85 protein-coding genes and 1 pseudogene (1 of these 86 only partly in view) are annotated in these 115343 nt (G+C 44.5%); 53 read left to right on the top strand and 33 right to left on the bottom strand.

Translation table 11 applies throughout. The features are described from left to right. The 3 genes from NQ564_RS14875 to NQ564_RS14865 form a co-directional block, all read left to right on the top strand. Positions 1-42, top strand: the 3' end of a protein-coding gene (locus NQ564_RS14875) for a TonB-dependent receptor (protein WP_008146500.1). 3180 nt of this gene lie to the left of the window's left edge; only the last 42 of its 3222 coding nucleotides appear in the window; its start codon lies off the left edge, out of view; its stop codon occupies positions 40-42. 22 nt (positions 43-64) lie between these two features. Next, complete coding sequence (locus tag NQ564_RS14870; protein ID WP_008146499.1) at positions 65-1795, top strand: RagB/SusD family nutrient uptake outer membrane protein; 1731 nt, start codon at positions 65-67, stop codon at positions 1793-1795. 108 nt (positions 1796-1903) lie between these two features. Continuing rightward, positions 1904-2887 carry a family 43 glycosylhydrolase gene (locus tag NQ564_RS14865; protein WP_039848028.1) on the top strand — a complete coding sequence of 328 codons (984 nt, stop codon included), beginning with the start codon at positions 1904-1906 and terminating at the stop codon, positions 2885-2887. A 154-nt stretch (positions 2888-3041) separates the two neighbouring features. Here the strand turns inward: NQ564_RS14865 and NQ564_RS14860 are convergent, their stop codons facing one another. Then, positions 3042-4982 (bottom strand): heavy metal translocating P-type ATPase, encoded by a 1941-nt coding sequence (locus NQ564_RS14860; RefSeq protein WP_008146493.1) that lies wholly within the window; start codon positions 4980-4982, stop codon positions 3042-3044. Between the two features lie 65 nt (positions 4983-5047). Continuing rightward, positions 5048-5476: a Fur family transcriptional regulator gene (locus NQ564_RS14855; RefSeq protein ID WP_008146491.1), complete on the bottom strand. Its 429-nt coding sequence runs from the start codon at positions 5474-5476 to the stop codon at positions 5048-5050. A gap of 109 nt (positions 5477-5585) precedes the next feature. Between NQ564_RS14855 and NQ564_RS14850 the strand changes: the two genes are divergently transcribed. The 15 genes from NQ564_RS14850 (at position 5586) to porW (ending at position 30719) form a co-directional block, all read left to right on the top strand. Next, complete coding sequence (locus tag NQ564_RS14850) at positions 5586-6140, top strand: RNA polymerase sigma-70 factor (protein ID WP_008146489.1); 555 nt, start codon at positions 5586-5588, stop codon at positions 6138-6140. A gap of 248 nt (positions 6141-6388) precedes the next feature. Then, entirely contained in the window at positions 6389-7384 is a 996-nt protein-coding gene (locus NQ564_RS14845; RefSeq protein WP_021862391.1) for a FecR family protein, read from the top strand. A 156-nt stretch (positions 7385-7540) separates the two neighbouring features. After that, the gene (locus NQ564_RS14840; protein WP_008146484.1) at positions 7541-10777 is read left to right on the top strand and encodes a SusC/RagA family TonB-linked outer membrane protein; all 3237 of its coding nucleotides are present in this window, start codon (positions 7541-7543) and stop codon (positions 10775-10777) included. Positions 10778-10790: 13 nt separating this feature from the next. Further along, positions 10791-12506 carry a RagB/SusD family nutrient uptake outer membrane protein gene (locus NQ564_RS14835; RefSeq protein ID WP_008146483.1) on the top strand — a complete coding sequence of 572 codons (1716 nt, stop codon included), beginning with the start codon at positions 10791-10793 and terminating at the stop codon, positions 12504-12506. Between the two features lie 10 nt (positions 12507-12516). Next, positions 12517-13902: a Gfo/Idh/MocA family protein gene (locus tag NQ564_RS14830; RefSeq protein WP_008146482.1), complete on the top strand. Its 1386-nt coding sequence runs from the start codon at positions 12517-12519 to the stop codon at positions 13900-13902. Between the two features lie 170 nt (positions 13903-14072). Further along, positions 14073-14606, top strand: coding sequence for an RNA polymerase sigma factor (locus NQ564_RS14825; protein WP_008146481.1), 534 nt, complete (start codon positions 14073-14075; stop codon positions 14604-14606). Positions 14607-14670: 64 nt separating this feature from the next. Then, positions 14671-15654: a FecR family protein gene (locus NQ564_RS14820; RefSeq protein ID WP_021862388.1), complete on the top strand. Its 984-nt coding sequence runs from the start codon at positions 14671-14673 to the stop codon at positions 15652-15654. 130 nt (positions 15655-15784) lie between these two features. After that, positions 15785-19114: a TonB-dependent receptor gene (locus NQ564_RS14815; protein WP_008146478.1), complete on the top strand. Its 3330-nt coding sequence runs from the start codon at positions 15785-15787 to the stop codon at positions 19112-19114. An 8-nt stretch (positions 19115-19122) separates the two neighbouring features. Further along, positions 19123-20817: a RagB/SusD family nutrient uptake outer membrane protein gene (locus tag NQ564_RS14810; RefSeq protein ID WP_039847993.1), complete on the top strand. Its 1695-nt coding sequence runs from the start codon at positions 19123-19125 to the stop codon at positions 20815-20817. A 33-nt stretch (positions 20818-20850) separates the two neighbouring features. After that, entirely contained in the window at positions 20851-22227 is a 1377-nt protein-coding gene (locus NQ564_RS14805; protein WP_008146474.1) for a Gfo/Idh/MocA family protein, read from the top strand. 194 nt (positions 22228-22421) lie between these two features. Then, on the top strand, positions 22422-24284 hold the full coding sequence (locus NQ564_RS14800; protein WP_008155931.1) for an FAD-dependent oxidoreductase: 1863 nt from the start codon (positions 22422-22424) through the stop codon (positions 24282-24284). A 73-nt stretch (positions 24285-24357) separates the two neighbouring features. Then, positions 24358-25587, top strand: a complete 1230-nt coding sequence (locus NQ564_RS14795) for a 3-phosphoshikimate 1-carboxyvinyltransferase (RefSeq protein ID WP_008146472.1) — start codon at positions 24358-24360, stop codon at positions 25585-25587. A gap of 72 nt (positions 25588-25659) precedes the next feature. Then, positions 25660-26082 carry a hypothetical protein gene (locus NQ564_RS14790; protein WP_021862383.1) on the top strand — a complete coding sequence of 141 codons (423 nt, stop codon included), beginning with the start codon at positions 25660-25662 and terminating at the stop codon, positions 26080-26082. Positions 26083-26214: 132 nt separating this feature from the next. Then, positions 26215-27018: a metal ABC transporter permease gene (locus NQ564_RS14785; RefSeq protein WP_008146469.1), complete on the top strand. Its 804-nt coding sequence runs from the start codon at positions 26215-26217 to the stop codon at positions 27016-27018. Positions 27019-27116: 98 nt separating this feature from the next. Further along, the gene (gene porW, locus NQ564_RS14780; protein WP_039848026.1) at positions 27117-30719 is read left to right on the top strand and encodes a type IX secretion system periplasmic lipoprotein PorW/SprE; all 3603 of its coding nucleotides are present in this window, start codon (positions 27117-27119) and stop codon (positions 30717-30719) included. Between the two features lie 168 nt (positions 30720-30887). Here porW and uxaC read toward each other — a convergent pair whose 3' ends face one another. The 8 genes from uxaC to NQ564_RS14740 all read right to left on the bottom strand — a co-directional run bounded on the left by uxaC (position 30888) and on the right by NQ564_RS14740 (position 42589). Next, the gene (uxaC, locus tag NQ564_RS14775; RefSeq protein WP_008146467.1) at positions 30888-32291 is read right to left on the bottom strand and encodes a glucuronate isomerase; all 1404 of its coding nucleotides are present in this window, start codon (positions 32289-32291) and stop codon (positions 30888-30890) included. A 178-nt stretch (positions 32292-32469) separates the two neighbouring features. Continuing rightward, on the bottom strand, positions 32470-33138 hold the full coding sequence (locus tag NQ564_RS14770) for a bifunctional 4-hydroxy-2-oxoglutarate aldolase/2-dehydro-3-deoxy-phosphogluconate aldolase (protein WP_008146466.1): 669 nt from the start codon (positions 33136-33138) through the stop codon (positions 32470-32472). Between the two features lie 44 nt (positions 33139-33182). After that, positions 33183-34226 (bottom strand): sugar kinase, encoded by a 1044-nt coding sequence (locus NQ564_RS14765; RefSeq protein ID WP_008146465.1) that lies wholly within the window; start codon positions 34224-34226, stop codon positions 33183-33185. An 80-nt stretch (positions 34227-34306) separates the two neighbouring features. After that, positions 34307-35749 (bottom strand): sulfatase-like hydrolase/transferase, encoded by a 1443-nt coding sequence (locus NQ564_RS14760; RefSeq protein WP_008146464.1) that lies wholly within the window; start codon positions 35747-35749, stop codon positions 34307-34309. Positions 35750-35759: 10 nt separating this feature from the next. Further along, positions 35760-38294 (bottom strand): glycoside hydrolase family 95 protein, encoded by a 2535-nt coding sequence (locus NQ564_RS14755; protein ID WP_008146463.1) that lies wholly within the window; start codon positions 38292-38294, stop codon positions 35760-35762. 170 nt (positions 38295-38464) lie between these two features. Beyond that, on the bottom strand, positions 38465-39352 hold the full coding sequence (locus tag NQ564_RS14750) for a DUF3108 domain-containing protein (protein WP_039847992.1): 888 nt from the start codon (positions 39350-39352) through the stop codon (positions 38465-38467). Continuing rightward, the gene (locus NQ564_RS14745; protein WP_039847991.1) at positions 39291-41207 is read right to left on the bottom strand and encodes an Ig-like domain-containing protein; all 1917 of its coding nucleotides are present in this window, start codon (positions 41205-41207) and stop codon (positions 39291-39293) included. Before NQ564_RS14745 ends, NQ564_RS14750 begins: the two co-directional genes overlap by 62 nt. Before the next feature lie 98 nt (positions 41208-41305). Beyond that, positions 41306-42589 carry a DUF2851 family protein gene (locus tag NQ564_RS14740; RefSeq protein WP_008146457.1) on the bottom strand — a complete coding sequence of 428 codons (1284 nt, stop codon included), beginning with the start codon at positions 42587-42589 and terminating at the stop codon, positions 41306-41308. Positions 42590-42700: 111 nt separating this feature from the next. Here NQ564_RS14740 and dapB point away from each other — a divergent pair, with 111 nt between their 5' ends. Genes dapB through NQ564_RS14720 form a run of 4 tightly spaced genes read left to right on the top strand, consistent with a single transcriptional unit; the run spans position 42701 to position 46385 of the window. Next, positions 42701-43417 (top strand): 4-hydroxy-tetrahydrodipicolinate reductase, encoded by a 717-nt coding sequence (gene dapB, locus NQ564_RS14735; RefSeq protein ID WP_008146456.1) that lies wholly within the window; start codon positions 42701-42703, stop codon positions 43415-43417. A 16-nt stretch (positions 43418-43433) separates the two neighbouring features. Next, complete coding sequence (gene lepB, locus NQ564_RS14730) at positions 43434-44831, top strand: signal peptidase I (RefSeq protein ID WP_008146454.1); 1398 nt, start codon at positions 43434-43436, stop codon at positions 44829-44831. A 10-nt stretch (positions 44832-44841) separates the two neighbouring features. Further along, positions 44842-45750, top strand: a complete 909-nt coding sequence (lepB, locus tag NQ564_RS14725) for a signal peptidase I (protein WP_008146452.1) — start codon at positions 44842-44844, stop codon at positions 45748-45750. Beyond that, positions 45750-46385, top strand: a complete 636-nt coding sequence (locus NQ564_RS14720) for a WbqC family protein (RefSeq protein WP_008146450.1) — start codon at positions 45750-45752, stop codon at positions 46383-46385. The genes lepB (NQ564_RS14725) and NQ564_RS14720 overlap by 1 nt, the downstream gene beginning before the upstream one ends. Positions 46386-46396: 11 nt before the next feature. Here NQ564_RS14720 and NQ564_RS14715 read toward each other — a convergent pair whose 3' ends face one another. Continuing rightward, complete coding sequence (locus NQ564_RS14715; protein WP_008156325.1) at positions 46397-47914, bottom strand: potassium/proton antiporter; 1518 nt, start codon at positions 47912-47914, stop codon at positions 46397-46399. Between the two features lie 645 nt (positions 47915-48559). On the opposite strand from NQ564_RS14715, the gene NQ564_RS14710 reads away from it, so the two are divergent. Next, positions 48560-49486 carry an IS1595 family transposase gene (locus NQ564_RS14710; RefSeq protein ID WP_050771020.1) on the top strand — a complete coding sequence of 309 codons (927 nt, stop codon included), beginning with the start codon at positions 48560-48562 and terminating at the stop codon, positions 49484-49486. Here the strand turns inward: NQ564_RS14710 and NQ564_RS14705 are convergent. Continuing rightward, positions 49394-50023, bottom strand: a pseudogene (locus NQ564_RS14705) (phage integrase SAM-like domain and Arm DNA-binding domain-containing protein); the annotation flags it as partial. The gene NQ564_RS14710 and the pseudogene NQ564_RS14705 overlap by 93 nt on opposite strands. Positions 50024-50423: 400 nt before the next feature. Here NQ564_RS14705 and NQ564_RS14700 point away from each other — a divergent pair. Beyond that, positions 50424-53081: a transglutaminase domain-containing protein gene (locus NQ564_RS14700; protein ID WP_129650208.1), complete on the top strand. Its 2658-nt coding sequence runs from the start codon at positions 50424-50426 to the stop codon at positions 53079-53081. A gap of 93 nt (positions 53082-53174) precedes the next feature. On the opposite strand, the gene porN is transcribed toward NQ564_RS14700, so the two are convergent. From porN to NQ564_RS14660, 8 genes are all read right to left on the bottom strand, one after another. Beyond that, positions 53175-54266, bottom strand: a complete 1092-nt coding sequence (gene porN / locus NQ564_RS14695) for a type IX secretion system ring subunit PorN/GldN (RefSeq protein WP_008146439.1) — start codon at positions 54264-54266, stop codon at positions 53175-53177. Between the two features lie 47 nt (positions 54267-54313). Beyond that, entirely contained in the window at positions 54314-55882 is a 1569-nt protein-coding gene (gene porM, locus NQ564_RS14690) for a type IX secretion system motor protein PorM/GldM (RefSeq protein WP_008146438.1), read from the bottom strand. A 6-nt stretch (positions 55883-55888) separates the two neighbouring features. Beyond that, positions 55889-56959: a type IX secretion system motor protein PorL/GldL gene (gene porL, locus NQ564_RS14685; RefSeq protein ID WP_008146437.1), complete on the bottom strand. Its 1071-nt coding sequence runs from the start codon at positions 56957-56959 to the stop codon at positions 55889-55891. Positions 56960-57011: 52 nt separating this feature from the next. Beyond that, positions 57012-58439: a T9SS ring complex lipoprotein PorK/GldK gene (gene porK / locus NQ564_RS14680; RefSeq protein WP_008156334.1), complete on the bottom strand. Its 1428-nt coding sequence runs from the start codon at positions 58437-58439 to the stop codon at positions 57012-57014. Positions 58440-58442: 3 nt separating this feature from the next. Continuing rightward, complete coding sequence (locus tag NQ564_RS14675; RefSeq protein ID WP_008146434.1) at positions 58443-59393, bottom strand: PorP/SprF family type IX secretion system membrane protein; 951 nt, start codon at positions 59391-59393, stop codon at positions 58443-58445. 115 nt (positions 59394-59508) lie between these two features. Beyond that, complete coding sequence (locus NQ564_RS14670) at positions 59509-60822, bottom strand: ATP-binding protein (protein WP_008146433.1); 1314 nt, start codon at positions 60820-60822, stop codon at positions 59509-59511. A 178-nt stretch (positions 60823-61000) separates the two neighbouring features. Further along, positions 61001-61222 carry a DUF2795 domain-containing protein gene (locus NQ564_RS14665; RefSeq protein WP_005633363.1) on the bottom strand — a complete coding sequence of 74 codons (222 nt, stop codon included), beginning with the start codon at positions 61220-61222 and terminating at the stop codon, positions 61001-61003. A 73-nt stretch (positions 61223-61295) separates the two neighbouring features. After that, a complete protein-coding gene (locus tag NQ564_RS14660; protein WP_008146419.1) occupies positions 61296-61859 on the bottom strand; it encodes a cob(I)yrinic acid a,c-diamide adenosyltransferase in 564 nt (187 codons plus the stop codon). A gap of 615 nt (positions 61860-62474) precedes the next feature. On the opposite strand from NQ564_RS14660, the gene NQ564_RS14655 reads away from it, so the two are divergent. Next, the gene (locus NQ564_RS14655) at positions 62475-62855 is read left to right on the top strand and encodes a hypothetical protein (protein ID WP_227963165.1); all 381 of its coding nucleotides are present in this window, start codon (positions 62475-62477) and stop codon (positions 62853-62855) included. Between the two features lie 57 nt (positions 62856-62912). Here NQ564_RS14655 and NQ564_RS14650 read toward each other — a convergent pair whose 3' ends face one another. The 10 genes from NQ564_RS14650 to NQ564_RS14605 all read right to left on the bottom strand — a co-directional run bounded on the left by NQ564_RS14650 (position 62913) and on the right by NQ564_RS14605 (position 81775). After that, entirely contained in the window at positions 62913-63704 is a 792-nt protein-coding gene (locus tag NQ564_RS14650; protein WP_008156338.1) for an O-methyltransferase, read from the bottom strand. 96 nt (positions 63705-63800) lie between these two features. After that, entirely contained in the window at positions 63801-65126 is a 1326-nt protein-coding gene (locus tag NQ564_RS14645) for a TolC family protein (RefSeq protein ID WP_039848024.1), read from the bottom strand. Positions 65127-65170: 44 nt separating this feature from the next. Next, positions 65171-68206 carry an efflux RND transporter permease subunit gene (locus tag NQ564_RS14640; RefSeq protein WP_008146409.1) on the bottom strand — a complete coding sequence of 1012 codons (3036 nt, stop codon included), beginning with the start codon at positions 68204-68206 and terminating at the stop codon, positions 65171-65173. 9 nt (positions 68207-68215) lie between these two features. Then, the gene (locus NQ564_RS14635; protein ID WP_008146408.1) at positions 68216-69313 is read right to left on the bottom strand and encodes an efflux RND transporter periplasmic adaptor subunit; all 1098 of its coding nucleotides are present in this window, start codon (positions 69311-69313) and stop codon (positions 68216-68218) included. A 189-nt stretch (positions 69314-69502) separates the two neighbouring features. Beyond that, the gene (locus tag NQ564_RS14630) at positions 69503-71557 is read right to left on the bottom strand and encodes an alpha-L-fucosidase (RefSeq protein WP_008146407.1); all 2055 of its coding nucleotides are present in this window, start codon (positions 71555-71557) and stop codon (positions 69503-69505) included. Positions 71558-71561: 4 nt separating this feature from the next. Further along, positions 71562-73016: a TolB family protein gene (locus NQ564_RS14625; protein WP_008146406.1), complete on the bottom strand. Its 1455-nt coding sequence runs from the start codon at positions 73014-73016 to the stop codon at positions 71562-71564. Further along, positions 73013-74773, bottom strand: a complete 1761-nt coding sequence (locus NQ564_RS14620) for a DUF6057 family protein (RefSeq protein ID WP_008146405.1) — start codon at positions 74771-74773, stop codon at positions 73013-73015. The genes NQ564_RS14625 and NQ564_RS14620 overlap by 4 nt, the downstream gene beginning before the upstream one ends. Before the next feature lie 75 nt (positions 74774-74848). Beyond that, the gene (locus tag NQ564_RS14615) at positions 74849-76600 is read right to left on the bottom strand and encodes a RagB/SusD family nutrient uptake outer membrane protein (RefSeq protein WP_008146404.1); all 1752 of its coding nucleotides are present in this window, start codon (positions 76598-76600) and stop codon (positions 74849-74851) included. A 19-nt stretch (positions 76601-76619) separates the two neighbouring features. Further along, positions 76620-79916, bottom strand: a complete 3297-nt coding sequence (locus NQ564_RS14610) for a SusC/RagA family TonB-linked outer membrane protein (RefSeq protein ID WP_008146403.1) — start codon at positions 79914-79916, stop codon at positions 76620-76622. Between the two features lie 905 nt (positions 79917-80821). Further along, the gene (locus NQ564_RS14605; RefSeq protein ID WP_008146402.1) at positions 80822-81775 is read right to left on the bottom strand and encodes a DUF6807 domain-containing protein; all 954 of its coding nucleotides are present in this window, start codon (positions 81773-81775) and stop codon (positions 80822-80824) included. A gap of 258 nt (positions 81776-82033) precedes the next feature. Between NQ564_RS14605 and NQ564_RS14600 the strand changes: the two genes are divergently transcribed. Genes NQ564_RS14600 through NQ564_RS14590 form a run of 3 tightly spaced genes read left to right on the top strand, consistent with a single transcriptional unit; the run spans position 82034 to position 85473 of the window. Continuing rightward, positions 82034-82708: a succinate dehydrogenase cytochrome b subunit gene (locus NQ564_RS14600; RefSeq protein WP_008146400.1), complete on the top strand. Its 675-nt coding sequence runs from the start codon at positions 82034-82036 to the stop codon at positions 82706-82708. Positions 82709-82746: 38 nt separating this feature from the next. Continuing rightward, complete coding sequence (locus NQ564_RS14595) at positions 82747-84690, top strand: fumarate reductase/succinate dehydrogenase flavoprotein subunit (RefSeq protein ID WP_008146399.1); 1944 nt, start codon at positions 82747-82749, stop codon at positions 84688-84690. Positions 84691-84717: 27 nt separating this feature from the next. Then, positions 84718-85473 carry a succinate dehydrogenase/fumarate reductase iron-sulfur subunit gene (locus NQ564_RS14590; RefSeq protein ID WP_008146397.1) on the top strand — a complete coding sequence of 252 codons (756 nt, stop codon included), beginning with the start codon at positions 84718-84720 and terminating at the stop codon, positions 85471-85473. Positions 85474-86058: 585 nt separating this feature from the next. Here the strand turns inward: NQ564_RS14590 and dusB are convergent. Then, positions 86059-87090, bottom strand: a complete 1032-nt coding sequence (gene dusB / locus NQ564_RS14585) for a tRNA dihydrouridine synthase DusB (protein ID WP_008146392.1) — start codon at positions 87088-87090, stop codon at positions 86059-86061. A gap of 157 nt (positions 87091-87247) precedes the next feature. Here dusB and NQ564_RS14580 point away from each other — a divergent pair, with 157 nt between their 5' ends. From NQ564_RS14580 to dprA, 7 genes are all read left to right on the top strand, one after another. After that, the gene (locus NQ564_RS14580; RefSeq protein ID WP_008146389.1) at positions 87248-87604 is read left to right on the top strand and encodes a BlaI/MecI/CopY family transcriptional regulator; all 357 of its coding nucleotides are present in this window, start codon (positions 87248-87250) and stop codon (positions 87602-87604) included. A gap of 12 nt (positions 87605-87616) precedes the next feature. Continuing rightward, on the top strand, positions 87617-89386 hold the full coding sequence (locus tag NQ564_RS14575; protein WP_008146387.1) for a M56 family metallopeptidase: 1770 nt from the start codon (positions 87617-87619) through the stop codon (positions 89384-89386). Positions 89387-89535: 149 nt separating this feature from the next. Further along, complete coding sequence (locus NQ564_RS14570; protein ID WP_008146385.1) at positions 89536-90771, top strand: tetratricopeptide repeat protein; 1236 nt, start codon at positions 89536-89538, stop codon at positions 90769-90771. Between the two features lie 66 nt (positions 90772-90837). Further along, positions 90838-92034 (top strand): 6-bladed beta-propeller, encoded by a 1197-nt coding sequence (locus NQ564_RS14565; protein ID WP_008146383.1) that lies wholly within the window; start codon positions 90838-90840, stop codon positions 92032-92034. 42 nt (positions 92035-92076) lie between these two features. Beyond that, on the top strand, positions 92077-93348 hold the full coding sequence (locus tag NQ564_RS14560) for a peptidase U32 family protein (RefSeq protein WP_008146376.1): 1272 nt from the start codon (positions 92077-92079) through the stop codon (positions 93346-93348). Beyond that, entirely contained in the window at positions 93348-93755 is a 408-nt protein-coding gene (locus NQ564_RS14555; RefSeq protein ID WP_008156366.1) for an acyl-CoA thioesterase, read from the top strand. The genes NQ564_RS14560 and NQ564_RS14555 overlap by 1 nt, the downstream gene beginning before the upstream one ends. After that, positions 93752-94867 (top strand): DNA-processing protein DprA, encoded by a 1116-nt coding sequence (gene dprA / locus NQ564_RS14550; protein ID WP_008146371.1) that lies wholly within the window; start codon positions 93752-93754, stop codon positions 94865-94867. The genes NQ564_RS14555 and dprA overlap by 4 nt, the downstream gene beginning before the upstream one ends. Positions 94868-95116: 249 nt before the next feature. Here the strand turns inward: dprA and NQ564_RS14545 are convergent, their stop codons facing one another. Continuing rightward, positions 95117-96013: a glycerophosphodiester phosphodiesterase family protein gene (locus NQ564_RS14545; protein ID WP_008146370.1), complete on the bottom strand. Its 897-nt coding sequence runs from the start codon at positions 96011-96013 to the stop codon at positions 95117-95119. A 734-nt stretch (positions 96014-96747) separates the two neighbouring features. On the opposite strand from NQ564_RS14545, the gene NQ564_RS14540 reads away from it, so the two are divergent. The 18 genes from NQ564_RS14540 (at position 96748) to NQ564_RS14455 (ending at position 113566) form a co-directional block, all read left to right on the top strand. Further along, on the top strand, positions 96748-97110 hold the full coding sequence (locus tag NQ564_RS14540) for a BlaI/MecI/CopY family transcriptional regulator (protein ID WP_005633254.1): 363 nt from the start codon (positions 96748-96750) through the stop codon (positions 97108-97110). Positions 97111-97130: 20 nt separating this feature from the next. After that, positions 97131-98867 carry a M56 family metallopeptidase gene (locus NQ564_RS14535; protein WP_008146368.1) on the top strand — a complete coding sequence of 579 codons (1737 nt, stop codon included), beginning with the start codon at positions 97131-97133 and terminating at the stop codon, positions 98865-98867. Positions 98868-98900: 33 nt separating this feature from the next. Further along, on the top strand, positions 98901-100454 hold the full coding sequence (locus NQ564_RS14530; RefSeq protein WP_008146366.1) for a tetratricopeptide repeat protein: 1554 nt from the start codon (positions 98901-98903) through the stop codon (positions 100452-100454). Positions 100455-100488: 34 nt separating this feature from the next. After that, a complete protein-coding gene (locus NQ564_RS14525) occupies positions 100489-101658 on the top strand; it encodes a 6-bladed beta-propeller (protein ID WP_008146365.1) in 1170 nt (389 codons plus the stop codon). Between the two features lie 18 nt (positions 101659-101676). Further along, on the top strand, positions 101677-102879 hold the full coding sequence (locus NQ564_RS14520) for a 6-bladed beta-propeller (RefSeq protein ID WP_008146363.1): 1203 nt from the start codon (positions 101677-101679) through the stop codon (positions 102877-102879). A gap of 3 nt (positions 102880-102882) precedes the next feature. Next, the gene (locus NQ564_RS14515; RefSeq protein ID WP_008146361.1) at positions 102883-103041 is read left to right on the top strand and encodes a hypothetical protein; all 159 of its coding nucleotides are present in this window, start codon (positions 102883-102885) and stop codon (positions 103039-103041) included. A 6-nt stretch (positions 103042-103047) separates the two neighbouring features. After that, entirely contained in the window at positions 103048-103461 is a 414-nt protein-coding gene (locus tag NQ564_RS14510) for a hypothetical protein (RefSeq protein WP_008146360.1), read from the top strand. 165 nt (positions 103462-103626) lie between these two features. Then, on the top strand, positions 103627-105840 hold the full coding sequence (locus NQ564_RS14505) for a patatin-like phospholipase family protein (protein WP_008146358.1): 2214 nt from the start codon (positions 103627-103629) through the stop codon (positions 105838-105840). 15 nt (positions 105841-105855) lie between these two features. Beyond that, entirely contained in the window at positions 105856-106530 is a 675-nt protein-coding gene (locus NQ564_RS14500; protein ID WP_008146356.1) for a DUF2461 domain-containing protein, read from the top strand. Between the two features lie 601 nt (positions 106531-107131). Further along, complete coding sequence (locus NQ564_RS14495) at positions 107132-107791, top strand: DUF2975 domain-containing protein (RefSeq protein WP_008146350.1); 660 nt, start codon at positions 107132-107134, stop codon at positions 107789-107791. Positions 107792-107811: 20 nt separating this feature from the next. Next, positions 107812-109587, top strand: a complete 1776-nt coding sequence (sppA, locus tag NQ564_RS14490; protein ID WP_008156378.1) for a signal peptide peptidase SppA — start codon at positions 107812-107814, stop codon at positions 109585-109587. A 41-nt stretch (positions 109588-109628) separates the two neighbouring features. Beyond that, positions 109629-110294 (top strand): DUF2975 domain-containing protein, encoded by a 666-nt coding sequence (locus NQ564_RS14485; protein ID WP_008146347.1) that lies wholly within the window; start codon positions 109629-109631, stop codon positions 110292-110294. Positions 110295-110325: 31 nt separating this feature from the next. After that, a complete protein-coding gene (locus NQ564_RS14480) occupies positions 110326-110778 on the top strand; it encodes a DUF2975 domain-containing protein (protein WP_129650204.1) in 453 nt (150 codons plus the stop codon). An 11-nt stretch (positions 110779-110789) separates the two neighbouring features. Continuing rightward, entirely contained in the window at positions 110790-111257 is a 468-nt protein-coding gene (locus NQ564_RS14475; RefSeq protein ID WP_039847988.1) for a DUF2975 domain-containing protein, read from the top strand. Between the two features lie 14 nt (positions 111258-111271). Further along, positions 111272-111913 (top strand): DUF2975 domain-containing protein, encoded by a 642-nt coding sequence (locus tag NQ564_RS14470; RefSeq protein ID WP_129650202.1) that lies wholly within the window; start codon positions 111272-111274, stop codon positions 111911-111913. Between the two features lie 12 nt (positions 111914-111925). After that, positions 111926-112738, top strand: a complete 813-nt coding sequence (locus tag NQ564_RS14465; RefSeq protein ID WP_008146343.1) for a CPBP family glutamic-type intramembrane protease — start codon at positions 111926-111928, stop codon at positions 112736-112738. A gap of 15 nt (positions 112739-112753) precedes the next feature. Next, positions 112754-112966 carry a helix-turn-helix domain-containing protein gene (locus tag NQ564_RS14460; protein ID WP_008146342.1) on the top strand — a complete coding sequence of 71 codons (213 nt, stop codon included), beginning with the start codon at positions 112754-112756 and terminating at the stop codon, positions 112964-112966. Positions 112967-113155: 189 nt separating this feature from the next. Next, positions 113156-113566 carry a DUF3836 domain-containing protein gene (locus NQ564_RS14455; protein WP_008146341.1) on the top strand — a complete coding sequence of 137 codons (411 nt, stop codon included), beginning with the start codon at positions 113156-113158 and terminating at the stop codon, positions 113564-113566. Between the two features lie 103 nt (positions 113567-113669). On the opposite strand, the gene NQ564_RS14450 is transcribed toward NQ564_RS14455, so the two are convergent. Beyond that, positions 113670-115034 (bottom strand): TrpB-like pyridoxal phosphate-dependent enzyme, encoded by a 1365-nt coding sequence (locus NQ564_RS14450; RefSeq protein WP_008146340.1) that lies wholly within the window; start codon positions 115032-115034, stop codon positions 113670-113672. Positions 115035-115343: the final 309 nt, after the last annotated feature.

Genomic DNA, 115343 nt, shown 5'->3' with positions numbered 1-115343 from the left:
CCATTGACATCATTCGTTTTTGGAGTAAATGCAACTTTCTAAATAGTCTAATTGATAATGAGATATGAAAATACTAAATAAAACATTAATAGGTTTGCTGTCTTTATTCTGCTTAGTGTCTTGTGACTTCTTGGAAGAAACAGCTTATAACAAAGTGACTGTTGGTAATTTCTATACCACTAAAGAGGGAATTACTAATGGAGTGAATGGATTGTATTCTACCTTAAGAAACATGTATATACAGGAATATCTGATTTATATGTGTGAAGGTCCTTCTGATTTATGGATCGCTTATAATGGTAGTGAACAATGGAGAAATTGGACAATAGATGCAACCAATAATGATGTAAGAAGTTTTTGGTATAATTCTTATAAGTCAATAAATCAATGCAATACTGTTATTTATAGTTTGGAAAATGATGAAATTGAAGGGCTGGATGAAAGTTTGCGTATACAATATTTGGCGGAAGCCTTATTCATCAGAGCTCATTATTTTTATCATTTGGTTCAGCAATTTGGAGATGTTCCAATGTCTTTAAAACCTACAAATTCTGTTGAAACAGCTGTGTACAAAACAAAAGCTGATGAGGTGTGGACGCAAATTATTTCTGATTTGGAGTATGCAATGCAGAATTTGCCGGAATCTTATTCTGTTTCAGAATATGGTCGAGTAACAAAATATGCAGCGATGCATCACTTGTCAAGAGTTTTATTGACAGTAAAACGGGATAATCGTGATATTGAAAATGCATTAGAGTATGCAGAAACAGTGATTAATTCTGGACAATACTCATTGGTTCAGTCGCATGCAGAACTTTGGGATATTAATAATAAACATAATTCAGAAGTTATTTTCCCAGTGCTGTATACACAAAATGCTGAATTGAATGGAAATGGAAATACGGCTCATATGTTTTTTTGTTCTGCTTATTCAGAAGAACATCCGGCAGTATTGCGTGTGATAGAATATGGTCGTCCTTGGAGTAGAGAGCGTTCGACAGATTTCGCTATTAACTTGTTCGATGAAACGATAGATAAACGTTGGGATGATTGTTTTATTTCCAGATGGAATGTGACAGAAGAGTCTGTGACCGAAAAAATATTTAGCCCTTATAGCAAGCAGATGGAAGAAAAAGTTTGGAAAAAAGGTGAATTGGCGATGATCGATCCGAGAGAACCTTGGACACCAGAGCAAATCAAGGATGTTTGGCCGGTGCTTGTTTTCTTACCTGAATATATGCGTGAACAAATTGATCCGGCGATAGATGTCCAGTCTGAAACGAATCCCAATGCAAAGTGGCCTTCAAATACTCGTTTTACAAGTTATAAAATGTATGCTTATCTGGTAAAACACTTAGATCCGTTACGTCCGGAAGTCAATTGGACTGCAGGTTCACGAGACGTGTTTGTTTTCCGTTTGGCGGATACTTATTTGTTGGCTGCTGAGGCTGCATTTTTATTGGGTAATTCGCAGAAGGCTGTCGAGTATATTAATGTAGTTCGTCATAGGGCTGCTGTTCCCGGCCATGAAACAGATATGGAGATAAAATCATCGGATGTTTCGATTGATTTTATTTTGGACGAGCGTGGACGTGAACTGATGGGAGAAATGCATCGTTGGTATGATTTAAAACGTACAGGAAAATTAATGGAGCGTATGAATGATTCGAATATGAGCTCTTCAACTGCTGGAAAATTTGAAGAGTTCCATATCTTACGCCCAATACCCCGTGACCAACTCACCAATGTTTCAAATCCGGAAGAGTTTACACAGAATCCGGGTTATGGTAACTAATAGTTGAGATTTTTGATTTGAAATATGGTTTAGGGAGAGATGAGTTTTTGTCTCTCCTTGAATTTGTATTTATCTTTGTATATTGGATTAATGAATAATAAAATGATAATGAAAACACTTTTACTAACAATTCTCAGCCTGCTCCTCTCTTTGAGTGCAAATGCTCAGCAACTTCCCCTCATGATGTATGGTGATACCTCCCGTGTCGGAGTGCCTTATTCGAAAGATCCGCATGTGGTTAAATTTAAGGGGCGCTATTTGATGTATCATTCTATTCCGCCGATGAAGGGGGATCCTGCTTCTGGATGGAATATTGGGATTGCGGAGAGTAAGGATTTGGTTAACTGGACGAAGGTGGGAGAGATCACGCCTGCTCCCGGAGCTGATTATGAGAAGAAAGGACTTTGTGCACCCGGTGCGTTGGTGAAGGATGGAAAGGTGCATTTGTTTTATCAGACATATGGGAATGGTGAAAAAGATGCTATCTGCCATGCCGTATCGGATGACGGCATTCGTTTCAAGAGGAATCCGACGAATCCGATTTTCCATCCGGCCGGAGATTGGACTTGCGGTCGTGCCATAGATGCGGAAGTATGCGAGTTCAAAGGACGTTATTTCCTCTATTTTGCAACCCGCGATAAAAACTACGACATCCAGATGCAGGGAGTTGCCGTTGCTCCGGGCAATACTAATTTTAACCGGGAAGACTGGGTGCAGGCGACGGATTCCTCTATCCTGTATCCCGTGTATCCGTGGGAAGGAAAATGTATCGAAGGGGCTTCGATTGCAAAAAGAGGTGACAAGCTTTATATGTTTTATGCCGGAGCTTACAATAATGCCCCCCAACAAATCGGAGTGGCGGAAAGTGAAGACGGCATTGTTTGGAAACGCCTTTCGGAAGAACCTTTCCTTAGGAACGGCAAACCAGGCGAATGGAATTCCAGCGAATCCGGTCATCCTCATATTTTTACCGATTCGGACGGACGAACCTACTTGTTCTATCAGGGAAATAACGATAATGGAAAAACCTGGTATATCACACAAGAAGAGGTGATTTGGAAAAATGGAAAACCTTTTCTGAAAGGTAAGTGAAGGTGTGTCAAATTGACATTACCGGACGCGGATGATGCAGAATGCGCAGACGAACGCAGATTTATTTTGTTGATAATTAATATATCTGTGTTAATCTGCGCTCGTCTGCGTTGTCTGCGTCCCATGAATACCGATATTTGACACATCATCAGTTTTACCATACCTTCCTGTTCAGTATGCGGACCGAGTTGAAGACCGCCAGCAGAGCGACACCGACATCTGCGAAGACTGCTCCCCACAACGTGACGTATCCCAATGCACCAGCCAACAGTACAATCCCTTTTACACCAAGTGCCCCTATGATATTCTGACGGACAATTGTACGTGTCTTGCGACCGATAGCGATAGCCGTTGCGACTTTGGACGGCTGGTCGTTCTGGATAACGACGTCGGCACTCTCGATCGCTGCATCCGAACCGAGTCCGCCCATCGCAATTCCTACATGGCTTAGTGCCAATACCGGAGCATCGTTCATTCCGTCTCCGACAAAAGCTACGGATTTACCCGGCTCTTCAACCATTTCCCGGATATGCGTCGCCTTATCTTCCGGCAACAGGTTTCCGTATGCGAGGTCGATGTCTAAACGTTTGGCAAAAGACTCGACAATCTCTTTTTTGTCACCCGACAGTAAACGGATATCTGTCACTCCTAACTTCCTCAGTTTGGCAATCGCCTCCACTGCATCATCTTTCAATGTATCGGACAATAGTAGATGGCCGGCATATTTTTTGCCGATGGCGCAGATAACGACGGTCGCCACCTTGTCGGACAACTCTTCGGGGATGGAAATCCCGCGCTCTGTCATCAGGCGGATATTCCCGACAAGTACTTCCTGTCCACCGATGATTGCTTCCATACCATGTCCGGCCAGTTCATGCATCTCCGAGATGTTGATTGCAGAGATATTCTGTTTCTTTGCGTAGCGGACGATCGCCTGTGCGATCGGGTGAGTACTTTTCTGTTCGACGGATAAAAGTAAGGCCAATAGTTCCGGTTCGGAAATTCCATGTGCCAGCATATCCGTCACCTCGAAACGGCCGGTAGTCAATGTACCGGTTTTGTCGAATGCGACGGTATTTATCCGGGTGATAGCATCCAGATAATTGCCGCCCTTGAACAAGATACCGGCTTGTGAAGCCGCCCCGATACCTCCGAAATATCCCAGCGGTACACTGATTACCAAGGCGCATGGGCAGGAGATAACCAAAAATACCAATCCCCGGTACAACCAGTCATGGAAGACATATTGGAAAGACGGCACCACCAGCCCGGCAAGTGCCGGAACTATGACGATCAGCAGAGCCAATACGATCACAGCCGGTGTGTAGAACCGTGCGAACCGGCGGATGAACAGCTCGGCAGGAGCTTTACGTTCGGCAGCATCTTTCACCAACGCTAAAATGCGGGCTAATGCACTCTGGTCATACGGGCGGTTCACTTCTATGCGGACGGCTTGTCCCAGTACGATCATTCCCGCCAGGACTTCATCTCCTTTCCTGAGAGTACGGGGCATGCTTTCGCCTGTCAGGGCGGAGGTGTCGAACGACGCTTCGGTTTCCTGCAAAATTCCGTCGAGCGGTATGCGTCCGCCCGGCTTTACCTCGATCCGTTCACCTGTCTTCACCTCTTTCGGGGAGACGTTGATATATTTACCTTCACGGAATACATCCGTACGTTCGGGACGGACATCGAGCAAGCGGCTGATATTTTGTGAAGCACGTTCGACGGCCTTGTTTTGCAGCATTTCTCCAACCGTATAGAAAAGCATGACAGCTACAGCTTCTGGATATTCGCCAATGCTGAAAGCTCCGATCGAAGCAATCGACATCAATGAGAATTCAGTGAAAAAATCTTTTTGCAAAGCCTCACGATAAGCTTCTCGCATGACAGGCAGCCCTACCGGGAGGAAAGCTGTCAGATACCAGACGAGCTTTACCGCCGGCGAGAACCAGCTTTGTCCGGTATGGTCCAAGATCAGTCCCGCAATTAACAGAATGAAAGACAGGATTGGTAATGCTATCTCCCAACGTTTTTCTCCTTTATTGTGTCCGTGTCCACATCCGCATCCGGAGTGGCAAGTAGTTTTTGCTTCCATAAATCAATCTGTTTTTATTATTCCGATGCAAAGATCCGAAGATACTTTTGCAACTCGATTGCATTTTACAGATCCGTTGGCTTGCATGCCGGACAAATCCCTTTGACCGTATAGTTGATCGTATCCATGATGAAGCCTTCCGGCAACTGTACGACCGGGATTTTTATCGGGTCCATACAATAGGTTTTATGGCAAACCTCACAGTAAAAATGGATATGCCTGTTTTCTATAAAGCAAGTATCGGTGTCGCTCCGGCAGATTTCGTATTTCATCGACCCGCTTCCGTCCTCGAAAGCGTGGACGGCGTGATGCTCCAACAGGATCGCCAGAGAGCGTGAAATGGTCGATTTGTCTAATGTCTCAAGTTGCGCCTCCAGTTCGAGCAAGGAAATAGGATGTGTCTGTTCCGACAATTTCTGTAATATAAGGATCCGGGCGGCTGTAGGGCGCACACCTTTATCTTTGAGCTTCTCTTCGCATTGTTTTGTTGACATAAATCGTATTGTTTTTCTTGACTCTGTAAAATTATAACAAAATTAATGCAACTCAGTTGCAAACTTTTATTTTGATTATTCTGATATTTTTCGCTACTTCGCATTTGTTATGGAATTACCAGAGGAGCAAAATAAGTTAAAGGAGATCGCCGCTGGAAATGTGGAAGCTTTCGAGCATCTGTTTTTCCAGTACCAACCTCGGTTGGTAAATTTCCTTATCGGCCTAACGCATGATAAGGAAGTCAGCCGTGATATGGCCCAGGATTTGTTTCTCTCGTTGTGGAAAGACCGCGAAAAACTTAAAAATGTCCGTTCTTTCTCCTCCTACCTTTTCCAGATGGCGCGTTTTACCGTGTATGACTACTTCGATCGTCTTATAGTATCGGAAAAATATACGAACGAATACTTGCAGGAAGCCTCCCCGGCCGAATCAGAGGAAGAAGCCTTGTTCGTCCGCGAGCTGCAATCGATCATCAACCGTACGGTCGATCAAATGTCTCCCCAGCGAAGCAAAATCTACCGGATGAGCCGTGAGGAAGGCTTGTCCAATGACGAAATCGCCATGCGCCTCGATATCAGCAAACGAACGGTGGAAAACCACCTGACCGCCGCCCTTGCCATTCTTCGTAAAGTCCTTTATCTTTTCTTCCTTTTGCACGCTTGAACCGTCATTCGCATGCTTGTCTTTTGCCGGTTGGATGCAAGTGTAATCTGTTTTCGACATTGTCGTGTATATATTCGACGTTGTCAAAAATATATTCGACATTGTCGAAAATATACACGACAATGTCGAAAACAGATTACACTTGCACAAAACCGGAAAAACATAATGAAGAAAAGTTGAAAAAAAGTGCATATTCGGTTGTGTGTATTTCCATAGTAAGCCGACTCCATTATAAAGCACGGGATTTTATGGAAAACGACAACAATATAAAACGAATCATACAACTTTATTTCGGAAAGCATTTTTCCCGTTCGGGGCGTGTCCTGTTCGGACGTTGGCTGCGGGCGGAAGATGGAGCTTCTGAGAAGACCGATATGTTGCAGGCCTTTTGGGAACATTCGCCGGCAGAAGCGACTGTCGAGACTCGCGAAGACTGGGATGCCCTGCAAAGACATTTACAGGTTGAACCGGTCCGTCGGAATACCGTCTCGATGTATCGTGGATGGATCAAATATGCGGCGGTAATTGCATTGATGCTATTGACGGGAGCGGCGACTTTCTTCGTTACGGATCGCTTGAAACCTACCCGGCATGTAGAGATGGCGGAATTATTCGTTCCTTATGGTGAGAGTCGGCAGGTTATTTTGCCGGATGGTTCACAGGTATGGGTCGATGCCGGTTCGTTGCTCGTTTATCCGAAAGACTTTACGGATACGGAAACCCGTACGGTTTACCTGACAGGTGAAGCTTCGTTCACAGTTCGGAAAAACAGGGAAAAGCCTTTTATCGTGAAGACGACTTATTTGGATATCCAGGCTTTAGGTACGGTATTTACGGTTGCTTCTTATCCGGGTGATTCCTGTACGAGTACGATTTTGGAAGAGGGAAGTGTCAAAGTGGATGTAAAGACAGGCGACCACCAGCCGGCTATCCTGAAGCCGAATGAACGCTTGGTTTATTCGCATGCGGCGCATACGGTAACGGTCCAGTCAGTCGATGCTTTGCTCTATAAGATGGAGCGTAGCGGTTACCTGATTTACGAGAATGTCTCTTTCAGTCATCTGATGGCTTCGTTGGAACGGAAGTTTAACGTGACGATTCATTATAATTCCCAGAAATATGCGGACGAATATTACAATGTCAAGTTCGCCCCGCATGAAACACTGGAGGATGTGTTGACTGTTTTGCAGCAGTTGATCGGCATTCATTTTAAGATAAAGGGAAATGTTGTATTTATAAATTAAAAATAGAGGAGAGGAACAGGATGAACAAAAGAAAACCGGAAAGAACGAAAGTGCGAAAATCCCTCTTTCCGGCGTTTGAAACCGAATTGTGACTTTTTTGGACTCAACGTAAAACGTTGGAAATAATTAATATTCAATTTTCAAACATACAAATATATGAAATTAACTAATCTAATACCTATAAAAGCGGGAAAAACGCTTTCCCGTTTATGCATAATTGGAGCTCTGTCTCTTGGTAGCTCGTTCGTATTTGCTCAAAATCAACAGGTTCGTTTGTCTGGAAGTAATTTAACCTTAAAGGCTGCTTTCAAGCAAATCGAACAACAAACGAAACTTTTCGTAGACTACAACACACAAGATGTCAACGATTCACGCGTGATCAAGAAAGTGCCGGCCGGCAACAACGTCAAGAACGTCCTGGAACAATTACTAGAAGGCACGAACTGTTCCATCACATTCAGTAACGGCCATGTAATCATTTCCAGAAAAACCCCGGCATCTTCCGAAACAAAAAAAGTCACAGGCGTTGTCAAAGATGAAAAAGGTGAACCGATCATCGGTGCGAATGTTGTGGAGAGGGGGACGACGAACGGGACTGTCACCGATTTGAATGGTCAATATAGTTTGGATATTTCTCCTTCGGCTGTTCTCCTGGTTTCCTATATCGGTTATGATACCAAAGAGATAAAGGTGGACGGGAAAAATGTATTGAATATTTCTTTGGCAGAGAATACGGAGAATTTGGATGAAATTGTTGTGATCGGTTATGGTACATCCAGAAAAAGAGATATTGTAAGTGCTATGTCTACTGTCAAAGGATCAACTATTAGTGCTGCTTCAACAAGTAATGTCCAAGATGCCTTGCAGGGAAAAGTCGCTGGTCTGGATATCCAGTCTGCACGATATGCAGGGGATGATCAGCAAATTTATATCCGTGGTGCAAGATCTTTGAATGCAGGAAATAATCCACTGATTATCGTAGACGGTATTCCTGGAAGTTTAGGGAGTGTAAATACTTACGATATAGAATCAATTGAAGTGTTGAAAGACGCTGCAAGCTCTGCTATTTATGGTTCTATGGGTGCAAATGGTGTTATTTTGGTAACGACCAAAAGAGGAAAAAAAGGGGTAAACCGTGAAGTTAATTTTAATTCTTATATAGGTTTGAACGTTCCTCATATGATGCCTTTGCAGTCCGGAGAAGAGTATGTACAGTTTAGACGTGATGGATACAGGTATGCTCATGGATGGGATACGCCTTTTGCGGATGAAGATGTTTTCACCCAATCTGAACTTGATATGATAAGAAATGGCAATTATACCGATTGGCAGGATTTATTGTATCGCAATGCATTGACACAGAGTTATCATTTGAGCATCAGTAATAGTGGAGAGAAGACTCGTTTATTGTTATCATTTAAATATGATAAAGAACAGGGGTATTATAAAACGAATGATGCGGAAAACTATAATTTGACATTGACGGCAGATCATGATCTAGCAGACTTCTGGACATTGGGTACGACTGTTCGATTGAAACGAAATAATATATCTGGATTCCAGAAACTCAATAACGAAATATTGTATATGACACCGTTATCTGATCCGTATTTGGAGAATGGTGATCTTAATTATTTCCCGAATCCGTTAAACACGTCCGGGTATAACCCGTTGGCTGATAATGTGCCTGGACAGTTTGCAGATGATGCCCAAAGCAATTTGTTGAATCTTAATTTGACTTCACATATAAAGATAAATAAATGGTTGAGTATGCATACTAACTTTGGTTATATTTTCTCAGACTATAAGCGAGGGTATTTCTATGGTAAAGATTCATACAAGGGTAAAGGTGTCAAGACGAATTCCGGTAAAGAGTATAATAATTATGACCAGTGGACACTAAACCATATTATTACATATGATAATAGTTTCGGAGATCATAATTTGGTTGTTGACCTTGTCGGTGAAATGCAGAGCCGGAGATATGATAAAGGTACTTTGTCTGGAGATAACCAGCCGGTAGAATATACATCATATCATAATTTAGGTTCCAACACGGAAAATATAAAAATAGGAAGTAGTTTTGAAAACTGGGCTTTGGCATCTGTCTTGGGTCGTTTACGCTATAATTATAAGAATAAATATTATTTTAATATAGCTTTCAGAACAGATGGTTCGTCTCGTTTGGCAAAAGGGAACCAATGGGCTGTTTTCCCTTCAGGGGGAGTCAGTTGGAGTATGAAGGATGAAAATTTTATGCAGAATGTGAATTGGATTAATAGCCTTAAACTTCGTGTGTCATATGGTACTGTAGGTAATACTGCTATTTCTCCTTATCAAACACTTGCTTCTTTGTCGCAATATGCTTATTTGTTCGGAGAAGATTCGTCTAATAAGTTCTATGTATATAGCCCAACTTCGATCGTGAATCTTGATCTTGGATGGGAAATATCCAAAACTGTAAATGCAGGGGTTGATTTCGGCTTGTTCAACAATAAATTGAATGGTTATGTCGAGTACTATAATACAAAAACGAGTGATTTGTTGATGAAGAGAACGATTCCTTCTTTTACCGGTTTCAATGATATTTGGCAGAATATCGGAGAAACAGAAACTTCGGGAGTTGAGTTCAATTTGAACTATAATCCGGTAAGGACAAAAGACTTGAATGTCGATATTTCACTGAATGCTTCCAGAAACTGGGAAAAGATTACGGCTTTGATTAGTGGTGAAGATTTGCCGAATAATAAATGGTTTATCGGAAAACCTTTAGGTGTGTTCTATGATTATGAAAAAATTGGTATTTGGCAGTTGGGAGAAGAAGAAGCTGCTGCCAAATATAATGCTAAAGTGGGGGATATCAAGGTTAAAGATCAAAATGGAGATGGTTCGATTAGTGCTGCGGACGATCGCATAATCTTGGGGCAGGTTCGCCCGAAATGGATTGCTTCGTTAGGTGCGAATGTTCAATATAAGAATTTTGATTTTTCTTTCAATCTGAACTCAAGATGGGGATATTTGGTTAAGCCCGCTCCATATGATGATATTACAATGGACGGACAGAGATGGTTGCCGGCTGTAGATTACTGGACTCCGGATAATCCGACAAATAGTTACCCACGTGCGGATCAGGCGAGTGGTTATGATACCTATCGTACCTCTAATGGCTACCAGAAAGGCGACCATATTAAAATTCAGGATATAACATTAGGATATAGTTTTGAGAATCTGCTATCAAAGAAGGTGCCAATCAGAAAATTGCGTTTCTATGTGCAAATGAGAAATGTCGGTTATTTGTATAGAGCTGCGGAGTTTGATATTATACCTGAACAACCTAATATTAATTATACGGTTCCCAGTAGTTATAATTTCGGAGTTAATGTAACATTCTAATAAGTCATGTATTATGAAAAACATAGCAATTTTTTTATTAATCGTATTATCTGTAAGTTCCTTTTCTTGTGATTTTCTGGAAGAAGAGCCAAAAGGGTTGATCAGTGATACGTATGCGAAAACAGAAGAAGGGGTTGAGTCGCTTATATTGAGTATCTATCAACGGAATCGTTATCTGACAGAACGTTTATACAAGTTTGCAGATTGCGGAACGGATTTGACAACCTATGCAACTAACGGTGTTGGTTGGCCTTATGAAGAGGCTATGATTTATAACGATCCTCTCATGATTTCTAATCGTTGGAATTCCCAATATTGGAAATATCTTTATAAGGGATTGAACGTTGCAAACTTGGGGGTACAGTATATACAGGAAACTCCTATTGCACATGAGGAAAAAAAGAATCAACTGATATCGGAGGTTCATGCTTTGCGTGCTTTTTACTTGTTTATGATTGTCGAGACATATGGTCCTGCATCCCATTATGCGGATACTCCGTCCCAATCAGTGATAACAGAAGGATATCAACCGGGTATTGCTGTCTTTTACAAGAAAATATTGGAAGATTTGGATATTGCTTTCCAATATTTGGATATGCCTCAGAATACTCAATGGGGCCGTATGAATATCGGGGTTGCTAAAACTTTGAAAATGCGTGTTTTGATGGCGTTGGCTGCTTATGATGATTCGATTATTACGGGAGCCGGTTATACTAAACAACAGTGTTATGATGAAGTGGTGAAGTTGTGTAATTCAGTTATTAATGACTATAATTATAAACTTTTGGATAATTATGCATCTGTGTTTGATGTGAATAACCAAATAAATGACGAGATTATCTGGTCAATACAATACACAAGTGATTTGGTGTATAACGGAATGGACCTTACGGATATTGATGCGAATAGTATGCATCGGTATTTTGTAGGTTGGTATAACAAGTCAGCCAAAAATCCGAACATCAATATTGACGGATTGTGGAGCCATTCTCGCGTATATGGCCGTGAATATCGTTGTACGATGCCTACCTATTATTATATCAGTCTTTTCGATAAATTTGATAAGCGCAGGGAACAGACTTTCCAGACTGCATGGTGCAGAATTCCGGATAACTGGAATAATGAACCCGACTATTCCGATACGCTGCTTATCCGGACATTGGATGTTGTGTCAGATGAATATGTGAAAAGCTATGAAGACAGAGGAATTATTGTCGACAATATTACGGATCTTTATGATATTAATACCGGAATTCCTACTATCAACGGTAGATCCTGCCATCATACAATGACAAAATATCTGGATCCGAGCCGTGATGAGGCTAAACGGGAAGAAGGCTTTAAAGACTTGATTCTGATGCGTCTAGGTGAAGTCTATATAACTTTGGCTGAAGCGTATGTAAGAACTAACCAACCGGAAAAAGCGGCAGAAGTGATTACCCAACTGAGAAAAAGAGCTTTAGTTGATGGACATGAAAGCGAACTGAAGGTAACTGCCGCTGATATGGACATGGATTTTATCCTAGAAGAAGGTGCACGTGAACTGGGATGCGAATTGAACCGTTGGTATATGTTGAAACGTTCTGGCAAAATGGTGGAATGGGTGAAAGAACATAATCCGGATATTACATTGATCAAGGATTATCATATCTATCGTCCTCTTCCTCAAGATGCGTTGTATGAAGTGACGAACTTGGACGTGTTCGTTCAAAATAAAGGCTATAAATAATTCTATTAATATGATGATTATGAATAAAATATCACGACGACATTTTTTAGCTGCGACAGGTGCTATAACTGGGGCAGCCTTATTGAATCCATTATCGGGAGTAGCGGCAGAAACAGCTGAAGCTTCGAAAGTTGTAGGGAAAAAACTTCGCCTTGCTATTGTTGGTACTGGCGGAAGAGGAACTTCCATGTGGGGGTATGACTTAATGAAAAGTTATCCTGACTACATCGAGTTTGTAGGCCTTTGCGATAAGAATGAAGGTCGTGTGGAAACCGGTAAGAAGATTATCGGGGCTTCCTGTCCTACTTATACGGATTTTGAAAAGATGATGAAGGAAACTAAGCCTGATGTGCTGATTGTAACGACAATGGATAGCACTCATCATCATTTTATTATCCGTGGAATGGAGCTTGGTGCGGATATTATTACAGAAAAGCCGATGACAACGGATGAAAAGAAAATCCAGGCAATTTTGGATGCAGAAAAACGGACAGGAAAGAATTGCCGTGTGACATTTAATTATCGTTATTCTCCACATCGTGCGAAAATATGGGAGTTACTCCGTGCTGGTGAGATTGGCGATATCACTTCTGCCGATTTTCATTGGTATCTGGATACCTCTCATGGTGCCGATTATTTTCGTCGTTGGCATCGTTTGGTAGAATGTAGCGGTTCTTTATGGGTACATAAAGCTAGCCACCACTTTGATCTTCTGAATTGGTGGATTGACAGTGATCCGGAAAGTGTGTATGCATTGGGCAGTTTGGATCATTATGGTAAAAACGGAACATTCCGAGCAGAGAATTGCCGTACCTGTCCTCACACTTCCAAATGTAAATTCTATTACGATATAACACGGAATCAGAATTATATGGATTTATATGTAGCCAACGAAAAATATGATGGTTATCTTCGTGATGGATGCGTATTTAAAAACGATGTCAATATCTTTGATAAGATGGCGGCAACAATTCGTTATAAAAATGGCGTGCAGGTTGCTTATTCTCTAACGACTTACAGTCCTTATGAAGGTTATCGTATAGCCTTTAATGGAACGAAAGGGCGTTTGGAAGCTTGGATACAGGAATCCCGGCCGACTTCTGATGCAAATTTTGATGAACTCGTTTTATTTAAGAATTTTGGAAAACGTGAGTATATCCAAATTCCATTCGGAACGTCTGGTCATGGAGGAGGGGATGCATTGCTGAAAGATCAGATTTTCTTACCTGGAGTAGAAGACCCGTATAAGCAGTGTGCAAGTGTCCGAGATGGTGCTTTGGCTTGTTTGGTCGGCATTGCGGCGCGTAATAGTATAGCGGCTGGTCAGCCGGTGAAAATAGCGGATCTTACTTCTATACAGCCTCAGGAAAAGAAATTGTATCAGAGGATATTGTAGATGTCTACTAAAATTTAAAATAAATGCTGTATCAGGGTCAATTTTCAGTCTTGATACGGCATTTGTTTTAAAGTATGGTTGGTGTTCATTTTTGAAAAAGTTCATGTTTCCGGTTTCAATCCAAAATTTATTGTATATTTGGGCACTAAGGAGATAAACCGGATAAGAGTATGTCTAATACCACAGATGAAAAATTGATAGAGGCGATCAGGAAAGATGATTACGTCAGTTATAATAAACTGTTTGAGCGTTATTATGGTCGCCTTTGTCAATATGTATATAGTCTGCTTATGGATAAAAATGATACGGAAGATGTTGTGCAGGAGCTTTTTCTAAATATATGGAAGAACCGGGAGAGAATTGAAATTAAAGAAAATGTTGGTGGATATCTTTATAAGATGGCAAAACATTTGGCATTGAACCATCTTCGCTCAAAAGTCTATTTTAATAACCTGTCGGAAACTCAAGATCAGTTATCGTATGAAGACAACCGGGTCGAGTCTGAAGAATTTAGGATTGCCCTTTATGGTTGTATCGACCATCTTCCCGATCGCTGTAAAGAAGTACTGTTGCTACACCGAATAAAAGGATTAAAGCAAAAAGAGATCTCGGAAAAACTCGATATCTCGGTAAAAACGATTAAAAATCAAATCTGGACCTCGCTTCAGAAACTGAGGAGATGTTTGGAATTAAAAGGAATATAATTTTTTTCAGGTCCGGAATAGGACCTTTTTTTATTTGTAGTGTCATATGATAAAAGCAAGATTCATGGAAGAGCATAAACATATAAAAGACTATATCGTCGACTATTTACTGGAAGATGAAGATGAGAAACGTCTTGATCCGGTATTGGCCGAGTGGTTAGCCGAAGATGAATCTCATAGAAAAGAATTTGATTTGTATAAGAAGATTTGGAAAGAATCCCACCGTTATATAGAGCCTGAGATTTTTGATCCTGATCTTGCATGGGAAGAGGTTAACAAGATAAACCGACAGAAAGTATATCTTCGAAAATCTTGGAAAAACATATTATATGCGGCTTCCGGGGTTGCCGCATCTTTATTGGTGGTGCTGGCCTTATCTTTTATGGGAGCTTTTCAGAAAGGATCGGAGGTGCTGGTCAGTATGAGTGCTGATTATGGGAATCGTTCAGAGATCATGTTGCCGGATGGATCTTTGGTCAAACTGAATGCAGGTTCTGAAGTCGTTTATTCTTATGATCCGAAGAAAAAAACGCGGGAAGTTGATTTCCAAGGAGAAGGATTTTTTGATGTATCCAAGAGTAAGGAACCTTTTGTCATTAAAGTGGCTGGAGGTTTAAACGTGAAGGTCTGGGGTACTTCATTCAACTTGCAGGCGTATGCAGATGATCCGGTTATCCAAGCTTCTTTAGTTGAGGGATGTATCGAACTGGAGAAAGGGAACGAGATGTTGAGGATGAAGCCGGGAGAAATAGCTGTTTTCGATAAAGAGACAAATAAGATTAAGCAAATAGAAGGTGTTTTGTCCCATTCTTATGGCTGGTTGGACAATAAGTTATATATGGAAGATATGTCTTTGTCGGTTGTTTGTAAATATCTAGAAAGATGGTATGATGTGGAAATTACGCTTCAACCGGGATTGGGAGAAAAGATCCGTTATAACGGAGTAATACAGGAAGAGACCGTAACAGATGTTATGGATGCTTTGTCTCGCCTAAGTAATATAAGCTATCATGTAAAAGGAAAACATATAAGTATAACCTCTAAATAGAATTGCCTATGAAGTAGAATGCCATGAATACACAAAAACGGGAAATGCTGTAACATCTCCCGTTATAAGTTCGATCATAAAATTAGTGCTTGCAACACTAATAGTTAACTAATAATCAATTTACAAATATATGAATTTATTTAATACGTTAGAGTTGGATTTTTCTCCAACCTTTAAAAAGATATTATCTATTATGAAATTGACAGTAATTTTCTTGATTGCATTTTCACTGAATATTTCTGCTACTGTATATTCACAAACAACGAAATTATCTTTGAATGTCCAAAACCAATCAATAAAGGACATCCTTTATTTGATCGAAAATCAATCCGATTTTCGATTTATTTATGAGAGTGGAAAGATTAATCTGGATAAGAAGGTTTCTGTTCAAGTAAGAGAGCAGACTGTAGAAGTTGTGTTGAAACAATTATTTAATAATGAAGGAATTAATTATGAGATTACGGAAAACAATCTTATTCTGATAAACCCTTCTCCAGAGCAATTAAAAATCATCAGTCAAAATAAATCTCAGGTTAGAAAAAAAGTTACTGGTATTGTTAAAGATGAAAAAGGAGAGCCAATCATCGGTGCGAATGTTGTGGAGAGGGGGACGACGAATGGTGTTATCACTGATATTGATGGAAATTTCGAATTGAATGTCGCATCTTCTTCTGTGTTGGAGATTTCTTATATAGGATATGTTTCCCAAGAGATACTAATTGGAAATAAAAATAAGTTTCATATTAAATTGGTAGAAGATACTCAAAATCTTGATGAGGTGGTAGTTGTCGGATATGGGACTATGCGGAAGAAAGATATGACAGGATCGGTTGCTTCTGCCGATTTAGGAGCATTGAAAGGATCTCCTAATGTCAATATATTACAAGGATTACAAGGAACTCTTCCTGGATTGAATGTTGGGATGGTAGATGAGGCGGGGGCAAGTCCAAGTATTACAGTGCGAGGACGATCTACTATTTCCGGAAGTCAAAATCCTCTGATCATTTTAGATGGTATTGTTTATTATGGAAGTTTAACAAGTTTGAATCCGAATGATATTAAGTCATTTGATATTTTAAAAGATGCAAGTAGTAAAGCTATTTATGGAGCACAAGCCGCAAATGGAGTAATTTTGATAACAACTAAGCGTGGACAGAGTCAAGATAAACCCGTAATTACTTATAATACTTCGTTTTCTGTGGGATCTCCTTATAATAGGCTGCATTCAAAAAATAGAGATTCTTATCTGCAAATGATTCGTGATATCTTTTGGCAAGAAGCCTATACAGAAGAATCTGGCTATACAAAAGATAACCCCGATTATAATATTGAAACTTCTGCACCTTTTACAGATGCCTCCATCGCGAAAGGTTATAGGGCTGGTGCTGATACGGATTGGTGGGATTTAGGAACTAATAATGCGACTATAATGACACACAATGTAGGCATTCAAGGTATGAGTTCTAAAGTTAATTATTATATGTCTTTTGGATATGATAAACAGGACAACTATATAATCAATGATAAGTTTAATAGAAAAACAGTTCGTGTAAATCTTGAAACTTCAGTTACTAATTGGTTGAAAGTCGGAACTCAAGCTTTTGGTTCTTTTTCTGATTATTCGGGTGAGTCTCCTAATCTTACGCAATTGGCGCAGGCTGGGCCTTTAAGAATGCCATATGGTGATGATGGAAATTTGGTAATTCTAGGTGGAGATTTTACTAATCCTTTAATCGGACTTTATAATAAGGATATGGATAAGCGAAATGAATTGTTTGGAAATTTCTATGCTCGATTAAATAACATTTCATTTCTTCCTGGATTTAGTTGGGATATTAATTATGGAAATATGCTTAAGTGGGAAAGGCAGTTTAATTCTAATGAATATGCACAGGCGGAAACAGGAGAAGCTAAGAAAGTGAATGGTACAGCTTATAGTTATACGTTCGATAATATTTTGAATTATACCAAAGATTTTAATCAACATCATATTGATGCGACATTGGTTATTGGTCGGACGGAACGGGAGTATGAGAATACTACTGCAAGGTCGACCGATTTAGCAAACCAGACATTAGGTTATAATGATTTGGCTCAAGGAAAAAATCAATACACGACATCTCAATCATGGGAAGAAGCCTCTTCTTATCAGATGTTTAGAGCAAATTATTCTCTTATGTCAAAATATATGTTGACAGGAACAATCAGAAGAGATGGTTTTTCTGGATTTGCGACGAATGAAAAGGTTGCTTATTTTCCTTCTTTCGCGTTAGGCTGGATTGCTTCGGAAGAATCATTTCTGAAACAGGTTAATTGGTTGGATTTGCTGAAATTGAGAGCAAGTTATGGTGTGAATGGTAATTTGGTTAGTAGGTACAGCTCGTTAGCAACGGTTTCATCTTCTGCTGCGTATGTTTTTGGTGATGGAGGTAGTTCTGCGTATGGTCAATCATTGTCCAATCTTCCTAATGCAAATTTGAAGTGGGAGAAGACGCATGGAATTAACATTGCAATGGACTTTGGTGTGCTAAATAATCGAATAACAGGGAATATAGAATATTACAGGACAACGACGAAAGATTTGATTTGGAAAAAAACACTTCCTGAAATTACTGGTTTTAAAGAAATTGTGGATAATATGGGAGAAATTGCTAATCAAGGTATAGAACTGACTCTGAATGCAACTCCTATTAGGAATAAAAATTTCAGTTGGGATGTGACTTTTAATTTCTCTCGTAACAAGAATAAAATTAATCATCTTTTGGGTGATGTTAATGGAGATGGTATTGAAGATGATCTGGTTTCTAGTAATTTGTTTATTGGCCAATCGTTAAGTACAATTTATCACTATGATGTAGACGGAATTTATCAGTTAAATGATAATATCCCTGAAGGTTATTATCCAGGAAGTTATCGGATCGTTGATCATAGTGGTGATGGTAAATTATCGGCAGACGATCGTATTATCTTAGGACAATCTGATCCTGCTTATCGTTTTAGTTTGCATAATACTTTCCGTTATAAAGGGTTTACTCTTAAAATTTTCTTAAACTCTGTTCAAGGTGGAAAAAATGGATACTTGGCGAATGCGGATGTATTTGGTGCATATACCCCCCAGTTTATATCATCAAAAGGAATGTATGAAGAAGTAGATTTTTGGACTCCTTCTAATCCAAATGGAAAATTTAGAAATCCTGCAGGAACAAGTTCTATTAATCCGAATATTTATCAAAAAAGAAGTTTTGTGCGTTTACAAGATGTAATTTTAAGTTATGATTTTAATCCCGGATTATTATCTAAAATCTATGTAGATGCATTGAGATTATCTGTTTCAGGTAAGAATCTGTGTACTTGGACGAAATGGGATGGCTGGGATCCTGAGACGGGTAGTGGCCTTGGGTATGGAGGTCGACCTGTTATGAGACATTTTACAATTGGACTTGAATTAACATTAAAATAAAAAACGAAATGAAGATAATATATTTAATTTGCTTCTGCATGTTGATATCTTTTTGTTCATGCAACGAATCTGATTTTTTGAAGGAAGTTCCGTCTGGAAAGTATACAGCAGAGAATATGTATAAAACGAAGGAACATTTTGACTCCGCAGTTATACAATTGTATGGAGATTATCGTTCATTGTATTATAGTGGAAATGACAATGAATATGATTTTTTTTGGGGAACAGATTTAACCCATGCAGGTCAGCCGAATGTAGTTCGATTTTTTAGTGATTATCCTGCTACACTGGATCCTACAGCTGCTAAAGTGATTTATCATTGGAGAGGTAACTATAAAATCATTGCAAATGCAAATACGATAATAAGTAGGTTACCAGATTCGGAACTAACGGAAGAAGAGCAGAATTCAATAGCAGCTGAAGCAAAATTTTTCCGGGCTTTGGCATATAGGTATCTTGTTTTTCTGTATGGTGGGGTTCCTTTGGTTGTGGAAGAAATAACTTCTTCTAAAGATGATTTTGTACGTGCATCTAAGGAAGAAGTATTGGAGCAGATTATTGCGGATTTGGAATTTGCTGTCAATTACTTACCAGATATTTCTAAAGTAGCAGATGGAAGAGTATCTAATGTTGCTGCAAATCATCTTCTGTCTGAAATAGCATTGGCTGCTAAAAATTATGATTTGGCAGTTAAATCAGCATCTGCTGCGATCAATAATCCTGCAATGGGTTTAATGAAAGAACGATTTGGGTCCCGTAAAGATGAACCGGGAGATTTGTATTGGGATCTTTTTCAAAGAGGCAATCAAAATAGATCGAGTGGAAATAAAGAAGCCATATTTGTGATACAATTTGAATTAGATATTTTAGGAGGAGGCCAATCTTCTACAAAAAGAACAGGTTATTTGATGGAAAGATTCCATGCTCCTAATACTCCGTTAGCAACTGATCCTTGGGATAAAGGTGTAATTGCAGATATGTTGCAAACAACAAATATAGGACGTGGTGCGGGATGGCTGATGCCGACTTTTCATTTTTCGAATGTAATATGGTATGATGTAAATAATGAAATAGATTATGGGGATATTAGAGTTTCGGAGTATAATTTCCCTCGTGGTATTAAATATAATAATCCTAATGGACCAGAGAAATACCAAGGAGTTTATTTTGACATAAATACCGCAGAGAATCAGTATTGTTTGTCGACTCAGGGTATTTGGTCTCGTGGAGCTTATCCTTATCAGACAAAGTGTACAACCCCTAATGATCATCCGGCTTCAATGATTGCAAATGAAAAAACAGGGGAGTTAAGGAGTGACGCTGGGGTAACTTATTCTGATTGGTATGATATGCGACTTGCAGAAACCTATTTGTTAAGAGCTGAAGCATATTTGATGAAAGGTGATTTATCTGCAGCTGCGGAAGATATTAATGTTGTTCGAAAACGAGCTGGTGCTTCTTTGATTACGGCATCAGATGTTACGATAGATTTTATTTTGGATGAAAGATTACGTGAATTAGGTATTGAAGAAAAGAGAAGATTGACATTAAGTAGAATGGGAAAATTGTATGAAAGAACCGTAAAATATAATGTATACAATGCACCAAACATTCGTGAACATCATCAGCTTTATCCGATTCCTCAAAGTGAAATTGATGCTAATGTGGGGGCTGTACTTGAACAGAATCCGGGCTATAATTAAAAATATGTATCAAATAGTAATAAAATAGATAAAATGAAAAGTAATATTTCGAGACGTGATTTTCTGAAAACATCCGGTGTTATTGCCGGAAGTTCCTTGATTAGTTCCAATTTAGGAGCTTCTTCGATAGAAGACATTCCTTTTGAATCGAATAAAAAAATAACTGTAGCTTTGGTTGGTACAGGTTCAAGGGGAATATTTATGTGGGGAAAGGACTTGGTAGATAGTTATTCCAATTATATTGAATTCGTGGGACTTTGCGATATCAATGAAGGACGTGTTGAAACTGGGAAAAGAATGATTGGAGTTTCTTGTCCTACATACACGGATTTTGAAAAGATGATGAAAGAAACAAAGCCTGAGGTGTTGATCGTTACAACAATGGATAGTACACATCATCAGTTCATAATCCGTGGAATGGAACTTGGTGCAAATGTCATTACTGAAAAACCAATGACCATTGATGAAAAGAAAATACAGGCAATTTTGGATGCGGAAGAAAGAACCGGAAAACATTGTCGAGTTACATTTAATTATAGATATTCTCCTCATAGGGCTAAAATATGGGAGTTGCTTCGTGCTGGAGAAATAGGTGATATCACTTCTGTAGATTTCCATTGGTATCTTGACACTTCACACGGGGCCGATTATTTCCGACGTTGGCATAGGCTTGTTGAATGTAGCGGTTCGTTATGGGTGCACAAAGCCAGCCATCATTTTGACCTTTTAAACTGGTGGATCGATAGTGATCCGGAAAGTGTATATGCATTAGGTGAATTGAATTTTTACGGTAAAAATGGAACGATGAGGGCGAAAAATTGTCGTACCTGTCCCCAAACCAAACAATGTCCGTTTTTCTTTGATATTACCAAGGTTAAAAGCCATATGGATATATATGTAGCCAACGAAAAATATGATGGTTATTTACGTGATGGTTGTGTCTTTAGAAATGATGTCAATATTTTCGATAAAATGGCGGCAACTATCCATTACAAAAATGGGGTACAGGTGGCATATTCGTTAACAACCTATTCTCCTTATGAAGGTTACCGTATCGCTTTTAATGGAACAAAAGGTCGGTTAGAAGCCTGGATACAAGAGTCGCGAAAAACTTCAGATGTAAACTATGACGAGATTGTGTTGTTTAAAAACTTCTCTAAGCGAGAATATATACATATACCGTTTGGAACTTCTGGACATGGAGGAGGTGATGCCCTTCTGAAAGATCAATTGTTCCTTCCTAATGTCGATGATCCGTATCGCCAGTGTGCTAACAGTAGAGATGGGGCATTAGCTTGTTTGGTAGGGATAGCTGCACGTAATAGTATAGCAACGAAACAACCTGTGAAAATTGCAGATCTTACTTCTATATCTCCAATGGAAAAGAAGCAGTATAAAAGAATTCTCTAATAATGTAACAGCAATTGAGGATTATATAAATTCAATTTTTTGAATAGCTTTTTATAGGGGAGTGTAGAATCTGTGCTCCTCTCTTTAGCTTCAAATAGAATACTTGTTTTTATAGCTTTTGATAATATGTAAACGGTTTGTAAAGTTATTATGCCCGTTACGCACAAGAAATATTAAACTGTAAATAGCATTTTATGAGAAAGAAAACACTTGTACTCTCCCTCCTTTTAGCCTGTGCGACCGCTTTCGGCCAATCGTCCTACGACCTGGTGATCGTCGGAGGGAATCCCGGAGGGATCATGGCAGCCATCTCTGCCGCCCGGATGGGGAAAAAATCGGTGATACTCGAACGAACCCGCTATGTCGGCGGACTGCCCGCCAACGGACTCGGAGCAACTGACATCGCCACCCGTGCCGCAACGACCGGTCTGTTCCGTGAGTTTGTAGACGCGGTGAAGCAACACTATATCGATACCTACGGTCCTGCTTCCGAGCAGGTGAAAGTATGCAGTGACGGTTACCACTTCGAACCCTCCGTCGGAGCACGCATCTTCCAGAAGATGCTCGACGGACAGAAGGACAAGATCACGGTCCTGACCATGCGTCAGTTCGATGCCGAAGATGAAAACATAGTTATGCGCGATAACCGCATCGAAAAGATCCGCATCCTGAACCGGGAAACCGGAGAGATGGAGGAATACACCGGTTCGGTATTCCTGGATGCCACCTACGAAGGTGACCTCGGAGCCGCCGCCGGCGTTCCTTTCCGTGTAGGGCGCGAAGGGAAAGACGAGTTCGGCGAACCTGGAGCCGGACGCGTCTACAAATATTGGGGCGGTCCGGAAGGGGACGGCAGCACGTTCAAGAAAGACAATGCCGTGCAGTCCTACAATTACCGCCTCTGTCTGACCAACAATCCGGCGAACCGCGTGGCCTTCACCAAGCCGGCCCGTTACAACCGCGAAGACTATGCCTCCATCGTGGAGGATGTCTGGACCGGACGCAACACGGATGCCGCCATGCAACGCGTGACACCCGAAATGATGGAAGAGAACCGGAAGCATATCAAGGCCGGCAACCCATCCAAACTTCCGGGTGACAAATGGGGGATCGCCAAGATCACCAACATCGTCCATGTCCCGAACATGAAGACGGACGCCAATAACCAGCACGGCGTGTTCGTCTCCACCGACCTGCCTGAGGAAAACTGGCCTTGGCCCACTTCTTCGTGGGAATGGCGTGACAAGTTCGCCCAACGTCTGCGCGAATACACCGAAGGTCTTTTCTGGTTCGCCCAAAACGATCCCGAACTGCCCGCCCACTTCCGCAAAGCGGCAAAAGAATGGGGCCTTTCGAAAGACGAATATGCGGACAACGGACATTTCCCACGCCAGGTCTACGTCCGTGAGGGCCGTCGTTTCGAAGGCGCCTATTTCTTTACCGCCAACGATGCCATTCCGGTAACGATCGGCAGCCGCCCGCCCATCCACGAAAGCAGCATAACGGCCAGCCATTATGCGCTGGATTCGCATGCGGTGCGGAAAAGAGAAAAAGGAAGGGTGCATCTGGACGGCTTCCTGAGTTATCCGTCGGCGGTATATACAGTCCCCTATGGCGTGATGGTTCCGAAAGAGGTGGACAACCTTCTGTTGCCCGTCCCGGTTTCGGGTTCGCACATCGGATTTTCCACCCTGCGCATGGAGCCTTGCTGGATGGCGATGGGACAGGCCGCCGGTATCGCCTCTGCCCTTTCGATCGACGGGAAGGTGAAGGTGCAGAATATCGACCTCTCCCGCCTACAGGACAAACTGATCGACCAGAAAGCGACGCTTATGTATTTCAAGGATGTGGATTACACGAGTCCTCACTTCCGCATGGTGCAGTATTTGGGACTGCGCGGCTACCTTCCCGAATGGACTGCACGTTTGCAGGAGCCGGTGGATGCAACGACTCTGGCCGCCTGGAAAAAGTTGAGCGGAACGGACCTGCCGGGCATAGAAGCCGGGAAAACGACAAGATTAGCGACTTTGGAAATGATTTATCGGAAAATAAAATAGCTATATCAGGACAATATTAGTCATATCTTCCCAATAAAATCCGTACTTTTGTACTCCATTTTAATGCAGAGATATGAGCTACGTTGTAAAGAGTCCTGTTTCACTGAAAGCTTCCATCAAGCTTCCCGCATCCAAGAGTATCTGTAATCGTGCGTTGATACTTAATGCGTTGAGCTATAGTCCGTATGAAATTCGAAATTTGTCGGATTGCGATGATACGGAAGTGATGGTGAAGGCATTGAATTCGAATGATCGTGACTTTGATATAAAAGCCGCGGGGACTGCGATGCGGTTCCTGACGGCTTTTTTGTCTAAGGTGGTGGGCGAATGGACGATTACCGGGACCCAGCGGATGAAGAACCGGCCGATCAAGATACTGGTGGATGCACTGAATTCGTTGGGGGCAAGGGTGGAATATATGGAGAAGGAAGGGTATCCTCCTCTTCGCATTTTCGGAAGTGCGCTGCAGGGAGGTGAGATTTCGCTTGCAGGCGGGGTCAGTTCGCAGTACATTTCAGCGTTGTTGATGATCGCGCCCCTAATGGAGAAGGGGCTGACGTTGCATCTTGAAGGTGCTATAATTTCAAAACCTTATATTAACCTGACATTACAGCTGATGGAGCAATATGGGGTAAAGGCGGACTGGAGTGGGCAGACCATTAAAGTAAGGCCGCAGGACTATCATCCGATACCTTTTACCGTCGAATCCGACTGGAGCGCCGCTTCCTACTGGTATTCCATGATGGCGTTGTCTAAGAATGCTGAAATCGAGTTGTTGGGACTATTTAAGAACAGTTTGCAAGGAGATGCCGCCGGAGCCAAATTGTTTGCACAGCTTGGTGTGGGCACGACTTATACGGATCGGGGTGTTATTTTGAAGTACAATGGGAACAGGACAAAAAAACTGAATTATAACTTCGTCAATGAGCCGGATCTGGCTCAAACCTTTGTCGTAACCTGTGTGTTATTAAATATCCCTTTCCGCTTCACCGGTTTGCAAAGTCTGAAGATAAAAGAAACCGACCGTATTGAAGCGCTTAAGACGGAGCTTTGTAAATTAGGGTATCTCTTGACAGACAGCAACGACAGTATTTTAGAATGGAACGGCGAACGTTGTGAACCACAAGCACATCCGGTGATCGCGACCTATGAAGATCACCGGATGGCAATGGCCTTTGCACCCGTCGCCCTGGTTGTGTCGGAAGGAATTGAGATTGCCGATCCGCAGGTGGTCCGCAAGAGTTATCCGCACTTTTGGGAAGACCTGAAAAAAGCCGGCTTTATCATAATTGACAATGGATGATTGGCAGTTGGCAATTGGTAATCAGCCGCCAGCTCCCTTAATTTCATTATTAATTATTAATTCTTAATTATCATGTGGTATATAGTAATAGGAATAGTCGTTTTGGGTATCGTTGCTGCCATTGCCGGTTATTTTCGGAACCGGAAATTGCAGAAGATGCTGGAACGCGGGGAGATTACCGAAATCCCCGAAGCACAGGAGCTTGTCACTGACGAATGTTGCGGACAACATGAAACTTGCGAACGCGACAGCCTGCTGGCAGCAGTAAGCAAAAAAATCGAGTATTATGACGATGAAGAACTGGACCGCTTCCAGGGAGTCGAGGCCGATGCTTACGATGAAGATGCCGTGAATGAGTTTCGTGATGTGCTTTATACGTTGAAGGAAATAGAGGTGGCTGGTTGGCTGCGTAGTCTGCAACTTCGTGCCATTAATTTACCGGATGAGTTGAAGGACGAGGCGTTCCTGATTGTCGGCGAACGGCGCATACATTAGGTTCCATAGGCATGAAACGAAAATTTCCCTTGTGTGGAACAAAAGTTTCATAGGCATGAAACAGGAGTTTCCCTATAATGAAATGAAAGCTTCCTGCCGGGAAACCATAAAAAAGGATAAAGAAGATAGAAAATGGATTTACTTCAATATGGTTTTTTCCAACATGCTCTTTTGGGCAGTCTGCTAACCGCGATCGCTTGTGGGATTGTCGGGACGTATATCGTGTCACGACGACTTGTTTTTATCAGTGGAGGTATCACGCATGCTTCTTTCGGAGGGTTGGGATTAGGTTTCTATCTTGGGATGAATCCGATCCTGATGGCGATGTTGTTTTCCGTACTCTCCGCATTCGGGGTGGAGTGGGTGAGCAAGACGCAGAATGTGCGTGAAGACTCTGCCATTGCCGGTGTCTGGTCGTTAGGGATGGCATTGGGCGTCATTTTCATATTCCTGACACCCGGATATGCACCGAATCTTTCTGCCTACCTTTTTGGGAATATTCTGACTGTTTCGACGGGAGATATTATCTGGATTGCTGCTTTGGCGTTATTGCTGGTGGTTCTTTTTACCCTTTTCCTGCGGGAGATTGTTTATGTGGCGTTTGACAGGGATTTTGCTGTGACACAAGGGTTGCCTGTCAAGTGGATAGAATATGTGATGATGTTCTTTATCGCCGTGACGATCGTCCTTTCGATCCGTCTGGTTGGGATTATGCTTCTGATGAGTCTACTGACATTGCCTCAGATCACTGTAAACCTTTTTACGTCAGACTTCAAGAAGATTATTCTCGGAAGTATTGTTATCGGTTTCCTGGGATGTGTGTCCGGGCTTGTTCTTTCTTATTTTCTGAATGTGCCTTCCGGAGCGTTTATTATTCTTGTCCTTGTCCTTTTCTTTTTAGTAGTCAAGGCAATAAAAGCCCTATTGGAGCGTTAAAGAATTAGTGTAGAAGATGATTTATCGGTATGATTTTTATAACCATGCCATCCATGTTTAACATCGGCAAATCATCATTTATCTCACAAACAAATACAATGAAGAAAGGTTTCTACTATATAATTGCATTATTGATTGTCTCTTTGTTTTGGTCTTGCAGTACGAAGAAGAATACCAAGGCAAGCCGCTTCTATCACGCTTTTAATTCCCGCTATAATATCTATTTCAACGGAAAAACATCGTTTGACGAAGCGTTGCTTTCCATGCAGAACGGCTATAAGGAAAGCTATTCTGACATGATCCTGATGTACCCGATCAGTGCCGAGCCCAAAGACAAGCCTGAAACGGGAGGTCCTTTCGACCGGGCGATCGAGAAAAGCAATAAAGCGATCAAGCTCCACTCCATCAAGGCAAAGCCACCTAAGAAGCCAGGATGGCGCAACGATCCCAAGCAACGTGCCTGGCAGGAACAGGAAGAATACAATCCGTTCCTCAAAAAGTGCTGGTTGATGATGGGGCAGGCGCAGTTCTATAACGCCGATTTCTTGCAGGCATCTGCCACCTTCTCCTACATTGCCCGCCATTATGCCCATGATGAAGAGGTTGTGGCCGAAGCCCGTCTCTGGCAAGCCCGCTGCTATTCCGAGATGGAATGGTTTTATGAAGCGGAAGATATCTTAGGGAAACTGAATACGAACGGTATTCCCCGCAAGAACTTGAACCAGTATGCGACGGTATATGCCGACTACTTGGTGAAGAATAAGCAATATGAAGAAGCGGTCCCTTATTTCAAGACAGCGATCAAGGCGGAGAAGAACCGGCTCCAGCGTACTCGGATGAAGTACTTGTTGGGGCAAATTTACGCTGAACAGGATCAGAATGGACTTGCTTACCAGATGTTTGGGCAGGTGATCAAAGCCAATCCTCCCTATGAGCTGGAGTTTGCTGCCCGTATCCGTCAGACCGAAGTATTCACCGGCGGTAATTATCAGAAAGTGATCAAGATGTTGGGGAGGATGGCAAAAAGTGATAAGAACAAGGATCTGCTTGACCAAGTCTATTATGCGTTGGGCAACGTCTATATGAGCCGGGAAGATACGGTGAATGCTATCAAGAACTATGAGTTGGGCGTGGAGAAAAGTACCCAGAACGGCTTGGATAAGGCGATCTGTCAGATCAAGTTGGGTGATCTTTATTTCCAGAAGCGTGACTATGTCAAGGCGCAACCGAACTTTAGCGGTGCATTGTCCGGCATACAGAAAGAGTATAAAGACTATGAACGAGTCTCTAAACTGTCTGCTATTCTGGATGAGTTGGTTGTGCATGTGGAGGCGGTTCATTTGCAGGATAGTTTGCAAACCCTTGCCAAAATGCCAGAAGCTGAACGGCTTGCTGTGATCGATAAGATTATCGAGCAGGTGAAAAAAGAGGAAGAAGAAGCTAAAGCGCTTGCTGAGAAAGAAGCCTATCTGGCGGAACAGGAGGCAAAAGGAACCGGTATCGATCGGCCGGGCACAGAGACGGGCGGTATCACATTACCGACGACATCCGGAGGGGCCGGTTTTTATTTCTATAACCCGCAAGCCGTATCACAAGGGAAGACCGCTTTCCAGCGTAAGTGGGGACGGCGTGCGCTGGAAGATAACTGGCGCCGCCGCAAAAAAGAGATGTCCACTTTCGATGAAAACGGAATGGACGAGAATGAAGGCATGGCTGAAGGGGAAACGGGCGAACCGAACGAAATGCCGGCAGATTCGCTCGAACTCGGGCTGGAGCCTGTAGCATCCGACGATCCGAAAACACGTGAGTATTACATTCAGCAGCTCCCGTTGACACCCGAAGATATCGAATCTTCTAACGTGATCATAGAAGATGGTCTCTATAACATGGCTATGATTTATAAGGACAAGCTTGAAGATATCCCGTTGGCTACCGAAGCCTTTGAGGAACTGGAACGCCGTTTCCCGAAGCATAGCCATCTTTTGGAAAGCTATTATCAGGTCTATCTGATGGCACTTCGTTCTGGGGACCAAGTGCTTGCTACTACTTATAAGAATAAATTGGTCACGACTTTTCCGGAATCGGATTATGCGATTGCAATTGCCGACCCGAATTATGAATATAATATCCGGATGATGGATAAGGTGCAGGATTCGATCTATCAGGCGACTTATGCAAGTTACCTGGCGGAAGATACGGTCACCGTACGTCGTAATTACCGCGATGTCAGTGCCAAGTATCCCTTGGCAGATCTGTTGCCGAAGTTCATGTTCCTCGAAGCACTGACCTATGTGCAGGCCGGGGATGCCGAAGGTTTCAAGAATGCTTTGAAAGCCTTGGTTGAGAAATATCCGACAGCCGATGTGACGGAGCTGGCAGGTGAAATGCTGAAGGGTGTCCTGCGCGGACGTATGATGGTTCAAGGTGGTATCAAGGGAATGAGCTGGAACTTGCGTTTCGGTTTAGGTGAAGATGGTATGCTTTCGGCTGCCGATTCGGCCCGTACTTTCACGGCGGAGCCAAACACTTTTTATAGGATGCTCTTGATGTTCCCGGCCGGAACACTCGACCGTAACCAGTTGCTTTTCGCCGTTGCCGCTTATAATTTCGCAAACTTTATGGTGAAGGAGTTCGACTTGAGCTTTGAAGAGGCAGGTCCGATGAGTATGTTGACGATCCATGGCTTCTTCAATCTGGATGAGATCTTGCATTATTATAAGATGATCTACGGAGCAGATGGTTATGCGACCGCTTTGGACAAGAATGTGGCCATTCTTCCGATCTCCGACGATAACTATGAAACGTTGATGCGAGGAAAGACGCTTGAAGAATATATTGAATTCTTCCAGGAAAACTTTGGTGAGACCACTCCGGAATTGGCCGCCCGTTGGAAAGCTCGCATGGCTGCCGAACAGATCAAAGAAGAAGAGGCAAAGGCCGAGGCGGAAGAGGTCAGATTACAGAATTCCGAGGATATTCCGGAGGAGACATCGACTACAGAAATTCAGGAAGAAAGGCGGGAAACCATTAAGAAAACTGTTCGTCCGAAAGAGCAACAGAAACAGCAGATCGCAGAAGAGGCTGTGATATTACCTGTCGTGAAAGACACGATGACTGTTCATAAAGAGGAAGCACTCCTTCCTGCGGATACGGATACTGTTTTCGTACGACCGGCTGCTAAAGATACGGTTGTTCCTGCGTTATCTGACACCGTTCCTGCTGTTGTCGCTCCTATCGAGCAACCCAAGGAACTTACATTAAAAGAGATCGAAGAACTTCGCAAGCGTGAGGCCGCCGAAGAGGAAGCTCGCAAGGAAGAAGCCCGCAAAGCTTTTGAAGCCCAGCAGAAGGCTGAAAAAGAATTGCAGGAAAAGAAAGCAAAAGAAAATGAGGAACTTCTGAAGAAGCAAAAGGCTGAAGAAGAAGCTTTGTTGAAAGCAAAAGCCGAACGCGAAAAACAGCTTGAACGCGACCGTAAAGCCAAACTTCAACAGGTCGAAGCTGAACGTAAGGCGAAACTCAAAGCCCGTGAAGAATTGCGTAAGCAGAAAGAGCGTGAGTATAAGGAACGCCTGAAGCAAAAAGAAAAAGAACGTAAGCAGAAGGAACGCGAATACAAAGAAAAACTGAAAGCCAAAGAAAAAGCTCGCCGCGAAGCCCAAAAAGCTAAAGAGGCAGCAGCCAAAGCGAAAAGAAAGTAGTAAATTGTTTGGTACACAGGTAAAGATATTATCTTTGTAAGAATGATATCCCGATTCTTCATGCAGTCATTAAGTGGATGATTACAGATCTGAACTAATCGTGTATAAATAAGGAAACGGGCTGTGCCAGCAGGAAATTGGCGCAGCCCGTTTTTTCAAGAGGATTTCTTAGAACCCGAAATACCCTTTTGCGTTATTGTAACTGATGTCTTCGACCATCTTGCCGATAAACGGCAGTTCGGATGCCGGTAGCAGACCGTCTTCCACTTCGCGGCCCAGGATGTTACACAGGATGCGACGGAAGTATTCATGGCGTGGGTAGGATAGGAAACTACGAGAATCTGTCAGCATTCCGACAAAGCGGCTTAGCAATCCTAAGTCGGACAATGCGTTCATCTGTTTTTCCATACCGTGAATCTGATCCAGGAACCACCAGCCGGAGCCATACTGCATCTTGCCCGGAACCGTACCGTCGTTGAAGCTGTAGATCGTTGTCATCAGCAGCTCGTTGTCGCGCGGGTTCAAGTTGTAGAAAATGGACTTTGCCAGCACGCCTTCTTCGTCCAAACGGCTCAGGAAACGGGCCAGCGGAGTTGCAACTTCTGCATCTCCAATCGCATCGTAGCCGGTATCGGGGCCTAACTTTTTGAACATGCGAGCGTTGTTGTTACGAGTTGCACCATAGTGGAACTGTTGTACCCAGTCGCTTTTGGCATCCATGACAGCAAACTCATATAGCATGGCAGAACGGAATTTGTCGATCTCTTCGGCTGTCAGTTCTTTCTTCATACGTGCTTTCAGGAAGATAGCCTCAATTTCTGCATCCGTGTAGGGTTCGGCATAGAAAGTGGTCAGACCGTGGTCAGACAGGCTGCAGCCCTGTGATGCAAAGAAGTCGTGACGTTTCTGCAAAGCGTCGATCAAGTTTTTGAAGTTGAGGATCGACATATCGGCAGCAGCTTCCAGCTTGGTCAGGTATTCGTTATATGTATCGACATTCTCGATGGCCATTGCCTTGTCCGGGCGCCAGGCTGGCAGAACTTTGGTCTTCAGACCACTCTGGCGGATCTGGGCGTGATATTTCAAATCATCGATCGGATCGTCAGTCGTACATACGACTTCCACGTTCATACGCTCCATAATTGCCTGAGCGCGGAATTCGGATGTTTGCAATTTGGCTGTACATTCGTCGTATATCTCGCGGGCGGTAGATGGGTTCAGTACCTTGTCTATGCCGAAGATACGACTCAGTTCAAGATGAGTCCAATGATATAGCGGGTTGCGCATGGCATATTGCATAGTTTCAGCCCATTTTTCAAACTTCTCGTACGCCGGTTTGTCTCCCGTGATATATTCTTCGGGTACGCCATTGGCACGCATCGCACGCCATTTATAATGGTCACCACCCAGCCATATCTCTGTCAAGTCGGCAAACTGGTAGTTGTCGGCTATCTGTTGTGGAATCAAGTGGCAATGGTAATCGATGATTGGCATTTTTGCTGCATGTTCGTGATACAGTTTCTGAGCTGTCTCGGACTGGAGCAGGAAATTGGAATCGAGAAAGGATTTCATGATTTATGATTTTAGATTTATGATTTATGGATGATAGGTGAGAGGGTGTCAAATTGATATTACCGGACGCAGATGAGTCAGAATACGCAAACTGATGCAGATTTATTTAGTTGATAATTAATAATATCTGCGCTCGTCTGCGTCCCATGAATACCTATATTTGACACACTCTCATCGTTTACCGATATTTTTTAATAGTTGCCAGTGCGTCGCGGCAAAGTGTGGAGATTGCCTCCCAATTGCCGGCTGCAATCATTTCTTTCGGGAACAACTTGGAACCCATGCCTACGCAAGTCACGCCAGCTTTAAACCAGGCTGACAGATTTTCTTCCGTTGGTTCTACGGCACCTGTAGCCATGATCATGGACCAAGGCATAGGAGCTTTAATGTTCTTTACGAACGATGGTCCGCCTACGTTTCCGGCGGGGAAAATCTTGCATAAGTCACAACCAACTTCTTGGGCGAAACCGATTTCCGAAACGGAACCGCATCCTGGTGTATACGGGACTAAGCGACGGTTGCACACCTTTGCAATTTCCGGATTGAACAACGGACCGACGATGAAGTTGGCCCCCAATTGCAAGTACAGGGAAGCTGTTCCGGCATCTACGATAGAGCCGACACCTAATACCAGATCGGGGCATTCTTTTGCAGCGAACTTGATCAGTTCGGCAAATACTTCGTGGGCGAAGTCACCGCGATTGGTGAATTCGAATGCACGGACACCGCCTTCATAGCAGGCTTTGACAACCTGCTTTGCGATTTCTACATCCTTATTATAGTAAACAGGTACCATTCCTGTGCTGACGATCGCGTCGAGTACCTGCATTTTATTGAATCGAGCCATAATTAATAAATTAAAGGATTAAAGAATGAAGAATTAATTGTCAATTACCTTGACACTCGTCCCGAAGCATCTCCACCCATCAGTTTTTCAACTTCATCGACAGTCACCTGATTGAAGTCGCCGTAGATAGTATGTTTCAGGCAAGAAGCTGCAACAGCGAAATCGAGTGCTTTCTGGTCGTCTGTCGTATAAGTCAGCAGACCATAGATCAAACCACCCATGAAAGAGTCACCGCCGCCTACACGGTCAACGATATGTGTAATGTCATAACGACGAGACTGGTACAGTTTGCCGTCGGCATAAAGAACACCGCCCCATGTATTGTGGTTGGCATTGATAGCGCCGCGCAATGTGATGATCACTTTCTTTGCACGCGGGAATTTGGCCATCAGCTGTGTACATACGGATTCGAACTCGGCTGCATTCACCTCGCCGTTTGTTGCTGTCACGTCAAAGCCTTCCGGTTTGATGCCGAATACCTTTTCTGCATCCTCTTCGTTTCCTAAAATTACATCACAACCGGCAACCAATTCCGGCATCACTTCAGAGGCGGTTTTGCCATATTTCCACAGGTTCTTGCGATAATTAAGGTCGCATGATACGGGGATGCCCATACGGTTTGCTACTTGTATAGCTTCAAGGCAAGCATCTGCCGCACCTTGTGAAATAGCTGGTGTAATACCTGTCCAGTGGAACCAGGATGCATCCTTGAATACTTCTTCCCAGTTTACCATTCCCGGCTGGATTTCAGAAATAGCCGAATGAGCGCGGTCATAGACGACTTTGCTGGCGCGGGCTACAGCACCTGTTTCCAGGAAATAGATACCCAAGCGGTCACCGCCGTAAACGATGTGAGAAGTCCCAACACCATACTTACGCAGGTCCATTACGCAAGCACGCGCAATGTCGTTTTTAGGCAAACGGGTTACAAACTCGGTCGCAATACCATAGTTAGCCAGTGATACAGCAACGTTTGCTTCACCGCCACCAAAGGTAGCATTCAATTTATCACTCTGACAAAAACGGAGATAGTCTGGTGTGGCCAGCCTAAGCATGATTTCTCCAAAGGTTATTACTTTTTTATCCATATCAATGGTTTATAATGTGTTCAGGCCACAAAAATAGGAGTTTATTTTTAAATAAACATGGTGTGTGCGCGAAAACATAATTAATAACTGAAATTATTCCAGAAAATAGACGTATCATTTGTCTTTCTTTGATCTTCGATCATTTTTTCACGGAGACGCTGGATTATTTTTCTGTATTTTTTTTGTCCGCTAAGGTTGTTCATTTCCCAGGGATCGTCTTTCAATTTGAATAACTGGGTCGTACGTTCTCCATTTACATGATATTCGATTAGTTTCCAGATCCCGTCGGAAATGCTGCGTTGATTATCCATGTAGCAGTAATAGAGATGGTCGCGAATAGGCCTTCCCCCTTTTATAGAAGAAAGCAGGCTGACACCGTCTACCGATCGGGGCACAGGTAGTTGGAGCATGTCGCAAAGGGTCGGGAAAACGTCTATCAAATAGCATAGGTCTGCTGTTTTTTTACCGATGTGTTGTGCGGCTGCTTTGATCATCAAAGGGACGCCGATGCTATGTTCGTAAACGTTCTGTTTCCCCATCAAACCATGTTGTCCGACTGCTAACCCGTTGTCTCCTGCAAATACGATGATTGTGTTTTCATATAAGTCGTTATCTTTCAGAGTTTGGATAATGTCGCCTACACGTTTGTCCACATGGGAGATCATGGCATAATATTCCCTAATATGCCTTTTGATCTCATCTGGACGGCGGGGAATAGCTGCCAATACCTCATCACGTATTTCTAATTCTCCGTTATCGAATGGGTGCTTTTCCATAAAGTTGGGTGGAAGTTGTATTTGGCCCTGATCGTAACGTTGCATGTATTCATCCGGCATGCTCCGAGGGTCATGAGGAGACATATAGGCAACCGATAGGAAGAACGGTTGATTTTTATCTTTTTGCTGTTGAATATATTCGATGGCTTCATGGGTGAAAATGTCTACTGAATGCTTTCCCGAATACATGTATTCTCCTTTCTCATATTCGACCTTGTTCGATTTTGCTTGGTTACGGATGACTGGGCGGCGTTTTCCGTAATTCATATCTGAGTGGTAATCGTATAGGGGAACGTTCCAATGGTCCCACATACCTCCGAAAAAGATTGCTTTCCCGTCTTTGAAACAACGGTTTAGGGCTTCATAGCTACTGTGCCATTTACCGGTATGGAAAGTGTTGTAACCAGCTTCCTGGAGGGTTTCACCTATCATCGTGTGTGAATCCGGGATTGTTGCTCCCTGTTTTTCGAGGTTATACAGATACTTTCCGGTCATCAGCATGGCTCGGCTTGGCATACTGACGGCTCCGGATGTGCCACCCATGATATGAGCGTTGGTAAATACGGTACTTTCTCCTGCCAACTTGTCCAAATTGGGCGTTTGAACTTGTTCTTTTCCTAAAAAGTTCATTCCTGAAGCCCGCATATCGTCGGCTAGGATTAGAATAATATTGGGCGTTTTATCTGCTGCCAGTGAACTGGCAACAGATAAAAGAGAAATTCCGATCAATGGTAATGCTTGTTTCATTTCTTTGTGTTTATTGTGTGATTAGGTAAGTTCCGCCTTTTTGTGTGTTGAATGTCACTTGGAAATATTCTTTACCGTTTGACTGGATCGGTTTAGATGTAGCTATGGTTTTATCGTTCGATTTAACGGTGAAAGGCTGTCCGGTACGAAGCGTGCAGCTCTTCCCAGACAATGAACGGATCTTGACCTCTGTCAATATCCCATCCTGCCAGTTCATGGCGATCTCGAAGTTACCCCGTGCTTTCAGACCGGAAACAGAACCTTCCTTCCATACATCGGGCAAGGCAGGCAACAGATGAATGTATCCGGTGTGGCTTTGCAGCAGCATTTCAACGACACCTGCCGTATAGCCGAAGTTGCCGTCGATCTGGAAAGGAGGGTGTGCGCACAATAAATTCCGGAAGAGTCCTCCACCTTTATGCGCACTGTTTCCGAATCCGACAGGATTGAACAGGTTGGCAATGATCTTGTAGGCATGATTGCCGTCCAGCAGGCGTGCCCAGCAGTTTATTTTCCAGCCCATTGACCAGCCGGAAGCCAGGTCTCCCCGTAGTTCGAGCGTTTTGCGAACCGCATTAAACAATTCCGGTGTTTTGTCCGGTGTGATCTGGTCACTCGGATGGAAGCCGTACAGGTGGGAGAAATGGCGGTGTTGAGGTTCCGCTTCCTTGAAATCATATATCCACTCCTGTAGTTGCCCACGTTCTCCGATTTGATAGGGTTGCAGACGTGCCAGTTTGTTTTTCAGCTCATTCCGCAACGATTCATCCAGATTGAACATTTCCGAGGCCTCGATCGTGCGGGTAAAGGTTTCGCGGATGATTGCCATGTCCATCGTAGGCCCCATGCTCATAGCTGCCGTTTGTCCATCTTCCGTGATGAAGCGATTTTCTGGGGAGACACCTACCGGAGTCACCAGGTATCCATTTTCATCCTCGATCAGCCAGTCGGCAAAAAACTCGGCTGCTCCTTTCATCAGGGGATAAGCTTCATTTTTGAGGAATGTTTCGTCTTGCGTGAATTGGTAGTGTTCCCATAGATGACTGCATAGCCAGCCTTGCACCATCGGCCAGAAAGAGGCCGTCGGCACATTGTCGTTTGGTAGCGATTCTCGCCAGATAGAGGTGTTATGATGGGCAACCCAGCCACGACGGTTGTACATGTTTCGAGCTGTCTCGGCTCCCGATACCGCGAGTTCACGGATCATCCGGAAGAGGGGCTGTTGGCATTCGGACAGGTTCGTCAGTTCGGCAGGCCAATAATTCATTTCCGTGTTGATGTTAATCGTGTAACCACAGTTCCAGGCCGGGATCGTGTCTTTATTCCACATCCCTTGCAAGTTCAGAGGCTGCCCACCCGGACGCGATCCGCTGATCATCAGGTAACGGCCGAACTGGAAAAGAAGGGCTGCCAGTTCAGGATCGGCTGTCTGGGCGAATTGCTCGATTCGTTTGTCGGTCGGCATCGCCTTTTGTTCGGGAGAAGATGCCAGTTTGAAATCGACGCGGTTGAACAGAGAACGATAATCCTCTGTATGACGTTGTTTCAGTGTCCGATAGTTATAAGAGAGCGCTTTGTCCAAGATGCCGGCTGCTTTGGCTGAAGGATCTATGCCTTCTCGGCTCGGGCTTTTGTCGAAACCATTGAAACTGGTTGCCATGCTGAGCACAAAATAGACTTCATCCGTGTCGTAGACATGGATGCCGGAGTCAGTAATATCACATTTCCCGTCTTTTGGGAAAACAGGTTTCAATTGTGCTTCGAAGAACATCCCTTTCCCATCGATCTCCTCACCGTAAAGCATCCGTTTGTTAAATTTGCGTTTACCGTTTGCATCGTAGAGCTCAGGGTGTTTGTATGGGTCGCCCCATTGTTCGATTTGCTCGAATGTACGCCGTTCCACATAGCCGGGAGCTTGCCCGTGAAGGATCAGGCGGTCGTCCCTCCCTTTTTGCAGGGCTGTCGGGTGGGGAGAAGTGAAATTGAGCGAGATGTCGATACCGTCCGGCGTATTACTTTTCAGTCGCATGACGATCACGTTATCCGGATGGGAAGCAAACACTTCCCGTTCGTAATGTGTTCCGCCCTGTTCGTAGACGGTTGTGGCAACGGCGTCTGAGATATTCAGTGTCCGTTTATACCGATTGGCCTCTCCTTGTTTGTTGTTTTGGATATGCAAGTCGCCGAACGGTTGATAATACTGGTGCAAGCGTCCGAGCCAGTTCTTGCAGACCAGATCGGAGGCTTCTGTATATTTTCCTGCTTTCATCAGCCCGACCACTTTGTCGAACATTTCCGGTGTTATTTTTACGTCTTTGAAAACGACCGAAGGCTCTCCGCTGTATAATGTGTTTTCGTTTAATTGGAGTTGTTCGTTGTCGGTTCTCCCGAAAATCATTGCTCCACTTCGTCCGTTACCGATGGGAAGAGCCTCGTCCCAATTCCGGGCTGGGCTGTCGTACCAGAGAACAAGCGGTTTTTTTTGTGGCGTTTCCTCACACGCCATCAGCAACAATAATAAGGTCAAATAAGTGATAATAAGCATAATACATGGTATTTTAAGATTATAGAGAAAAAGTGTCTGGATGCAAAGATATATTATTCTTTCATAAATGTTTACAAGTAGTCGGAATAGAAAACTGGGTTATTTGGGAATTTCCGGAACTTATCGTCTTTCCTCTGCGAAGGACGTAGCATAAAAAAACAGGTTCAAACTTACCGTCTCCTGATCTCTACCCGCGAAGTGAGTGGATAGCGCAGCCCTTTGGAAGATTTGTAATAAACTTCGGCCGCGCCTATCTTCAGCTTGGCACGTATCTTGATCGGGATATGGTTCTCGTCGTCGCCGATCCAGATTTCGGCCGCCTCCTTACTTTGGGTAAAGGCATCGTCGTAGATGTCGATATAGAAATGTCGGGTTCTGTATTTCAGTGTCTCGTTCCGTTCTACGATCTGTTGTCCGGTGTAGCGGAAACTGATGTTGATGCGTTCACGCCCTATCGCCACTTGGAAAGGAAAGCTCTCGCCACTCTTCATCTTGTTCCAGTCCAGGGAGCGCAGATACATCGTTGCTCCCAGCATGTCGAACATATAAGGCTCTTCCGTCACGAGCGTCGTGTCGATTTTCGTACGAGTGGGCGTATAACGATGAGAATGAGCGAGTATCTTCTTTTGGTCATAGGAGAAGCGGATGTCGTCTATCAGATAATAGTCGTTTTCGTTTACCCGCTTCTCACTTCGTAGAAGTAGCATGTCGGGGGTGAAATGACAATCGATCGTATCCCGCATCTTATAGACTTTCTCGATAATGCCGGAGGTGCGGAAGATAAGCCGGTAATGGCAGGATGGCTCGCCCTCATATTCCGCATCACGGATGGAAAGGGTGGCGTGGCCTGCACGGGGCATTAAAAGGCCCCATTTGAAGTACAATTCATATTGCACTTCCTCGCCGGAGTTGAATCTGTGCCGGACCGGAATTTCCTGTGCCATCGCACATACGGCCGATAGCAACAATAAAAATACCAGCCATATACGGACGGTTTTAGAACGGCATTCCCATGTTACCGCTGCTATTATTCCTTGACGATGATTGTTGACTTTCATCCTTGTAGTTTCTTTTCTTCTTGGTTGCTTCCTTCGGCTTATTCTTCGTTATCTCAAGAGGCTTTTGCTTAGCCAGCGGGGTGGAGTTGACATTCCATGTCTCTTCGACCTGCCAGTTCTGCATGATCTCGTACATTTTGGGAGAATAATAAACCTCTTCGGGCTGTCGCTTTTCGGCATAATTACCAGTGTCCCACACTCCGTTGTCATTCGTGTCGATCACGATACGGGCATAATACTTATCAGGCTTCAAGTCCATGAAGAGTACTCCGCCGTCTTTTACTTTCGCTTTGCGGACAGGGGCGTCTCCAGTGCTGAGCAACTCGACGAAAGCAGTCGTGTCCACACCGTTGATATTGAGATAGAGGTGACCGTATTCGTCTTCCTTCTTGATCTTGAACTCGCCGGTAAAGAAATCGTTCCACTTTCCGTAAAGGCTGTGAATGGCGGCGGAATCTACTTCGATACGGTATTCTTCCCCATACTTCCACGGACGTCTGATAAAATAGTTCAGGCTGTTAGTCGAATCGGGGAAGAAGTCGAAATCGACCGTATTCCAAATGGTATCGATCTTCTGGTCGAGGAAGAACATATCTTTGTTGATATCCAATACCGGTTCGTTGAAGGTTACGGATATCGTATCGAACAGGTCCATCGAACCGGGAGCGTCTACCTGCATGCCTAAGAATACGATCGGATCGGGTTCGTCTTTCTTTTTTTTCTTTTTCTTTTCTGCCGGACGGCGACGTAATACCAGCTGGACCGTGTCGGTTTGCGGACGCAGGATATTCAGGGAGTCACTTTTCGGATAGGAGACCTGGACCTGCAGGGTGTCCTGTTTCCAGACGGTCGAATCGACAAGCCAGTAGTTGACGGCTGTACCGCCTTCTGTCTGCTGCACAAAATACCAAGAACTGTCTTCCGGAATAAAATTGATGGGGAGAGGTACCGGGACGGTGTCCAGCTTCGTGTTGAAACGCAGCGTAAAGTATTTTTCGTCCGGGCGTTCAGGCTTCACCATATACTGGCGTTCGAACTTTTCCTTGAACAGGCGGAGCTCGATGTTGTCCGGGAAGAACCGGGTATAACCGATCGTCCGGATCGTATCGATCGTTAGGCTGTCTTTCCAGGTCGTATCCTGCCGGGTCGTCAGTTCGAAGGAAGGGACGATGACAGAATCCAAGAAAGCGATATCCTCGCCCGGCTGGTCGAATTTATAGTCGCGGTTCACATCGTTCAAAGCGAAAATATGATAGGTTCCGGGAGCGATATTACGGATCGTGAACTGCCCTTTGTCATTTGTTCGGGAAGTACGGACGAACGGAAGTTTCACGAATGCGGAATCTTCCAGGTTGTTGTGCAGACCGATCGTAATGCCTGGCATTGGTTCGAGGTTCTCGGCATTCAGCAAGACTCCTGAAACTTCGAGTGTGTCGATTATGTCTCCGGTTGAAAAAGCAAAAGAGAAATTCTCGAACACGTTTTTCTCATTATTGTCGGAGATGGAATTGGTGAAGTCGATCGTATAGGTTGTGTTGGGTTTCAACGTGTCTTTCAGTTCGATTACCGCCTTCTTCCCGGCAGAGCGGATAACCGGTAGCTCCATTTGAGGCGGAGTGATAATCACGTTCTCCGAAGGTTTCTCGATCTGGATCAACTCGTCAAAGAGGATTTCGATCTTTTTGCCTGTATAATTAATTTGGTTCGGGATCGGTGTACTGCTTACGAATTTGGGAGGCGTCTCATCATAGGGTCCTCCGTTCGGACTGCCGATATTGGCGCACGAATAGATGACAGTCAACAACAGCATTCCATACAACAGGCGGAATGAATTACATATATATTTATTATCCATTTATGTCTATTTCAAATACATTTGACAAACACGCGCAAAAATAGGGAAAAATCCGGTGAAAATTAGTAGGATATCCTGCCATTAATCAATCTTTGCATTTAAATGGGCTTTTGTCCGATTGTCGTTTTCAACATCCTGAACCCGATCCTGCAATACAAACATTTCTTCTTTTCACAATATTCACGTTTTAATTGGATCAAAGCCTGGCTGTCACCTGCATGGCGGACGGCGATACCGGCGTTGCAGAAGGTGGAGACGATGGTGTTCTTTTCCGGGGGAATACTTTCTAAAAGGCGGGCGGCACGTTCACAATATTCAGGTTGTTTGTTATGTAGGCCGTAGGCAAAAAGCATCGGAACGACCGTGTTTATCAGCAGAATGTTCAGGGCGTTTTCACCTATGGTCTTTTCTTTCCGGGGAGAAGCGTATCGGAAATGATAATGTGTCTCCCAATAAACGGATGGAGGAATCCTGAAATACTTTTTGATCTCTCCGGTGCTCCCGGCTTCAAGAATGGCTGAGAACAAGGTGTCGTGCTGCACCCAGAGAGCAGCTAACTGTGCCACTTTCAGATACGGGAAGTTGACCGGTCGTGTCCGTAGGTTCTTAAACACGAAATCTTCCATCGGCGAAAGGCTGAACTTATGGCGTAGAAAATCGTATTCCCGTTGCAACAGGCGGTAGTAATGGTCGTCGTTCTCCTCCGCTAACATCCCTGCTTGTCCGAAAAGCATCGCTTCTATCTGCGAATGGCTGCTCCGTTGTTTTTGGATGCAACGGAGCGGCAAGCTCTTTGCCAGCCTTTCAAAAGCATCATTATTCACACCAAAGCCGAAGTTTCGAGTTAAAGTAATATAAAAGACCTCGTTCCAGTCTGCCTGATATGTATCCAAAAGGAAGAAAATGTCATGTGTTTTCCTTTCCAGTCGCTCACTCAGCAAAGCCTCCATCCAGCAGGCTATATGTAGAGGGGCGATCCCGGCTATATGATCGAGGCATGGAAGAACCGTTTCCCGGTAAAGCAACCAGTTTATGCTACGGCGGACATTTTCCGGAACGGTTAGGAGCATTTGTGGGATCGGATTCCCGTTCGTTCGGATAGGCTGGAAATCATTAAAGCCTGTAATATGGAGAATTACGCTGTCGTATGCTTTATCCGTATCATGATGATGGAGCAGCCAGTCGGAAGATTTATCATGAACTTCGACACTTCCTGCCCATAGTGTTCCGTCTATTTTGATCTTCGCATTGAAGAAATCGGGACCTGCATCCGTATTCTGCATTCCGGGATCGATTACCTGAACAGAGCGTCCATCTGTGGTTGCCAATGGGGTAGCCGTATAAAGTTTGTATTTCCAAACATAATGTAATAAACGTTCCATCTTTTTTCAGAGTTAAGATTTATGTCCCAAATCTAAGCATTATTCTTTATATTTGCAGCACGTTATCAGTTGAAAGTTGAAAGTTAAAAATTGAAAGTTAAATATATAAGTATGAAGATTGCACTTATCGGTTACGGAAAGATGGGAAAAACTATCGAGCAGATAGCACTTGGCAGAGGACATCAGATCGTGTCTGTCGTAGATATCAATAACCCCGAAGAAATACGCTCCGACAATTTCAAAAGTGCTGATGTCGCGATCGAGTTTACGACTCCGGCAACAGCATTCGACAATTATATGCAATGTTTTGCCGCAGGCGTTCCAGTTGTTTCCGGTACTACAGGCTGGCTTGACAAGATCGGACAAGTCAAAGAAATGTGCGAAAAAGAGGGAAAAACTTTTTTCTATGCCTCCAATTTCAGCATCGGTGTAAACATTTTCTTCGCCCTCAACAAATACCTGGCAAAGATTATGAACAGCTTCCCTGCTTACGATATCAAAATGATGGAAACCCATCATATCCATAAATTGGACGCTCCCAGCGGAACAGCCATCACATTGGCGGAAGGAATCATTGAAAATGTGGATCGCAAAGACCGCTGGACGTTGGAAACGGCTGAGAAAACAACCGATATTCCTATCCATGCCATTCGCGAGGGAGAAGTTCCGGGTATCCATGAAATTACATACGAGTCGGACGTCGACACGATCAGCATCAAGCACGATGCGAAGAGCCGTGCCGGATTTGCATTGGGTGCCGTTATTGCCGCTGAATTTACCGCCGGAAAGAAAGGTTTCCTTGGAATGGACGATATGCTTAAATTTTAATTAATAACAGAAACAAATGAAGAAGTTTTCTAAAAAACAATGGATTAAATTCAGCATAGCAGCCGTTCTCTACTTGCTTTTCACGCTTTGGATGCAGAATGCCTGGCTGTTGTTGGGCCTGATTGTCCTTGTCGATATTTTCCTGACCGGGTACATTCCCTGGGGAGCCTGGAAACGCACCAAGAATCCGCAGGTACGCAATGTGTTGGAATGGGTGGATGATATCCTGTTTGCACTGGTCGCCGTTTATTTCATCAATATCTTTATTTTCCAGAATTACCAGATTCCCAGTTCCTCTCTGGAGAAGTCCTTGTTAGTGGGCGACTATTTATTTGTCAGTAAGCTCAGCTACGGACCGCGTGTACCGAATACGCCGGTTGCCTTCCCGCTGGTACAAAACACATTGCCGTTTTTCAACTGCAAGTCTTATCTGGACTGGCCGGAGTGGGACTATAAACGGGTGAAAGGTTTCGGGCATGTGAAGCGGAATGATATTGTCGTGTTCAACTTTCCTGCAGGCGATACGGTTGCATTGAAGGTTCAAAACCCGGATTATTATCACTTGATAGAACAATACGGGCGGGAAGCTATCCAGTTGAATAAAGCGGATTTCGGTGATGTGATCTATCGGCCTGTCGACAAACGCGAGAATTATGTCAAACGGTGTATTGGTATGCCGGGCGACACGATCGAGATTCGTGACAACCAGGTCTACATCGATGGTGTTGCTGCCAAGAATCCTGAAAAAATGCAGCTTAACTATTTCGTCGAGACGGACGGTTCCATGTTGAGTGAAGAGCAGTTCCGTTTGCTGGATGTCAGCAAAGCCGACCGTGTATTGATCGACGGAAGCTATAATTCCAAATATATGTCCATGTTGGGCATCCAGCCGAATGGCAATGGCCAGTATAATCCAGTTTACCATTTTCCGCTGACTCAAAAGACATTGGAGATTGCTAAAAAACTTCCGGTCGTGAAGCGTGTGGTTCTCGAACCGGACCCTATGGGAGCCGATTCTTATTATCCGGTAGATTACCAAACCGGATGGAGCCGCGACAATTACGGACCGCTATGGATTCCGAAGAAGGGGGCTACGATCCCGTTGACGGAACGTAATATCGCTCTTTATAAACGCTGTATCGTCAACTACGAACATAATAAGCTGGAAGTAAAGGATGGTAAGGTCTATATCAACGGCAAGCCGGAAACGACCTATACGTTTAAATACGATTATTACTGGATGATGGGTGATAACCGCCACAACAGTGCCGACAGCCGTTCCTGGGGCTTCGTGCCGGAAGACCATATCGTAGGCAAGCCGATCATGATCTGGCTGTCACTGGATAAGGATCGTAGCTTGTTCGACGGCGGTATTCGTTGGAACCGTATGTTCCGCTGGGTACATCCTGACTAAGCAAGTTGCTATGGGGGAAAAGGTGAATGATAACATAAACGGGACGGGCGACTATAAGGCGGGAGACCGTGAAGGTCGCCCCTACTATATAGGCTGGGTGATAACGGTCGTTATTGCCTTTCTCGTTGTTATACCTGTTCGCCGTTTCTGTATCGAATCTTACCGGATATCGACGAATGCGATGGAAGAGGCGTTGCATCAGGGCGATTATATCCTGGTAAATAAATTGCCGATTGAAGGAAACCCGGGGCGGAACAAGGTTGTGCTGTTTACCAGCCCTCTTCTGAAAGATACGGTGAGCAATCCATTGTTCTTGAGCCGTTGCATCGGTATGCCTGGAGACACTATCCTGGTGAGTGGCGACGGGTACGAGGTGAACGGGAAACTGCTGCCTCACTCTCCTCGTGCGCTTAATACCTGTTTCATTACCCAGAAGAGTGCTGCTGATTTCCTGAAAGCTTTGCAAAAGCTGAATATTCCGGTGCGAGACTGGAAGAGCGAGACGTTCGGTTTTTCTTTTTCCCTGACGACCTTCGAAGAATATCAATTGCGTGAAGAGCTGACGGAAGAGATGAACATTCATTTTATCCGGAATCAGGCAGTTCCGTACAAGCTGGTCGTTCCCCGTAAAGGCCGGGCCTATCGTCTGGATGAAGCTGCCCTTACCGCCTGTAAGGAGGCAATATTGGCCGAGGCCGGAGAAAAGGCCGTTTTTCGTGATGGAAAGCTATATTTAGACGGAAGAGAAACTACTTTTTTCTTTTTCGGGCAGGATTATTACTGGATGCTCTCCGATAATGTAAACGAATCGGTCGATTCCCGCCATTTAGGCTTTATCCCGCATGACCATATCATCGGGAATGCCTGGCTCTGCTGGTTCAGCCGTGACAAACAACGAATCTTTAAACCCGTAAACTGATGCAATCTGTCTATATTTCAACAACCTATCTGGGCCCCGTCCAGCAATATTGCAAACTGTTCCAATATCCGGAAATACATCTCGAAACAGCCGAAAACTACCTGAAGCAAACCTTCCGGAACCGTTGTACCATTGCTGCCGCCAACGGTCCGTTAGCCTTGTCCGTCCCTATCGTGAAACCGGATACATTGAAGTGCCCGACCAAGGACATCCGTATCTCCGATCACGGGAACTGGCGTCACCTGCATTGGAACGCTTTGGTTTCGGCTTATAATATGAGTCCGTTTTTCGAATATTACGAAGAGGATTTCGCTCCTTTTTACGAGAAGAAGTATGAGTTCCTATTCGATTACAATGAGGAACTGCGCCAGTTGATCTGCCGTCTGCTCGACCTGCACCCGAATGTCATCTATACGGAAGAGTACCAGCCTGAAGTGCCGAATGATTTCCGAGAAATCATCCGTCCTAAACATGAAGGAGAAGATCCGTCCTTCTCTCCGAAACCCTATTACCAGGTTTTTCAGGACAAGCACGGATTCCTTCCGAATATGAGTATTGTGGATTTACTGTTTAATATGGGACCGGAAGGGCTGCTGGTGTTGCGTGATTCCATTGTGGCACCGGAACAGCCCTAATAGAGGTTATGTCAGTTCTTTTTCATCGTATAATCCTTCACTCCTAACGAATCGTATGCCTGTAGCAGGGCCTCGTCGTTATCGGAAATCATCAGGAGTTTGTCGTTTTCTTTCAGTTCCGTATTGCCTTTCGGAATGAAGTAATGTCCGTCGCGTTTCACCATAACCGCAAGGGTATGGTCGGGCAAGGTGAGTTGCATCAGCTTGTTTCCATGAGAAAGAACAGCCGGGGTGATATCTATCTCACTCATGGCACTCTTGATATCTTCCGGCAATTCGATGCCGAAGACGTCTTTCCGTTCCGGGCTGTCGATGAGGCCAAGCCATTTGGCCGCCTGCGTTACGGTCGTCCCCTGTATCAGGAGGGAAAGAATCGTAATGAAAAACACGATATTGAAGATCATACCTCCATGATCGACCCCGGCGATCCAGGGATAAGTGGCGAAGATGATCGGTACCGCTCCACGAAGTCCCACCCACGAGATATACAGTTTCCCTTTTGTCGTGAAACTTTTAAACGGGAGCAAACAAAGAAAGATCGTAACAGGGCGGGCTATCAGTATCATAAATACCCCTACCAACAGGCCTACCGGAGCGACAGGCAGCAACTCGTGCGGGTTCACCAACAGACCTAACGTAAGGAACATAACGATCTGCCACAGCCAGGCAAAACCGTCGAAGAAAGTTCCCATGCTCTTCTTATGTACAATCTTGGCGTTCCCCACGACCAGACCGGCAATATACACGGCCAAATAACCGTTCCCTTTGCATAAAGTGGTCGCCGAGAAAGTGAAGAAAGCAGTCGTCAACAATAGGATCGGATATAAAGACTCGTTGTCCATATTGATCTTGTTGATCATCAGAACCGCCAGCTTTCCCAACAGGAAACCGGCTATCGCACCGACAGACAGCTGGACGAGCAATTGCAAGACAGCTTCCTGTAAGTTCATACCTCCGACCTGTATATAAGCGATAATGAGCAAGGTAAGCATATACGCCATCGGGTCGTTGCTACCGCTCTCCAATTCCAACGTCGGGCGCAAGCGTTGTTTCAGATAAACGCCTTTGCTCCTAAGGATGGAAAAGACGGAGGCTGAGTCTGTAGACGACATTACCGCCGCCATCAACATCGATTCCGCTATCGTAAGGGTTTCGTAACCGGTGGACCATAAGAACACATAATAAATAAATCCCCCCGTTATAAGAGTCGTCAGCAAGACGCCTACCGTTGCGAGTATGACACCCTCTTTCGCGATCGGCTTGATCTCGGACACCTTCGTATCCATACCACCTGAAAATAGTATGATACTTAATGCCAGCATACCTATGAACTGTGCCGCGCTGGGATTACTGAACTGAATACCCAAGCCGTCGCTACCAAACAGCATTCCGACGCCTAAAAAGAGAAGCAAGGCGGGAAGGCCGAAACGGAAACCGGCTTTGCCGGCAATAATACTGAAGAAAAAGATTGTGGAGGCAACCAGTAAGATTACTTCCGGATTTTCGAAAATATGTAAGTCTTGAAACATAAGTTGATAACAGTTTACTATCATTAGCTACTTCAAAGTAACGAAAAAATAGTGAGAAGTACAATAACTTACCATATAAAAGAGCAAGAAGTGTGTATTTATTTGTGTAGATAAAAATGAAAAGATGATTTTCTCCTTATAAATTCTTAAATCGGTGCCAGCAATTATATAATCAGCGGCAGTGATTATGTAATCGCAGGCACTGATTATATAATCACTGCCGCTGGTTTAAGAATTTGTGACAGGGTAATTGAGAATGGATCGTGTCTCTGTCTCTTTTCTATGGAGAATAGAGATTATTCGTTATATTTGTTGTAATCAGGTAGGTTTTATTTGACTATCAACAGATTGGATAAAACTCGCACGAGAACGGGCAATGGATAAGAAAAAGCCGGACTGTTCCGAACCGCCATATTTCTCATGCTTTCAAATAACTCTTTATCTCACTTGCAAAGATAACACCTTTTTTCTGAAAAAACAGCAAAACAAGTCACAATCAGTCTGGATACATAATCACGAGTCATGACTAAACCTTTAAAATAACAACCTGTTCAATAACTTTATTTTGATACGCTCAAAATATTACTGATTCTCCGCAAACACACCTAATATTTTTAGTATATTAGCGCTCAAAAAGCAGGGATTATGAACATATTCAGTTTTACGGCTCATTTCGGTTCGGAGGAAGATTGTCGTTTGCATTTCAAGGAGCAGCGTGATAAGGAAGGGGTTGTCTGCAAGCGATGCGGGGGCACTTCCCATTATTGGTTACAGGGTAAATGGAGTTATGAATGCAAAGGTTGCCGTTTCCGCACCTCGTTGCGCAGCGGTACGAACATGGAGAGCTCCAAGCTGCCGTTTCTGGTGTGGTACAAAACGATGTTCCTGATGAGTTGCACAAAAAAGGGATTCTCCACCAACGAACTCCAGAAGCAATTAGGATTGAAGCGTTACGAACCGGTATGGGCGATGGTACACAAACTCCGCAGGGCGATGGGCAACCGGGATGCAAGGTATACACTGGAAGGGATGATAGAACTGGATGAGGGTTACTTTTCGGTGGCCAGTAAGGAAATCGAGCGAGGCAAGGGTACACGTGGCCGGGGAGCCGAGGGAAAGCAGAACGTTGCGGTGATGGCCGAAAGCACCCCGTTGGAAGATATCGAAACGGGCAAAAAGGAGAAGCATGTGCGTTATTTCAAGGCCAGGGTACTGGATAGCCATCAAAGTGAAGGAATCAACGGCGTGGTCAGGGACTGCATGGAGGATGATGCCATCGTATTTTCGGACAAAAGCACTTCTTACGTTGACATCTCCGATCTGGTGGAATTGCACGTCACCGAGAAATCAGACGCCAAAACCACCAAGGAAACACTCAAATGGGTGCATATCGCAATCAGTAATGCAAAACGGACATTGCTGGGCAACTACCATAAAATCAAAAGGAAATACTTACAGTTGTATCTCAACGAGTTTATTTACAAACGGATTTGCCGTAATTATACCGTCGGCGATTGCTTCGCCGACTACCGTCTTCAACCGGACGGAATGATTGACAATAGTAGACTGTGAGAGATTGCATTCTGTACGTAAATACAACACATATTTCTCGATAAATGAACGGTCCAGAGCGGTAAACGGAAGGTCTGTTACCTTATATTGCATTTGTAAAAAGACGGCAACATGATTGTAGGAATTACGATAAGCATATAAAGTTTTTTCTGTTCGGTTAACACCTACACGCTTCTCAAAATTCCTCATGAAGTATCTGTAATAGCTCAACAAGGTTTCCTGACCTGAAGCCATGCCCAAAAGCTGGTGCTTCACTTCCTCCGCAGTCACATCTTCACGGACTGCGGACATTTCCGCATAAATGCCGAGAGCTGTCGCTCGGATTTCATCAAGCTTGCTGTTGATTTCCCTGGCCGCAACACTCTTTCCACACGCCCGTCCGGATGACCATAATGATTGTGGCACACGCAGCTTTACACTGAAAGCCGTTTCAGAGTGTTTGCCGACAATGAGCCGTGCCATCACTGGGCAGTTCCCACTGGCATCCGCCTCGCTCTTTTTAAGGTAGAACGAAACCTTCACATCTTTCTGATTCATAACCTGTTCCATTGTTTGCAAAATTAATGGAGACAGAGTTGATCATCGGCATGTTAAATATCGTCAGACATCGACAAAGCTATCATCATTGACTTACAGAACCTATATTTTTCATATTTCAAAAAAAATAAGTACCTTCATTAAGCCAAAATGATGAAACTGCGTTCTTTACGGTCGGAACAGGAAGGATTTTCAAACAATTCCATGCAACAGGAATGGGCAACGGATAGGTAGCAATTTTTCTGCTTAACTATTCAAAAAACGGCTTCAAAGCACACTTTTACGAATGTAGAATAATGCTACATAAATCCCTGAAAACCCAATAGTTTACATTATTCTTCTTAAATCCATCCGAAATCGGGCGAGTTTCATTATATTTGTGGGAAATAATAATGATATCATGAGCAGAACTAATCTATTCTTATTATTGCTGGTTTTCCTTGCGGGAACTTCATGCAATAAGCAGCAGCATTTCATTTCGGACGATGCGTTTCGTGCCGAAGTTGAAAAAGATTTCCAGGCAAAGCAGGCTGCTCTGCCGAACGGGAATCTTTTTTCCGTCTTCAACCAGCAGATGACACCGGACGAAAAAGAGGCGCTTACTTTCTTGTATGCCTATATGCCGATCGGGGATATTACGGATTACGACGGGCAACTGTATCTCGACAATATCCGCAGCTCGTTTCGTGCACGGGTGGAAATGCCCTGGGGAGACAGCATACCGGAAGATATCTTCCGCCATTTCGTACTTCCCGTGCGAGTCAACAACGAGAATCTGGACGAGAGCCGCATGGTCTTTTATGAAGAACTGAAAGATCGGGTGAAAGACTTGTCCTTGTATGACGCCGTGTTGGAGGTGAACCATTGGTGTCATGAGAAAGTGATCTATACACCGTCAGATGCCCGGACGAGTTCGCCGTTGGCATCTGTGAAGACCGCTTACGGGCGTTGTGGAGAAGAGTCGACGTTTACCGTAGCTGCCCTTCGTTCGGTCGGTATACCTGCCCGCCAGGTCTATACGCCGCGTTGGGCGCATACCGACGATAACCATGCCTGGGTGGAAGCCTGGGTAAACGGTAAATGGTATTTTCTCGGAGCCTGCGAACCGGAACCGGTCCTCAATTTGGGATGGTTCAACGGACCGGCTTACCGTGGTATGCTGATGCACACGAAAGTATTCGGCAAATACAACGGACCGGAAGAAGTCATGGATGTAACCGACGGTTACACCGAGATCAACGTAATCGACAATTATGCCCCGACAGCCAAAGCGACGATCACCGTTGTGGATGAAAATGGCCGACCGGCTGCCGGAGCCGATGTTGAATTCAAAATATACAACTATGCCGAGTTCTATTCCGTAGCCAATAAGAAAGCGGATGCCGAAGGGAAAGCTTTCCTTTCGGCCGGTAAAGGCGATATGCTGGTATGGGCGACCAAGGATGGCAAGTTCGGATATAGCAAGGTGTCGTTCGGCAAAGATAATAATGTGACGATTACGCTTGACAAGAAGCCGGGCAACATCGAAACCGTCACGCTCGACGTCATTCCTCCGGTAGACGGCTCCATTGCTGCCTGCGTGACAGACGAACAGAAAGAGGCCAACGCCAAGCGTCTGCACGAAGAAGATGTGATCCGCACTAAATATGTGGGTACTTTCTATACGGAAGAGAAAGCGGAAGCACTTGCCAAAGAATTAGGTATCGACCCGCTGAAAACAGCCGATGTCATGATCGGTAGCCGGGGTAACTGGCGTGAGATCGAGAAGTTCCTTCGTGATACGCCCTCCGACAAGCGCCCGATGGCGATGGATTTGCTGAATGTCATCTCCGCCAAGGACTTGCGTGATACGCCGGCTTCCGTATTGGCGGACCATCTGAACAATGCCCAGGCGGTACAAAGCTCCCTGTTCACCGAATATATCCTCAATCCGCGTGTGGCAAACGAGTTCCTGACACCGTACAGGAAGTTCTTCGCCGCTAACGTCGATCCGATGTTGGTGAAGAAGGCCAAAGCTGATCCGCAATTAATTGTAGACTGGGTGAAGGAAAATATCAGTATCAATGACAGCCTGAATCCGCAACGCATTCCGATTATGCCGATGGGCGTATGGAAATCGCGCGTGGCCGACAAAGGTTCCCGCAACATATTCTTCGTTGCCGTATGTCGTAGCATCGGTATTCCGGCACGTATCGAACCGGTAGCAGGAAAAGTGCAATATGCGAAAGGCCTGAACTGGGTGGATGTGGATTTCGAAGCCGCCGAGCAGACGATTGCCAAGCAAGGCAAGGTCGTCGCTTCTTACCAGCCGATCAAAGCATTGCAGGACCCGAAGTATTACAGCCATTTCACAATTGCGAAAGTGTTGCCGACCGGCAAGTTGCAGACACTTAACTTCGAATCGGGCGATGTGGATATGGGGGGCGGCGACACTTGGAGCGCCTTGTTGAAAAAGCCGCTTTCTATGGATGAGGGCCATTATATGCTGGTAACCGGAACGCGTATGGCGAATGGTAGCGTATTGGCCGAAATATCCTTCTTCAACGTTGAACCGGGTAAGACAAGCAATATCAAACTGGAGATGCGTGAGAGTCAGGATGATGTACAGGTCATCGGCAACTTCAACTCCGAAAACAAGTTCAAACGGGCCGACAATGGCGAGGAAACGAGTCTGTTAGCGACTACCGGCCGTGGCTATTATATCGTCGCTGTCCTCGGAGCCCGCCAGGAACCGACCAACCACGCCATGCGTGACATTGCTGCCGTAAAGAAGGAGCTCGAAGAATGGGGCCGTGGCATGGTCTTGCTGTTCCCCGATGAAAAGGGTTTTCAGAACTTCGACCCGAAAGAGTTCGGAGAGTTGCCAAGTACCATCACATACGGTATAGATATCGACAAGACGATTCAGAAGGAGATCGCCGCAGCCATGAAGTTGCAGAATGCCAACACACTGCCTATCTTCATTATCGCCGACACTTTCAACCGCGTAGTATTCGTTTCACAAGGCTACACGATCGGCTTGGGAGACCAGTTGATGAAGGTGATACATAAGTTGTAATCTCTTCTAAAGAAAAAGAGTGTGTGTCAAAACCGCCTCGTTCTCGCGCTTGACACACACTCTTTTTAATATATAGTAAATTTTAAAAAGCGATTACCGACGGCGGCGTACGCTGCGGACCGGAGCGCTTTTCTGGGCTTTCGGAGCTTTGACTTTGACCTCCTTTTGTTTACTCTCTTTGGCGGCTTCCGTCTTTTTGCCACGGGCGGAGACAGTTGCACTTTTGGTTTTCTTGCCTTTTGTGTCAGCAGCCAACTGAGCTGTATCCGGTTGCAGATAGAGGGACTTCTCGAAGGTGATCAATTGATTCTCGATACGTTCCTGCTCGCGTTTCATCGAATCGGGTGTCGGGCAGTAGGCTTGCAGAGGCTGATTCATCAGGTTCTGCGTCTTGAAGATATCGCCCTGGAACATCCGGCGACGGAAATAATCGTCGAGCGTGAAAGTCATGGCGTTGTTGATGTTGGACGTCATGATATAGGCCGTATTGATATAGGGCCGCAGGTTTTCATAAGGAATCCAGAACATCGGCATGGTGTTCTGTCCCATATCGTCCACGATCGTCAGGATCGGGCAGATCGCGAGTGTCTTGACATCGAATACGGAGTTGTTCTGGTCGAAATACCAGGCTTCTTTTATATAATAGGAGCGGACATCACCGGAAGGAATATCGCTTTCATTTACGACGAAACTGGCGGGTTCGTTGTCTTTGCCTGGCGTCTCTTCATAGAAGATGCGGCAACGGTCCAGCATGACTTTCAGGTCGAGCTTGCGGTTGTCGCTGAAATCCTCGTAACCGTCCAGGTATTCATAGGCGGACAGCTTACCCTCGCATACCAACTGGAAGATGATCGAAAACAGATTCATCTGTCCGTTCATCGGTTGGGTGGGATAGTATAGAGGAGCATTCTGCTCTTTCGTGAGATCGATCTGGCGATAGATGACACGCATCCAGCGGGCGTTGCCGATATTCTGCGTCATCCGTTCGTTCATATCCTGTGCACGGACGGTCAGTTCGGGCATACCGCTCTCTTTCTTATCTTCTTCACGGGCGCCACGGCTCGATACGGGGCCACGGCGTCTCTGCTGTTGTTGCTGGGCGTTACCGGCCTCTTCCTGCGCCTGCATGGGGACGGAGGCGAACAGGGCAATGGCGAGGGTTGCTATGTAATATAAACGTTTCATATATCTTTATACATTACGGGGCGAGCAAACCTCGCCCCTACGTTATGTTAATTGACGATTACTTCGACGGTCGGAATGATACGTTCCTTGTTGTCCGGTCCTAATACCTTCACATGGGTAATGTAGAAGCGTTTGCCTCTTGCCAGGCGGCGGATATAATCTTTCTGACGCTGTGAGAACTGGTTGCCTTGCGTGACTTCCGGAATGATGTTGCCCATCGAATCGTAGAAAGTCAACTCGAAACTCAACACCTTGAACGGCACGTTCAGCAAGTCGTCGTCGATAGCCGCCTGGATACCGTCGGCTTCCACCAAATTCCGTTTGGAGAACTGGCCACCACGGAACTTGCGCATATTGCCGTTCTGGTCCTTATATTCGATAAAAGGCATCGGATCAGGCAGGGCGCGTACGCGGAAAGTCGTTTTCGCCATCTCGACGCTGCGGCCATCCGCCATTTTAGCATGGACGGAAACGATGGCATCTGTTCCGACCGTTGTCGGACGGGCTTCCCATTGGTCTCCTTTGCGGATCAATGTCCCGTTTGTCATGGTCGCCGTCACATTACCGCTCGGTACGCCCGGCACGGCAATACGGATCGGGTTGGCGATTCCGGCATACAACACATTCATCAGCATCGGCGCTACCGTCGCACTCGGTTCCGTCACGAAATATTCGCTTTCGAACTCGCGGCGCATCACGCTGCCGTCACTACCCGGCATTTCGATATATCCTTTGACCGGATAAGTGCCAGGAGTACCGGCGACAGCCGTAAACATGCCGTTTGCATCATAAGGCAGTTCCTTTCCGTTCACATAGACGGTCGGGCGTTTCGTCGAGTCGACAGCCGATAAGACGATATTGGCCTTGTACTGACTGCCACGCATGACGATCTGGCTTTCCGGGATTACCTGTGCCGTGATCTGGTTCACACGATAGTCGCGCATGTCGACGCTGCTCAGCAGGTTCGACAACACTTCACCTTCGGCATAGCGGATATCGCTTTGCAATTTCGTCAGCAAGGTGACAGCCGCCGCCACCGGCATATTCTCGAACAAAGCCTCTTCCCAAGTGCGGGTATTGATACCAGCCTTGTGAGGCGGTGTCGTCGACAGGCTGGCTTCGATGATGCGCGTCTTGGCAGAGTCTTCCACCATCTCGCCCATCAGTGTCCGGTATTTTTCGATGCTCTGGCGCAATTTTTTGCCTTCACCCGAAACGGGAGACAACATCACGCGGGAAGCCGCTTCGAGGTCGTCCTTATGATCGATATTATTGACATCGGCATCCTTACCGTCGGCAATCTGTGCAATACGCACTTTCAGATCCTGCACATAATTGTACAGACTGTCGGAAGCCTGCTTCACCTTTGTCCCCTTTTCGTACCATTCACGTACTTTTTCGGGATTTGTCTGATAATAAGCCTTCAGTTCCTCCGTGACGATCTCATTACGGGTCGAGGTATTATCGATAGAAGTACGCAAGCTGCCTTCCACCAGTTCGAAACCGTCAAGTACCTCCGACGACACGTTGAGTGCCATCATAGCGATGAACACCAGATACATCAGGTTGATCATCTTCTGACGGGGCGAATTGGGATTATTTGCTATTCCTGCCATATTCGATTACTTCATTGGGTTGTTTGTATACGGAGTTTGCTGCTGATATCCGTACGGTTGCTGATAGGCCTGCTGGTAATTCTGCTGCTGTGCGGGCTGCGGTTGCTGCTGTTGGTAAGCAGGCTGCTGCGGCTGTGCAGGTTGCTGATACCCCATATTGACCGTCATGGCCTGTAACAGGCGGCTGTATACCTGGTTCAATTCGGCCAACTGTCGCGTCATCTTTTCCGTCTCGTTACGGAACACGGAACTGTCGACAACGGAGCCGTCATACATTTCGCGAATACGGCTCAAACCACTGTTGATGTGTTCGATCGATTCGATCTGTGAGCTGATGCTCTTCAACTGTATCTCGTAGATCGTGTTCAAGCCGGATATGTTGCGGTTCAGCATTTCCATCTGCTGCACGTAACCGCGGGAATTCTGGTTGATGCCATCCGAATTATCCGTAATGCTCTTATACGAGTTCAAGAGCGTGTCGGAAACGTCGGTCAGCGAATGGGTCACCTGGCTGAAACGCTCCATATTCTCGGACATGCCCGAAAGCTGTTCCAAGTATTTCTGCGTCGCTTCCGTCAGCTCCGCCATTTTGGAGATCTGTTCGGCGGCACCACTCAGCTTCTTGATACTGTCGGAAAGGTTTTTCGTATCTTCTTCGCTCACATCCAGGCCGAGACTGCCCAGTCCGGAAGCCTGCTTGCCGCTTAAATTGATTTTCAGCCCGCCAGCGATCTCGTCGTCGGTCGTATTCTCCGGCGAGTTGACCAGATTGGACATAGGCGTATTGGCGAAATCCGGACGGTCGAGCGGATTCTTCGATTTCAATACCGGGAACACTTCTTCCCAGTGATATTCATTGAATGGCTTTTCAAATGCGGAGATAAAGAATACCAATGCCTCTACCGTCATGGCCACAAACAGGATCTGGTTACCATACGGCAAGTGCAACAATTTGAACAAGGCGCCGATAATAACGATGGAGGCACCCCAGCTATAACAGAAATTCAGTACCCGCTTGCCTTTTTCACTGGCGAGGTACATTTCTACTCTGTTTTTATATCTTCTATATTTTCCCATAATATAATGTATATTCGTTAATTAGAGAGGGCGGGCGAACCCCGCCCCTGCGTTATTTTTTACCTTTTGCTCTCGAAAAACCGATTTGTGTGCGGGCGCAACGGAAACCGATGTATGAACGGGTTTCGTTCTGGTATTCGAAGGTGCGCATATCCGAACGGATGAACTGTGCCACGTCTTTCCAGGAACCGCCTCGTACGACCTTCTTTTTCATGGCGTACGGGTCTTCTTTCGCGGCATTGTAGCGCAGATCCGGGTTCATGTCGCTCATCTGGCTCGGTCCGGATTCGGAATAGGAGGTAGATGTCCATTCCGCCACATTGCCGGCCATGTCATAGAGGCCGAATTCGTTCGGAGCGAAAGAGCCGACACGCGAAGTAATCAGGTGTCCGTCTTCTGTATAGTTGCCTTTGCCCGGCTTGAAGTTGCCTAAGAAGCAACCTTTTCCGCTCACCAGTTCGTCACCGGCCCACGGATATTTGTTTTCGTTCTTGCCTGTACGGGCGGCATATTCCCACTCGCCTTCGGTCGGCAGGCGGAACGGTTCGATGGCCTGTCCGCTGGGGAAGTTCAGAGATTCCTTGAACAGGTTGGTGCGCCATACGCAGAAAGCAGTCGCCTGTTCCCAAGAAACGCCTACCACAGGATAATCGTCATAGCCCGGATGCGAGAAATACATACGCATATAAGGTTCGTTGTAAGCATTATTGAAATCGTTCACCCAGCAACTTTCGTCCGGATAGATATTCACGATACGGGTATGAAGGAAATCCCATGGTCCGCTAAGCTGGCGCGTGATGGTCTCGTTCACGATCTCGCCTTCCTCGGTGATGTAGGCCGTATCTTTGGATATCATGATCACTTCGTTGGGATCGACCTGTATATCGGTGTTACGCACGCGGGCTGCCGGGTCCAGGTTGTGTTTGCGAAGGGCAGCCGACGTATAGTCGTACCATTCGTAACGGTAGACCATCTGTTTCGGGTCCAACGTCTTTTCGCCGGTCACCGGATTGACGGTATAGACGCTTTCGATTGCCCGGATCTCGTCTTCATTGGCACGTTTCCAGGGAATCGGACGGCTCCAATCCAGATGCGGGGTAACCGGTTCGCCGTATCGATCTTCGGTAATCTTAAACAGGTCATTGCCGCCATAAGCCGGGTCGGCCAGACGCTCGCGGATAATGGAATCGCGCACCCAATACACGAATTGGCGGTATTTGGCATTCGTCACCTCTGTCTCGTCCATCCAGAAAGCATCGAAAGAGACACCTTTCGTTTCCGGATTGATTCCCCACAAGGAATCCTTATCAGCGGGTCCCATCTCGAATGAGCCTCTTTTGATCAGAACCATCCCGTAAGGGGCAGGTTCGTTAAATGCAACCGATCGTACCCCCGTCACTTCGCCCCCGCCACCGGAAAGGGTTTTGCCACATGAGGTAAACAGGGTTACTGCCGCAAGTACTAACAATACTTTTTTCATATACTATAATATACGTACACTTTTATGTCTATTCTTTCCTGACTTCGATTTTTTCAACTTCAACTTGTAGCTCACTACCAACTCGTGGCTTCCACTCGTGGCTTTCAAGATGGGTATGGTAGAGATCGGAAAATCATACGCATATCCTACCTGGAAACTCCCGATCTTGGCTCCTAACAACAGGATCAGCGACTCATTCACACGCCAGGAAAAACCTCCGTTAAACATCTTATTATAAAACAGCCGGGCGGTTATGTCCGCTTGAAAAACCTGCATGTCTGTTTTCAGGAATACAGACGGCTGTAATTCATACAACGGATTTCGAAACTGAATATTGTATCCGGCTATCAAATTATATGTACTGGCGAGATACATGGAAGAATAATCGTCCAATGAGATCTCTGTCTTGTTCAAGTGCGTGACGCCTAAACCGGCATAGAGGTTCTTGCGGTGATAGTAAAGCCCGGCATTCATGTCGAAGCCCATTCCGCTTGCCTGTGTTTTTGGAATCGCTTGGTCTTCCTGTTGGTGGAACTGGCTGGTTGGATAAAAGACCTTTTCTCCGTCAAACGACTGGTTTACCATTCCGAACTGCATTCCGATACTGAGTGTGCCGCCAAACAGTTTTTGTTTATAGGCATACTGCAAATTGACATGTGTATTGACGAAAAGCCCAATTCCTTCGGTAAAGACGACCATCCCGACGCCATGATTGGTCTTCCCTATCTTCAGCGGCATATCCGCATTGATGAAGAAGGAAGTCGGCGCCCCGTCGATCCCGACATATTGCAAACGGGACATTGCCAACATATTCAAGTCTCCCGTAACACCCGCATATGCCGGATTATAGTAACCCAGCGCCATAAAATACTGGCTCAACTGCGAGTCGTATTGCGCCCGCGCTCCCGTGAGGCCGGTTACCAAAAGGATAATAAGCAGGAGATATTTGTTCATTCGATTTTGCTATAACAACTATAAAAACAGGCAAATTTACTCGCCTTTATGAAAAAATAAACGAAAAAGAAAGAGATAAATTGTATATCAGGTCATTCTTCTTAAATAAAAAATCTTATATCATTAACAGTTTTTCAGTCCAATCTGCAAGAAATATGGGGAGATTAAGAATCGTACCATCTCGTTTCAGGTTGTTCATGGAAAAACGCAAAGCCAATCCGACAGCGAAACGATCAATGTATATTCCAAGGCTTTTACCACCCAAACGAATACCGGTTTTAACTTCCACAGGAAGTAGTGACATATTGTTTTGTAACAGGAAATCCACCTCTGCGGTCGCTTCGGATGTCCAATATCTCGGCATTGCATCGAAATGCGCAACGAAGGACTGCAACACCATATTTTCCGCCATTGCACCTTTGAACTCAGTATAAAGCGGATTTTCTGTCCAAAGTACATCTGCCGGAAGTTGTGCCATGACACGAAGTAAACCCCCGTCACACAGATAGATTTTAAATGCCGAAAGGTCGTCGTATGCACTCAACGGCAAACCAGGTTTGGAAGAACAGAAGATACGATATATCATTCCTGCGTGCTCTAACCACAATAGCCCATCCTCATATTCTCGTGCTCTCGCTCCTGTTTTGACAAGTTTATAGACAAACTTTCGATTTTCCTTTGCCAACTGAGACGGTATTGAGTTCCAAATAGCAGCAATGCGCGGAATATCCTTTCCTGGGGCATGCTTGGCAAAGTCCAAAGAGTAGGCCATCAGAATCGATTTCTGAATATCTTCAATCTCTTGTATTCCTCGCTTTTCAAGCATAGCAGTAACTGCAGCAGGCATTCCTCCGCAAACCTGATAGCGGCGATATGCCTCTCCGACACGGCCCATGACTATTTCGGGCAATGGGGCTATCTCCGTTAAATTTTCCAGATATTCGTACATTTGTGGCGTATCGGCACGCAGAAATTCCCGGAACGTAACCGGATACATTCGCAAAAATTCTACTTTGCCGACCGGGAACGAATCTCCCTGCGAGAGAGACACTCCTAATAAAGATCCTGCCGCAAGGATATGATATTCGGGAGTTTCTTCGCAGAAATATTTTAAACTGTTCAGAGCCTTGTTGCTCTGCTGGATCTCATCGAAAATAATCAATGTCCGTTCCGGTTCGATAGGATATTCCGTATAGAGCCGGAGAATATCGATTAACCGTCCAGGGCTTTTCGTATTCTCGAACTCTCGGCATAATTCCTCCGATGCATCGAAGTTAAAGTAGGCAACGTAGTCGAAATACTCCTCTCCGAACTTTCGCATGATCCACGTTTTTCCAATCTGACGTGCTCCCTGAATAATGAGCGGTTTACGTTCAGGTCGCTGCTTCCATTTAAGCAAAGCGGCCATTATATCTCTTTTGATCTCCATATTATATTCGCATTTTTCGTTCGTAAATCACATTTTTCCAATATGATTTGTGCAAATATACACATTTATGTAAGATAAAACGTGGAGCAACAGTCCTTTCCTATAAAAACACCAGCGCGACAAACAAATCATACTTGTTTATCGCGCAGTTTCTTAATTTTAATCTATTTAAATGAGATTAATATTCCTCCTCATTGAAGAAAAAGTCTTCTTTACTTGGATAGTCGGGCCAGATATCTTCCATGCATTCATAAATCTCACCTTCGTCTTCCATTTCCTGCAAATTTTCAATCACTTCCAGTGGCGCACCAGAACGTTGTGCATAGTCAATCAATTCATCCTTGGTTGCAGGCCAGGGTGCGTCTTCCAGTTTTGAAGCTAACTCTAATGTCCAATACATAGCTGTCAAGTATTAATAACCACCTTACGGCGGTCAGGTTCTCAAATTTTCCGCAAAAATAAAACAATATTCTTTAGATGCAAGTATAATCCCAGATAATTTCTTTGCCATTATTCCGTATGCATTCCTTACGTGCCAGAACAAACAGATAATCAGACAATCTGTTCATGAAAACCAGGACAGGTTCTTCAACCGGAATTGTCTCTGCCAAACGGTAGATCTGGCGTTCGGCACGCCGGCAGACTGTCCGGCACACATGCGCCAAAGAGGCCGGGCGGCTTCCTCCCGGCAAAATGAAGTTGCGCATCTTGGGCAGTTCGTTATCCAGGCGGTCTATTTCCCGCTCGATACGGGTGATCGTTTCCGGCATCACCTTACTTTCTATTTTCAGCTCCGTGTTTTCCTGATCGGTTGCCAGATAGGAACCGATCGTAAACAACTTGTGCTGAATAAACAGCAGGAAGTCCTGATCCGCTTTCTCTTCGAGCGAAGTGATCAACAATCCGATAAACGAGTTCAGTTCGTCGACCGTACCATAGCTCTCGATACGTTGGTGCGCTTTCGACACCCGTTCGCCGCCAACTAAGGAAGTGGTTCCCTTGTCGCCGGTCCCTGTGTATATAATGCTCTTTTTCATATGACAATAACTTATCGTTTTATTATATAATCGCACATCCTTGCCAGATGTTGCAAAAAGAGTACAATATTCGTCAGATTCCGGGATTTGTGCAAGGATTCGGATTATTTATTTTATCGGAAAGAAAGAATTGCAGGATCGACGCTTTATTACTACTCCTTACTTATTGTGTAATTTTCCGAAATATCCGTTGGTCCAAATCGAAACAGTAGTGCATGAAATTTGAATTTTTATCCCTTATATTTCAAATTACCTGCAAGGGTAATATTTTTTAACAAACAGATATTCTGTTAAATCGCTGAAAACTATGTAGATATGTATATTGGCATTTTGAAAGGGGTTGTTGTAAGTTTTAACATAACTGAAGGATGTATATAGATGAATCTAAAGATGGGAAATCTGACATTCTGGTAAATTGTTTATCAGGATATATTTATTGTATAGCAGCAACAAATTTGTTTTATTGATTTTAATGTTATTCCTTTGCTTTTATACTGATAATTAATTACTTTTGAGAATTATTAGTTTGGATGCTAAATCGGAGTCCAAGATATCCAGTATGAATTTAAAAATCATTTTTTGATTGATGCTGCTCTGTTATATCAAGCGAGGAGAGTGAACATCGCTTTTCAAGAACAAGGGTTTGATCCTGATATTAATTATGGCGAGCAGCAGCCGGGCGGCGCTATTTATGATAATACAAAATTATTTAACGGACTATCTTTGAATGTTGTCGCCGGTTATAAACTATGGAGAGGGCTAAAGGCCGGAATTGGAGTGGAACCGACAGTTTATTTCAATACGAAAGCCAAAGCCAATTTGGAGGATAATAAATTCGATATTCCTCTTGTTGTGAAAGTCGGTTATGATTTCAACTGGTTTCAGGTCGACCTGTCTTACAAAAATGGATTTAAACGGATTTATTGGAATCATGTAGTCGGCAATACGGAAACAAGGGATCTTCAATTATCGATTTTTGTCCCGATTTTCAAATAATATTGCCGGAATACGGGCAACCTTTTTAGGGGTAACTGCTTGTGTCCGGATAAAGAGTCAGAAATAAACGATATAATCTCTTTTATGTAACTTCTTGTTGAAAAACACGATTCCCATTGAATACAGGTCGATTGTTACCGTTACTTCGGGATGACTGCATACTTTCTGCCAGAACTCGCGCATTTTGCGGCTGGCTTTGATACCTTCGAAGACAAAAACCGTATCGCCGTGCACATGTTTTAGACAGGTCTCAAACAGCCAGCTATTGTTTTGCTGCTCATACAGGGTATTGAAAAAGACAAAATCGAGTTGCTCCATGTCTTTCAAGGCTTTTGGGAGTAAATCTTTATATCCTCCGACACGCAGGTCGACTGGGTTACGGGCGGCTTTGCTGAAAGCGATACGGGCGATGGAGGCAAACTCCGGTACGTTTTCCAGAGCGATACATTTCAGATCGGATGCATATGAAGTCAGATACAAAGTGGACAGGCCCATAGAGGGGCCAATCTGAAGGATATGCTTCGATTTGAAATAGTTGGCAAGACGGAAAAGCAAGGCGCCGTGCTTGGGCCGTATCGCTTCGCGTTCGACAATCCGGCCGATCGTGCGGCGGCGCATCTTCCCCTTTTGCTGGCGGTCGGGATAAGTGATCTCGCCATTCTGGAAAAGCAGTTGCTTACGGATCAGTTCGATGTCGTAGAAGCTATAGTATTGGCAACGCTCCTCGATCACTTTCGTGATCAGGTTGAAGACAAAGGGGGAATGAACCCCGAAGCCTTTGCGGTAACGGATGCCTCTGTATAAAAGTATGCCTTTTCTTAGTGAATTAGCTTTGGGGATGATGCGCATGATTTATGATTTATGATTTATGATTTATGATTTATGATTTGTGAACCTCGATCATAAATCATAAATCTAAAATCATAAATCGTTAACTCTGCAAAGTTAATCATTTTCATGGAACATATCCATGATCTTTCCGCTAAGCTGCAAAAGGGAGATTTCGCATATCTTGGTGGAATATTCGGCGATGGATTGGCGCTCTTCTGCTTCCAGCAGGCTGTTCTGGGCTTCACGCAATTCGATACCGGACAGGTCACCCAGTTTATAGCGGTCGATCGCAATCCGGTAATTCTCCTGTGCCGCGACTAAATTCTCTTTTTCCAGGCTCCACAAGTCCAGGTTGTTGCGATAAGCCATCCAGAAATTGCTCATATCGGCTCGCAATCCCAGTTCCAGCTCTTGCGTACGCAATTCCTGGTTCTGAATCTGTATCCGGGCATTCCGTTGTTCACGTTTCCGGTTGAAACCGTCGAAAACGTTGATGCCGACCGTCACTCCGTAGTTGAGTCCGAGGCGGCGCTGGAGGTCGGTCGTTCCTACTTCGTACCAGTTCGCCGTATAGCCGTATCCGGCATTCAGTTTGACGTACGGATAGTTACGGCTCTTGATCTTTTTGTAGTCCAACTCGGAAATCACCTGGTTCTTCTTGGCGATCAGCAGGGAAGAATTGGAGGTAAGCGTGCTCTTCCAGAGTTCCACTTCATCTAAAAACGGGTTGGGAGTAATCAGGGAGTCCTTGATCTGTACCTGTTCCTCCACATCTTCCAATGCCATCAGCCGGTTCAGGCGGATACGGGAAGTATGCACTTGTTCCAACTGGTTCAGGACATTGGAACTGTCGGCATTGAAGTCGACTTGTGCCTGCTGGAGATCGAGGCGGGACATCGAGCCGATATAATACCGTTCTTCCACGATACGCAGACGTTCGCGAGACAGCTCCAATGTGGAACGGAGGTTACGGAGGCGGATCTTCTGGCGGATCAAGTTGTAGTATTCGCTCGAAAGGTCGGCGACGAAATCCTCGATCGTCATCCGGGTGTTCAGTTCGCCTAAGTTCTGCAATTCTCTCAGTTTGTCGTAAGTAGCCTGTATGCCTAATCCGTCGAAGACGGTCCAGTTCACATTCAGGCCGACGTCTGCCGTCTCGTTGTGGACACCGTTTGTTTTTTCCGTCGTTCCGTCGGACAACTTGTTATTGTTATTATTAAGCGTGCCGCTGAAGCCGCTGCTCAGATCGACGGTCGGCAGGTAACCGGCATTGCCGGGAGTTGCGTTGTTGTCGCTGATCTGTTGTTCGTTACGGATGATGCGGATGGAATAATTGCGTTCCAATCCGGTCTGGATGCAGTCATCCAGGCTGAACACTCGTTGCGCCCCGGCCGGAACGACCGCAAATACTATACATATTAATAAAAGAATCCTTTTCATATTTTGAAATTTTATCTCATGAGAGTATGTCTCACTCTCAACTTTCAACTTTCAACTTTTTTCCGTCTGTCGGTAGAAATAAAGCTGTACATCGCCGGAACGATAAACAGGGTCAGGAATGTCGAAACGATCATACCGCCCACTACGGCGATACCCATCGCGATACGTCCTTGTGCCCCTTCGCCCGAAGCATATACCAGCGGAACCAATCCTAAGATCGTCGAAATACTGGTCATCAGGATCGGACGCAGACGCTGTGTGGATGCCGAGCGGATCGCTTCTGCCATGCTCAATCCCGCTTCCTGGCGTTGGTTGGCAAACTCTACGATCAGAATACCGTTTTTTGCCACCAGACCGATCAGCATGATGATACCGATCTGACTGAATATATTCATGGTCACGCCTGAATAGCTCATAAAGATCAACGCCCCCGCAATAGCCAGCGGAACCGTGAACATCACGACCAGCGGATCTTTGAAACTCTCGAACTGCGCGGCCAGGACCAGATAGATCATGAACAGCGCGAGGATCATGGCAAACATCAAACTGGACGAGCTTTCGCGGAACTCTTTCGACTCGCCCGACAGAGCCGTACGGAAACTGTTGTCCAACGTCTCCGAGGCGATGCGGTCCATTTCGTCCAGGCCGTCACCGATCGTATAGCCCTTGTTGAGGCCGCTGGAAACCGTTGCCGACACAAAGCGGTTGTAACGATACAACTGAGGCGGGGCAACGTCTTCTTTCAGCGTGACGAGGTTGTCCAGCTGGATCATCTCTCCGGCATCGCTGCGGACATAAATGGATTTCAGGTCCAACGGCGTGTTGCGCTGTTGACGGTTGATCTCGCCCAATATCTGATACTGTTTCCCGTTCATGTAAAAATATCCCATACGCTGGCCGCTCAACGCATATTGTAGTGTCTGGGCAATCGTGCGGGTGCTGACACCCAATGAAGAGGCTTTGTCGCGGTTGATCTCGATACGGGCTTCGGGTTTCGTAAACTTCAGGTTTACATCCGCCATTTGGAACACCGGGCTTTCGCTTACCTTCTGCATAAAAGCGGGCAAATATTCCTGTAGTTTCTCTAAGCTGGTCGCCTGTAAGACATATTGTACGGGCATACCTGCGCGACGTCCCCCGAAAGTTGACTGTTGCTGGACGAAAGCACGTGCTTCTGTCTTGCCGCGTACATTCTTCGACAGCACGTCGGCAATCTCCATCTGCGAACGCTCACGATCTTTGATGTCGGGGAGCAAAATGGTGATATATCCGTTGCTGTTATTCGCACGAACCGTCAGGGCTTGCCGCTCGGGAGCCAGCGTGTCGGCCATGGCGGCCACTTGGTCCGTAAAGTCGCGGATGAACTCGAAAGTAGCCCCTTCTTGTGCGCGTATATTGATCGAAATGGATGAACGGTCTTCCAATGGAGAAAGCTCGGAGCGGATGGTCCGCCAGAAATAACCGATGGAACCGAAAAGGATCACGACAATCGGTATGGACCACCACTTGTGGTTCAGGAATGCATTCAGCGACTTCGCATAGATATTGTTCATGCCTTCGAAGAACGGTTCCGTTTTCGTGTACAGCCAGCCTTTGTTCTCGCGTTTTCTCAGTAGCTTGGTCGCCAACATCGGCGTAAAGGTCAAAGCCACAAAGGAAGATATTGTTACGGAGCCGGCGATCACGATACTGAACTCCTTGAACAAGCGTCCTGTCATACCTTCCATAAAGACAATCGGGAGGAATACGGATACGAGTGTTACCGTTGTAGATACGACGGCGAAGAATATCTCTTTCGCCCCGTCTATACCGGCCTCTTTCGGTTCCATTCCCTGCTCGATGCGGACGTAGATGTTCTCTGCCATCACGATCGCGTCGTCCACCACCAATCCGACCGAGAGCACTACTGCCAACATGGTCAACACATTGATGGAGAACCCGGAGACATACATCACAAAGAATGCTCCGACCAATGATACGGGGATGACGACTACCGGGACAAGCGTCACACGCCAGTCGCGTAGGAACAGGAAGATAATCAATACCACGAGTAGAAAAGCCACATAGATGGTTTCCTCCACTTCTGCGATGGAAGCCCGGATGAAGCGGGTATTATCGTACACCATTTCGACCGTTACGTCTTCCGGCAGGTCTTTCTTCAACTGCTCGATACGTTGGTAGGCTTCATCGGCAATTTCGATCTGGTTGGCGCCCGGTTGCGGGATGATGACGTCGATAACCATCGGTTCGCCGTTCTTGCGCATCACGCTTCGCAAATCTTCCGGGCTTACCTCGGCTCGCCCTACGTCTTGGAAGCGGATGATATTGTCGCCGTCACGCTTGATGATCAAATCATTGAATTCCGTTGCTGTATGCATCAGTCCTAACGTACGGATAGACAAGTCGATCGTGTTCCCTTCAATGCTGCCGGAAGGAAGCTCGACATTTTCGGCGTCCACCGCGTTCTTCACATCCAGTGGGGTAACTCCGTAGCCGGCCATTTTGATCGGGTCCAGCCACAGGCGCATGGAGTAACGCTTTTGTCCCCAGATGTCCACGCCACTCACGTTCGGAATGGTCTGAAGCCGTTCCTTCACCGTCAGTTCGGCGATTTCACTCAGCTCCATCAACGAGCGCTTGCTGCTTCGAATACCGATTTGCATGATCGGGGTAGCGTCGGCGTCTGCTTTTGATACCGTCGGCGGGTCACAGTCGCGAGGCAGGTAACGCTGGGCACGCGAAACTTTGTCGCGTACGTCGTTGGCCGCCGTTTCCAGGTCGACCGAGAGTTCAAACTCTACTGTGATACGGCAACTGCCCTGGCTACTGACGCTACTTAGCGAGCGAATGCCGGGAATACCGTTGATATTCTGTTCGAGCGGCTCCGTGATCTGGTTCATGATGACTTCGGCGTTGGCTCCCGGATAGGTTACGTTGACCGAAATGATCGGGTTGTCCACACTTGGAAACTCACGGACACCTAAGAACTTATAACCGATCATCCCGAACAACAGAAGGATGATCGTCATCACGGTCGAGAGTACCGGCCTCTTTATGCTGATTTCAGAAATATTCGCCATGCTGCTTTGTTACTTCAGGTTATCGATCGATACTTTCATTCCCGTACGAAGCTGCATCACGCCGGATGTAATCACCGTGTCACCCACGCTCAGCCCTTTCAATACCTGGACCTGGCTTTCTGTACGGAGCCCTAAGATAATCTCGGCAGGTTCGGCCACGCCGCTCTTATACAGGTAGACGATGTTCTTTCCCATTTCCGGGATCAGTGCCTCGCTGGGGATCGCCAATGCGTCTTTTATGTCACGGCGGGTGATTTCGACAGAGGTGTAGCGTCCCGGCACGATCGACTCGTCCCGGTTCGGATAGGTCGCACGCACTTTCAACGAACGGGTTGCTTCGTCGATTTTACTTTCTACGGCATAAACGGTTGCTTTGTAGTCTTGCATCATGCCGACAGACGAGTTCATCCTGAACACGATCGGCGTACCGTCTTTGATGTCGGCAGAATAGCGTTCGGGAACGGAAAACTCGATTTTCAGGGGAGATATTTTTGTCAGCTTGGTGATAACGGTCGAGGGAGAGGCATAGGCGCCTTCGCTGACGTTGCGGAGGCCGATAATCCCGTCGAACGGCGCCCGGAGTTCGGTCTGGGCGATGTTGGCTTTTACCAGTTCGATGTCTGCCATCAGCTTTTCATATTCAGTAGCCACCTGTTCATAGGCCTCCTGGCTGACCGCATCTTTTTCCAAAAGCGTATGCTGGCGGTACACACGGTCCTTGGCTAAAGGCACCTGCGCTTCCAACTTCTTCAGTTCCGCCTGTAATGGCTTGTCGTTGATCTTGGCAAGTAGGTCACCGGATTTCACATGCGTACCTTCCGTAAAATAGATGGCCACGATCTTGCCCGACGATTCGAACGAGAGGTCTACCTCTTCATCCGGGATCGTACTGCCGGTTACAATGGTCTTATCGGTAAGGGACTGATATTTCAGTACTTCCGCATTAATATTCAAAACTTGTTTCCGAACTTGGCTTCCGGCTGGCGGAACCACTTCGGCAGCATCTTTTGATGCTTTCATACGGCTTTTAATCTGCGGGTAAGCGATCATCCCGGCAATCATCAAAACAATCGCAGCCGTCACGCTCCACTTCACTCTCTTCGTCATATTTTCCAGGTATTCTACTTAAAAACACTTATCGACACGTAAATATACACAAGTACGCGAAATTATAGACGGATTAGGTGCAAAAAGGTTTAATGGATAGCATTTTTTTATTTTAGTCCGGCAGAAAAAAAAGACAGCAAGGACCTTCACAGGCACTTGCTGTCGAACACAAATTATGTTGAAAATCGTTTAGTCTTCCGTGATAACGGAAAACTCAGCAATTCCAACACGTTTTACGTTATCCACTATTCGTGTTGCCTTAAAAACTAATTTTCGGCCTTTGACAGGCGCAAAGCGTATTTCTTGTTCGATTGGGTTATGTTTGATGTTCGAGAACTCGCCCGAAGCCACGACCTTTCCATCCACAGACAATTGATAGTTTGAAATATGCCCTTGCGAATCGCGTCCCTGGTTAGGAGTGTAAACAAAACCGCTTATCGTATGAGGGGCCGCTAACTCTACTGCTATTTCGTTTTTGCTTTCGGGCAGGTAATAGGTGGAATAACCGTTTCCGTCAAACATGAGATTTGTCCGCTCATCGGCAGGGCTGACCACCTTGTAATCGGCTGCAGGCAAGTCGAAACGACGGATGGCTACAGGACCGGATTTTCCGGACTGCGCATCATAAGTAATCGCTTTGACGGTTCCTTTCTTGTCCAATATAAACGGAACTTCATATTTTGCAGACTGTGCCGTCGGCTCCGTTCCATCCGTCGTATAATAAATGTCGGCTCCTTCGCTTTCCACATCTATATGAACTTCGTTTTTCGCATTCCGCGCGATACGCGGCTGTTCCAACAGCGGGGGAGCCAGAAAAGCTTCCACATTATTGATACATAACGGGCCTTTTGCTTCTGTGAAATGAATACGCAAAGCATCTGCCGGAGTCGTTTTGAAGCGGATGATACGTTTGTAACCTACTGTCGAAAGCGTATCGGCTGTTTCCACCGGCAGCCATTTTCCATCCTTTTCCACTTCAAGCGTAAAGGCGCATACACGTTGTCCAAGAGGTATGTACTCTTGAATCAGCACTCGGTTCAGCGAGGTTCCTGTCGGTAATGGGAAGGTTAGCGAACCTGACGTCACCCCATCGGAAGTTGCCCAATAAGAATCCCAACTGTCGTCCGTCACATTCGATGCCTTATAAGCACCTCCACGGGTTTCGCTTGCCTTAGGCTTGATACCTGCCAACAGATTATCTTTCAACTCTGCCTGGATCGTATGATACCAGTCGACGGCACGCGCCGAATCGACCGGATGAATTTGTCCGCTCAATGCTACCGGGAAGTTCAGCAGAAAGTTGGCATTATGTCCCACACTGCGATAATACAAATCGACCAGATTCGGAACAGTACGAACCTGATGATCTTCACGATGATGATAGAACCATCCCGGACGGATCGATACGTCGCATTCTCCCGGCAACCACTGGTTCCCGTCTTTCATCCCCCATTGGTTTTGTGTATAATGCGTCTCCTTGTCCAACGAATAAGGCGACCAGTTTGTTTCACCAGCCCAACCGGATTCGTTGCCGATCCAGCGGATATCGGGAACCGTTCCGCCGAAGATCATCGCTTCCGGATGTTTCGCTTTGATCATTTCGCGGGCAGTCTCGTAGCCATAATAGGTTTTCGGATCGATCGAACGTGTTTCATTCGTCCCACCGTACCAACCATTTCCTCCGTTCGCCCCGTCAAACCAGAACTCGAACAACGGACCGTAGTTGGAAATCAGTTCGTTGATTTGCTCATGATAGGTCTTCTGGTATCCTTCCCGCCCATATTCGGCATTATGGCGATCCCAGGGAGAGAGATAAAGCCCGAACTTCAGGCCATGCTTCTTACAGGCATCGGACAGTTCCCGCACCATGTCGCCTTTTCCGTTTTTATAAGGTGAGTTAGAGATATTATAGTCGACCGTCTGGGTTGGCCAAAGGCAAAAGCCGTCGTGGTGCTTAGCTGTCAGGATCACCCCTTTCAGGCCGGCAGCTTTGATGATACGTACCCATTGTTCGCAATCCAAGTCTGTCGGATTGAATGTTTCCGCAGGCGTATTTCCATAGCCCCATTCCAAATCATTGAACGTGTTCAACCCGAAATGCACGAATGCATAATTTTCCATTCTCTGCCATTTGATTTGCTCCGGCGTTGGAACAGGCAAAACAGGTGCAGGTGGCTCTATTTCCTTGCAGGAAAGAAACAACCCGGCAAACATACCGGTGATTAAAAGATTCTTTGTGTTCATGTTGTTATTTTATAAATGAGATTTTCCGGTTTTTCCCTTCTTTTATTCGGGAGACTAATTTGTATGTATCCGTTTTCACCTTCCCCTTGACAAATTCCGGAATATTATACGATTTGGTGAGAAGCGTATAGTAGTCCGTTGATTTTTGGGGTAGGACGAACGGCTTCGAGAGAATGCCTCCTTCACCGACATGAGCAATGAAAGGACGTGTGTATAAGCCATCCAAACGACGACTGCTGAATACCACCCATTTACTGTTGGACGACCAGGAATGATAACTGTCTGTATCAGGACTGTTGGCTTCTTCTGTTGGAACTTGCGTACCTGTGCTCAGGTCAAACATACACAGATCCGCATCTTTATGCCAGATAGGGAATGTCCCGTAAGATGTCGTTGTACAAAGTAGATATTTTCCGTCTGGCGAGACACGGGGAAACAAGATGCTTCGCTGCTCTGTTTCCGCCTGAAAGATCGTGTCGACAACAGAACCGAATGTCCGGCTTTCTGGATCGAAAGAAATACGACAAAGGCTATAGCGAAGGTCACGCAATTCGCCCGGAACCTTCAATGCCGGGGCTGAACAAAAGTAAAGTTGTTTTCCATCCGGTGAAAAGGTGGGGAATGTTTCAAAACGCTTTTTCGAGAACAATGCTTGCGTCGTGATGATTTCCTGTTTTTCTACATCGTAGACGACTACATCCGATGCCTTGTCATATACTTCTGTACGATGTACCGGATGCGTATCCTGAGTTGTATTATTGGTGGAAAAAGCAACAAACTTCCCCGAAGGATGCCAGGAAGGATAGACTAATGCCGATATCGTCTGATCGGTTTTTGTATCGAGCGTTTTTATCCGATCGTCATCCACAAGCACGGTACAGCCATACTTTGCACGGACATGGAACAGCATTTTATTCGGGTCCTGCATGCAAAACGAATGGCAGTTTATGCAATTATTATCCATCAGGCGGTTTTCCAGAATCGGCTCCTGATCGAAAGAAGCCAGTTCTCGCTGATAGATTCCCATCTCGTTCCACAGCTGGTAACCGGGATCGATCAGGCGGTAAGCGATATACGGATCGACCGGATCTTCCGAAACCCGAATATGGAACGGAAGAAAGGCTTTCCATTTCCCCTTTTCTTCTGTCAGGACAGAGATCTCAATCTGCTTCCCTTTTGCCGCAGTTAATAATTTGTTCCAGTCTGCATTGGGAATGGAAAAGGCTCCGTCGGAGGCATAAACGGTAAATGTATATCCTTCGGTTGTAAATACCGCACACGTTTTCCCTTCCGTCCGCACGGCGAAGTTCAAAGGTGCAATCGATTGCGGCACGGTCACGCCGGTATAATCCGGATAGATGGCCGGCAGTTCATCTATCTGTCCAGATACGGCAGGTGGTTGGTTGGAAGAACATCCTCCCAACAGCAAAAGGAATATGCAGAAAAGCAATTGTTTCATTTATTTATCGTATTAAACATATAATAGTACCAATATGTCTTGCCATATTCGGAAGCCAAAGCTACCGCAGGGTTCTGTCCCGAGCGGGAAACGTCCTGCACCTTCTGCATAAAGGCGATCGCTCTGTTTCTTACTTTGATGCTTACTCCATGCTCCAACCAGAAGTGCGGATCATTGGGACTGCAAATTACGATTGCCTCCTGCTGGCATTCCGTCATATCGTGCCAGGCGGAAGAACGGTACAAGCTTTCCTGCAGGGTTTTATAAGTTTCAATATCTTTGTTCAACAGTAAAAACGAAGTCAAATACTGCAAGCCGGCTTTATTATCCGGACAAGCCGGAACCAGATGAATCAGAGTACTGACCGGATCTGTATATATTTCAGGTATAAGTGTTTCCGATTTCCAGCAACGGCGTTTCACTCCCAATTCCTTATCATCCTTTATGGCCTGGTCATTATAGAGGAAACGTCGATGATCGGTAGCCCAATCCTTATAATACCAAGTGTTCTCCAATAACCGGATATATTTTTCTGCGACCGGATAAGCACCGGTAATGAGATTGGTTTCCACCAGCCTTTTCAACATTCGGGGATTTCCGGAAGGGTGTGAGCTGACAAAAGCTTCAAAGGCGAACTTCTGTGCCGTACTAATAATTCCCATACAGTAATAGAGGTCGCTATGCAGTTCCGCTGTAAATACCGACTGGTCCCAGCGTAACATCAACGTCTCGATCCCGCGTTGCGGATAATCCAACAACCTTTCCGAAAGTATCCCTTTATGGGCAAGCGCTAAGTTCAAACCGCACATACGGCGCTTGGACAGAGTGGTTTGATTAAACGACGTTATCACCTTATCCCATTCTCCATTGCGAATATAATAGTCTTGTTCGAGATGGTCGATCGTATCTAATCGTCCCCAACGCATAATTCCCTCATAAGCTACGAACCCTATTACCACCCACTGAATCCCGATCCAAATACATTTTTTCTTTAAAGATGTGGGTTCTTTCCATTTTCTTAAATACGCGCCCAATACCATCATAACCGGCAAGGCATACCAGGAATAATAGATCCGGGAAGTGTGTAACATCGGATCATAATAGGCATCCGGTAAAAAAGCGAACTTCAAATTCCTGCTGAATCCTAAATAAGCTCCGATAACAGCAGACAAAATGGCAACAAGCGGATAGACCAAACTTGTATATTTTTTATTTCCATTGGTAAGGAATTCAAACAACAAAGCAGAAAGAGCAAATAAATGAACAACAGGTCCGCCAACCCAATATAATACAGGGATTAAGCAAATTCCGTATATCAACCGAATCTTAGGCTTCAGATTCGTGTACAACCATAAGAAGAATAATAAAAAAAGATAGGCGATCGTTCCTTGTTCTTGATAATCGTAATCCAATTGCATAATAAATAAGGAAAGCCAAGGAAGCAGGCCAACAAAAGGAAGATCGTCCCGCAATGCTATTTTTTTTAAAAAGAGAAAAGAAAAAAAGGCAATACCTGTCAGAGTAAGTGCAGCGATAACAGGCCCTATACCTATTACGACATAAAACTGAGAAAGAAACTCTGAAATATAAAGAGCGACACCACCGGCCTGCCCTAATGTAGTAGCTGCGTATTGGTTTGTAAACTGGAACATTTGCAATTGCTCCTTAAAGGGGAACAAATAGCAAAAGGTATAATAAAAGACTGTCACTTGCAAAAGGAACAAGAGAAAACCGGATATTAAGCTTTTATATTTCATATAGATATATAATAAAAAGACAGGAAGGCTATGTCAAAATAATTTTTGACACAGTCCTTTCCTGTCAATTATTTATTATTTCCAACCTGGGTTCTGTTCCAGATTCGGATTCAATGTCAATTCGTCTGTCGGTAATGGGCTTAACCAACGCTTATCGTCGGCAGACCATTTGCGACCTGCATCATTCAAACTTTTGCTCGGATATTGGTACAAATAAGTTTTACCTTGATATTCAATAACCGGACGACCATCTTCACCTCCAAATGTGATATTTCCTGGTTTATATTGTTCACGAACAGCATCGGTAACTCGAACACCGAACATGGTTTTTGGGTTTTCTAAAGCAGTCATACCATTCCAACGTTTCAAATCGTCTAAACGGAAGCCTTCTGCAATCAGTTCAATACGACGTTCGCGACGGATTTCATAAATCAGGGGAGATACAGAATAACCATAATTGATGGCTGCTGGGTCGGCTACCGGGGTGGTTGTCAAATGAGGCATATCTACACGATCACGCAACAGATTAATGGTCTGATCCAACACAGCTTGAGTACATTGTCCTAATTCTGCATTTGCTTCTGCATTGATCAGCAAAACTTCTGCATAACGATATACAAACCAGTCATAAGAAGTCTGGTTCGCTTCCCATTGTGCCTGTAACGGAGAACGGTATTTTACACATGGATAGCCTGTTACGGCACCTGTTGCACCACAATCAGGATAAGGATTCGTCTGACGCTCTCCATTAATGATCGTGTAAGGCTTATGCTGGTTGTCTACTATCTGATACATGCGCGGATCGCGATTTTCAAATTCATTATCCAACGTTTCATCACCTTTATACTGATCACTGATGGATATTGGTTTTCCATCTATGCAAAGAAATGATTCGACAAAGTCTTTAGACAAACCAGTTCCGTTGCTTCCTGCCTGACGGCCTGTCTCATGCATTAAAACACCTGTTTCATAGATTCGTGCCAAAATGCATTCTTTGTTCTTTGTCAAATCTTCCTGGACAAACTGATTTGAATAATACAAAGGATAATTCTCAAATGGATCTTGACCGCAACCGGTATCTGAGCCTTTGACAATCTCATAATTTCCTGTTGCGATAATGTCATTTGTCAGACTAACTGCCTTTCTCAATAGCTCTTCTGAAGAAGGAGTACCGCTTTCATTATGGTATTTTTTGTATGTGCCGAAATACAGACATACACGTGCTAATTGAGTACGAGCTGCATCTTTAGTCAAACGGCCACTTTCCTGCTGTCCATAATCAGGTAACCACTGAATCGCAAATTCCAGATCTTCTATGACCTTGCCCAATACGAAATCACGAGAATCCCGACCTTTATAAAGTTCTTCCGTATCAGAAGTCTGCAAATCCTTTTCATACCAAGGAACATCTCCGAATTTTTTTATCTTACCAAAATAATCCAATGCACGGAAAAAACGAACTTCGGCTACATACAGATTGATTTCGTTTTCAAGACCTTCCACACGCTTATAGCGTTGCAGGAAGAAGTTACACGCACGGATATTATTCCATTTCCAATCTGCGTTATCAGCCGTTGTCGGAATTACGATTTCGTTGAACAGTGTTGAACTGTAATTGGTTGTTACGCAATTGTCGCTTGTGTTGTCCTTGTCTACGCCTGGTTTATCCAAATTATCATATAAACCGTTTGCATAATATTTCAGATCGCTAACCTTGGTCCAATACGATTCGTCTGTAAAAGAATCGATTGGCTTTTTATCAGTCACATCGCAGGAGTTCATCAATCCTACAGCTGCAACCATTCCAAAAATATATTTCAGTTTCATATATGTTCCTTGTTTTTTGTTAGAATGTTAAATTAAGTCCGATAGAATACTTCTTCTGAATCGGATAAGACATATTATTCAAAGTCTCAGGATCGAATGAATCGATAAGAGGAGTGAATGTTAACAAGTTTTCGCCCAATACATATACTCTCAGACGGCTGATGCCAACTTTAGAAAGATGTTTTTGTGGAATTGTATAACCGATGGTCAAATTCTTCAAGCGCAAATAAGCGGCATTTTGTAAATAACGATCTGTGTTTTGTCTATTACCGCCGTTTACCCAAGTCGGACGTGGGAAATATGCACCTGTATTTTCAGGGGTCCAATAATCCAAAGCTTCTTTCAAAGGAGTATCCCATTCTGAAGTGATTCCCCAGAAAGCATTGCCGCCGCACATGTAATCACGTTTTCCAATACCTTGCCAGAACATTTCAAAGTCAAAACCCTTGTATTCGAAGCCGGCAGTTAAACCGTAACTGTAGCGAGGAGTATCATTACCGATGATTTTTTCATCTCCCATATTGCTTAATGTTTTACCCTTCGTGATTTTTCCATCATTATTACGGTCGACGTAGCTTACATCACCTGCTGCCCATGTCCCGCCATATAATTCGGATTTGTCTAATTTCTGTGCATCAGCATCTGTTTGATACAAACCATTGGATTCATAACCATAAATTGTTCCAATTTTATACCCTTCGTAATACATGTTTTTATTGTCTTTATCTCGAAGAGTTCCTGTCGGATTAGCAAATCGGGTAATTTCAGATTGATAGTCAGATAAAACACCTTTTACCCAATAGGCAAATCCACTTTCCAAACGATCGTTCCATCCAAGGGACAATTCCCATCCTGTTGTTTTCAAATCAGCAGCATTTTCAACTGGAACACTGGCCCCTAATACAGCAGGTAATGCCTGTCCGGCAGTTAACATGTCTTTTGTATCACGACGATACCAGTCAAAACCGGCACTCAAGCGCTGGTTTAAGAAAAGAGCATCGAAACCGAAGTCCATCTGATTAACAGTTTCCCAAGTAAATGCAGCGCTAACCAGGCCTGCCGGTGTAACGGCTACTGGACGAGCACCGCCTAAAATCATACCATAGCTGGTGTTTGTTCCATAAGATGCCAAATAAGGGAAGTTTCCTAAATCTCCTGTAACCTGATTACCCAACGAACCGTAAGATGCACGGATCTTCATATCATCCCACCATGTTCTCAATGGTTCCCAAAATGATTCCCCGGAAATGCGCCACGCTGCAGATACTGATGGGAAAAATGCATAACGATCATCTTTCGGGAATTTGGAAGAACCGTCATAACGTCCGTTAAATTCAATCAGATAACGTTGTTCGTAGTTATAGTTCAACCGGAAGAAGAAACCGTTGATAGACCAGTGAGTTTCTTCATATCCGACGTTCTTTTCACCTGTAGCTAAATTCATTGCTGGATTAGAATCGTCAATCAATCCTTTACGACCTGCCCAAAAATATTTATTATGCTTATATTCCTGATTATAACCAGCCATCACCTTGAAATTGTGAGAGCTATTAAAAGTTTTTGTATATTCGGCAAAAGCATTGAAAGCTGTATAATAATCCTCGTTGTTTGTCATTACTACACTGCTTGGGTTTGTCCAGGGATAAACACCTTCTGTTCCAGCAACAGCTTTATATTCCGTAAAACTCTGCACATGTTGTTTAGAGCCTTTATTATACATATTGAATGTATAGTCTGCATTTATAATCAGTCCTTCCAATGGAGTAATACGGATAGCCCCTGTCATCCACAAGTCGTTTTGTTTATAATCGTTATTACCGCCTTGTGCCTGTAGGGCGATTGGGTTCGTATAGCTACCCATGCCTGCATAGTAACGTTGTCCGTTATCTACATATTGCTTACCACCAAGTGTTGTAATTCCTAATGACGGATCGTTGATTGCAGCAGCTCCGGCTGTATTATATAAAAGTCCGGTGTGTCCGTGATAAACAGGCATTAACGGGCTTAGGTCGTTTTTCATCATACCACTATAGGCCTCGATCCCAGACCATGCCGTGGAGTTCATTGCTGTTGTTCCACCGGAAGGGTGAGACTCTTTCGTATAGGTATGCATAACTTTGGCAGAAACATTTAACCATTTCGTGACGTCGGTCGAGATGTTCATGTTTACGTTAAATTTATGGTAGCTATCATCTGCCTCTTTTAGCAAACCTCCAACATCATTATAGCCTACAGAGGCATAATAAGTCGTTTTTTCACTACCCCCGTTAACATTGATATTATACATTTGAGAGAAGCTTGCTTTTTTATACAATTCGCGGAACCAGTCTGTATTACCACAGTACTGCCACTTGTTAGGATCGGAAGATTCGTTATAAAATTCAGGATAAGCATACTCACCATTGGCGTATGCTTCTGCGTATTTATAAACATCTTCATTATAATAATGGCCGTTGCCACCACCATTCTGGTAGGCCAAATCCTTCATTGTCAGGAATTCCATTGAATTTGCATTCCGAATTCGTTTTGATGGACTTTGCCAATAACCATTAGCTGTCAAAGATACTTGTGGTTTACGTTCTTTTTTCCCTTGTTTAGTTGTTATCAAAATTACACCATAGGCGGCACGCGCACCATAAATAGCAGCAGATGCTGCGTCTTTCAATACGGAGATAGAGGCAATATCGTCCGGATTAACTAAGTTTGCATCCATCTGTACGTTATCGACCAATACTAACGGACTACCACCATTGATAGATGTTGTACCACGAACATTGAAATCAGATCCTTTACCTGGAGCACCGGATTGGATGGTTACATTTAAGTTTGGAACGACACCCTGCAGACCTTGTCCGATATTAGCGATAGGACGGTTTTCCAAAACATCACCCGCTACTTGTGCAACCGCACCGGTCAGGTTGGCTTTCTTTTGTGTACCATAACCTACGACGACAACTTCTTCAAGAGCTTGTGAATCTTCCTTCAAATTGACTTTTAAAGATGATTGTCCGGTGTACTTGATCTCCTGAGTAACATATCCAATAAAAGAAATTTGGATAATAGCTCCTTTGTTTACACCTTCTAATGTAAAGTTACCGTTCATATCGGTAACGCTACCGTTAGTAGTCCCTTTTACTACTACAGATGCACCGGCTACAGGACCTAAGGCATCTTCTACAATACCGGACACTTTCCCATTTTGCTGGGAAATGTTCGTTTCTTGCTTAAACGGTGCAGTTTCGGCAAAAGCACCAACGGGGACAGCTAAGGCTCCCGAAAGCAAAATTAAACTGATAAATTTAGTTTTTTTCAACATAGAGTATATATTTAAAAGAAATAATACATCCTACGAAAATGGCTTTCATCCGTTGAGTGTCTTGTTAGATCAGGCTCATTAGATTTGGCATACTTTTATTGCGTTTTCTGTGTTTTTAAATTAGTTCTATCAGAACTCATGCATTTGTAAAGAATTATATGTAGTAGATGTGAATTTTTTACAATCGGTGCGATTAACAGATGAGCTACAAGTTGGTTTTCGTAGAAAAATAAACTCTAATGTTTGATATTGCCTGATATATGTTAGGGATCTGTAAATTGGAATTGTTAAAATTGAGGCCGATGGGATTTTTTTTTAATAAAAAACACACAACGAAATGAAAAATTCATATCTTTGACCCGGATATAAGATGTCCAAAAACCATAGTTCTGATAGAACTCATACCTTATTTCTTGGTATTAGCCGTTAAAAAATAATCTTATTTTATAATATTGCATATTTGTCTGACTATTTTGTGGTTATGCTATTTTCAATCTGCATAAAATATGATTTTTGTACCTGTTTTTTGACAAGTACAAAAATCATAAGTAATGAAATCCTATATCTGTGTTAAATTATCTAACATCAATTATCCCATATTTGCGAACAAGAAACGGGACGGTAAAGGCGTTTCCGGTATATTGTCTAGCTGCCTCATCGTCTTTATTCATCTGAGGAAAACATACAATAACCTCCCTAAAAGGAAGTGTTTTGTATATTGCTGGTAATCACCGTTATAGTATGTATAAGATTATTAATAAATATTACCCGCTATGGAAAATCAAAAAATATGGGGTAGAAATCTTGTTTTTATGGGGTAGTATTTCGATTTGGACCAACGGGTATTTTGGAAAAATAGACAATAAGACAATAAGAAATGAACCGTTTGTATGTTTGCCTGCGGCTCAATCACGATCGAAATCAGACAGCACCTCTGCCGTAGTGGCGTTGATTTTCTTGTCCAATACATAAATGCGGTAAGACAGGCTCAGTTCTTTGCCGGGTTCCAAGGTGAATGCCTGTTGTTTGGTTGGCGAAAAATTCCACATGACATCACCGGCCGGCTTGTTGACGGTCTTGTCCCATACGCGCAAAGGTTCAGGATAGTTTAGGTTGGAAGGATCGGCAACGATCAGGATGCAAGCTTTTTCATTTCCGGCGTTTCCCTGGTAATAGCACCAGCGGGCTCTCGAACCGTCAGCTTCGTCGCGGGAAAGTCCTTCTGAGGTGAGCATTTCAGCCGTCTGGTCGTTCCAGTCCTCGCGCGTACGGATACATATGCCGCCATAACGGTAGGCTTCCATGGTGATCGGGCTGGGGCTGGCGAGACGGACAGTGGTATGATAGTCGATATAATAGCCCGGTAAGGATGTCGTCCCGATGTTGATTTCCAGGCGTTCGTTCATCGCTACTTTTTCTGCGGGAGAATCGGGGTAGACCACATGATCCAGTGTTGCGACAAAACCGTTGTCGGATACGCGTTCGAAGTTGCGGAAGCGGACTGTCCCTTGTTTTTTGTGGAGGTTCCAGAAGTCGATCTCGTTTCCTTCGAATGTGGTTTTCGTCCAGGCATACCATAAACCGAAATGATGGTAGTGGTCGGCGGGAGAACAATTGGTCATCACTTCGCCACCCAGTGTCTTCAAAGGATGGATGAAACCGCTGCGTTTATAGACCGAATCGACGCCTGAGACCGGGTAAACCGTGGCATAGTTGTAAGAGAACAATAGTTTTTCTCCCATCTTATAGTCCAGGGCTTTCCCCGTGTCGACAACGGAACAGGATGTTTCGGAAGGCTGGCAAGAGCCTAAGAACAGAGAAATCAAAAAAACACCAATAGAAAAAATAGCAGTTTTCATAATATGACAATTAAATAATAATCAGTTATCCGGCAGGACCTGCCCGTATCGGCTACAAAAAAACGAATTTTTTTCGTTTCACACAATTCATTCGTGATATCAGATGAAAATAAAACCTGCCGGCAAGCTGCGTTCTGATTGATGAAATATTTCTTTAATCGTTTGCGTGATATGGGGATTTAGCATACCTTTGCATAATAATAACCATAGATGGGAAGAAATTTCTAAATACAATTAAATAACTTAAATTATTATCTTATGTGGTTACTTAATTCTTCTATCGGGAAGAAGCTGATAATGAGTATATCAGGTCTCTTTCTCATTCTGTTCTTGGTGTTCCACTTATGTATGAACATTGCGGCAGTATTTTCTGGTGAAGCGTATAACGTGATTTGCGGTTTGCTGGGTTCTAACTGGTATGCTTTGCTCGGTACATTGGTGTTGGCTGCAGGTGTAGTCGTACACTTTGTGTATGCTATTATCTTGACTCTGCAGAATCGTAAGGCTCGCGGTAACGACCGTTATGCTATCAATGCTCGTCCGAAAGGGGTTGAATGGGCTTCTCAGAACATGTTTGTTTTGGGTGTGATCGTTATCCTGTTCATGGTTTTGCACTTTACTCAGTTCTGGTACAACATGATGTTTGCCGAACTGGCAGGTATTCATGGTGACATTCATCCTCAGGATGGTGCAGCGTTTATCAACTTCTACTTCCAGGGCAATATTGTCAATACAGTATTGTATCTGATTTGGTTCGTTGCTCTGTGGTTCCACCTGACTCACGGTTTTTGGTCTGCTATTCACACAATTGGCTGGAACAATACCGTTTGGTTAAGCCGTTGGGAATGTATCTCTAAATGGGTTGCTACGATTATTTGTGGCTTATTCGCTGTTATCACAGTTATCTTCTACCTGAACGGTGTAGGTGCTTAATTTCGGTATTATTTAATTCAATTTGAAAATAAAATAGTATGACTCAAATAGATTCTAAAATCCCTCAGGGCCCGTTGGCTGAGAAGTGGACAAATTATAAAAATCACCAGAAATTGGTGAATCCCGCAAACAAACGTCGTTTGGATGTCATTGTAGTAGGTACTGGTCTGGCCGGTGCTTCTGCTGCTGCCTCTTTGGCTGAAATGGGATTCAATGTATTGAATTTCTGTATTCAGGACTCTCCCCGTCGTGCTCACTCTATCGCTGCACAGGGTGGTATCAATGCGGCAAAGAATTATCAGAATGATGGTGACTCTGTTTACCGTCTGTTCTACGATACAATCAAAGGTGGTGACTACCGTGCCCGCGAAGCAAATGTTTATCGCTTGGCTGAAGTGTCAAACTCTATTATCGACCAGTGCGTAGCACAGGGTGTACCTTTCGCTCGTGAATACGGCGGTCTGTTGGATAACCGTTCATTCGGTGGTGCTCAGGTATCCCGTACGTTCTATGCCCGCGGTCAGACCGGACAGCAGTTGTTGCTGGGTGCTTACTCTGCATTGAGCCGCCAGATCGGTTTGGGTAAGGTGAAGATGTACACTCGTCACGAAATGTTGGATGTTGTAAAGGTAGACGGTCGCGCTCGCGGTATCATTGCCCGTAACTTGATTACTGGTAAAATCGAACGTTTCGCAGCTCACGCCGTAGTGGTGGCAACAGGTGGTTATGTAAATACATTCTTCTTGTCTACCAACGCGATGGCTTCCAACGGTTCTGCTGCATGGCAGTGCTATAAGAAAGGTGCTTATTTTGCTAACCCTTGTATGGTGCAGATCCACCCGACTTGTGTACCGGTGAAAGGCGACTACCAGTCTAAGTTGACTTTGATGTCTGAATCACTGCGTAACGATGGTCGTATCTGGGTTCCGAAGAAACTGGAAGATGCAAAGGCATTGCAGGCTGGAACTAAGAAAGGTAAAGATATACCTGAAGCAGACCGCGACTACTATCTGGAACGTCGTTATCCGGCATTCGGTAACTTGGTTCCGCGTGACGTGGCTTCGCGTGCCGCCAAAGAACGTTGCGACGCTGGTTTCGGTGTAAACAACACTGGTTTGGCTGTATTCCTCGACTTCTCCGACGCTATCAACCGTCTGGGTAAGGAAGTGGTTAAGCAGAAATACGGTAACCTGTTCGATATGTATGAAGAAATCACTAACGATGATCCGTACGAAACTCCGATGATGATTTATCCTGCATTGCACTACTCAATGGGTGGTCTGTGGGTTGACTATGAATTGATGACTTCTATTCCGGGTCTGTTCGCAATCGGTGAAGCTAACTTCTCTGACCACGGTGCTAACCGTCTGGGTGCTTCTGCTTTGATGCAGGGATTGGCCGATGGTTACTTCGTATTGCCTTACACGATCCAGAACTATCTGTCTGACCAGATCCAGGTTCCGCGTTTCAGCACTGACCTGCCTGAGTTTGCGGAAGCAGAAAAGGCTATCAATGCTCGTATCGCGAAATTGATGAACGTGAAGGGTAAAGAAACAGTAGATTCTATCCACCGCAAATTAGGACATATCATGTGGGAACACGTTGGTATGGCACGTGATGCGGAAGGTTTGAAGGAAGCTATCTCCATGTTGAAAGACCTGAAGAAAGAATTCTGGAGCAATGTATTCATTCCGGGTGAAGCTAACAATATGAACGTGGAATTGGACAAGGCATTGCGTCTGGCAGACTTTATCGAAATCGGTACATTGATGGCACACGATGCGTTAGACCGCGCAGAATCTTGTGGTGGTCACTTCCGTACGGAACATCAGACCGAAGAAGGCGAAGCTATGCGTCATGACGATAAGTTCATGTACGTCTCTTGTTGGGAATACCAGGGCGAAGACAAAGACCCGGTTATGCTGAAGGAAGATTTGAACTATCAGTTCGTTGTTCCTCAAACACGTAACTACAAGAAGTAATAATCATCAATCACAAAAATTAGAATCATGGATAAAGATATAAAGGTAACACTTAAAGTTTGGCGTCAGAAAGGTCCGAAAGATAAAGGACAGTTTGAGACTTACCAAATCGACAAAATCAATCAGAGTGTTTCTTTCTTGGAAATGTTAGACATTTTGAATGAGCGTTTGGTTAGCGAAGGTAAAGAACCTATCGTATTCGACCACGACTGCCGTGAAGGTATCTGCGGTATGTGTTCATTGTATGTAAACGGACATCCACATGGACCGGCAACAGGTGCAACGACCTGTCAGCTCTATATGCGTCGTTTCAATGATGGCGAAACGATTACAATCGAACCGTGGCGTTCTGCCGGTTTCCCGGTAATCCGCGACTTGATGGTGGATCGTTATGCTTACGACAAAATCATCCAGGCAGGTGGTTTTACTTCAGTGAATACCGGTGGTGTGCCTGATGCAAATGCTATTCCTATTCCAAAGAAGGATGCTGACTTGGCTATGGATGCTGCTGCTTGCATTGGTTGCGGTGCTTGTGCTGCTGCTTGTAAGAACGGTTCAGCGATGCTGTTTGTTTCTGCAAAGGTTAGCCAGTTGGCTCTGTTACCTCAGGGTAAGGTGGAAGCGGCTCGCCGTGCGAAAGCAATGGTTGCTAAAATGGACGAACTGGGCTTTGGTAACTGTACCAACACACGCGCTTGTGAAATGGAATGTCCGAAGAACATCTCCGTTAGCAATATCGCCCGTTTGAACCGTGAGTTCATCTCTGCTAAGTTGAAAGACTAATACATTTTATTAGTATATATAGAAAAGGCGGTGTGTCAGAATCTCCTTGTCCCCGCACTTGATGCGGGGCCGCAAAAGGACAGACCTTATCAATCAGATTTTTATAGGGCCGGTTTTAATGCGATCTCGCGTCAAGTGCGGGAACAGGATAGTTTCGACATACCTCCTTTTTTATTTCATCTCTTCCCGTAAAAATGTTTCCAATGTTCCTTTTCCTGGCGACCGTCTTTATTGTCGTGACGACCGTCTTCATCCTATATGAACATTGACTTCATCGTGATAAAGACGGTCGCCAGGACGATGAAGACGGTCGTCAAAATAATGTTCGTTCAAGTCCACAAAAAAGCCGCACTCCCTATAATAAGAATGGATGCGGCCTTTTTGTTGCTTTCCAGTGAAACAGTCTCTCGATTCCCCCTCTGCAAAGACTTTGTTAACCTTAGATCTAAAATACTATGAAAAAAACTCACTGCAAATATAAAGTATATTTACTGAATACGCAAGAGTTGTGATTACATTTTATTGCAAATTTGCCACTTTTTGTTTTAAAATTGACACTGTGTGCGGATTCACTTTGTTATTATATCAATAATCTATCGATTCTGATACTCGAGGGTCGCTTTGAAATCCGCTTCCTGTGTGAAATTTGTCAGGGATGGAATCCAAAATGTCGAACAAGGCTTCCACTGTTTCTGCACGCAGCATGGCAACACGTGTCTGCTTGAAGTCGGCAATACCCTTAAACAACGGAGTTGCAGCTAAATGGCGGCGTATGTGGAGAATCCCCCGGCGTTCATCCAAACGTGCAACACTTTGTTCCACCTGCTTTTTTAGTATGTCCAGATACCAGGAGAAGGATTCGGCAGGCAATAGTTCGCCCGTATTCAGGAAATGTTTCACTTCGCGGAAAATCCAGGGACGGCCTATGCTGCCTCGACCGATCATAACGGCATCCACTCCATATTGTTCGAAACGTTGTTTACAGATTTCGGCGGAAGTGACATCGCCATTACCGATGATAGGGATCTGCATGCGGGGATTCTTTTTTACCTCGCCGATCAGTGTCCAGTCTGCCTCTCCGGTATACATCTGTGCTCGGGTACGTCCGTGGATGGAAAGGGCGGCGATACCGCAATCTTGCAGCTGTTCAGCCAGGTCTACGATGATCCGGTTGTCGGCATCCCAGCCTAAGCGTGTCTTTACGGTGACGGGGATGTTCACCGCTTTAACGACTTCGCGGGTGATGTCCAGCATCAGCGAGATATTGCGCAGCATGCCGGCACCAGCTCCTTTGCCTGCTACCCGTTTGACCGGACAACCGAAATTGATGTCGAGAATGTCCGGATGAGCAGCCTCGCAAATTTGTGCGGCTTCGACCATTGTCGGAACATCGCGACCGTATATCTGGATGGCGACCGGACGTTCTTCATTTGCCACATTCAGTTTTTGCTGTGTTTTGTTTACACTGCGGATCAGGGCATCTGCCGAAACGAATTCGGTATAAACCATATCGGCACCAAAACGTTTACACATCAACCGGAAAGAAACATCTGTAACATCTTCCATCGGAGCCAGGAAGACAGGGCGTTCGCCTAAATCTATTGTACCTATTTTCATATTTATCGTCAATAACGACTACAAAGGTACTGATTTCGGGGTAAAAACAGGAGGAAAAGTGTTTCTACTAATAAATATAGTGAAATAACTATATCGTATAGTTGTATTACTAAATAATATAGTTATATTTGTGCATTCCTTTAATAAAAAACGAATTATGGTCAGATTGACATCAAAAGAAGAAGAGATATTGGGCTACTTTTGGACGAAAGGTCCCTTGTTTGTTCGCGAGTTACTTGACTTGCAGGAAGAGCCCAGGCCGCATTATAACACTTTGTCCACGATTGTCCGCTCGCTGGAAGAAAAGGGATATATCGGATACAAGGTGTATGGTAATACACACCAATATTATGCATTGGTATCGGAAGACGATTACCGGCGTAATTCTCTGAAACAAGTGATCGACAAATATTATGATAACTCGTACACCCGTGTCGTTTCGACGTTGATAGAAGAGGAGGCGCTTACGATTGACGAGTTGCAGGAGTTGATCCGGCAGATCAAAAACAAGTAAAAACGAATGTCTATGGAAGTCTTTCTTCTATACATATTAAAATCCGGTATTTGTCTGGCTGTGTTCTACGTCTGTTTTAAGGCGTTGTTTAGCAATGACACGTTTTTCCGGTTCAACCGCCGGATATTGTTGGTGGGAACAGGGATCTGTATGCTTCTTCCACTCTGCCGGATCAAAACATCCCAGCCTCTTCCTTTTAGTTATACGACCAGTCAATGGGAGATGGTTTTCCATGAAGAAGAGGTAAATCTGCTTCCGGCTCCGGATAAGGAAGAAGTGCTTACGGGTATGACGGGGCAGAAGGAGACTTCCGTTCCCTGGGTAGGGATTATCGGGATTGTTTATTTTATAGGCTGTTGTATATGTTTGGTTACAACGGTTTTGTCATTCAGGAAAATGTATCAGCTGTCGAGGAGTGGTAGGAAATTGCAACAGGGGAAGTACACGTTGATCCTGCTTCCTGGCTCCTTGTCTCCTTTCAGTTGGGGGCGTTATATCTTCTTGTCGGAAGACGATTACCGGGATCATCCGGATGAAATCCTTACACACGAGAAAATGCACCTTCGCCATAACCATTCGGTCGATCTGGCCTATATGGAAATGATCCTTCTGCTACAATGGTTGAATCCTGCCGTGTGGCTGTTGAAAAGGGAGTTGCGGGACATACACGAGTATCAGGCGGATAAAGGTGTGCTCAATCAAGGCATCGATGCAACGAAATATCAACTATTGCTTGTGAAAAAAGCTGTCGGCTCCAGCCTCTACACTCTTGCCAACAGCTTCAATCACAGTAAAATTAAAAAACGTATTACTATGATGTTAAAAAAGAAATCGAACAATTGGGCCCGGTTGAAGCTTGCGCTCCTGGTCCCGGTAGGCCTCGCGGCCTTAAGTGCGTTCGCTCGTCCGGAGGTGGGTTCACCACCGGAAGCGACCGGAGAAATTCATCTATCAGTTAACAAAAGTACGGTAAATCAGGAAACTGTGCAACAGGATCATGCTGTTTTCCTCACCTACAAAGTGTCTGGTTCGGAAGATTTGAACCGTCTTGTATGCAAAACGCTGGATAGGATCAGAACGCGAGTTGCGGAAGGTCAATTCAAGAACACTTTGGAAGTGACTATCAATCCGGCTTTTGAGGATGTCCCTGCTTCTTATTTGGAAAAGGTTAAAGCGGTTTTGGAAGAAAAAGGGATTAAATGCAAGATCGACAAGACTGTCCCGAACACGGTCATGGATGATGTTGCTAAACCTTACCGTAAGAATGACGATGCGGTTTTTCTAATTCAGAACAAAAAGATTGTCGCCGCACTTAGCATAGAAAGGTTCAGTGCAAATCAGAATGATTCTCGGTTGAATCAGATATCCAAGTCGGTTCCTTTGATCCTTCAACCTGAGAATGCCAAAGTATCCAGACAAGAGGTGGAAAAACTCAAAGGGTTGTTGGAGAAAAAAGGATGGGTCTGCAAAATCAATATGCACGCTTTCAAAATCGGAGACGCTGCTGCTCCTCCACCACCACCGCCTCCTCCTGCGGGACAGGTTGTTTTCAGCTATCGGGACGGACAACCGGATCAGCAATTTGTTCTATATGATCGTCATGCCAAACTGGGGCCTAACCTCGGACAACGTATAGACAAGATCTATAGCGATAATATTACGAAAGTAACTGTCAGGATCAACAAAAAAGCTCCTAAAGAGTTGCTGGAAACCGTCAAGCAAGAATTGAAGAAAAAGATCGATTATCCTGTCCGGTACGAAATACTGCAATTCATCGACTAAGGATCAGGGGTATAAAGTATAGCCTTGTCTTCCTCTCCGTTTACAAACTCCAATCTGGGGGGAGTGAACGGGGAGGTATAACCTCTTCACAGAAGAGATTACCTATTGAAGAATGTTACTATCTTTGTCCTTTCAAAAGAAAGATCCAGATGATACATAAAATAGGAATACTCATTCTCATTTGTCTTTTCACTGCCTGTTCTTCTTCCGGACAGAACGAGATTCCGACCACCGGTGAACTTCTCCGGCAGGCTGCCTTTTACAGAGAAAGGTTGCAGTTTCTCCCGGCATTAGAGACCTATCGACAGGCGATCGGGCAGGCGGAGAAGGAAAAAGACAGCGTCGCCCTTTCCATTGCCTACCTGGAAACAGGAAAAATTTACCGGAAACAATCATTGAAGCAGAAAGCACTGGAAAACGAAAATGTAGCATTAAGCTATATCCTGAACCCTGCCAGTGATTCACTAAGGCTGGAACTTTATCGGGAAATAGGGGATGTTTATTCCTTATCCGGACAGGCAGACAGCGCCTTTTATTATTACGAAAAGGCCGGTTGCCGGATAAAGCAGGCAAAGATCTTGCAACAGAATGGAAGTTATAAAGAGGCGGAAACTTTACTAAAAGAGGAATCGGGACAAACGATTCCACGGAAAGAGAAAGCGGAAATATATTTAGCTCTGGCAGATTTGCAGATTGCTTTGGGAAAATTAGATGAAGCCGAAAAGAATTTAAGTGAAGTTCCTTCTTCCCATCCGCATCTATATGCGGCCCTGTCACGTATCGCCCGAAATCGTGGAGATAGTTTGCAAGCGGATTTCTACCACAAAAGCTACCTCCATTACTTATCTGAACTGCGACAGGAAAAAGAACAAAATCAAATCACCCGGCTCCTCCGTACCTCGGAACAGAAAGAATGGGAAAAACGTTTGTCCAACACTCAAAAGACACAGAAAGGGCAAATATACGTCTGGTTCACTCTACTTGTCTCCTGTAGTACCGGAATCTGGGGATATTTCCGCTACCGCCAGAAGAAGACTGTCATTTCTCTGTCCGAAGCAGACTTCTGTTCTTCGGAAATCTACCTGCGTTTTCACAAAAAGGAAGAATGGAAACCGTCCCCCAAAGACTGGGAAGAACTATTACAAGCGCTCAACCGGACCTATCCGGAGTTTCGCGAACGGCTGAAAAAAGAAGTACCGAAGCTTAGCGAACAGGAATGGCGCATGTGCTGCCTGATTAAGATGGGAATTCCCCCTTCGACCGCAGCCATGCTTCTCTGCTGTACCAACCAGGCGATTTCGATGCGCCGCGTACGCCTGTACCAGAAAATAACAGGTGAAAAGGGGACGCCGGAGCTATGCGACTCCTTGATCCATGATTTTTAAGCAGATGTGAACTGATGTGAAACCGACAAGAAAGCCGTATTCCCTACTTTTGACAGAAAAAAGCGTATGAAAAAGATGTTGTTCGGGCTTATAACAGCCATTGCCACTTTTACCGGATGCGAATCAGATCAATCTGCCAGCAAATTACCCCGGATCGATCTGACAGCAACGAGTTTCACTTCCGGTCAAATAGAGATTGCAGACGAAATCGAATCCATCGAATATGTTCCGTTGGAACTGACGGATGAATCCTTGATCGCAGACGTATTGGATTTGTGTGTTTCAGACGAATATATCTTCGTCTATTCCACCCGTCAGGACGGTGTCTTGCAGTTCGACCGGAAAGGGAAGTTCTTGCGCTGCATCGCTAAAACAGGAAACGGGCCGGGGGAAACCGGACAGATCATTTCGCTAACCGTAGACGAAGAGAACCGCCTCTTCTGTGTCAGCGAATACTTCTCCACCTCTTTCTACTCCTTTGATGGAGAATTTATCAAAAAGATAGAGAATCCGCGCCCTTACTCGTACCAATTCTCTGTCGGTCCGAATACGATGGCGGAATTAGGGAGGATGTATGTTCCTATGAACACGCCGGGTATGTTCAGTCTCGGAGTCTTTAATTGGGCCACAGACGATACGATCGCATTCCGGCATACGATCGGGGATATGGATCTGATGCCGTTGGAAGAAACGAGCCTGAAAGGTTGGATATTCAGCGGCAGTAAGGACGGCATACTATGCTATTCGGAAGGGATAGACACGGTCTGGGATGTAAATGCAAGAAATATCGCTCCGGCTTTTCTTATCAACACGGGATATTCTGCCGAGGAAGAAAAAGAAATGCGCTCTTCCAAGACCGGTAATGAGGCGGTAGACGGGAAATATAGCGTCTTCAGCTTCTTTGAGACACCCCGGCATTACTTCGTTAAATGTTTCGAAGGTTCCAACCAATCCAAATTCTATTTGTACGGTTTGGATAAGGCTACCGGTGAGTTGAAACGTGAAACTTCTCCGATCAATGCCCAGGAATTATTCAAAAACAACTGGACGCTGGCAGGAATAGGCCTCCGAAATACGAAAGACAACGGTCTTCCTATCTGGCCTTACCTGTCTTATCCCGGCAAAAAACAAATGGTACAGTTTAATACAGCCGTGGAAATCGAATATCTCAAAGAGAAATATCCTGACCTCAAGAAGCATCTGGTCCTGCAACAGATAACGGAAGATTCAAATCCGCTCATCACGATTTATCAGTTGCGCTGATCTTCTCGGATATTATTCCTACCTTTGCGAACGAACCAGTAAATGTATAAGAACTTGAACGAGAAAGATTTTGAAATAATGGCGCCTGTCGGTTCGTACGAATCGCTGATGGCGGCTATCCAGGGAGGAGCCGATTCTATTTATTTCGGTATTGAAGGATTGAATATGCGTTCGCGCTCTTCCAATAACTTTACGACGGACGACTTGCGCAAGATCGTTGCAATCTGCCGTGAGCATGGTATTAAAAGCTATTTGACCGTTAATACTGTTATATATGGCGAGGATTTGCCTTTGATGCGCGAGATTATCGACGCGGCGAAGGAGGCGGAAGTCTCTGCAATCATTGCGGCTGATGTGGCGGCCATGAACTATGCGAACAGTATCGGGCAAGAGGTGCATCTCTCCACGCAGCTCAATATCTCCAATGCGGAAGCGCTGAAATTCTATGCCCGTTTTGCCGATGTCGTTGTCCTGGCACGCGAGCTGAACCTGAAACAAGTGCACGAAATCTACCAGCAGATCGTCGACCAGCAGATCACAGGGCCGAAAGGAGAACTGATCCGCATCGAAATGTTTGCTCATGGAGCCCTCTGTATGGCCGTTTCCGGTAAATGCTACCTGAGCCTGCACGAGATGAACGCTTCCGCCAACCGGGGAGCCTGCATGCAGATCTGCCGGCGTGCTTATTCGGTAAAAGACAAAGACAGCAATATTGAACTGGATATCGAAAACCAGTATATCATGTCGCCTAAAGACCTGAAAACAATTCATTTCATGAATAAGATGATGGATGCAGGCGTACGGGTATTCAAGATCGAAGGACGTGCCCGCGGTCCCGAATATGTCCGTCTGGTGACCGAATGTTATAAGGAAGCCGTACGTGCCTACTGCAACGGCACGTTCGACGAAGAGAAAGTTGCCACTTGGGATGAACGCCTGCGTAGTGTGTTCAACCGGGGATTCTGGGACGGTTATTACCTGGGGCAACGGTTGGGTGAATGGAGCAGTAAATATGGTTCCGGCGCGACAAAGAAGAAAGTGTATGTCGCCAAAGGGATCAAATATTTTGACAAGATCGGTGTGGCTGAGTTCGAAATGGAATCTGGCAGCCTGAAAGTGGGCGATGAGATCCTGATTACCGGACCGACAACGGGTGCGGTCATGCAAACAATAGAAGAAATCCGCGTAGATTTGAAACCGGTGGATGAAACCGTCAAAGGCGAACGATTCTCCTTTAAGGTGAACGAGAAGATCCGTCCGTCCGACCGGTTGTATAAAATGGAAAAGGTTCAACTTGAAAAAGTATTTGAATGATGAAAGAGTATATTTTTAAACTGACAGACAAGGTTCGCGATTACGAATGCGACCTGCAGGGAGTGGTCAACAACTCCAACTACCAGCATTATATGGAACATACCCGGCATGAATTCCTTGAATCACTCGGCGAGAACTTCGGAAAGATGCACGAAAAAGGGGTTGACGGATTTGTGTCGCGGGTAGAAATCCAGTATAAGACCTCGCTTAAGAGCGGCGATAGCTACATCTCTTGCCTCAATGTCTATAAAAAGGGTGTCAAGCTCGTCTTCGAACAGGACATTTACAGAGCTTCCGACAATGCGCTGGCAACGAAAGGGATCGTCGAGTCGGTTATCGTTGAGAACGGAAAGCTGACACGCGGTGAATATTTCGACGAAATGCTAAAAAGAATAGAACATACATGACAGACAAACTGATTTACCAAATAGGCCTTACTATGATAAACGGCGTGGGAGATATCCTGGCACGCCATCTCCTGCAGACCTTGGACGATGCAGAAGCTGTGTTTGCTGAAAAGCAACAGTTGTTAGGAAGAATCCCCGGTATCGGCAGCCATCTCGCTGCCGAGATCAAGCGCCCGGAAATCCTCCAACGGGCGGAAAAAGAGTTGGCGTTTATCGAGAAAAATAATATTTCCTGTTATTACCTGACTGATGCAGCTTATCCGGCACGCCTAAGAGAATGTCCGGATGCTCCCATACTTTTCTATTTCAAGGGAAATACAAATCTTGATGCAAGCCGTATCATCAGTGTCGTAGGTACTCGCAACGCGACCGAATACGGCCGGGGGCTTACCGAATCCCTTATAAAAGACCTGGCAGAGGCGATTCCTAATTTGTTGGTCGTGAGCGGACTGGCTTACGGTATCGATATCTGTGCCCACCGGAGTGCCTTACACAACCAACTGCCGACCGTTGCCGTACTGGCGCATGGTCTGGACCGTATCTATCCTTCCAGCCATCGGAATACGGCTGTGGAAATGCTGGAATCAGGCGGTTTGTTGACTGACTTTCCCAGCGGGACAGAACCGGACCGCCCTAATTTCCTCCGGCGGAACCGGATTGTCGCTGGAATGTCGGATTGTACGATCGTGGTTGAATCGGCTGAGAAAGGAGGTTCTCTGGTGACTGCCGATATTGCATTTTCTTATGGCCGGGATGTCTATAGCTTTCCTGGACGTGTCGGCGACAGCCATTCCAAAGGATGCAACAACTTGATCCGACAAAATAAAGCCGGCCTGATTACTTCTGCCGACGACTTGCTATCTGCTCTTTGTTGGGATATCCAAGCTACGGCTACTCCCGCTCAAACGGAACTGCTTTTCGCCGATACGGATGTTTCCGTCCCGGAACAAAATCCGGTTTTAGCCATCATGCGAACGCGGAACGAAATTCATATCAACGAGCTTGCCTTAGTATTGGAGATGCCGGTGCATCAACTTTCTACGCTATTGTTCGAACTGGAAATAAACGGGAAAATAAAAGCGTTACCGGGGAATATCTATAAACTGTCCTGATCGTCCTTTTTATGTATGGTTTGTATGTGGGAGAGAAACGAAACCCCTATAAACAATTAAAGGCTGTCTCACGACAACCCCTAACCAACTTTGTTAACCTTAAATCTAATACTATTATGAAAAAACCACATTGCAAAGATACACTTGTCAAGAGCATTTGTCAAGCATTTTACCGCTAATACTTGTTAACTGGATAGGTGTAAATAGCAAAAAGATTTTAATCGGCTATAAAGAGTCTTTTAAGCCGTACTATTTTGTTAAATCAAGCCCTTGGAACAGGTATGGATAGTCCGTTTCTATCACATCGGGACAAGTGCCGATCTCCGACTGATAACCGGCGATTTTCTCGGCTTCCGTTTTCGCACGGTCGTGTGTCGGAGCAACGGAAATCATGCACATGACTCCATTTCGGTGTAGGGCATCATACAACGCTTGCTGTTCGGGCTTCATCTTCGGGCCGACATAAACCATCACCTGTCTCCAGGGAATGCCGGCTTTCTCATATTTATCGAATTCTTCCCGGTTCTTACACCAGCAGGAAAACATCGCATCCGGTTCTCGGTCGAGATAGTAGCGGGCCTGACCGGCGTTATGTACTGTGTACATGACGTTGACAGGTTTTTCCTTTTCTATAAAATCAGCCATGACTTCCAAAGGTACATCCTTGATATCCAAATTCAGGATTGTTTTGCCCTTGCTCCATTCCAGGCATTCTTTTAAAGTTGGAATCTTAAAAGCCGTCACGTTGCCATTCCGGTCTACCAGATTGAATTGTTGCAGTTCTGCATATGTGTAATCCGAAACCTTTCCTTTTCCGGTAGTTGTCCGGTCGATGGTTTCGTCATGCATCAGTACGATCACTCCGTCTTTTGTCAAACGTGGATCTATCTCGAAAAACGACTCCATATAGGACAGGGTCTTTTCGAATGATTCGATGCAGTTCTCCGGATAGCCGTCCAGCATTCCGCCACGATGTCCACTGATTACAATCGGACGGTCGGGAGCATATCGGAAATAGGCATGCAGATCCCGGCTGTTTTTTACAGTAATATGATGAGGATTTTGTTTTTTGTCCGCAGCCGAAAGATTCCCGGCAGGCATAAAACCTCCTAAAAGGACCACTAAAATAAAAGATAGTATTTTCATGATATTCGTATTTACATAGATTACTTATCGATTACAAGGCTTAAAAGTAAGACTTTTTTACCAGTGCCATACTACAAAATGCGCTACAAAAACATGAAAATATGACCGGAAATAAGAAATCAAGGGAAGAGGTAGGTATATAAAAAATTAAGGATTGTCATCCCGACAACCCCTAACCAACTTTGTTAACCTTAAATCTAATACTATTATGAAAAAACCACAATACAAAGATATACTCTCCAAGCTTGTTTGTCAAGCTTTTTGTTTGTAATGTATGTTAATGCTTAATGGCCGTTTTGCTAAGAAATGTTGGTTGTTTTTAAACTATACAGATTACATTCAAAAACTGTTAATTTTAATACTTACATGCCTTTCCTTCACTGGAAAAAGTACATCCCTGCTTCAAAAAATATCCCTTTGTCACATATAAAACCATTTTACCCCTATGCTATTCTTTAATTGTCGGTTGTGATTATATAATCGCTGGCACTGATTATATAATTGCCGGCACTGATTTTATAATCACTGTCACTGATTATAGAATAATAGCAGGGTGAGACAAGAAATATAGGGCAGGGGGAGAGTTTTTGGTGTGGCTGATTACAGATAAATTCCTTTTTCCGGAGGATGCAGGAAATAGATACCGAATCATTAATACAAATTAACGTATTATCCCTTGTGTATTTACGACAAATTCGTAGATTTGCGATACGATCGTAAAAATAATATAGAAAATGGAAAGATTAACAAGACAGGAAGAGGATGTGATGCGCTGGATCTGGCAGATCGAGCCGTGTTTTATCAAAGACATCCTGGCGAAGTATGAAGAGCCTAAGCCTCCTTATACGACACTCGCTTCTATTGTGAAGAATCTGGAACGTAAGAAGTACGTGAAAGCGAAACGTTACGGAAATACTTACGAATACAGGCCGTTGATCCCACAGGAAGAATATAAACGGACGTTTATGGGAAGTGTGGTGAACAACTATTTCGAGAACTCTTACAAGGAAATGGTCTCCTTCTTTGCTAAGGAACAGAAGATTTCGACTGATGAGTTGAAAGAGATTATCGACATGATTGAAAAAGGACGAGAATAAACCGTTAAATACATAATGCCATGACACCGGAATTTGCCTACTTCTTGAAGGTAAATGTAGCTTTTATACTCCTTTATGCCTTCTACCGGCTGTTCTTTTACAAGGACACCTTCTTCAAATTGCGCCGTACCATCTTGTTGGCATTCTTTGGAGTGTCATTGCTTTATCCGCTGATGAATATTCAGGATTGGGTCCGGGAGCAGGAGCCGATGGTGGAAGTCATACAAATGTATTCGGCTATTTTACCCGAAACGACGATAACCCCCGATAATGTTCCTGAAACCAACTGGCATGATCTGTTGCTTTCCGGTGTTTCTTATCTTTACTGGGGCGGTGTAATTGCCTTGTTGCTCCGCTTTTTAGTACAGTTGAGCAGCATCTTGTTGCTGGCACGGCGGTCGGAAGTGGCCTTGATCCGTAATGTTCGTGTACATCTATTGAGTAAACCGGCCGGTCCTTTTTCTTTTTTCCGGCTGGTATTCCTGCATCCCGACAGCCATTCCGAGAAAGAGATCGATGAGATTTTGACACACGAGTGTACGCATGTCAACCAGTGGCATTCGATCGACGTGATTATTTGCGAATTGGTTTGTATCATCTGTTGGGTGAATCCGTTTGTTTGGCTGTTGAAAAGGGAAGTGCGTCATAACCTGGAATATCTGGCGGACGATACGGTACTTGAATCGGGCTATGACAGCCGTAGCTACCAGTACCACCTTTTGGGGTTGGCACATACCAATAGATCGGCGACCTCTTTATCCAATAACTTTAATATGCTGCATCTGAAAAACCGGATCAGCATGATGAATAAGAAACGTTCCCGGAGTATCGGGAAGACGAAGTACCTGATTTTTATACCGGTTGTGGGTGTCTTGCTGATTTTGAGCAATGTCGATGCTTCGGCCCGGATCACAGACGAATTGGCGGAAAGTACATTTGCCGATGTCCTGCTGCCGGAGGCTATCTTGCCATTTCCTTTTGCCGGTGATGCTTCCCCCGCTGAAAAGCGTGAGGAGTATGTGTTATCTGAGGAAGGGATCGAGGCTGTCAAACGTGCCCGTAACCAGATCTTTACCGTTGTGGAGGTAATGCCGGAATTTCCGGGCGGACAGGGTGCTCTGCTGAAATTCCTGGCAACGAATGTCAGATATCCGGAATCGGCCGTTAAAAATGGCATAGAGGGACGGGTTAGCTGTTCTTTCGTGGTTGGAAAAGACGGGGCTATCTCGGAGGCGGAAGTGATCCGTGGGGTAAGCCCGGAACTGAATGAGGAGGCTTTGCGCGTGATAAACTCCATGCCGGTATGGTCGCCGGGAAAACAGCGGGGCGAAGCGGTTAATGTGAAATATACGGTACCGGTAACTTTCCGGCTTTCCGGTGGAAAGAAAAAAACATCTTCGCGTATTGCGCAGAGGCTGATTAAAGAAGTCGATACGTCCGGCCGTGTCTTTACGGTCGTGCAGCATATGCCGGAATTTCCGGGTGGACAGACCTCGTTGTTGAAATATCTGGCAACACGCATAAAATATCCGACTATTGCCCAGGAGAATGGAATACAAGGTCGTGTCTCTTGCTCTTTCGTTGTCGACACGGATGGAAGTTTGAAAGATATTGAAGTGATCCGTGGAATCGATCCTTCGCTGGACAGGGAGGCTGTCCGCGTGATTCGGGAAATGCCGAAGTGGAATCCTGGCGTACAAAACAATATGGCTGTAGCTGTAAAATATACGGTTCCGGTTACTTTCCGTTTGCAGTAATCGACCGGAATAGGTCATTAATACGATACCATTATGAAATGTAAGTTTTCTCTATTACTGTTTCTTTGCGTACTGTCCCTTTGGGGGCAGGCGCAGAGTTTTAATCTTCAGGAATTGGTCAACAGGAAACAATTTCAGGAAGTTGTAGCGCGTGCGGACAGTCTTACTCCCGCCGATTCAGCCGATTATGCCACGATGTCGGCAATCGGGCAAGCCTATGAGGGGCTATTGCGCTATAAGGATGCCTATCTGTGCTTTTCCTATTGCCTGAAGATGGATACGAACAATGTGGATGCGTTGAATGCCGTTGCCAGGAATGCGATCAATTTCGGAAGGATAGCGGAAGCTAAACAATGCTATCATAAAGTATTGGAGGCCGACAGCATGAATTTCTATGCGAACTATCAGTTGGCACGTCTCTATTATCAGTTGGGTGATTATGGTAAAGCTACGGAACATTATCATATACTTGCTTCCATCGAAGGTGAAAATCCTTCTATCCTGACCGGTCTGGCTGATTGTCATATCAAAAGAGGGACCGGCCCTAATACGATGATTGCCCTTTCTCTGTATGCCCGTGCTCTGGAGCTGAACCCGGAAAATGTGCGTGTAGCTTCTTCTCTGATAAACACGTTATTACGGATGGGAGACGGGAAGGGTGCTTTGCAGGTGTGCGATACCGCCTTGTTTTATAATCCGGATAATAGCCAGATACGGCAGAGTAAAGGGATGGCTCTCTATATGACGAAAGATTATAAGCAGGCTGATACGATCTATACCAGTCTGTTGGCCGATGGCGATTCTTCTTTCTTGAATCTTAAATATGCAGGGGCGGCCCGCTATATGTCCGGTCATGCGCTTGATGGGGTCGAACTGTTGGAGAAAGCCTTTGAAATAGATTCGACGGATGTGGAAACTGCCATGTTATATGGTGCTTCCCTGGGAAAAACATACGATCGTAAACGGGCTTACGAACTTTTCGATCTGGCGGAAACGAATATGCAGCCGAAAAAATTCCTCGTCAATATGTTGACGACCTTCCGAGGTGATGCCTTGGAAAGGGACGGCCGTTGGCCTGAAGCGGAAAAGCTGTATTATGCCGCATGGAAGGAAGACCCTAGCCAGTTGCACTTCCTGTATAAGATCAGCACACAATACTGGGATGTCGATCCGGGACTCTTCCAGCAGGAGGAAAAATTGCAAAAGACGATTTTCAGTAGATACACTTATCTGACGGCCTATATGAAGACAGACAAGTCGCAAAAGTATCTTTATAATTACCGCCCTTTCTTGGAAGCGGTTTGTGAAGATGCCTTTTTCCGGAATGCCGACGAAGTGACGATGTTGGCTCCCGATGGGAAGAAGACGAAGTTGGCTGTCGCTGATCTGCGTGCCTTGGTCGCCCAGTTACCACAAATGCCGGAAGATGAACGTTTGAGGCGCGAGAAGATGCAAGAACATATTAAAAAAGCCAGGGAAAAAGAAAAGGAATTGCGTAAAAGCGGTGCTAAACTCGATACGCTCGCCCTGAGCAAGGAAGAAAAAGAGAAAGCACGGAAAATGTTGAAAGACGCCGGCTTGGAATAGGTAGAATATCTGAACAATATAATCGATGTAAATTGTGAAACATTCTTTCTTTATTAGTCTACTGCTGTTTTCGGTCTCTTTCCCTGTTTTATTGCAGGCGCAGGCCATAATCCCTTTTGCCAAAGGGATTGCGGATAAAAAAGAAATCAAGTTGAGTGAGGTGGCTTCTGCAATCAAATATATTCCGCTGGAAACAACTGCCGAGTCTTTATTGGAACAGGATATCTTGGACGTTACTATTGCCGGAGGCTATTTGTTCGTGTGCGATTATAAAAAGTTGTTCCAGTTTACTCTTGAAGGGAAATTTGTCCGACAGATCGGTAGAGCGGGGCAAGGACCTGGCGAATATACGGAAAGTATCTTGGGAGTGACATATAATGAGCGTTTGAAAGAGATTTATCTTTCTGATCCGAGACAACTGAAGTTGCATGTTTATTCTTTTGATGGTAAGTTTTTGCATGATATAAACATGGAGGGAAGAGAGTATGTCCGATTGCAAAATGACGGATGCTTTTATGCCATTTATAATGATTTCCTTTACGATAAACAAAAGAGAGGAAAAGAGATGGTTGTCTATGATGGGGACGGCAAAGAACTGTATAATTTCCGCTTTCGTCCGAAAGAGGGTGTCCGCTATCCGGGGATAAATTTTACGTTGCCTGTGATTTATACCTATCAGAATGCCATTTATTATAAAAATCCGCTTGAACAGGAAATCAACCGGATCGAAAAGAAGAAACGGAAACCTGTTTATAAACTTGATTTGCATGATTTGGAAAAGTTGAATCATGAAGAAGATGGGAAATTGGTTATTGATAGAGAAAAACAAGTGGGCGGTTATCAGCCGAATGAGATAGCAAAAAAGAAAATCTATTTTCAGGATATATTTGAACTGGATCACAATATGGGAATCTATTATATCCAGGAGGACGAGCGACGTTTTGCTTGGTATGACAAGCAAAACGGGAAGGTTTGCCGTGTTCGTTCTTTACAAGCGGATAAGGATGGTTTCACGGATGATCTGGAAGGTGGCTCTCCGGTGCTGCCTAATTTTCTCAGAAATGGAAAGTTAGTAGGTGTCGTTCCTGCACCGGTTTTGCAAGAGAAGGTAGACCCCGAGAACGTTAGAGGCTCGCTAAAGAGAGTGATGGAGGAACTTTTAGAAGAGGATAACCAGGTGATACAGATCGTGACATTGAAATAAAAAACAAATAATATTGATATGTATAAATATCTACTCTTATTTTGTATTGTATTATTCCTTTCAGTATGCGGAGGAAAGAAAGCAGAGCCGAAACTGATTGCCGAGATTGAACTGGCAGACCCCGAATATCCGATAACCGTTCCGTTCGAGGCGGGAGTCGGTGTCGAGCGGGAGATTAAGCTGAGCGATATTGCCGATTCCGTACAGTATGTTCCGTTGGAAACGAATGATAAGTGCCTGATCGATTTCATAAATTCAGGGAAGGTGGTAAAGACTGGTAAATATTGGTTCGTATCCAGTAATACGAGGTTGTATCAATATACGGCGGATGGAAAGTTTGTCAGGAACATCGGTTCGAGGGGTGGTGGCCCTGGACAATTTAACTATTTCCAGCAGATAGATGTGAACGAGGATACAGGATTGATCTTTATGTTGACGACTTCCGGGAAAGTTAATGTCTATGAGATGGAAACCGGAAAATTCCTTTATGACATAAAGATACCGGATAAGGAAACGGCGCAATTTGCCATGTTGAATGATACCCTGGTGGCAGCCTTCATGTTGAATAGCAGCGGACAGCAAAAAGAACGTATCTATATCTCCGGTCAAAAAGGGAATATATTGAATACCTTTTATCGTTCAGACCTGTTTGAAGTCAAAAGTGGAACTCGGTGGCTGATGATGAGTGGCATAGACAGATATATGTTCCGTTATAAAGATTTGATTTGCTACAAAGAGTTCTACAATGATACCCTGTTCGTTGTGACGGAAAAAGAACTCCAACCCCGTTATGTCTTCGATTTAGGCAAATATTCCATCCCTATTGACTGCCGTATGGAAGCTTGCGACGGTGACTGGAAGACTTACAATACGGTTGCTGCTCCATATATCCGCAACCAAGTGATAGAAACCGATTCATTGCTTTTTATGCCTTATAATTACTGGGCGGGAGAAAAACAGCGGGAGCGTCATATGGTGCTTTATGACAAAAAGACGAAAGAATGTTTTTCCGTTCCCAGTGGTTATATAAAGAATGATTTTCCCGGTGCGCTACCTTTGCGCCCGGCAACTTCTTTGGATCGGAATATTCTGGTCTCTGTCTGGGAAGTAGGTGATCTTATGAAAGAAGCAGAAAAGAATCCGGCTGTTCTGGAACATCCCCAATTGAAAAAACTGACTGAAGATGATAATCCGGTACTGATGGTCGTTTATATGAAATAAGCTATGATGCATTTTGCTGGATTGTTACTATTGATAGGGCTGGTTGTCGGTTGCTCGCCGGAACAATCGGTTCCGGTCCGTATCGGTTACGTGGAAACGGATGTTCCCTCAAGTAACCAGTGCGTGGAAATAACCGGTGCTTTTCAGGGTCGGCCGTATTAGTTACGAATGGCATATTCTCTGAATGGAAATGTGAACTATAAGGTGTTGAATAAGATGCCTTACATTGTACAAGATACGGTTTTACGTATATCTATGGTAGTCGAACCTGTACACAAACATACGGCTCGTTTTACATTGGATGCCGGTTCGATGCAGATTGTCGAGGAGGCTGAATTGGAAGATGTCCTACACAGTATCTTACTGGAAACTTATTCCGACCGCTCTTTTACTTCTTCAGATACGATTCCGCTTACTTCCTATTCCAGTGGAGCTTTATACGAAGTAATGGTGGACGGACAATTACAACAGGGCGGGAGTTATTGCAATGTTCGGAATGCCAAGCTACCGCCGAAAGAGTGGCATAAAACTTTTGGTATGAAAGAATATATCTGGTTCGAGCTTTTGTTTACTGGAAAGTAGACGGTGTGCTGTGTTTTTTCAATCCTTTTATTGCGTGAGGCAATAACAAAATATATCTTTGCCATTGGCTACAAATGAGATATTCGTTACGAAGTAATAACGATTGATAAGTGCCTGTTCGTAGAAGAATATATCCGTGGATAACAATTAAATAAAGGGATTGTGATGGTGAAGAAATACCTGTCTCTTTTGCTTATATGCTTGTTTGCCTGGCCTGCGATGGCAGGGGAGCGCAAGAAAGTCGCTGTCGTATTAGGCGGTGGCGGAGCAAAAGGTGTGGCGCATATCGGGGTATTGAAAGTGTTGGAGGAAGCCGGTGTACCGATCGATATCGTGGCTGGGACCAGTATGGGAGCGATTGTCGGAGGTTTGTATGCGATCGGTTACAGCCCGGACGAAATCGAGGAAATGGTAGAGGCGCAAGATTGGGATATGTTGTTGAGTGACAAAGTGAAACGTAGCCATCTTCTCTTCCCTGAAAAAGAGAAGGCGGAGCGCTATATAGTCTCTTTACCTTTCGGGTTGGAGAAGAAAGACAGGGTGATTGACGGGGTTGTAAAAGGCCAGAACTTGCAAAACCTCTTTTCGGACTTGACGATCGGTTATCACGATTCGGTCGATTTCAATTTGTTTCAGATTCCGTTTGCCTGTGTGGCAGTCGATATGGTCAGTGGAAAAGATTATATATTCCATAAAGGCAGCCTTCCGCTTGCCATGCGTGCCAGTATGGCGATTCCGGCAGTGTTTACCCCTGTCCGGCTGGATAGTATGGTGCTTGTCGATGGTGGGTTGAACAATAACTATCCGGTGGATGTCGCACTTGCTATGGGGGCGGATATCATTATCGGTGTGGATCTGGCAACGAGCGATTTGCGTACTTACGACCGTCTACATTCTCCCGGTGATATCGCAACACAGATCATCGCTTTGCATGGCTATGACAAATATGCGCGGAACCGTGACCGGACTGATTTGCTGTTTCGTCCGGATATGGAACCTTACCGTTCCTCCAGTTTTGCTCCTGCCGCTCTCGATACGATGTTGCACAGGGGGGAAGCCGAGGCTCGCTGTCGTTGGAACGAAATCATGGCTTTGAAGCGTAAGATCGGCCTTTCGGATACTGATACCTTTTCCATACAGGCACGGCGTCTGGCACATCGTCCCGTTTTGCCTGCCGATACTTTCTATGTCCGTCATATCCGTTTTGACGGAGCTGATCCGCGTGATCTAAACTGGTTGCATCGTATCTGTGCGCTGAAGGAGAACAGCTATATTACATTGAAAGAACTGCGCAAATCCATGTCTATCCTGGTTGGGACAAATGCCTATGCTTATGTGAACTACAAGTTGACTGGAGAGAGCCAGCAGGATCTGGTCCTGACCTTGCAACCTAAATCGGAAAGTTCTGTGAATTTGGGTATACGTTTCGATTCGGAGGAAATTATCGGAGTGTTGGTGAATGCTACTTATCATAAGGGGAAACGGAATCATTCCCGTTTTGCTTTTACCGGGCGTGTGGGGAGTAAGATATCCTCTGCGATGCTGGATTACTCGATAGAACGTTCTCCGCTGCGCAATTTCAATTTGTCGTATAAGTTCAGCTATAATAATTTGGACATTTATGAAAAGGGAGATAAAAGGTTCAACACTACCTATACGCACCATCTTGCCGAATTTGCTTATTCGGATATGAACTGGTTGAGCTTCAAAGTGAAGGCTGGACTGCGTTATGAATATTTTAATTATAATTCCTTTCTTTACACAGGAAGTGATGAATTGTATGCGGTGAAACCGGAGGGCTTTTTCAGTTATTTCGCATCGGCACACCTCGAAACATTGGACCGGCGGTATTTCCCGAATAAAGGGGTTTCTTTGGAAGCGGATTATTCGCTCTATACGGATAATTTTGTGAAGTATAATGGTCGCTCTCCTTTCTCGGCTATCGGCTTGAAGTTTATGATGGTTTGTCCCATTAGTTCACGTTTGAGTTTGTTGCCTGCGTTTTACGGGCGTGTCCTGATCGGAGGAAATACGGCTTATCCGTTCTTGAACGCGATCGGTGGGGAGACGTTCGGACGTTATTTGTCTCAGCAATTGCCTTTTGCCGGAATCAATCATGTGGAAATTCTGGATAATTCGGTCGTAGTGGCCCATCTCCAGCTCCGGCAACGTATCGCGGGGAACAATTATATCACGTTGACCGGTAACTATGGTATTCATAATGACGACTTTTTTCATCTGCTGGAGGGGAGAAGCCTTTGGGGAGGTAGTTTGGGATATGCTTATAACAGTATCGCCGGTCCCTTGAGTGCAACGTTCGGTATGTCCAACCGTAATTCGCATTTGCAGTTTTATATGAATTTGGGATTTATGTTTTAAATAATATATCAAGGTATGAATGTTGAAATAATACAATTCCTGACGGAACTGCGTCAGAACAATAATCGGGAATGGTTCCAGGCTAATAAAAGCCGTTACGATTTCCTTCGCAAGGTCTTTATTGACGAAGTACAACAACTGATTGACCGGATCGCCCTCTTCGATCCGGAAATAGCGGGATTGGAGGCGAAAGATTGCCTGTTCCGCATTTACCGGGATATTCGTTTTTCACCGGACAAGACTCCGTATAAGATTCACTTTGCAGCCTATATGGCTTCCTGTGGGGGACGAGGTAGCGAACGTGCAGGCTATTATATTCATCTTGAACCGGGTGGCTGCCTGCTTTCGGGTGGTGTTTGGTGTCCGCCGCCGGCCTTATTGAAAGCGCTTCGTAAAGACATTTATGAAAATATAGAAGATTTTGTCGCCATCATGGAAAAACCGGCTTTCAAGAAGACATATCCGACGATGGAGGGCGAAGTCCTGAAACGTATGCCTGCCGGCTATCCTTCCGATTTCAAATATGACGAAATCCTACGCCATAAAGATTTCAGTGTCGTCTCCTATAAACCGGATGAATTCTTTTTCGAACCGGATTGGATGGATAAGGCTATTGAAGATTTCAAACTTTTATATCCGTTCAACCAATTCTTGAATTATACAGTGGATGAGTATTTAGGAAGAGTCTGATTTGGGTTGATTATGCCCCCGTTTTCACATCTATATATTTAAGCAAAAACAAGGATGCTACAATATTAATTAATCAATAAGTAAACAGGTATTAACAGCTATTACTACCACTCCTTTACTTTTCGCCTTTAGTCAAAAAGGTTTTTGACCAGTGTCAAAAGGGCTTTTGACCAAGGGCGAAAAGGTTTTCGACTAAAGGCAAAAGGTTTATGAGTAGGCTGTTTGACAACAATAGCATCCCCATTGTCACTAAAATAGAACCTTCTGGAGCCGACTTTATCTTTGGTGAAGGCAATTTGGCTCAGTTCTTAGAATCGAACTTTTCTTTATTCAATAATGCGGTAGCAGATATGTACAAGCCGGCAGACAGTGAATCAATTTTACAGTCTTCACAATAAATTGTTGAGCATTAAGTCTTTTTTCGTAGGTGCCCCCGGGTTTTACAATTGAAATACCTATGTTTCAATATATATTTTCTGCATTTCGTGATATTTTTATCGAAAAACGATAAAAATATTTGGTGGAGTCAAAAATAATATATTCTTTTGCATATCGAAAAACGATAAATATTATTTGGAAAACGAATAACAAAAGATTTTGTATGAAAAAACGATTGAATATATTTGCCCTATTGATACTTATGGCTTTGAGTATCCATACCGGATATACTCTATTTTATTCCTGGGGGGAAATTTCTACAGCTTATAAAGAAGGGTATGAGAAGGCGGGGAAATTACCAAGGCAGTCCAATCTGTCGGATTTGTCCAGGCATGATATTTGTATTAGGAAGAAGCTTGGGAGTACAGCGATAATTGATTCGATTTATAATATAAAAACGAATAGTTATATTCCAACAGATATACAAAAGATACAAATAAGCATTCCAGATAATCAAAGTGTAGGTTACCAAGTGTCAATTGCTATAATGGTATTACTCTTGGTTCCGGCTGTAATAGCCGTGATTGTCCTTTTTTTGAGGTTGATTGGTGCGATACAATCTGCTTTGCTATTTACGAAAACAAACGTGTTACGCTTGAGATGGATTGGTGGATGTCTGTTGTTGATTGCTGTTATATATACGATAGGCAATTATATGGAACTGGCATTTGTCCGCTCTGTAGTAGAAATATCCGGTTATGAAATTACAAGTGAAGGAATGATTGAATTCCCCGCTCTGATAAATGCTTTAATAGCATTCTTGGCTGCGGAAGTTTTTGCGATTGGATTGAGATTGAAAGAAGAGCAAGAGTTTACGATATAATAACAAATACATAAAACATTATGAAACAATTCTTCAAAACAGTATTTGCATCCACGCTGGGCGTGTTGGTTGCTTTGGGAATCGTAACAATGGGTTCCATTTTTTTCATCATAGGAGTAGCTGCCAGTGCTGACGGTTCTTCTGAGTACAAACCGGATAAGAATACGGTGTTCAAGTTGTCTTTGGATGGTGTCTTGGTCGATCAGACAGTGAAGAATCCTTTCTCGGAACTAATGGGAGAAAGTAGTAACCAAATGGCTGTATCGGATGTGATCAAAGCAATCCGTCGTGCAAAAGCAAACGATAATATCAAAGGTATTTATCTGGAAGCCGGTTCGCTTTCTACTGGCTTTGCAGGAATCGAAGCGATCCGCCGCGAACTGGTGGACTTTAAGGATAGCGGTAAGTTTATCGTGTCATACGGTGATTTTTATACGCAGGGTTCTTACTACCTGTGTAGTGTGGCCGACTCTGTTTTTCTGAATCCACAGGGGAGTGTCTCATTGGTAGGACTTGCATCACAGGGCATATTCTTTACCGGTTTGGCTGAAAAAGTCGGAGTGGAACATTATATTTTTAAGGTCGGAACTTATAAGAGTGCCGTAGAACCGTTTTTCCTGAAAAAGTTTAGTGATGCTAATCGTGAACAGTTGACTTCTTTCTTGGGCAGCGTATGGGGAAACTTGACAACCGCTATTGAGAAAAGCCGTAATATATCTTCCGACGAATTGAATCGCTACTTGAACGAAGGCCTTGCAATGGGTCAGGCTTCCAATGCTATTGATTATAAATTGGCAGACGGGCTTCGTTACCGTTATGAAGTGGAAAACTGTGTGAAAGAAATGGCCGGACAGGATGTAAAAGGCAAGCTGAAAACGGCAGGAGTGGACAAAATTGTCTCTATCAAAGTAAAAGAAAAAGAGAACAAGAATAAGATCGCTGTCCTGTATGCGGAAGGTGAAATCCGAGACGAAGATTCTTCTTCTCCTTTCAGTGCCGACGAACAGGTGATTTCAGAAGAAATGGCAAATAAATTGCGCAAGCTGAAAGATGACGATGATGTAAAAGCCGTAGTCTTTCGTGTGAACTCTCCGGGCGGTAGCGCTTATATCTCCGAACAGATATGGAAAGAAGTGGTCGAGCTGAAAGCTAAGAAGCCGATCGTTGTTTCGATGGGTAACTATGCTGCTTCCGGTGGCTATTACATTTCTTGTGCTGCTAACAAGATTGTGGCTGAACGTACGACCCTGACAGGTTCAATCGGGGTATTCGGTGTCGTTCGTAATTTTACCGGAACATTTGATAAGGTAGGTGTAACTACGGATGTCGTAAAGACAAATACATTCGCTGACTTGGGAGATATGAGCCGTCCGATGCGTGAAGATGAAAAGGCACTGATCCAGCGTGGTGTAGAACAGACGTATGATTTATTCCTGACCCGTTGCGCAGATGGCCGCGGTATGACAAAGGCTGAGATCGATTCGATCGGACAAGGACGTGTTTGGACTGGTGAACAGGCGTTGGAGAGAGGCTTGGTCGATCAGCTGGGGGGTATGGATGATGCAATCAAAGAGGCTGCGACTCTGGCGGAATTGACTGATTATTCTGTAACAGTAGCAGATGGTCCGAAAGATTTCTTTACCAAATTCATGGAGAAGCAGATGGATGAAGCAAAAGTCTCCATCGCCAAATCGGTAATGGGCGAAGAGCAATTCAAACTGTTCTCAACGATCCGCCGGGCTGAAACGGAATCCGGTATTATTGCCCGTATGCCGTTTGATATAAAAGGTTTATAATGGAATATAGGGGCGGGGTAAGCCCGCCCTTTTTATAGATTATGAAAAAGCAATTGAATTTAATCTGTGTATTGATATTTTTCTTTGTCGGTTTGTCTTTAGTTCCGAGCATCTATTCGATGAGCAATGCTTTTATGGACGGCTTTGAAGTCGGAATGTCGCAGGCGGAAGATGTGCATGGACAGGAAACAACAAACATTAGTGCGGAAATATTAACTCCGATGACTCTTAGTCTATGGCCGAAATCTTTGGCTGTCACTTCGGATAAACTATTCAACCATAAAGATCAGGAATGGTATCCGGCTTCACATATCCAAACAGTAGTCTGGGCGAAATCCAAAGATACCGTAATTACAAGATATGCAAGTTTCCTTGTGCTGATCGGCATATTCTTTATAATAAAGGCGATCGTACAATTCTATAAGCTTATCAATGCGATTAATCACGAGGTGATCTTCGATTGGATGAATGTACGCCGTTTGAATCGCATCGGGCGCAATCTGCTGATTTCTTTTATGCTGGCACAGGCTTATATGATAACGAATTACTGGGAGGCAACCCGATTATTCGAGTTAGAAGGTTATGAACATAATTTCTGGTGTGACTTTCAGCCGATGACATTGATAATGGGCCTGATTGCTTTATTGGTAGGCCGTATTTTTGCAATCGGTCTGCAGATGAAAGAAGAACAAGAGTTGACAATTTAAGAATCTGATAATGATAAATAAGACACAAACCATGAGCAAAACATCTAAAAATACAAGTTTGGGAGTAATAACAGGAGTGTTTATTTTCTTTTTGGTTCTGCTTGGAACCAACACATTTAATGAGGCTTATATACAATTGAAACATAGTGTTGTAGACGAACATATACATGCAGTTTTATTCTATTCGCTGGAATTGATAGTTCTGCTCTTTATTGCTTATGGTGTTTGCAAGGTCATTAGTAATATCAATGAACAGAAGTTTTTTGTGAAGATAAATTATATGCTTTTCTATTATATGGGAGTTGCATTGCTCTTTTTGCCTTTGCTTCATGGATTAGGAGATGCTTTGGATACAGCCCATGATTGGAAAATCATACCTATGGATGTTCCTGTTTGGAGTGCAATGGGTACATTTCTACTTATCATTGCAGAAATTTTTCGTTACGGAATACGGATGAAAGAAGAACAAGATTTGACAGTTTAATATCAGTTGAGATGAAACGGAATTTGAATACCTTATGTTTTGTATTGGTGATGCTTTGTATTGTCGCTCTTTTATCAAATAATATAGATGCTTTACAGCTTTGCTATGAAATGGGGAAAGGTACGGCTTATACTGATGCTACACAGAGAAGTTTTTTGATAAAGACTATGATTCGTGCCGTAGATATGAATATATTGTTGATAGCAGGCATACTTTTGATTATAGTTGTCTCGAAAATAAATAAGGGACTTGTTTTTGTCTGGCAGAATATCACATTGTTCAGGTGGATCGGATATTTGTTGGGTATTCACGCTTTGGTTTCTTCTGCTATTAATTATGTGGAAAAACAGGCATCAGAGACTTTTGAAGGAAATCCGTTTGATTATCAAGGAGTGATCGCAGCAATATTTGTCTTAATGGTCGCGGAGATTTTTGCGATTGGCCTGAGAATGAAAGAAGAACAGGATCTGACGGTCTAATGGAGGATATGAAAATGAAATCGAAAAGTATAAGGATATTGAGTATTTTGATACTGCTTCTTTCTATGGTGGTGTTGGGTGACGGCTTTCAGGGCTTTAAAGACGGATGGAACAGTGCCGGCCGTGATTTGGATAAGAAGCCGGAAGGAAAGATCCATCGTGTGGAAGTGGCATTGAACCCTGCTGTCGCATATAGTTTGCCCGATACGTTGCAACTGGCGGATAATCGGAAAATACCTTATCAGATAGGAAATATCGCTTTGGGGATGAAGACCGATAAGGTCTACGAGCTGTTTTCGGGCATTATAGGATTTGTTTCCGCACCGGTCTCTCTGTTCCTGATTGTTTGGGCGGGATTGTCTTTCTTCCGTTTTATCCGGGATGTGCAACGGCAGCAGATATTCATTCGTCCGAATGTCAAGAGACTCCGTGTTATTTGCTGGATGTTGTTGTTTGTCGGGATTATGAGGAATATGTTTACAGGGGTGGACTATTTTCTGCTGTTAAAAGATAGCAGTGTCTCTTTCCCCGGCTATCAGATTGCCGGTTTTGAGTTTGAATATAGTACGTTCTTTTTAGCTCTCTTGTTCGGCCTTTTTGCCGAAATATTTGCATTGGGGGTTAAATTGAAAGAGGAACAGGATCTGACGGTTTAAAGTAAGGCGGATATGGATAAGATTGTAAAATTGTTGCTTGCCCAACTCGGATTTGTATTTTTGGGTGTTTTTCTGTCGCTTCCCTTTTTTGTGACGGAAAAGGAAGAGGAGGGAACGGATGTCTATTGGATGATATCGGGCCTGTCTTTGGGGACTCTCTTCCTTGCATGGTATATATTTTCTAAAAAATATGTCCGGTTCAATATGCAGACTTGGTCGCTCCGATCTTTGAAGGCGGTACTCTTGACCATTTTACTGAGTTTTTCCTTTTTCTTTTTGGCGGATAGCTTGGGTAACTGGGTGAATTGGAGCAATGAACGGTGGAGCAATGGGATAAGTATCCTGCGAAAGATGAGTCATCATTCGTTCGGACTCGTGTTCCTTTTAGCCAGTCCGATTGTCGAAGAACTTTTGTTTCGTGGTTCCATACTACGTTTACTACTTGAGAAAGAAAGGTTGGCTCCTAAATATGCCATTTTAGCTTCGGCTCTGATATACGGAGCTCTCAATCCGGGCGAGAATATCCCGTACTTCCTTTTCGGCTTGCTTTTAGGATATCTTTATTACCGTTCCGGCAGTTTGAGCTTATGTATTCTTTCGACTATGATTATGAATGGAATTCCCGTTCTGCTTACAATTTGTTATCCGGATGTCCGTTCCGTATATGAATTGATGGGAGTGCTTCCTTTTATCGGGCTTGTAGTTCTGAGTGTACTACTGTCAGCCGGTTGTCTTTATGGATTGAATAGGAGTTTTGGTGTGCCGGCCTGGCAAGTATCGAGAAATATGGATGATACGTCCGGTGGTGTTTTAATTAACGAATAATCAGAGGAGTAAGATATGGCTATAATAGTGAATTTGGATGTGATGATGGCAAAAAGAAAGATCGCTTTGGGCGATTTGGCTGATCGTATCGGTATTACCCCGGCAAACCTTTCGATCTTAAAAACGGGTAAAGCCAAAGCTATACGCTTTTCTACTCTTGAGGCAATTTGTAAGGAGCTCGATTGCCAACCGGCGGATATACTCGAATTTAAGGAAGATGAAACGTGATGTCCTGAGCATAAATGATTATCTTCTTACAATATGTAAGTGATTAGGGACGTGTGAAGGTGGATAAAATATTTAATATTGTTAAATTGATTATATTTGCTGACAATATGTAAGTAAAAGTTTGGTTATTTATGGAATGATATCTACATTTGCACCGCAATTTGAAAGTAATCTTAAAGTAATAATTATATGAAAACTTCAGTTTTAAGTAAAAGCATTCTTGTTCTTGCAGTTATGTTCTTGTGTAATCTTGCAATGAGCGCAGCCTCTCCCAGAGAGTATATGTATGATACGAAGGAAGAGAATGGTAAAGTTATTTCAAAAGTCATTTTCTTGAATGACAATGGACTTTTAAATAAAGAAGTTAAATATGAATTTTCTTACAATGAAAACGGCAAAGTGTCAGAAAAGAAGGCATATCGCTGGAATAAAAGTAAGGATGAGTGGGTTCCCTATTATCTGACAACTTATTCATACGATGCAGAAACAGGAGAAATCAACACCACATACGGAATGTGGGATAAAAAGAAGAAAGATTTTAGCTTAAATGTCCAGAATATGGTTGCTCCGGCAACAAGTTATAACGACATTTTCTCATAATACCTATTTTAGAATATTTCATAGACACAACCGAAAATGGCGCTAATAACAAAAGACGTGAGTCCCTGTTATTAGCGCCATTTTCATTTGGTCGGCTTTTATCTTACTTGATGATCTTTTCTATCTCCGAAAGATTCTTCTCTACATCGGCGTCTGTGACTTCGTAGTTTGTCAGATCGCCTGCCAGATACTGGTCATAAGCGGCCATGTCGATCAAGCCGTGACCGGACAGGTTGAACAGGATCGTACGCGGTTTGCCTTCGATCTTAGCCTGTTCTGCTTCGCGAATGGCAGCAGCGATAGCGTGGGAAGATTCGGGAGCCGGTATGATACCTTCGCTCCGGGCGAATAACGTGGCTGCATTGAATGTTTCAAGCTGTTGGATATCTACAGCATCCATCAGGCCGTCTTTCTTTAATTGGCTGACGATAGAACCTGCACCGTGATAACGCAAACCGCCTGCATGTATATTGGCCGGGGCGAAGTTGTGACCTAAGGTGAACATCGGAAGCAGTGGCGTATAGCCGGCTTCGTCACCGAAGTCGTACTGGAATTGTCCGCGTGTCAGTTTCGGGCAGGAAGCCGGTTCTGCTGCCATGATACGGATATCTTTTCCTTGTGTCAGCTTATGACGCAAGAATGGGAATGCGATACCGGAGAAGTTCGAACCACCACCGAAACAAGCGATAACCACGTCCGGGTATTCTCCCGCCATCTCCATCTGTTTTTCTGCTTCCAGACCGATAACCGTCTGGTGGAGCATCACATGGTTCAGCACGCTACCCAATACATATTTGCAGTTGGGGGTTTGCATAGCCAACTCGACCGCTTCGGAGATAGCCGTTCCCAGGCTTCCCTGATAATTCGGGTGCTTGGTGATAATGTCGCGGCCTGCACGTGTACTCATACTGGGCGAGGCGATCACTTCGGCTCCGAACGTCTGCATGATAGAACGGCGGTAGGGTTTCTGGTTGTAGCTGACCTTTACCATATAGACAGCCAGTTCCAATCCGAAATGTTTGGCCGCCATAGCCATGGAAGCTCCCCATTGTCCGGCACCTGTTTCGGTCGTTACATTGGTTACGCCCTCCTTTTTACAGAAATAGGCTTGTGGAATAGCGGAATTCAGTTTATGAGATCCGACAGGGCTGACACTTTCGTTCTTGAAGTAGATGTGAGCCGGTGTATCGAGCGCTTTTTCAAGTCCGTAAGCGCGGACCAACGGAGTCGGACGCCAGATTTTATACATCTCGCGAACTTCTTCCGGGATTTCGATCCAGGCATCCGTCTGGTTCATTTCCTGGTCTACCAATCCTTTGGCAAATAGAGGATAGAGATCTTCAGGCTTGAGCGGTTCCTTTGTTTTGGGGTTGAGCGGAGGAAGCGGTTTATTCTCCATGTCTGCTACGATATTGTACCAGGCTGTAGGAATATCTTTCTCCTGCAGTAAAAACTTCTTACTTTCCATGATGTTGTTATGTAGTTTACATTATTAATCGATTTGGCCTTTAAGGCTTACAACTTGGAAGCAAAGTAACAAATAATATTTCGTTCTTCAAATGAAATGCCGGGAAATATATCTCTTTATGACTTAACTATTCGTTCTTAAGAATCTCGACGATAAGGATTTTCCCTTTTCCTGCCTTTACAAGTGCTGCGGAAATACAATATCCCCCCTGAAAAACGAGTAAGATGTTATCTGCTTGGTTATCAGTGGACAAGTGAAAAATATGTTTGTTAAAAAATATTACCCTTGCGGGGAATTTGAAATAGATGG

This window comes from Parabacteroides johnsonii DSM 18315 (assembly GCF_025151045.1).
In the GTDB taxonomy this organism is placed as follows: Bacteria; Bacteroidota; Bacteroidia; order Bacteroidales; family Tannerellaceae; genus Parabacteroides; species Parabacteroides johnsonii.
The sequence above is the reverse complement of the archived record's forward strand: the minus strand, read 5'-3'. Positions and strand labels throughout refer to the sequence as shown.

Excerpts from the sequence above, each read along its gene's own strand:
- NQ564_RS14535 (WP_008146368.1), top strand. The coding sequence starts at position 97,131 with ATGACACCGGAATTTGCCTACTTCTTGAAGGTAAATGTAGCTTTTATA.
- NQ564_RS14615 (WP_008146404.1), bottom strand. The coding sequence starts at position 76,600 with ATGAAACTGAAATATATTTTTGGAATGGTTGCAGCTGTAGGATTGATG.
- NQ564_RS14675 (WP_008146434.1), bottom strand. The coding sequence starts at position 59,393 with ATGAACAAATATCTCCTGCTTATTATCCTTTTGGTAACCGGCCTCACG.
- NQ564_RS14855 (WP_008146491.1), bottom strand. The coding sequence starts at position 5,476 with ATGTCAACAAAACAATGCGAAGAGAAGCTCAAAGATAAAGGTGTGCGC.
- NQ564_RS14540 (WP_005633254.1), top strand. The coding sequence starts at position 96,748 with ATGGAAAGATTAACAAGACAGGAAGAGGATGTGATGCGCTGGATCTGG.
- NQ564_RS14500 (WP_008146356.1), top strand. The coding sequence starts at position 105,856 with ATGAATGTTGAAATAATACAATTCCTGACGGAACTGCGTCAGAACAAT.
- NQ564_RS14645 (WP_039848024.1), bottom strand. The coding sequence starts at position 65,126 with ATGAAAAGGATTCTTTTATTAATATGTATAGTATTTGCGGTCGTTCCG.
- porW (WP_039848026.1), top strand. The coding sequence starts at position 27,117 with ATGAAGAAAGGTTTCTACTATATAATTGCATTATTGATTGTCTCTTTG.
- NQ564_RS14595 (WP_008146399.1), top strand. The coding sequence starts at position 82,747 with ATGACTCAAATAGATTCTAAAATCCCTCAGGGCCCGTTGGCTGAGAAG.
- NQ564_RS14560 (WP_008146376.1), top strand. The coding sequence starts at position 92,077 with ATGTATAAGAACTTGAACGAGAAAGATTTTGAAATAATGGCGCCTGTC.
- porL (WP_008146437.1), bottom strand. The coding sequence starts at position 56,959 with ATGGGAAAATATAGAAGATATAAAAACAGAGTAGAAATGTACCTCGCC.
- NQ564_RS14460 (WP_008146342.1), top strand. The coding sequence starts at position 112,754 with ATGGCTATAATAGTGAATTTGGATGTGATGATGGCAAAAAGAAAGATC.
- NQ564_RS14840 (WP_008146484.1), top strand. The coding sequence starts at position 7,541 with ATGAAATTAACTAATCTAATACCTATAAAAGCGGGAAAAACGCTTTCC.
- NQ564_RS14635 (WP_008146408.1), bottom strand. The coding sequence starts at position 69,313 with ATGACGAAGAGAGTGAAGTGGAGCGTGACGGCTGCGATTGTTTTGATG.
- NQ564_RS14820 (WP_021862388.1), top strand. The coding sequence starts at position 14,671 with ATGGAAGAGCATAAACATATAAAAGACTATATCGTCGACTATTTACTG.
- NQ564_RS14455 (WP_008146341.1), top strand. The coding sequence starts at position 113,156 with ATGAAAACTTCAGTTTTAAGTAAAAGCATTCTTGTTCTTGCAGTTATG.
- NQ564_RS14565 (WP_008146383.1), top strand. The coding sequence starts at position 90,838 with ATGAAAAAGATGTTGTTCGGGCTTATAACAGCCATTGCCACTTTTACC.
- lepB (WP_008146454.1), top strand. The coding sequence starts at position 43,434 with ATGAAGAAGTTTTCTAAAAAACAATGGATTAAATTCAGCATAGCAGCC.
- NQ564_RS14660 (WP_008146419.1), bottom strand. The coding sequence starts at position 61,859 with ATGAAAAAGAGCATTATATACACAGGGACCGGCGACAAGGGAACCACT.
- NQ564_RS14700 (WP_129650208.1), top strand. The coding sequence starts at position 50,424 with ATGAGCAGAACTAATCTATTCTTATTATTGCTGGTTTTCCTTGCGGGA.
- NQ564_RS14710 (WP_050771020.1), top strand. The coding sequence starts at position 48,560 with ATGAACATATTCAGTTTTACGGCTCATTTCGGTTCGGAGGAAGATTGT.
- NQ564_RS14555 (WP_008156366.1), top strand. The coding sequence starts at position 93,348 with ATGAAAGAGTATATTTTTAAACTGACAGACAAGGTTCGCGATTACGAA.
- NQ564_RS14720 (WP_008146450.1), top strand. The coding sequence starts at position 45,750 with ATGCAATCTGTCTATATTTCAACAACCTATCTGGGCCCCGTCCAGCAA.
- NQ564_RS14810 (WP_039847993.1), top strand. The coding sequence starts at position 19,123 with ATGAAGATAATATATTTAATTTGCTTCTGCATGTTGATATCTTTTTGT.
- NQ564_RS14485 (WP_008146347.1), top strand. The coding sequence starts at position 109,629 with ATGAAAAAGCAATTGAATTTAATCTGTGTATTGATATTTTTCTTTGTC.
- NQ564_RS14545 (WP_008146370.1), bottom strand. The coding sequence starts at position 96,013 with ATGAAAATACTATCTTTTATTTTAGTGGTCCTTTTAGGAGGTTTTATG.
- porN (WP_008146439.1), bottom strand. The coding sequence starts at position 54,266 with ATGAAACGTTTATATTACATAGCAACCCTCGCCATTGCCCTGTTCGCC.
- NQ564_RS14870 (WP_008146499.1), top strand. The coding sequence starts at position 65 with ATGAAAATACTAAATAAAACATTAATAGGTTTGCTGTCTTTATTCTGC.
- NQ564_RS14770 (WP_008146466.1), bottom strand. The coding sequence starts at position 33,138 with ATGGCTCGATTCAATAAAATGCAGGTACTCGACGCGATCGTCAGCACA.
- NQ564_RS14570 (WP_008146385.1), top strand. The coding sequence starts at position 89,536 with ATGATACATAAAATAGGAATACTCATTCTCATTTGTCTTTTCACTGCC.
- NQ564_RS14590 (WP_008146397.1), top strand. The coding sequence starts at position 84,718 with ATGGATAAAGATATAAAGGTAACACTTAAAGTTTGGCGTCAGAAAGGT.
- NQ564_RS14845 (WP_021862391.1), top strand. The coding sequence starts at position 6,389 with ATGGAAAACGACAACAATATAAAACGAATCATACAACTTTATTTCGGA.
- NQ564_RS14860 (WP_008146493.1), bottom strand. The coding sequence starts at position 4,982 with ATGGAAGCAAAAACTACTTGCCACTCCGGATGCGGATGTGGACACGGA.
- NQ564_RS14665 (WP_005633363.1), bottom strand. The coding sequence starts at position 61,222 with ATGTATTGGACATTAGAGTTAGCTTCAAAACTGGAAGACGCACCCTGG.
- NQ564_RS14865 (WP_039848028.1), top strand. The coding sequence starts at position 1,904 with ATGAAAACACTTTTACTAACAATTCTCAGCCTGCTCCTCTCTTTGAGT.
- NQ564_RS14465 (WP_008146343.1), top strand. The coding sequence starts at position 111,926 with ATGGATAAGATTGTAAAATTGTTGCTTGCCCAACTCGGATTTGTATTT.
- NQ564_RS14715 (WP_008156325.1), bottom strand. The coding sequence starts at position 47,914 with ATGTTTCAAGACTTACATATTTTCGAAAATCCGGAAGTAATCTTACTG.
- NQ564_RS14850 (WP_008146489.1), top strand. The coding sequence starts at position 5,586 with ATGGAATTACCAGAGGAGCAAAATAAGTTAAAGGAGATCGCCGCTGGA.
- NQ564_RS14520 (WP_008146363.1), top strand. The coding sequence starts at position 101,677 with ATGTATAAATATCTACTCTTATTTTGTATTGTATTATTCCTTTCAGTA.
- NQ564_RS14630 (WP_008146407.1), bottom strand. The coding sequence starts at position 71,557 with ATGAACACAAAGAATCTTTTAATCACCGGTATGTTTGCCGGGTTGTTT.
- NQ564_RS14450 (WP_008146340.1), bottom strand. The coding sequence starts at position 115,034 with ATGGAAAGTAAGAAGTTTTTACTGCAGGAGAAAGATATTCCTACAGCC.
- NQ564_RS14800 (WP_008155931.1), top strand. The coding sequence starts at position 22,422 with ATGAGAAAGAAAACACTTGTACTCTCCCTCCTTTTAGCCTGTGCGACC.
- lepB (WP_008146452.1), top strand. The coding sequence starts at position 44,842 with ATGGGGGAAAAGGTGAATGATAACATAAACGGGACGGGCGACTATAAG.
- NQ564_RS14765 (WP_008146465.1), bottom strand. The coding sequence starts at position 34,226 with ATGGATAAAAAAGTAATAACCTTTGGAGAAATCATGCTTAGGCTGGCC.
- NQ564_RS14620 (WP_008146405.1), bottom strand. The coding sequence starts at position 74,773 with ATGAAATATAAAAGCTTAATATCCGGTTTTCTCTTGTTCCTTTTGCAA.
- NQ564_RS14515 (WP_008146361.1), top strand. The coding sequence starts at position 102,883 with ATGATGCATTTTGCTGGATTGTTACTATTGATAGGGCTGGTTGTCGGT.
- NQ564_RS14785 (WP_008146469.1), top strand. The coding sequence starts at position 26,215 with ATGGATTTACTTCAATATGGTTTTTTCCAACATGCTCTTTTGGGCAGT.
- porK (WP_008156334.1), bottom strand. The coding sequence starts at position 58,439 with ATGAAAAAAGTATTGTTAGTACTTGCGGCAGTAACCCTGTTTACCTCA.
- NQ564_RS14640 (WP_008146409.1), bottom strand. The coding sequence starts at position 68,206 with ATGGCGAATATTTCTGAAATCAGCATAAAGAGGCCGGTACTCTCGACC.
- NQ564_RS14750 (WP_039847992.1), bottom strand. The coding sequence starts at position 39,352 with ATGAAAGTCAACAATCATCGTCAAGGAATAATAGCAGCGGTAACATGG.
- NQ564_RS14825 (WP_008146481.1), top strand. The coding sequence starts at position 14,073 with ATGTCTAATACCACAGATGAAAAATTGATAGAGGCGATCAGGAAAGAT.
- NQ564_RS14495 (WP_008146350.1), top strand. The coding sequence starts at position 107,132 with ATGAAAAAACGATTGAATATATTTGCCCTATTGATACTTATGGCTTTG.
- dprA (WP_008146371.1), top strand. The coding sequence starts at position 93,752 with ATGACAGACAAACTGATTTACCAAATAGGCCTTACTATGATAAACGGC.
- porM (WP_008146438.1), bottom strand. The coding sequence starts at position 55,882 with ATGGCAGGAATAGCAAATAATCCCAATTCGCCCCGTCAGAAGATGATC.
- NQ564_RS14755 (WP_008146463.1), bottom strand. The coding sequence starts at position 38,294 with ATGCTTATTATCACTTATTTGACCTTATTATTGTTGCTGATGGCGTGT.
- NQ564_RS14670 (WP_008146433.1), bottom strand. The coding sequence starts at position 60,822 with ATGGAGATCAAAAGAGATATAATGGCCGCTTTGCTTAAATGGAAGCAG.
- NQ564_RS14740 (WP_008146457.1), bottom strand. The coding sequence starts at position 42,589 with ATGGAACGTTTATTACATTATGTTTGGAAATACAAACTTTATACGGCT.
- NQ564_RS14605 (WP_008146402.1), bottom strand. The coding sequence starts at position 81,775 with ATGAAAACTGCTATTTTTTCTATTGGTGTTTTTTTGATTTCTCTGTTC.
- NQ564_RS14480 (WP_129650204.1), top strand. The coding sequence starts at position 110,326 with ATGAGCAAAACATCTAAAAATACAAGTTTGGGAGTAATAACAGGAGTG.
- NQ564_RS14530 (WP_008146366.1), top strand. The coding sequence starts at position 98,901 with ATGAAATGTAAGTTTTCTCTATTACTGTTTCTTTGCGTACTGTCCCTT.
- uxaC (WP_008146467.1), bottom strand. The coding sequence starts at position 32,291 with ATGAAATCCTTTCTCGATTCCAATTTCCTGCTCCAGTCCGAGACAGCT.
- NQ564_RS14580 (WP_008146389.1), top strand. The coding sequence starts at position 87,248 with ATGGTCAGATTGACATCAAAAGAAGAAGAGATATTGGGCTACTTTTGG.
- sppA (WP_008156378.1), top strand. The coding sequence starts at position 107,812 with ATGAAACAATTCTTCAAAACAGTATTTGCATCCACGCTGGGCGTGTTG.
- NQ564_RS14805 (WP_008146474.1), top strand. The coding sequence starts at position 20,851 with ATGAAAAGTAATATTTCGAGACGTGATTTTCTGAAAACATCCGGTGTT.
- NQ564_RS14505 (WP_008146358.1), top strand. The coding sequence starts at position 103,627 with ATGGTGAAGAAATACCTGTCTCTTTTGCTTATATGCTTGTTTGCCTGG.
- NQ564_RS14625 (WP_008146406.1), bottom strand. The coding sequence starts at position 73,016 with ATGAAACAATTGCTTTTCTGCATATTCCTTTTGCTGTTGGGAGGATGT.
- dusB (WP_008146392.1), bottom strand. The coding sequence starts at position 87,090 with ATGAAAATAGGTACAATAGATTTAGGCGAACGCCCTGTCTTCCTGGCT.
- NQ564_RS14470 (WP_129650202.1), top strand. The coding sequence starts at position 111,272 with ATGAAATCGAAAAGTATAAGGATATTGAGTATTTTGATACTGCTTCTT.
- NQ564_RS14610 (WP_008146403.1), bottom strand. The coding sequence starts at position 79,916 with ATGTTGAAAAAAACTAAATTTATCAGTTTAATTTTGCTTTCGGGAGCC.
- NQ564_RS14575 (WP_008146387.1), top strand. The coding sequence starts at position 87,617 with ATGGAAGTCTTTCTTCTATACATATTAAAATCCGGTATTTGTCTGGCT.
- NQ564_RS14830 (WP_008146482.1), top strand. The coding sequence starts at position 12,517 with ATGATGATTATGAATAAAATATCACGACGACATTTTTTAGCTGCGACA.
- dapB (WP_008146456.1), top strand. The coding sequence starts at position 42,701 with ATGAAGATTGCACTTATCGGTTACGGAAAGATGGGAAAAACTATCGAG.
- NQ564_RS14815 (WP_008146478.1), top strand. The coding sequence starts at position 15,785 with ATGAATTTATTTAATACGTTAGAGTTGGATTTTTCTCCAACCTTTAAA.
- NQ564_RS14795 (WP_008146472.1), top strand. The coding sequence starts at position 24,358 with ATGAGCTACGTTGTAAAGAGTCCTGTTTCACTGAAAGCTTCCATCAAG.
- NQ564_RS14745 (WP_039847991.1), bottom strand. The coding sequence starts at position 41,207 with ATGGATAATAAATATATATGTAATTCATTCCGCCTGTTGTATGGAATG.
- NQ564_RS14650 (WP_008156338.1), bottom strand. The coding sequence starts at position 63,704 with ATGCGCATCATCCCCAAAGCTAATTCACTAAGAAAAGGCATACTTTTA.
- NQ564_RS14835 (WP_008146483.1), top strand. The coding sequence starts at position 10,791 with ATGAAAAACATAGCAATTTTTTTATTAATCGTATTATCTGTAAGTTCC.
- NQ564_RS14475 (WP_039847988.1), top strand. The coding sequence starts at position 110,790 with ATGAAACGGAATTTGAATACCTTATGTTTTGTATTGGTGATGCTTTGT.
- NQ564_RS14600 (WP_008146400.1), top strand. The coding sequence starts at position 82,034 with ATGTGGTTACTTAATTCTTCTATCGGGAAGAAGCTGATAATGAGTATA.
- NQ564_RS14510 (WP_008146360.1), top strand. The coding sequence starts at position 103,048 with ATGGCATATTCTCTGAATGGAAATGTGAACTATAAGGTGTTGAATAAG.
- NQ564_RS14790 (WP_021862383.1), top strand. The coding sequence starts at position 25,660 with ATGTGGTATATAGTAATAGGAATAGTCGTTTTGGGTATCGTTGCTGCC.
- NQ564_RS14760 (WP_008146464.1), bottom strand. The coding sequence starts at position 35,749 with ATGAAACAAGCATTACCATTGATCGGAATTTCTCTTTTATCTGTTGCC.